The sequence below is a fragment of the Flavobacterium sp. GQ95 genome, assembly GCF_059758655.1.
The window spans coordinates 1038088-1119123 of sequence record NZ_JCAXEB010000001.1 but is presented as its reverse complement, the minus strand read 5'-3'; the positions used below and the strand labels follow the sequence as shown (position 1 = coordinate 1119123).

The window sequence follows — 81036 nt, the reverse complement described above, 5'->3', positions numbered from 1 at the left end:
ATAATCAGGGCTTTTTGTTTTGAAGTAATTCTTATTAAGATGCTTTTTTTAGTATCATTTTTGATAATGATTTTGCTGTTTTAGCATATCCTTCTCCAATTCTTGATTCGTTACTGTAATTATTTCCCCATTGATCTCCCGGTGCTTCCTCACTTGAAATTTCTAAGAGCACATTTGACTTATTTGCTGTTTCTACAAATTTTAAATGAGTAGTAACTTTTGCCGGTTGTTTCATAATTCCTGCATCCCAACCCGGATAAATCCAAAGAGTTTGTACAATTAAAGTATAGGGAGTGTTTAATCCTTCCTGAAAATTCAGGTTTTTACCTGCTTTGGTTAATACAATATTTCCGATTTCCAGAAATTTTGGTGTCCAGATCTGTTCTTTAGCAGCTATCCATTTTTTTTGCCAAAGGTTTCCGTTCCCTTTTGCCTTCTGATCCAAATCGGCTCTGTGTTCGTCGACATACTGAGATTCCGGTTTTCTCTCTTTCATCATAGTGAAATTACTGTAATCAAATTCAGTATTTATTTCAGTCTGATCTTTTAAGAAATCAAAATTTCCATTTATAACAGTCATATCCTGACAGAATGCTGCTCCGGAAATCAGGAAGAAAGCAAGTAATAGTTTTTTCATTTTTTTTAATGGTTTGTTAGTTTTACTTTTTTGGCCTAAAAGTAATTTAAATTTTGATTACACAAAATAAAATAAATGAAGGTTTATTATTAAGTGTTAAGTCCTTTTTATAAATAAAAAGAGGATACCATTTGGCATCCTCTTTTTGTCTTCAAAAAATAATATAGTAAAAAATTATACTACCAGAATTTAACATACAAAGCCACAATAATCAATAATGTAATTACGATTAAAACTGTAGTTTGTGGTTTTACTTTAAACATTTCAGAGTCTATTTCAAACGCTTTAGGGTTCACTTTTGGACCAGCGAAACTGATTCCAATCATCGCTAACATTGTAAAGAAGAATGATAATCCCATACAAATATGGAAAGGAATTTCGAAAGCTCCTTTTCCGTTAGGATAAGCAGTATATAATAGAGTTTCATTTCCGAATAACATTGGAGCATATTCATTGAATAATACTGACAATACAAATCCTAAAATTACACCCACAATTGCAGCAGTTCCTGTAGTTCTTTTCCAGAACATACCAAGGAAGAACATAGCAAATACACCAGGGCTAATAAAACCTGTATATTTTTGAATGTAAGTGAATCCACCAACACCACCAATTCCTAAAATATCATTCCATGTAAAGATTACAGCTAAAAGCATTGCAGCAAAAACGGCAATTCTACCAATGTTTACCTGTTGTTTTTCACCCGCTTCTTTTTGGATGTATTTTTTATGAATATCTAAAGTATAAATGGTCGAGATACTGTTTACTTTTCCGGCTAATGAAGCTACAATTGCAGCAGTCAAAGCTGCTACAGAAAGTCCTTTTAAACCAGTTGGCAAGAATGTTAGTACAGCTGAATAAGCTCCATCTTTTCCTCCAACTAATTGTGGTAAATGTCCATTTTGGTATAAAACGTAAGCAGCGATACCAGGCAACATTACGATTAAAGGCATTAATAATTTTAGCATACCAGCAAATAAAATACCTGTACGGGCAGTTTGCAAGTCGGCACCTAATGCTCTTTGTGTGATATATTGATTACATCCCCAATAATTTAAGTTGATAATCCAGATACCTGCAACGTAAGACATCAAACCTGGAAAAGTTAAGTATTTGTCGATATCAAGCTGAGATGAAGTTGCAGTAGGTTTTGGAATGATCATTTTGAAATGCTCAGGTGCTTCTCTCATTAAAACTTTGAATCCTGCAATTGCATTTTCTCCAACTCCAAAATACTGTCCAACAGTTGTCAAAGCAATGTATGATGTTACAAGTCCACCAATAATTAAAACCGCAACCTGAATAACGTCTGTATAGGCAACAACTTTCATTCCTCCAAGAGAAATGATTAAAGCAAAAACAGCCAATCCAATCATGATTACGTGAAGATATTCTCCTCCGGCTAAACCATTAATAGCAACAGCTCCTAAATATAGAATAGAAGTTAAGTTTACAAATACATATAAAAACAACCAGAAAACCGCCATAATCAAAGCAGTAGATTCGTTGTAACGTGTCTTTAAGAATTGAGGCATGGTGTAAATCTTATTTTTAAGATATACAGGAATAAACCAAACTGCTACAATAATCAAAGCAACAGCAGCAAGCCATTCGTAAGCTGCAACGGCAATTCCTAAAAAGAAACCTTCACCGCTCATTCCGATAAATTGTTCAGCTGAAATGTTTGAGGCAATTAAAGAAGCTCCAATAGCCCACCACGTTAAATTTCCTTCTGCTAAAAAGTAAGCTTTAGCATCGTGTTCGTCTTTTTTACGCTTACTGTAAACTGTGTAACCGTAGACCGAAACTACGATGAAATAAATAATAAAAACCGCATAATCTGCGAAAGCAAGGTTCTGGTTCATTGTTAGTAGTATTTTAAAAATTAGTTTTTAGGTGATTGTTTGTTTAATAAATTAAAAAATCAGCTTTTTTGTGGTTTTCTCTGACTAAAAATAAGATATGTGTTTTATTTATGTTATTTTTTTGTCAAAATAAGAACGAAAGCCAAAAGTATAATAAAAATCTATATTTACACCATTTACAAATGTGTTTTTTACATTTATAAGTGGATTATTATGTTAAATTTTAGATTGGCTCTTATTTTGATTCGACTTTTTCGCGAACTGCTGCTTTACTTTTGTAATGCACATCTGATTGTTGCCTTAAAATCTCGGCACTTTTTTCAGGTGTAATATCACGTTGCGACTCGCCTAACATTTCGTAACCTACCATGAATTTTTTAACTGTTGCAGATCGAAGCAAAGGCGGATAAAAGTGCATATGGAAATGCCATTCAGGATGTTCTAAACCATCTGTAGGAGCCTGATGAATTCCTGATGAATAAGGGAAAGAAGTACTGAATAAATTATCGTACTTAATGGTTAATTGCTTTAAAATTTTAGCATAAGAACGTACTTCATCTTCTGTAAAATCAGTAATTTTTGAGATCGCTCTTTTACTCAGAATCATAGTTTCGTAAGGCCAGATCGCCCAGAACGGAACCAAAGCCACAAAATAATCGTTTTCGATAACGATACGACTTCCTGATCTTAATTCAGCCTGAAGATAATCTTCAAGAAGTGTTCTTTTGTTTTTATCATAATAGGCCTTTAGGCTATGATGTGTTTTTTCAACCTGAGTTGGCAATGACGATTGTGCCCAAATTTGCCCATGTGGATGCGGGTTACTGCACCCCATAACGCTTCCTTTATTTTCAAAAATCTGAACGTGGTTGATGTATTTTATATTTCCTAAATCGGTATATTCTTTTTGCCAGGTTCTGATTATGTTTTCAATTCCGTCAAGATCCATTTCCGGTAACGTAAGATCGTGTCTTGGCGAAAAACAAACCACTCTTGAAATTCCCTGTTCTGGTTTTGCCTTAAAAAAAGTGTGTTTAATGTCTTCTTCAAAAATAATTTCTTCCTGTTTCATGGCAGCAAAATCATTTTCGAAAACGAAACTACTGTCGTATTTCGGATTATTTACGCCATTGGCCCGAACATTCCCGGGACATAAATAACAGGTTGAATCATATTTTGGTAAAGCCTCTGTGGCAATAGTTTCATTTTGTCCCTGCCAAGGGCGTTTTGCACGATGAGGTGATACTAACACCCATTCGTTAAGTAAAGGATTAAAGCGTCTGTGAGGGTCTTCGTTAATGTCAAAATTTTTCATTGTATTCGTTTGTGGTATTAGAGTAGTGTTGTTCCATTTGAGATTTTTACATCATAGAATTTTAATTCAATTCCAAATGTATCTAAATAAAGTTTTGAAAATTTACGTTTTACCTCATTTTCATCTCCTTTTTTAACTAAATTTATGGTACAGCCACCAAATCCGCCACCCATTACACGCGCTCCAATGATCGCATCGTCAGATTTTGCGGTATCTACAAGCATATCTAACTCTTCACAACTTACTTCATATTCCTGTGATAAACCATAATGCGTTTCAAAAAGCAATTGTCCTAAAAGTTTTATATTTCCTTTATCCAGCGCCTCACATGCTTTGATAACCCGGTTAATTTCTTTTACAACAAAATGAACTCTCTTAAAAACAACCGGAGTAAATTGATCCTGAATACTCAAAAGTTGCTCTTCAGAACAATCCCTGAAACTTTTTACTTCGGGAAAATGTTTTTTAATGATTGATAATCCTTCTTCACATTCTAATCTTCTCGTATTATATTCAGAAGTAAAAAGCGAATGTTTTACATTACTGTCAAATAAAATGACTGAATAATCTTTGAAATCAGCATCGTGATATTCAAACTCCAATGTATTGCAATCTAATTTGATTACTTTGTTTTCAAGTCCGTGAACGCTCGAAAACTGATCCATAATTCCACAGTTGATTCCTACCCAATGTTCGGCTTTTTGCCCCATTAAAGCGATATCAACTTTTTCAATTTTTAAACCGAAAAGTTCCTTGATTCCGAAAAGCGTTCCGCACTCTAAAGCTGCCGAAGAAGATAAACCGGAACCAACCGGAATATTACTGCTGAAAACACAGTTGAAACCTTCGAATGAAAATCCGTTGTCCTGAAGTTGTTTAACAACACCACGAATATAATTGGTCCAAACAACATCGCTTAATTGAATTGGCTCATTTAAATCAAGTTCAAATTCTTCATTTAAATCGATAGCGATTATTTTAGATTTTTGAGTGTTGTTTTTTTCAAAAGCAAAGCAAATTACTTTGTCAATTGCGGCTGGTAAAACGTAACCGTCGTTGTAATCAATGTGTTCTCCAATAATATTTATTCTCCCAGGAGAAAGTACAATTTTTTGAGGAACAGATCCAAACGATTTCTCAAAAAATGCTGTTGTGTTTTGTATTAAAATGTCATTCATTATTTTGTAATTGTAATAGTGTTGTCTTGAAATTCAAATGAAAAATCATTAGAATCAGATAAAAAATATGTTTTTTAGGATAATTAATTAATACGATCAAATTTATAAACTGTTGTCTGACGGTATTCATCGTCTTTTTTCAAAACAGAATTCGGGAAATGAGGCTGATTTGGCGCATCCGGAAAATTCTGGGTTTCAAAACAAATTCCGCTTGTTGCATGATATTTTGTGTTTTCTTTTCCTTCAAGGATGTCGAAACAATTTCCGCCTACATATATATGTACACTTGGCTGATCTGTGTAAACACTCATTTGCAAATTGTTTTTCTCACTGAATAATTGAGTAACAACTTTATCATTAGATTCAGTTACAAAAGAATTATCAATAGAAGAAGGACAGTTTTTAGGTGTTCTGAAATCGAAAGCATGATTAGAAAGATCTGTAAATTTTCCTGTTGGAATACCTTCAGCATTCGTTTCTAACATTTTAGAAGCATCAATATACATTTGCTGATCTAATACCGAAGTGTCATGACCATCTAAATTAAAATAACTATGATGGGTTAAGTTTATAACCGTATCTTTTGTAGTTGTTGCCTTGTATTCTAATTTTAATTCGTTTTCCCCGGTTAAAGTATAAGTTAGATAAACATGTAATTCTCCGGGGAAATTTTCATCGAAATCTCCACTTAAAAGACCAAAAGTTATCGATGGATTTTCCCCACCAGTTAAGTCGGTTACATTCCAAACTCTTTTTCCAAAACCTATATTTCCTCCGTGTAAGGTATTACCGTTATTATTGCCAGCAAGCTGAAATGTTTCATTGTTTAAGGTAAAACGCCCTTTACTGATTCTTCCTGCATAGCGGCCCACTGTGGTTCCGAAATAAGGAGCACTTGGTAAATTATAAGAAGATAAATAAGATTCTAAAGTATCAAAACCTAAAACAACATCGACCAGTTTTCCGTTTGAAGCAGGAACTTTTAAAGAAGTAACTGTTGCTCCATAATTAATAAGCTGAACTTTCATTCCGTTTTTATTAGTCAATTCGAAAGAATGAATTTCTTCGTTATCAGACATTAAACCAAACAATTTACAGTCAGACTGATCTTGAAAATGCGATATTTGTTTTATTTCCATCTTAATTTTACCAAATGTGAAATTCAAAAATAGAAACATTCCCGACTTTTACATACCAGTACCTACCAGTTTTTTGTATATTGCGTAAAAATTCTATTTTTCATGAACATAATTTCTATCCAAAGCAATCTCGGTTTACCAAAATATAAACAGATTATTCTTTCAATTGAAAAAGCGATTGAAGAAGGCAAATTGGTAAAAGGTGACCGGCTCCCATCTGTCAATAAAGTCTGTTTAGCTTTTTCCCTATCACGGGATACCGTTTTGTTAGGCTATGATGAATTGAAAAAAAGAGGGATAATTTACGCTATTCCCGGTAAGGGATATTACGTGAAAAGCGTTGAAATTGCTATAAAACAGAAAATATTTTTGCTTTTTGATGAACTAAATATTTTCAAGGAAGATATCTATAATTCGTTCTTAAAAAACATTGGAAAAAATGTTCAGGTCGATATTTTCTTTCATCATTTCAATTCTCAGGTGTTTCAAAAATTAATAAATGACAGTAATGGGAATTACACGAAATATATTATCATGCCAACCAATTTGACCGATATCGTCAATTTGATAAAAACCCTACCAGTAAATGATGTAATTATTTTAGATCAGACCAATCCCGATTTAAGATTGTATCCGGCCATTTATCAAAATCATGAAAAAGACATTTTTGAAGGATTACTAAAAGCAAAATCGAGATTAGGCAAATACAAAAAATTAATTTTGATTTTCCCTGGATTCAGGGAGCCACTCGGAATGAAATTAGGCTTTGAAGCTTTTTGCGCGGAGTACCATTTTGACTCTGAAATTATAACCGAATTTACCGATCGTGAAATTACTTTAGGAGATCTTTATATTATTCCGAATGATCGTGATTTAGTTGCTGTAATTGAAAATGCCAGAAATCAGAATTTGAAATTAGGTTCTGATTTTGGAATTATATCCTATAATGAAACACCTTTGAAAAAAGTAGTAGCCAATGGTATTAGTACAATTTCAACCCATTTTGAAATGATGGGAAAAATTTTAGCCGAGATGGTTATTAAGGGAAATAACGTACAAATCGAAAATAAGTCATCTCTTATTATGCGAAATTCCTTGTAATGATTTTTATGTCATTTATCCATATGGTTATTTATATCACAATTATATTTATTTTTGTTTATTAAATCTATAAATTATTGGTAAAAAAAATAAGGATGCAATTTTTTGTTTTCGTGAAATTTTTTTACATACATTTGCAAATGTAAATTCTACACTTATTATTTGTTTTTGTTTTAATTGAAAAGATTTTTTTGCTTTTCAGAATTCTGCAGTACAAATTTTAAAACCGCTATTAACCACAAACCACTTAGATTACTTAAAAATGAACAACAAAATTGACCAATTAGCCGCAAATAATATTCGCGCTTTAGCCATCTCGATGGTCGAAAAAGCGAATTCAGGCCATCCTGGCGGAGCCATGGGAGGTGCTGATTTTCTGCATATTTTATATACCGAATTTTTAAAATACGATCCGAGTGATATGCACTGGATTTTCAGGGATCGTTTTTTTATGGATGCCGGACATCTTTCAGCATTAATGTATGCTCAATATTATTTGTTGGGCAATTTCAAAAAAACAGATCTTCAAAATTTCAGACAATGGGGTTCTGTAACACCGGGACATCCTGAAATTGATGTAAAAAGAGGAATCGAAAATACTTCCGGACCATTGGGTCAGGGACACGCTATGGGAGTTGGAGCGGCGATTGCAGCTAAATTTCTCTCGGCAAGATTTGAAAATTTATTCGATCATAAAATATACGCTTACATTACAGATGGAGGTGTTCAGGAAGAAATTTCGCAAGGCGCAGGACGTATTGCCGGACATTTGGGACTGAACAATTTTATTATGTTTTATGATTCAAATGATGTACAGCTTTCGTCTATGACAGATGAGGTTACGACAGAAAACACCGCGATGAAATATGAATCATGGGGTTGGAAAGTGCTTACTATTGATGGACATGATCATGATCAGATTCGTAAAGCTCTGACTGAAGCACATAACGAAAAGGAGAAACCAACTTTGATTATTGGCCGAACCATAATGGGAAAAGGTGCTGTAACTGCTGACGGAACACCATACGAAGGCCAACCCGAACTTCACGGAAAACCAATTGGAGCAACCAAAGCCGATTATGATAAAACATTATTGAATTTAGGCGCAAATCTTGAAGATTCGTTTGCTATTTATGATGAAGTTGAAGCGTACTACAAAACCATTCTAAATCAAAAAACAGCAGAATCGGTTGAGAGAAAAGCGAAAAATTTGACTTGGGAAGGTCAGAATCCTGAAGCTGCCCAAAAGATAAAACAGTTTTTTAATGGAGATTTACCAGCTTTAGATTTCAGTTCAATCGCTCAAAAAGCAAATGCAGCAACAAGAGATGCTTCTGCAGCAGTTTTGGGATATTTAGCTGAAAATGTAGAAAACATGATTGTTTCTTCTGCCGATTTGTCCAATAGTGATAAAACAGATGGTTTCCTTAAAAAATCATCCGTTTTAAAGAAAAATGATTTCAGTGGAGCCTTTTTACAAGCTGGAGTAGCCGAGTTAACCATGGCGGCAATTGCTAACGGAATCGCGCTTCACGGCGGTGTTATTCCGGTCGTGGCAACATTTTTTGTTTTTTCTGATTATATGAAACCGGCTATTCGTTTGGCAGCGATTCAGGAATTACCGGTAAAATATGTCTGGACACACGACTCTTTCCGCGTTGGTGAAGACGGGCCAACACACCAGCCAATTGAGCAGGAAGCACAAATTCGATTACTGGAAAAAATTAAAAACCATTCGGGAGATCAAAGTTTGCTGGCACTTCGTCCGGCTGATGCTGTTGAAACGTCTGTTGCCTGGCATATGGCGTTGGAAAACAAGAAAACACCAACAGGTTTAATTCTCTCAAGACAAGAAATTGCAGATATTCCGGCAACTGGAAATTCAAGATTTGAAGACGCTTTAAATGCAAAAAAAGGAGGTTATTTAGTTAAATCAAGTGAAAATCCTGCCATCACTTTAGTTGCCAACGGGTCTGAAGTAGCGACACTTATTGAAGCTGCAGAAGAGTTGGAACATAACATCAAAATAAAAATAAATGTTGCTTCAATAATTTCAGAAGGACTTTTCAGGTCTCAATCGAAAGAATATCAGGAAAGTGTTATTCCGCAGAATCAATTGGTTTTCGGACTTACAGCAGGACTTCCGGTCAATCTGGAAAGTTTAGTGGGAAGCAAAGGAAAAGTTTTTGGATTGGATCATTTTGGATATTCAGCTCCGGCTTCTGTTCTGGATCAGAAATTTGGATTTACCAGTAAAAATGCCTGCGAAGAAATTATCAAATATTTGGAGCAGAATAATTATAACATAAAATAAACAGAAGATGAAATTTTTTATAGATACAGCGAATTTAAAAGATATTAAGGAAGCCAATGATTTAGGGGTTTTAGATGGTGTAACTACAAATCCATCATTAATGGCAAAAGAAGGAATTACGGGAGCTCAGAATATTCTGGATCATTACATAAAAATTTGCGAATTAGTTGATGGCGATGTAAGTGCTGAGGTAATTTCGACAGATTTTGAAGGAATGATTGCCGAAGGAGAAAAACTGGCAGCATTGCATCCGCAAATTGTGGTAAAAATTCCGATGATAAAAGACGGTGTAAAAGCAATCAGATATTTTGCGAATAAAGGAATTAAAACCAATTGTACATTGGTGTTTTCATCTGGTCAGGCCTTATTGGCCGCAAAAGCCGGAGCCACATATGTGTCACCTTTTATTGGTCGTCTGGATGATATTTCGACAGATGGAATGAATTTGATTGAAGAGATCAGATTGATTTATGATAATTATGGTTTTGAAACGCAAATACTGGCGGCGTCAGTTCGACACGTAATGCATATTATTAATTGTGCCAAAACCGGAGCAGATGTTATTACCGGACCGTTAAGCGCGATTGAAGGTTTGCTGAAACACCCTTTAACAGATATTGGATTAGCAACCTTTTTAGCAGATTATCAAAAAGGGAATAGTTAAAATTTTGGCCCGCTGATTTTACAGATTAAACAGGTTAACACGGATTTTAGGTTATAGTAAATAGAAAACCTGCGTAAATCCGTTTAATCCGTAAAATCTGTGGCTAATCTTAAAAAGAAAATTTGTTTAGTTTTTTAATAGTAGTTTTATTGAAGTAAAAACCCTGAAAGTTTGTAGGTTTCAGGGTTTTTTGTTGTTAAAAAGTAGCCACAGATTACAGGATTAAAATGATTTAAAAATCTGCGTTAATCCTGTAATCTGTGGCTAAAATTTTTAATTATAAGTTCAGCACAAAATCATTTAGTAATTTCTCTTCATATTTTTCTTTGTTGAAAGTATACAAATAAGAACCTTTTCGGGATGACTGCATGTCTTTTTCATCTAATTTATTCAGAATTTCTAATGAATTAATTTTACTGATAAAGTTTCGTTTGTCCAGTTCCTTACTCAAAATTGCTTCGTATAATTCCAATAACTGACGCATCGTGAATTTTTCAGGCAATAATTCAAACCCAATTGGTTTTATTGAAGTTCTGTAACGTAACCTTTTAATGGCGTAATCTACCATTTCGTTGTGGTCAAAAATTAAGTTTGGAGCATCAGTTATACTAAACCATTGCGCGTGATAATTTTTAATAAGTTCCGTATTGTGATTTTCAATATTAATTAAGGCGTAGTACGACACTGAAATGGTTCTTTCGACAGGGTCACGATCAATTTCGCTATAAGCATATAATTGCTCCATATAAATGTCGTGTAACCCGGTATAGGTATGTAATATTCTAATAGCAGCGTTGTCAAGTACCTCATCGCGCTTTAAAAATCCTCCAATTAAAGACCATTTTCCTCTTTCAGGTTCAAAATCCCTTTTAATTAAAAGAATTTTCAACCCCTCATGGTCAAACCCAAAAATGATACAATCTACTGCTAATAGGACTTTATCGGCAGAGCTATAACTGTTTAGCATATTAAATATTTTATTGGTAAATATATAAACTTCTTAATACGTTTCATAATTTATTAATGTAGATTTTACACTTACACAAATAACTACTCAAAAATAACGTTAAAAAAACAACTTTTTAGAAAAAAATAACAGTCTGCTATCCGATTTAAGACTTTTTTAAGATGAAAACAGGATAGTTACAGGATAGTTTTTAAAAATAGTGTTATCTAAAAGTGAAAAATCTGACAAATAAAACAAGATTTTTTTTACAAAAATAACAATTTAAGCGTTTTAAATTACTCAAAATTAAATAGTTTTTGAAAAAAGCATTTTTGCTTAAAAAGTTGCTTTTTGATGAAAAGTGTAAATTTTACACAAATAACTTTCAAAAAAGACACTTTTTTTGAAAAAAACAACAGGTTTTAAATGTTTGTTTAACACTTAATTTGCGATATGCATTTTTTTTCTTCACTTTTTTTATGATATTAATTTGTTTTTAAGCTTTTTTTTTATTTAAATTTACAAATGTAGAATTAACACTTATAATTTACAACTAACCAACCTTAAAAAAACCAGTATGATAACAAACCAACGATTATTTTTTTATTGCAATTTTTTATTGCCAAAAAAAGGATGGCTTTTAGCAGTAATGATGCTATTATTTTCTGTTAATCAAATGTCGGCCCAGGACAAAGAGATTAGCGGAGTTGTTACTTCGGCACAAGACAAATTACCCTTGCCGGGCGTGAACATTATGATAAAAGGAACCAAAACAGTAGCAGTTACTGGATTTGATGGAGAGTATAATATTAAAGCATCCCCAAATGATGTTTTAGTTTTTTCATTTCTGGGATTTCAAAATCAGGAAATAACAGTAGGAAATCTAGCTAAAATAAATGCCGTATTAAGTGAGGACACTAATAAATTAAATGAAGTAGTTGTAATAGGTTACGGTACTCAAAAGAAATCTGATTTAACAGGTTCTGTAAGTGTCGTAAATTTAGAATCAGCTAAAAAGACCGTAACATATGATGCTGCAAAAATGCTTCAGGGACAGGTTCCGGGAGTAACCGTGCAATCTTCAGGAGAGCCGGGAGGTTTTGTAAATGTTAAAATTAGGGGGATAACTTCATTCACCAATAACAATCCTCTTTTTGTTATTGACGGAATTATGGTTGATGCTCCTTACGATTTTGCGCCGGGAGAAATTGAATCCATGCAGGTTTTAAAAGATGCTTCTTCTGCAGCAATTTATGGTGTTCGTGGAGCAAATGGAGTTGTTATTATTACAACTAAAAAAGGAAAAGCCGGCAGAATGGATATCAAATTTAAATCGATTGTTGGGCTACAGGATGTAGCAAAAAGATGGGATGTAACTGATCGTGTAGGATATCAAAAAATTACAAGCGAAGCAGAGAGAAACAGAGATATCAGAGCCGGAGTTCCGGTAAGTATTGCTCCTGGAAATAATCCTGCAAGTCCGTCTTATATTTCAAACGTTGATACAGACTGGCAAAAAGAAGGATTCCAGACTGGTGTTGTACAAAATCAGGCCCTTACATTTACCGGTGGTGCAGAAAGTATTAATTATAGTTTTAATGTTGACTATTTTAAAAATACAAGTTATTTAAAAACACCGCAGGATTATGAAAGATTGTCAACTAATTTGAATTTAAACGGTAAAAAAGGAAAATTTAAATACGGGGCAAAAATTGCCTATACACAATCTGACAAAGAAATTTTTAATGAATATAATTTAGGTCAGACACCAATTAGTGATTTATTAGGCGCTGTTCCAACAATGCCTGTTTATGATGCTAACAGACTTGGAGGTTATGGCGGTACTGATAATTTAACACAAAGAGCGATCTCAATGAACCCAATCGGATATAATAATCTGATCGATAATAACGGGAAAAGAAATCGTTTTATAGGTGATATCTGGGGTGAAATAGAGATTGTAAAAGGACTTAAATATAAATTGGATATCAGTTACGACAGAACAGACTGGGAAAATAGAAAATTTATTCCGCCAAGTGATTTAGGCTGGTACTATATTACAACAAATGACGAAGCTTCTTTAGATGTAGAAACCGGAAATGAGTTGAGAACTTTCATGAATAATTTATTGACTTATGAAGTTACACTTGGAAAACATAAAATTGATGCTCTTGCAGGCTGGATCCAGGAAAGTAGAGACTATCACAGATATAATATGAGAGGAGTAGGTTATACGCCGGGAGAAATTCCGATGCTTCAATATGCTGATGCCAGAAATGCAAGTGAATATAAATTTACAATTACAGGAATATCCTATATCAGCAGATTAAATTATAATTATGATGACAGGTATTTGTTGCAGGCTAATTTTAGACAGGACAGAACATCTCTTTTTAGCGAGCAAAATAATTCGGCAAACTTTTATTCATTCTCCGGGGGATGGAAAATTAGTAATGAAAAGTTTTTAAAATTACCGGAATGGGTAAGCAATATCAAACTTAGAGGAGGTTATGGTACATTGGGTAACAATACAATTCCGCAGTACTTTTTTGCTTCAACAGTTAATGGTTTCGCCAGCTATGATTTTAATAATGAGCTTGCTCCGGGAACAACCGTTGTAGCTGCTCTTGATCCGAATGTAAAATGGGAAAAAACAAGCAGTTCAAATATTGCATTAGAACTGGGTTTCCTAAATAATGATTTACAATTTACAGCAGAATATTTTTCTAAAAAAGTTACTGATATATTAGTTAGGGTGCCTTTACCTTTTTCTACAGGAGCTTTTCCGGCAGATATTTTTACTAATGCAGGAGACATGAAAAATCATGGTTTGGAGTTTACAGCATCATACAGTAATCACCATCATAAATTCAAATATGATATTTCTGCCAATTTTGGTACGCTGAAAAATGAAGTTACTAAAATTGGAGTTAACGGAAATCCTCTTTATGGAACATTTTCAAAAACACAAGTAGGAAGATCTGTTGGTGAACTTTTTGCCTGGGAAGCAGTAGGTATTTTCCAAAATGCAGCAGAAGTTTCTTCTTCTCCAACTCAAACAGGTGCAGCACCTGGTGATATCAAATTTAGAGACGTAAACGGCGATGGCGCTATTACAGATGCTGACAGAACTTTTCAGGGAGTATCAATTCCTAAATATGGTTTCGGTATGAATTTTAATGCTTCTTATGCAAACTTTGACTTCTCAATGTTCTGGCAGGGAAGTGGTGGAAATAAAGTGTTCAATGCTATGTATCGTAATTTAATGATAGGGCAATACACAAATCATCATGTAGACGAACTAAACTATTGGACACCTACAAACACTAATACAAATGTTCCGGCACCTGTGATTGGTGATCCTAATGGAAATGCACGAGAGTCAAACAGATTTATAGAAAGCGGTGATTATGTAAGGTTACAAACAATGGAAATAGGGTATAACATTCCGCTGAATGATAAATTTATTCAAAAAGCCAAAGTTTATATCAATGGACAAAATTTATTGACCATTACTAAATATGAGGGTTATGATCCTGATTTTAATAGTGAAGGATTACTTTCAAGAGGATATGATGCAGGATCTTTTCCAAATCCAAGAACAATTTCTTTAGGAGTAGAAGTAAGTTTCTAAACTGATTTAACCAATTAAAAACGTATTAAAATGAAATATAAAATATATAACTATATAGCTGTTTTCTTTTCGCTTGCTATGCTAACAACTAGCTGTGTTGAAAATGAAGATTTGACTCAGCTTGATCCTAATAACGATGCAGTTGATTCCTTCTGGAAAACAGATCAGGACGCACTTGAAGGCGTAAATGCAGCTTACGGAAGTTTATTAACTGATGGAACTTACATGCGTAGTACACCGCTTTTATTAGATGCAAAAGCAGATGATTCCCGTACCAATAGTCCATGGCCATCAATGTACAACGTAGGTCACTTTAATTCAAATGTAGCAGATGCCGCGATTTATGGATGGGCTTATGAAACATATTATCAGGGAATTTACCGTGCTAATCAGGTTTTGACAAATTTGCCAAATATTGCTTTTGCAGATGCAGCATTAAAAAACAGGATTTTAGGGCAGGCGTATTTCTTAAGAGGATTGTATCTTTTTCACGCTGTAAATATGTTCAAAAATGTTCCGTTGCCAACTGAGCTGGCAGTGTACTATCCTCAAAAAACACAAGCAGAAGGCTGGGCTCAGGTTATTGCCGATTTTAAAGCTGCTGCTGAATTACTACCAACTTCTTATACTGGAGTTTCAGGTTTGGATGCCGGTCAAAAAGGGCGTGCTACAAAAGGAGCTGCTTTAGGATATTTAGGAAAAGCGTATTTGTTTACTAAAGATTTTGCCAATGCAAGAACAACCTTTAAACAAGTAATAGATTTAGGGGTTTACTCTTTAGTATCCAACTATCGCGACAACTTTACTACTGTTAATGAAAACAATTCAGAATCTCTTTTTGAAGTACAATTTAGCAGAGATGCAGGTGGGGTTGATTTAGGTTGGGGCGGTGCTCCGGCTTCAGGATGGGGAAAAACTTCGGCACGTGCTATTACGTATGCGCCAAGAGCCTTTGGATGGACAGATGTGCAGCCAACATGGGTATTGTTTAATGAATACCACGACGAGAAAACTAAGACAGGAGATCTTGATCCCCGTTTAGATGCGACTATCTTTTACAATAAACCGGGAATGAAATTATACGGTAAAGATTTTGCGACATTTTATGCTGCAAGTCCGGCAGATTTAAATGATTTATTCTGTAGAAAATACCAAAATTCAGATGGAGAATTTGCAGACGAATACGATTGGCGTTCCGGAATCAACGAGCGTTTGTTAAGATATGCTGATATTTTATTGATGTATGCAGAATCTCTAAATGAAACAGGCGATACTCCAGGGGCTTACACCTATATTCAAATGGTGAGAAACAGAGTTAATTTGCCAGATTTAGCAACTACAAAACCTGGAATGTCGCAAGCACAAATGAGAGAGCAAATTGGACACGAAAGATTTTTGGAATTCCCTCTTGAAGGTCACCGTTTTGATGATATTCGTCGTTGGGGATGGTTACAGGATGCTACAAAACTGGCATGGTTAAAATCAAGAGATGCTGAATTTAACTCCTATACAGCAGGAAGGGAATACTTCCCAATTCCGCAATTAGAAATGGATAACAATCCGGGAACTGTTCAAAATGACAGTTATTAAAAAATAGTTTTCAGTCTCAGTTTTCGGTCTCAGTTCACACTTTGATTGAAAACTGAAAACTGAGACTAAGATTTGAATTAGTTAGTTTAGTTAATATCATATGGCAGACGGAAAATCTGTCATGTGATATTATCTTAAAAAAAGAGTGAGATTATAGAGAGATTAAATATCAGAATAGTAACTAAAATTATAACAAATGAAAACAATTACAAGTTTGGTTTTATTAGCAGTATTATTAGTAGGTTGCCAGAATGAAGATACTATAATCCCTTCGAATGATGAGGCTGTTTCAGTTGAGACAACTCAAAATTCTCAGGTAAAAAATGTAACAGCTAAAACGGTCAGCGGAAACGTTCCGTCACACGATCCCAGCACAATTATAAAAAGCGGTGTTAATTACTATGTTTTTACAACAGGAGATAATATACCCATGACATATTCAACAAATTTAACAAGCTGGACTTGGGGAACATCAGTGTTCACTTCAACTCCGGGCTGGATATCCGGATATGTTCCGGGTTTTACAAAAAATTTCTGGGCACCAGATTTAGCATGGTTTAATAATCGATGGAACATGTATTATTCTTGTTCAACTTTTGGATCTGCGACTTCTGCAATCGGATTGATAACGGCTCCTTCGATTTCTCAAAGTGCCGGAACAAACTGGACAGACAGAGGTCTGGTTGTGGCTTCTTCATCTGCCTCAGATGTAAACGCAATTGATCCTTCAATTTTGGTAGACGGAAGTAACGTTTATATGGCTTATGGTTCCTGGCATGCGGGTATTGGTGTTGTTCAGATTAATGTTTCAACAGGTAAACCAACAGGTACAAGAACTATCGTGGCCGGAGGAAATAGCGCTTCATGGGAAGCTCCTTGTTTAATTAAAGAAGGAAGTTATTATTATATGTTCGTAAACAGAGGTTCTTGCTGCAATGGTGTAAACAGTACGTATTATATTGTAGTGGGTCGTTCTACAAGTCCGTTCGGACCTTTTACAGATAAAAATGGAGTCAATTTAAAAAATGGCGGTGGAACTACGGTTCTTGCTTCTCAGGGAGATTATATCGGGCCTGGTCATTTATCCAGAATTACAGGAACCCAAAAAGGAGCTGTTCATTATTATAACAAAGCTGACAATGGAAACCCAAAACTAGAAATTGTATATTTTACATGGTCATCAGGATGGCCTGCACTTTCTTATTAACTTTACTATTTGGAGGAAGGTTTCACAAAGCCTTCCTCTTTATAATCTTTAAAAATACATTATGAAATCGCCATGATTCAAAATGAAAAATAATAAAAGAATGGCGATACCATATTCCAATAAAAAACAAATATTATCCACGTATGAAAAAAGCACTTTTAATCACATTTCTTATTACACTTTGTAATCAGGTTAGTTTCGCTCAAAATGAAACGACAGTAGTAACCATAAAAAATACTGCAGATGCACCAACAATCAACAAAAACATTTACGGGCATTTTGCTGAACATTTAGGGCGCTGTATTTATGGAGGATTTTTTGTGGGAGATACTTCAAAAATACCAAATACAAAAGGAGTGAGAAATGACATTATCGCTGCTTTAAAAGATTTGAAAATTCCAAATTTAAGATGGCCCGGCGGTTGTTTTGCAGATACGTATCACTGGAAAGACGGAATTGGCCCACAAGAACAACGACCAACTATTGTAAACAAATGGTGGGGTGGAGTTACGGAAGATAATAGCTTCGGAACACACGATTTCTTAAATATGTGTGAGCTTCTTGGAGCTGAGCCATATCTATCTGGAAACGTTGGAAGCGGAACCGTTCAGGAATTATCGGACTGGGTTCAATATACCAATTTCAGTGGTAAAAGTCCGATGAGCGATTTACGTAAAAAGAACGGAAGAACAGAACCGTGGAAAGTTAAATTCTGGGGAATTGGAAATGAAGCCTGGGGATGCGGTGGAAATATGACAGCAGAATATTACGCTGGAGAATATAGAAAATTTGCCACTTTCATGTCAGATTGGGAAAACACCGGCGGAATTACTCGTATCGCTTCAGGATCAAACAGTGCTGATTATAATTGGACAGAAGTTTTAATGAAAAACATTCCGCTAAATATGTTAGGCGGAGTTGGAGTACATCATTATGCCGTAATTGACTGGGGTAAAAAAGGTGATGCGGTTAATTTTACCGAAGAAGGCTATTTCAAAACTATGAAATCGGCTTTAAAAATGGAAGAGCTGGTTACTAAACACAGCGCGATCATGGACAAATACGACCCGGAGAAAAAAGTGGCTATGATGGTGGATGAATGGGGAGGCTGGTATGAAGTGGAGAAAGGAACAAATCCGGGATTTTTATACCAACAAAATACCATGAGAGATGCGGTTTTGGCCGGAGCAACTTTGAATATCTTCAACAATCACGCAGACAGAGTAAAAATGGCAAACTTAGCACAATGTGTTAACGTTTTACAAGCGGTGATCTTAACGGACAAAACCAAAATGATTACGACGCCAACGTATCATGTTATGAAAATGTACAGCGTTCATCAGGATGCTAAATTATTACCGATAAATTTTACTTCTCCAAATTATACTTTTAATGGAGAAATGCTTCCTGCAGTATCAGCTTCAGCTTCAAAAGATAAAAACGGAGCGGTTCATATTTCAATAGTAAATGTGGATGCAAAAAATAAAAACAAAATAGAAATTGATGTGAACGATCTTGGTGTTAAAAACTTTACAGGAACCGTTCTAACAGCGGCAAAATTACAAGATCATAATTCATTCGATACACCAAATAAAATTGTACCAACGGTTTTTAAAGGTTTCGAAAACAAAAAAGGAAAACTTGAAATTACCATTCCTCCTTTCTCAGTTGTTGTTTTAGAAGGAAAATAAAATATAGAAAAATGAAAAAATCAAATTCCATTATAAAAATCGCATACATCGGACTGTTGTCAATTGTTCTTGCAGTTGTCAGCTGTTCTAAAGATGACCCTGCGACACCCGGTACTCCGGATCCGCCAGTAGTAGTTGATCCACCAGTGGTGACGCCAGCTTTTCCGGGACCGACTTATGCAGATAATTACACTTCGATTTCAAGTTGGGGCAGCAGATCGCAATGGAATTTGGCTAACGTTCATGATCCATCAGTAGAAAAATCCGGAGAGTACTATTATATGTATCAAACCGATGCTTCTTATGGAAATGCGCACGAAGGCAACGGACATTTTTTCTACAGAAGATCAAAAGATTTAATCAATTGGGAATTCATGGGATCATCAATGACTCAGGCTCCGGCTTGGGTAAAAGATTCCCTGAACAACAAAAGAGCCAGAATGTCTCCGGCTCTCCCTCCTATTGCAAATCCAAATTATGGATATTGGGCGCCATGTGTTCGTAAAGTGGGGAATAAATTCAGAATGTATTACAGTATTGTGGTAACGAATCCAATTGTGGGTACAGATACTAATACTTCCTGGTCAGAACGCGCTTTTATAGGTTTGGCCGAAACTGATGATTTGGCTTCAAACAATTGGGTTGACAAAGGAATGGTCGTTTGTTCTGAACCTGACGGCGTAAAAAGTTATGTTCGAAACGGAGGAAATGACTGGGATGCTTATTTCAAATTCAACGCCATCGATCCAAGTTTTATTCAGACTCCCGAAGGCGATCAATATTTAATTTACGGTTCCTGGCATTCCGGAATTGCAGCTTTAAAACTGAATCCGACAACGGGAAAACCAGACAAATTAAAAACGATTGACGACTACGGCGTAAGAATTGCAGGCCGAGGAAATGTTAATTCAAATCGTTGGCAGGCGCTTGAGGGTCCAGAAATTATGTATAATCCAGACACTCAATATTATTATTTGTTTTTGGCTTATGATGAATTGTCTGTCGCTTACAATACACGTGTTGCAAGATCAAAAAATATTTTAGGACCTTATTTAACCATCAGCGGAAGCAGTATTACAAATGGTGCGGAATGTTTTCCAATGCTGACACATCCCTATCAATTCAAGAATCATACAGGCTGGGTTGGTTTTGCACATTGTGCTGTTTTTCAAAATCCGGATACCAAAAAATGGTATTACGCATCGCAGGCTCGTTTGCCGGAAGGAGTTCCTGGAATTGCAGTTTCAAACGCCGTTATGATGGGACATGTTCGCGGTATCGAATGGACAGAAGATGGCTGGCCACTTGTTGAAGCAGAACGTTATGCGGGAGTTCCGGCCACGACAATTACAGATGCAAATTTCATTGGAACCTGGGAACAGATTACAATGAATTATCAATACAAAACCCTTCAAAAAGCAGTCACAATTTATTTAACTGCCGATAAAAAAGTGAGTGGCGATGTAACAGGAACCTGGTCGTATGAAAGCACTAAAAAAATCTTAACCATAAATGGAGTAAAATGCAACGTAACTGATGCCTGGGATTGGGAATCAGCAACTAGAAAAGTAACCTTGAGTTATTCCGGTTTAACAGCCGCTGGATTACCAGTTTGGGGTAAAAAAGTAAATTAATTTTTTAAACACATAGAGACATAGTTTTACAAAGTGTTAAAGGCGTTTCACTCGCATCAAAACACATAGCTATGTGACTTTAGATAAGTGAAATGCCTTTTTTTAAGACAAAGATTCTATGTTTCTATGTGTTAAAAATTGTAAGTAATATCAAGGAAATGCCAAATTAAATCATAATGAAAAACCTAATTACAAGCCTGTCACTTTTAGTTTTGATTGCGCCCTGCACAACAGCCGTTTCACAATCTGTTGATCTTGCAAAATTCAATAATCCGATTATAAAAGATCAATATACAGGAGATCCGGCGGCATTGGTTTATAAAGACAAAGTGTATTTATACGCAGGTCATGACGAAGCACCAAAAGATTTTCATTTTTATAAGATGAACGAATGGGTAGTGTATTCTTCTTCAGATATGAAAAAATGGGAATCGCATCCGGTGCCTTTAAAAGTAACCGATTTTGCATGGGCGAAAGGCGATGCATGGGCTTCACAGGTTATCGAAAAAAATGGAAAATTTTACTGGTATGTAACCGTTTCTCACGGAACTATCCCTGGAAAATCAATCGGAATTGCAGTTTCTGATAATCCAACCGGACCTTTTAAAGATGCATTGGGAAAAGCTTTAATCACAAACGATATGACCAAATTTACCGATATAAGCTGGGACGATATCGACCCGACAGTTTATATCGATACAGATCGGCAAGCCTATTTGTTTTGGGGAAACACAGCTTGCCATTATGCAAAACTAAAAGATAATATGATCGAATTAGACGGACCGATTCAGCATATAAAAGAGTTGCAGCATTTTACAGAAGCGCCTTGGATTCACAAACATAAAAACTGGTATTACTTATCATATGCTTATGAATTTCCTGAAAAAATTGCCTACGCCATGAGCAAGTCAATTACAGGACCCTGGGAATTCAAAGGAATATTAAATGAAATTGCGGGAAACAGCAACACCAATCATCAGTCAATAATTGATTTTAAAGAGCAATCGTATTTTATCTATCACAACGGCGCAACGATTCCAGATGGAGGAAGTTTTAGAAGATCAGTCTGTGTCGATAAATTATATTATAACAAAGACGGAACGATGAAAAGAGTTGTGATGACATCTGAAGGAATTCAGTAATTAGTTTTCAGTCGCAGTCACAGTTTACAGGTTTAGCTTATATAATCTAAAAAGTTTTCAGAATAAAAAACAGACCAAACTTAAATTTTCTTATATCACTTATATGGTTTACAAAAACATAAAATATGCACTTTCTGTTTTAATGATGCTGATAGTTTCAGTTTCGTTTGCGCAGGATATTGTCGTACACGATCCAGTGGTTATTAAACAAAAAGATACTTATTATTTGTTTTGCACGGGAAAAGGAATCAGTGTTTTTAGTTCCAAAGATTTAAAAAATTGGAATAAAGAAGCTCCCGTTTTTGCAGAAAAACCAGTTTGGGCCGATGGGGTTGCAGCCGATTTTAAAAACCACATTTGGGCGCCGGATATCTCGTTTCATAACAATACTTATTACCTGTATTATTCCGTTTCGGCTTTCGCCAAAAACACATCGGCAATTGGCGTAGCGACAAATACCACTTTAGATCCAAAAGATAAAAATTATAAATGGGTTGATCAGGGAATCGTTATTCAATCACAACCAAACCGCGATATGTGGAATGCCATTGATCCGAATTTAATTTTGGATGAAAATAATACACCATGGTTATCATTTGGTTCTTTTTGGGAAGGATTGAAAATGGTAAAATTAAATCCCGATTTAAAATCGATTGCACAGCCACAGGAATGGCACACGATTTCTAAACGCAAAAGAACGTTTGAATTAGCCGATTCTGATCCGGGCGACGGTGCATTGGAAGCTCCATTTATCTTCAAGAAAAATGGATATTATTATCAATTTCTTTCCTGGGATTTATGCTGTCGCGGAGAAAAAAGCACTTATAAAGTTGTGGTTGGAAGAGCTAAAAACGTAACCGGACCTTATTTGGATAAAGATGGAAAATCATTAAATGAAGGTGGTGGAAGTTTAGTAATTCAGGGCGATGAAAATTACTTTGGCGCAGGCCATAATAGCGCTTATACGTTTGATGGCAAAGATTACATTTTTTATCACGCTTACGAAAAGAAAACCAACGGAACACCTAGATTAGTAGTAAGAGAAATGCTTTGGGATGCCGATTTATGGCCGATTTTAAAATAGAATAAATAAAATGAAAAAATATAATTTTCCGATAATAACGATTTTCATGTCATTGCTGATTTTGATTTCCTGTAAAGAAATCAAAAACGATGCGGTACAACCCAGTGATAAAACTTCAGTTTTAAAAGCAGGTTATCAAATTGAACCGGTCAACATTCAAAATGTAAAACTATCCGATTCTTTTTGGCTGCCAATCATCAAAAGAGTGCAGGAAATTACAATTGCTTATGCGATTCAGAAATGCAGTGAAGAAGGTCGTTTTGAAAACTTTTTAATCGCAGGAAAACAAAAAACAGGAGAAGTTAGAGGGCAAATGCCTTTTGATGATACCGATGTTTACAAAATTATCGAAGGTGCTTCGAATACTTTAATCAGTGCCCCAAATCCAAAATTAGACCGTGTTTTAGATTCACTGATTGCCATTGTAAAAATTGGTCAGGAAAAAGATGGTTATCTAACGACGTGGAGAACTATAAATCCGGCAAAACCACCCTGTACCTGGGTTCCGGTTATTGAAGGAAAACGTTGGGAATCATTACAGATCAGTCACGAATGCTACAATGCAGGACATTTGATTGAAGCGGCTGTAGTGCATTATGAAGCAACCGGAAAAAGGAATTTCCTTGATATTGCTATTAAAAATGCAGACTTGTTAGTGAAAACTTTTGGCGATGGTCCGGGTCAGGTAAAAGGTGTTCCGGGACATCAAATTGTAGAAACGGGTTTGATCAAATTGTATCAAATTACCGGAAAAGAAGAGTATCTGAAATTGGCGAAATATTATTTAGACAATCGCGGTAATCCAAACAATCATAAATTATATGGCGAATATGCACAGGATCATATTCCGGTTGTGCAGCAAAATGAGGTTGTGGGTCACGCCGTAAGAGCAGTTTATATGTACGCAGGAATGACAGATATTGCTGCGATGACAAAAGACAAAGGTTACACTGATGCCATAAATAATTTATGGAATAATATGGTAAACAAAAAAATGTACATCACAGGTGGAATTGGTTCAAGACACGACGGAGAAGCTTTTGGAGCCAATTACGAACTGCCAAATCTTACAGCTTATAACGAAACCTGCGCTGCCATTGGGGATGTTTATTGGAATCACAGACTGCATAATTTATCTGGAAATTCGAAATATTTTGATGTAATCGAAAGAACAATGTACAACGGATTAATCTCCGGAATTTCATTAGACGGAAAAGAGTTTTTCTATCCAAATGCTTTAGAAGCCGATGGAGTTTTTAAATCAAACAGAGGTTCCTGCACGCGTCAGGCCTGGTTTGACTGTTCTTGCTGTCCAACGAATTTAATTCGCTTTATACCTTCAATTCCGGGATTGATTTACTCCAAATCTAATGATGTTTTGTATGTGAATTTGTATGCTTCAAACAATGCTTCTTTCAAAGTTGGAAAAACAGATTTACAGATTTCTCAACAAACCGGATATCCCTGGAACGGAAAAGTAGCGATCTCGGTTAATCCAAAAAAAGAAAGCCAATTCACGATTAAATTGAGAGTTCCGGGATGGGCGAGAAATGAAGTTTTACCAGGAGATTTATACACGTATAAAAAAGCTTCATCCCAAAAACCAACTATTAATGTGAATGGTGAAATAGTAGCGATTCAACCACAAGATGGTTATTTTATCGTAACCAGAAATTGGAAAAAAGGAGATAAAATCAACCTTAATTTCCCAATGGAAGTTCAGGAAGTAGAAACCAATTCAAAAGTAGAAACGAACAAAAATAAAGTCTCTTTAGAATATGGGCCAATTGTTTATGCAGTTGAAGAAATTGACAACAAAACCAATTTCGATAAAATAAATGTAGCAGCGGGAGATACTTTCAAAGTAAAAAAAGAAGCGAGTTTATTGCAAGGTGTAAATGTAATTGAGAATTCAAAATTCAAAGCAATTCCTTATTACAGCTGGTCAAACAGAGGAGTGGGAAAAATGAAAGTTTGGTTGGATTATGAGTAGAGAATAGAACATAGAATATAGAGAATAGAATATAGAGGCAAGAAGAAAGAATCAAGATTTAGCTACAGATTATAAAGATTAGAGAATTAAATCTGCTCAATCTGCGGAATCTGCGAGAAAATAAAATAAAAATCCGTTTTAACCCGCGTCATCCGCGTGCCATAAAACACATTAATTATAAAAAATGAAGTCCAATTTAATTACCAAAATTACCCTTTGCGGTTTATTGCTTAACGGCTTTTATGCTTCGGCACAAAAAAATAATCTTCAGGTTGATGCTGCCAAAACAGTAACCAAAATTCAACCGACGATGTACGGAGTATTTTTTGAAGATATCAATTTTGCTGCTGATGGAGGTTTGTATGCTGAAATGATCAAAAACAGATCGTTCGAATTTCTGTTTCCAATGATGGGCTGGCAAGAACCAAACAGCGACAGACATAAGCTTAACGAACAATCCGGAATTGCAAATGTGGTTCAATATTCGCAACAAGGAACCAATCATAATTATTGCAGGGTTACCATTAACAATGCAGGAGGTTATGAATTAATTAATGAAGGTTTTAGAGGAATGGGAATTAAAAAAGACCTCAAATACAATCTGTCTTTAAAAGCTTCAAAATTATCAGGAAATATTTCTAAGATCAGGTTTCAGTTTATAGATAAAGAAAATAAAGTTTTAGGCGAAACTTCGATTGTTCCAACTTCAAAAGACTGGGCGAATTATACCACACAATTAACGTCTAATGCTACAGAAGCAAAAGCAAAATTAAAAATCACTTTTGAAGGAAGTGGTGTTATTGATTTGGATAATATTTCATTGTTTCCGGAAGACACCTGGAAAGGAAGAAAAAATGGCATGCGTAGTGATTTAGTACAATTATTATACGATTTGAAACCAGGATTTCTACGTTTTCCAGGAGGATGTATTGTTGAGGGTAGAACTTTAGCAGAACGTTACCAATGGAAAAAATCAGTTGGAAAAGTTGAAGATAGAGAAACCGCGGTAAATCGTTGGAATATGGAATTTGCACATCGTCCGGCTCCGGATTATTTTCAAAGTTTTGGTTTGGGATTCTTCGAATATTTTCAGCTTTCAGAAGATATTGGAGCATCGCCGCTGCCAATTCTAAGCTGTGGAATGGCGTGTCAATTCAACACCGGGCAATTGGTTCCGATGGATCAAATCGATCCTTATGTGCAGGATGCTTTAGATTTAATTGAATTTGCAAATGGTGACCAAACGACAGCCTGGGGAAAAGTGAGAGCTGATATGGGACATCCAAAACCATTCAATTTAAAATTTATTGGAGTTGGAAATGAGCAATGGGGACCAGATTATATCGAACGTTACAAAGTGTTTCAAAAAGCCATCAAAACAAAATATCCAAACATTACAATTGTGTCCGGAACAGGACCATTTCCTGACGGAGATTTCTTTGATTATGGCATGAAAGAACTTAAAAAGCTGAACGCAGAAATTGTAGATGAGCATTATTATAAAGATCCGGCCTGGTTCCGTAAAAATGTAACACGTTACGACAATTATGACCGCAAAGGACCAAAGATTTTTGCGGGAGAATATGCAGCACAAAGTGTAGCAATCGCAAGTCCGGATAATAAAAACAACTGGGAATGTGCTTTCTCTGAAGCGGCTTTCATGACCGGAATGGAACGCAATGCTGAGGTTGTTCAACTGACATCTTATGCACCATTATTGGCACACGTAGAAGGCTGGCAATGGACACCGGACATGATTTGGTTTAACAACTTACAATCGTACGGAACGCCAAATTATTATGTTCAGAAATTATTTTCAAACAATAAAGGAACTGATTTAATCGCGATTACAAAAGACGGAAAAGCAGTTACAGGGCAAAACGACTTGTTTGCATCGGCAGTAAAAGATGTGAATTCGAAAGAAGTAATTCTGAAAATTGTAAATGCTGCCGCAATAGCTCAAAATGTTTCAATTGATGTAAAAGGAGCAAAATTAGATACAAAAGGAACTGCAATAATTTTAAAAGGAGACGGAATAAATGATGAGAATTCTTTTGAAACCCCAACTAAAATTAGTCCAAAAGAAAGTGAATTTAAGTTGAATGGAAGTAAAATTCAGTATGACTTTCCGGCATACTCGGTTACGGTTTTGAAGATAAAGATGAAATAATCGCAACAGAATAAATGTAAAACTAACGTTTATTTCTTGTTTTTGTCTTAAATGCTTGTTTTGATGCATTATCTGTAAAAATTCACAAGCTTATTATTGTTAAGTGTTTTTTATACACTTATAAATTATTTATAATTATATTTGTCGTCATTAATAAATGTATTTCGAATGAAAAATTACGTTATAGGATTGGACTACGGAACAGATTCTGTTCGAGCGGTGCTGATAGATACTGAAAATGGGCAGGAGTTAGCATCAAATGTTTCTCATTACAAAAGATGGAAAAACAAACAATATTGTGACGCATCAATAAATCAGTTTCGTCAACACCCTTTAGACCATATTGAAGGTCTGGAAATTACGATTCAAACTGTTATAAAAGAAAGCAAAGTAGATCCTTCGCAAGTGCGCGGTATCTGTATAGATACAACTGGATCTTCTCCGGTGCCGGTTACGAAAGAAGGAATTCCACTGGCTTTGACAAAAGGTTTTGAAGAGAATCCAAATGCGATGATGGTGTTGTGGAAAGATCATACTTCGATCAATGAAGCAAATGAAATCAATGAATTGGCAGTAAGCTGGGGTGGTGAAAATGTAACAAAATATGTGGGTGGAATTTATTCATCAGAATGGTTTTGGGCAAAAATTTTACACATCGCAAGAGAAGATGAAGCAGTTCGAAATGCAGCGCACACCTGGATGGAGCACTGTGATTTAATGACATATTTGTTAATTGACAATAAAGATTTAAAATCATTTAAAAGAAGCCGTTGCGCAGCAGGTCATAAAGCGATGTGGCACGAAGACTGGAATGGTTTGCCTCCGATAGAATTTTTGGAAAAACTACATCCGTATTTGGCAACACTTCGCGGTAATTTATATGATCAAACGTATACCTCTGATTTAGTTGCCGGAAATTTAAGCAAAGAATGGGCAGATCGTTTAGGACTTTCTACAGAAACTGTTATTGCTGTTGGAACTTTCGACGCACACTCTGGAGCAGTTGGAGCCAAAATTGGCGAAAACACTTTAGTTCGCGTTATGGGAACTTCAACCTGTGATATTTTGGTGGGTTCTTATGATGAAGTAGGAACAAAAACCGTTCGCGGAATCTGCGGGCAAGTGGATGGATCTGTGATTCCGGGCTTTATTGGTCTTGAAGCAGGACAATCTGCTTTTGGCGATTTATTGGCCTGGTACAAAGAATTATTAATGTGGCCGACAGATCATTTGATAGCAAATTCTTTCGTTATAAATGAGGCTCAAAAAGAACAATTAAGAGAAGAAATAAGTGATAAATTAATTGTGGAACTAACTAAAGAAGCGGAAAAAATTCCGGTTTCAGAAAGTCTTCCAATTGCTTTGGACTGGATTAACGGAAGAAGAACTCCGGATGCCAATCAGGAATTAAAAAGCGCGATTTCAAATTTATCTTTAGGAACAAAAGCACCACATATTTTCAAGGCTTTGGTAAATGCTATTTGCTTTGGAGCGAAGAAAATCGTGGATCGTTTTGAAGAAGAAGGAGTAAAAATTGATAGCGTTATCGGAATCGGTGGAGTTGCGAGAAAATCACCTTTCATCATGCAGACTTTGGCTAACGTTTTAAACAAGCCAATCAAAATTGCAGCTTCAGATCAGACTCCTGCTTTAGGAGCAGCGATTTATGCAGCAGTTGCAGCCGGAATTTATCCAAACGTAATCGAAGCAAGCCAAAAAATAGGAAGCGATTTTGACGGAGAATATTTCCCTCAATTAGACAAGGTAGCAGCGTATAACAAATTGTTAATCGCTTACGATCAATTAAGTGCTTTTGAAGATCCAACTATTAAAACATCAAAACATGAGTTCTCTTTATAAAGATTTAAAACAAGAATGCTACGAGGCTAATATGCAGTTAAATGCATTGAATTTGGTAGTGTATACTTTTGGAAATGTTAGCGCGGTAGACAGAAAAAATGGTGTTTTTGCCATCAAGCCAAGCGGCGTTCCTTATGAGGATTTAAAACCGGAAGACATTGTAATTGTAGATTTTGATAACAATGTTATTGAAGGAACAATGCGTCCGTCATCTGACACAAAAACACATGCTTATTTATATAAAAACTGGCCAAATATTGGTGGTGTTGCGCATACGCACGCAACGTATTCGGTAGCCTGGGCACAGTCGCAGCAAGATATTCCGATTTTCGGAACAACACATGCAGACCATTTAACAGCTGATATTCCGTGTGCACCGCCAATGGCAGATTCGCTTATAGAAGGCAACTATGAACACAATACCGGAATCCAGATTTTGGATTGCTTCAAAGAAAAAAATCTTTCTTACGAAGAAGTCGAAATGATTTTGATCGGAAATCACGGTCCGTTTGCATGGGGAAAAAATGCCGCAAAAGCAGTATACAACAGCAAGGTTTTAGAAGTCGTAGCCGAAATGGCCTACCTGACTTTACAAATAAATCCGAACGCACCAAGATTAAAAGATTCCCTAATAAAGAAACATTACAATCGTAAACACGGAAAAGATTCGTATTACGGACAATAATTTTAGATAAAAGAACAAAGAATAAAGAGCAAAGATTTTCGGTGTTTCTAAAACTTGAAACCTGAAACTTGAAACTAAAAATAACAAAAAGAACATGATTGATATCTCTCAAAAAGAAGTATGGTTTGTAGTAGGAAGCCAGGAATTATACGGTGAAGAAACTTTAAGAAAAGTAGCAGAACATTCTCAAATAATAGCAAAAGGATTAGATGGGGCATCTAATATTCCAGTAAAAGTGGTTTATAAAGATGTGGTAAAATCACCTTCTCAAATCCTGGATGTATGTTTAGCGGCAAATTCTGCTAAAAACTGTATCGGAATTATTGCCTGGATGCATACTTTTTCACCAGCAAAAATGTGGATTGGCGGTTTAAGTATTTTGAAAAAACCATTATGTCATTTACATACACAATACAATGCTGAAATTCCGTGGGGAACTATCGATATGGATTTTATGAATTTAAATCAATCGGCACACGGAGATCGTGAATTTGGTTTCATCATGTCAAGAATGCGTAAAAAACGTAAAGTGGTTGTTGGACATTGGGAAGACGAAAGAGTTCAGAAAAAATTAGGTATCTGGACAAGAGTAGCTTTAGGATGGGATGAACTTCAAAACTTAAAAGTGGCTCGTATTGGAGACAATATGCGTGAAGTTGCCGTAACAGAAGGAGATAAAGTAGAAGCTCAAATTCGTTTCGGAATGTCAGTTAACGGTTTTGATTCTTCGGATGTTACTAAATATATTGAGAAAGTTACAGACAAGGAATTAAATGATTTATTAGCAGTTTATGAACAATCCTATACTTTGACTGATGCTTTAAAAGAAGGCGGAGCGCAAAGAAGTTCATTAGCGGAAGCGGCAAAAATAGAATTAGGTTTAAGAGCTTTCCTTGAAGAAGGAGGTTTTGGAGCTTTTACAGATACGTTTGAAAATTTAGGTGTTTGGAAACAATTGCCTGGAATCGCAACACAAAGATTAATGGCCGATGGTTATGGTTTTGGTGGAGAAGGTGACTGGAAAACAGCGGCTATGGTTCGTGCATTAAAAGTTATGAATGTGGGTCTTGAAGGAGGAACTTCTTTCATGGAAGATTACACGTATCACTTTACACCTCAAAAATCATATGTTTTAGGATCTCATATGTTAGAAATTTGTCCATCAATTGCTGACGGAAAACCTTCTTGTGAAGTACATCCATTAGGAATTGGAGGAAAAGAAGATCCTGCTCGTTTGGTGTTTAATTCACCAGCCGGAGATGCAATTAATGTTTCTTTGGTTGATATGGGAACCCGTTTCCGTTTGATCGTGAACGAAGTTACAGCGATTAAACCAATGGCTGAATTACCAAAATTACCAGTTGCAAGAGTTTTATGGGATTGTAAACCAAACCTTGAGATCGCAGCAACTGCCTGGATTTTAGCAGGAGGTGCGCACCATACAGTTTACAGCCAGTCGCTAACAACAGAATACATGGAAGATTTCGCAGATATCGCCGGAATTGAATTGTTGGTGATTGACGAAAAAACTACAGTAAGAGAGTTTAAGGATAAGATCAATGCGAATGAAGCTTATTTTCATTTGTTTCAACATGGATTGTAATCTAAGAAGCTGAGGTTCTAAGTTGCTAAGATTCTAAGTTTTTGTTACTTTTAAGCTTTCACATCTTAATATTTAACATTTCACAACAATTAAAAAATAATATTTATGAATGTATTAAAACGTTGTATTTTTGGAATAAGCCTAATGAGTTTGGCCGCAATTTCAGTTCAATGCAAAAGCGATAAAAAAATGGATGCTACAACAGTTTCGTCAGACGAAAAAGCTACAGTTACAATTGAGAAATCTTCTTATGGAACAACCGCAAAAGGGGAAAAAGTCGACAGTTATAAATTGAAAAACCAAAATGGGATGGAAGTTGATATCATCACTTTTGGAGGAAGAATTACAGATTTAAAAGTACCTAATAAAGATGGTGTTTCTGAAAATGTGGTTATCGGATTTAATTCTTTGGCACAATACGAAAAAGAGAATCCATTTTTTGGAGCTTTGATCGGAAGATATGGAAACCGTATTGCTAAAGGTAAATTTACTTTAGATGAAAAAGAATACCAATTAGCAATAAACAATACCCCAAATGCTTTGCACGGTGGGCCGCAAGGATATTTTAATGTTGTTTGGAAAGCTGATGAAGCAAAATCAGGAGACACAGCTTCTTTAAAATTATCTTATTTAAGTAAAGATATGGAAGAAGGTTATCCTGGAAATTTAAAGGTTTTTGTGACTTATACGTTGACAAATGATAATCAATTAGAAGTTTTATACGAAGCTACTACAGATAAGAAAACAGTAGTGAATTTAACGCAGCATTCTTATTTCAATTTATCAGGAGATTTTACTAAAACAATCTTAGATCACGAATTGACTTTAAATGCAGATAAAATTGTTCCGGTTGATGCGACTTTAATTCCGACAGGAAAATTAGAAGATGTTGCCAATACGCCTTTCGATTTCAGAATACCAAAATTAATTGGAAAAGATATCGAAGTTAAAAACGAACAATTAGAAAGAGGAAAAGGTTATGATCATTGCTGGGTTCTGAATAATCCTGAAAAAGGAAAAACAGTTATCGCAAAAGTATACCACGCAGCCAGCGGTAGAGTTTTGGAAATGACAACAGACGAACCTGGAATTCAGTTTTATTCCGGAAATTTCCTTGACGGAACTTTACCAATGCCAAATGGCGGTACGTTCGCACACAGAACAGGTTTATGTTTAGAAACAGAACATTATCCTGATTCTCCAAATCAGAAAAACTTCCCGACAACGGTTCTAAACCCGGGAGAAAATTATAAAACTAAAACTACTTTTAAATTCTCTGTAAAAAAATAGTTTTGGAATTATGTTAATTAGTTAGTAATTCTCTAAGAAACCTCGAAAGTGATCCTTTCGAGGTTTTTTTATGGATTAAAAGTTGGCCACGAATGGCACGAATTATTGTTTTTGTGTCAAAACTTAGCGACTCTGCCACTTTGCGAGATTAATTCACTTGCTACATTATAAAATCTTAACTTCGTAATAGAAAAATGAAAGCAAAATGAAACATCTATTCAAAGCAGAAGCAAAATGGACTTCAAATCAAATTCAAGAAGATTCAACGAAGATATTTTACAGCAAAAGCCATCAAATTAATATTGAAGGTAAACCTGTTTTAAATGTTTCGGCAGCCAAAGCGTTCAAAGGCGATCCTGCATTATACAATCCGGAAGATTTATTGTTGAGTAGTTTGGTTTCCTGCCATATGATGTCCTATTTATATGTATGCGCTCAAAACGAAATAGAAGTTTTAGAATATTCAGATAATGCAGAAGCAACGCTCGAAGTTGCTGCAGATGGAAGCGGGCGTTTTGTTGAGGTACTATTAAAGCCTAAAGTAAAAATTTCTAATTCGGATAAAATTGAATTAGCAGTAGAACTTCATAAAAAAGCCAATCAACTTTGTTTTATTGCTAATTCCTGTAATTTTCCTGTTTTGCATGAAGTTAGCTGTGAAATTTAGTTGATTATGGTTTTCCGTAGTATGGTGATAGTTTTATTGATGTTATTTGTTTGTAATACATAGACTTATCGTAAGTCTTGTAGAAAACAATTTTTAGTTTAAAACGGTTATTATGGAAAAAATTCAAGCAATTAAGCCAGGTCCAAAACCTAACAAACCAAACGGAAAACCAGATGAAAGAAGACGGGTTACGCCACCAAATCAGCCAAAGCATCCTGATTTGAAACCTCATATCCATAAACCAAAGGATTAAAGGATTAATTCTTAAACAAAAAAGAGACAGTTCAAAAACCTGTCTCTTTTTATAAGTCGTGTGTTTTTAAGAAAATAAAACCCCTATAAAACCACAAAAACCTCTTCAGTAATGAAGAGGTTTTTTTTGTGTTCCGGACTGTTTATTTATCCATTAGCTCAATCCAGACATTAACCACTTTTTCAATCAGTTCTTTGTTTGCTGTTACCTGATCCATGGAATAAAATTTTGCATAGACTTTTCCCTTGGTGGCGTTTTCAAGAAAGTCAGATTTGATATTAAGAAGTTCTCCCTTGTGAAAGATAAGAGCAACATAGTTTTTGATTCTTGGGTTGAAGGTGGCAAGATCCTCTTTGTAAAAGAAACTAGGACCTCCCCATTTTACGTCTTGTTCTATTTTAGGATTAGCGTTGATGATAATAGACCTGACTGCTTCGAGTTCTGCTTTCAGGGGATGTTCAAGTGTAGACATAAACTCATCTACTTTCTTTGTATTGTTCATAGTGGTTTGGTATTAGTTATTATAACAAATATAAAATCTTTTTTGCAGGCACTCAGGTGCATAAAAGACAAATTAAGGGTTGATTAAGACTAATTTGAAAAAAGCCCAAAAGAAATCAACCTTAAATAAAACGTATAAAACCAAAAAAACCTCTTCAGTTATGAAGAGGTTTTTGTACCCGGAGCCGGAGTCGAACCGGCACGGTTTCCCACAGGTGTTTGAGACCAGCGCGTCTACCAATTCCGCCATCCGGGCTTAGCAGACGAAAAAACAACTAATAAATCAGTTATTTTAACGCAATAGAATAAGTAATTATGAGGTCATAACCGTGCTTATTCCTTTAACACGGTGCAAATGTAAAAAATTAAATTAAATGTTCTACTAAAAATACTTAAATTTTTCCTTTCAGTGTCCAATAAATTTTCTAAATTTGCACCTCGTTAAAACGACGCACACACAACTAACTACACCCGAGGCATTTATACACGTTTGACTTTACGAAAATAGTAAAGCCGAATTGTACGGAGCGCAGCGGAGCAAAAACAACAAATTATAATGTCGCACCTAGAACCAGAAGCTAAAATTTTTGCTTGTTCACAAAGTGTTTATCTTGCAGAAAAAATTGCCGATCATTACGGAATTCCGTTAGGCAAAGTAACGATGTCAACGTATAGTGATGGAGAATTTCAACCATCTTACGAAGAGTCAATAAGAGGTTTACGCGTTTTTATCGTGTGCTCCACTTTTCCAACTGCTGATAATTTGATGGAATTGTTATTAATGATTGATGCAGCAAAACGTGCATCTGCAAGACATATTACCGCTGTTATGCCTTATTTTGGTTGGGCAAGACAGGACAGAAAAGATAAACCAAGAGTTCCGATTGGAGCCAAATTAGTAGCTAATTTATTAGATGCTGCCGGAGCGACAAGAGTAATGACAATGGATTTGCACGCAGATCAAATTCAGGGGTTTTTCGAAAAACCAGTAGATCATTTATTTGCATCTACAATCTTTTTACCATATGTAGAAAGTTTAAAATTAGAGAATCTAACAATTGCATCTCCGGATATGGGAGGTTCAAAAAGAGCATATGCTTACTCTAAGTTTTTAGAATCAGATGTAGTAATCTGTTACAAACAAAGAAAAGCAGCCAACGTTATCGACACTATGGAGCTAATTGGTGAAGTAAAAGGCCGTAACGTAATATTAGTAGACGACATGATCGATACTGGTGGTACATTAGCGAAAGCTGCCGATTTAATGATCGAAAAAGGAGCATTAAGTGTTAGAGCAATTTGTACACACGCCATTTTATCAGGTGGAGCTTACGAAAAAATTGAAAATTCGAAATTAAGCGAATTAATAGTTACCGATTCGATCCCGTTAAAGAGAGAATCAAAGAAAATTAGAGTAGTGAGTTGTGCACCTCTTTTTGCTGAAGTTATGCACATGGTGCACCACAACAATTCCATTAGTGGAAAATTTATAATGTAAAAAGCAATATGCTTTAGGCTTTAAGCCATAAGCTATTTCACTATTACAAAAAAAGCCTAAGCCTATTGCTTAAAGCTTATAGCAAATAGAATATTATTAATAACTATATTTTTTTTACAATGAAATCGATTACAATTAAAGGATCAGAAAGAGAAAGCGTGGGCAAAGTGTCAACTAAAGCCTTACGTAATGCTGGACAGGTTCCTTGCGTATTATACGGAGGAAATCAGGCAGTACACTTCTCAGCAGACGCTGCAGCGTTCAAAAACTTGGTTTACACTCCAAACGCACACACAGTTGTGATTGAGCTTGGAAAAGGAAAATCATTCAATGCAATTTTACAAGATATCCAGGTTCACCCTGTATCTGACAGAATTTTACACATTGACTTCTTTCAATTATTTGATGACAAAGAAATCACTATGGAAGTTCCTGTAAAAATCGTTGGTACATCTAAAGGTGTTCTTGCAGGTGGTGTTTTACGTTTAAACACTCGTAAATTAAAAGTTAAAGCTTTACCTAAAGATCTTCCTGATTTTGTTGAAGCTGACATTACTCCACTTGAAATGGGTAACAAATTGTACGTTACTAAAGTTGGTGCTCCAGAATACAAAGTGATGCACCCGGAAAACACTGTTGTTGCTCAGGTAAGAATTTCTCGTGCTGCTATGAAAGCTGCTCAGGAAGCTGCAAAAGCTGCAAAAGCTCCTGCAAAAGGAAAGAAAAAATAATTTTTTTCAAATCAATACAAAAAGCATCAATCGAAAGGTTGGTGCTTTTTTTTGCTTTTAAAGGTTCTGAGTTGCTGAGGTTCTGATTCTCGGGTAAATTCTTAGCGCACCTTGCGTAAACCCTTTGCGTTCTTCGCGGTTAATTACAATACAAATCAAATTATCTAATTGCTACATTTCCTAATTATCTAATCAGCCAATTGGCAAATTCCCTAATTAAGTTTATTTTTGCATCATGATAAAATGGATAACAAAACTGTTTTCATCAACACAAAAAGAAGAGAACATAGACAATATGAAACCGGAGGTTCACGAACACCCAAAAAACAATATAAAAAGCGTGAGTAAAAAATATTTAATCGTAGGACTTGGTAATATTGGAGCCGAATATGTAAATACAAGACATAACATCGGCTTTAAAGTCCTTGACTTTTTAGCCAAAAAAGAAAGCCTTTCATTCGAAACAGTAAAACTAGGTGCACTTGCCGAATATAAATTTAAAGGAAGAAGCTTTTTTCTCCTTAAGCCAAACACCTATATGAATTTAAGTGGTAAAGCCGTAAAATACTGGATGGACAAGGAAAACATTCCATTAGAGAATATTCTCGTAATTACGGATGATTTAAACTTGTCTTTCGGAACTATCAGAATCAAGCCAAAAGGAAGCGACGGTGGTCACAACGGACTTAAAAACATCAATCTCGTTTTAAATACGCAGCAATATACCCGTTTCAGATTTGGGATTAGCGATCAGTTTAAAAAAGGACAGCAAGTTGACTATGTTTTAGGTGATTGGGATGAAGAAGAAAAAGCAAAATTAACGGAGCGTTTAGAAGTATCTTCAGAAATTATTAAATCATTCGGAACCGCCGGATTAGAAAATACCATGACCACTTTTAACGGAAAATAAAGATTTACAACTATTTAGAGGTTAAAAAAACAATTTATCAGTTAATTAAATTCAATTATAACAAAATAGTATTTTCTATTCCAAAGTTAAATGTTTAAATTTGGATAAATTATTATAAACCATAAAAATCATAATATCATGGCTTTTGAACTACCACAATTACCTTATGCATATGACGCATTAGAACCACATATTGATGCACGTACAATGGAGATTCACCATTCTAAGCATCATAATGCATATACTACAAATCTTAACGCAGCTATCGCTGGTACAGATTTGGAAGGAAAAACAATCGAAAACATCTTAATTAACTTAGATAAATCAAACGCTGCAGTTCGTAACAATGGTGGAGGTTTCTACAACCACAATTTATTCTGGACTGTAATGACTCCAAACGGTGGCGGATTACCAACAGGTGATTTATTAGCTGCAATTGAGTCTTCTTTTGGAACTTTTGAAGAGTTTAAAGCAAAATTTGCTAAAGCTGGAGCTACACAATTCGGTTCAGGATGGGCTTGGTTAACTGTGCAAAAAGGTGGAAAATTAGAAGTTGTAGGTACTCCAAATCAAGATAATCCATTAATGCCGGAAGTTGCTGGTAACGGTGGAACTCCAATCTTAGGAATGGACGTTTGGGAGCATGCTTACTACTTAAACTACCAAAACAGAAGACCAGATTATATCGAAGCTTTCTTCAATGTAATTAACTGGACAGAAGTGGCAAGAAGATATGCTTTAGACAAATAGTCTTCTTAGAGATATTAGAATAAAGATTATAGAAAAAAGACGGATGGCGTAATAGCTATCCGTCTTTTTTTATTGTTATATGGTTTTAAACTATGTCCAACAATCTTTATTCTTTCTTCTATTCTCTTTCCTCTAAATATAAAATAAAAAAGGCAGAATCTCTTCTGCCTTTTTTGCCCCAAATCTACCATAAACTTAACCTACTAATGTTATGGTTCAGTAAATGTATGGTAGTTATATTTATATAGGAAATTTTTTAGACGAACGGCAAATATATCCGATTAAGTAAGAAGAAGATAGAATAAAGAGAATAGAGAAAAGAGAAAAGAGTAAAGAGTAAAGAGTGAAGACTAAAAAATAGAGGAACAACCCTTTGGCTGTTCCTCTATTTTTTAGTCCACATTTTTATTTTTAGTCTTTACTCTTTACTCTTTGTTCTGTCCTCTAAATACAAAATAAAAAAGGCGGAATCTCTTCCGCCTTTTTTGCCCCAAATCTACCATAAACTTAACCTACTAATGTTATGGTTTAGTAAATGTATGGTAGTTGTATGTATATTAAAAACTTCTTAGACGAATGACAAATATATCCGATTAAGTGTGTTAAATTTTTAAATCGTTATATTTCAGTTTGTTCCAATAAAAAAGGTGGAATTGCTTCCACCCTTTTTGCCCCAAATCTACCATAAACTTAACCTACTAATGTTATGGTATCCCAAAAGTAATTTAGCTTTTCGATTTTGCCAAACATATAGGATTAACGGCAAAAAAAACCGATGAAATGCACATTTTAACCTTTTGTTAATACTTTTTAGTATGCTCTTGCGTCTTTTCCTTCGTAAAAATTCATAAATGCACGGTTCACTACACGATTTCCTCCAGGGGTAGGATAATCTCCTGTAAAGTACCAGTCTCCCAGGTTTTTAGGGCACGCAATATGCAAATCTTCTACTTTTTGGAAAATTATTTTTACTTCAGCGTTAATTTCCGGTGAACTTAACATTTCTGCAATTTTATCTGAAATTTCTTCCGGTGTAAATTGATCATAAATTGCTGTTACATAATTTACGACATCAGTATCAATGTAGTTTTCCTGAGCTTTACATTTAGCATAAACTTCATCTACGATATGATATAAATTTCTTTCTTTCAATAAAGCCAAAGCTGCTCTAAAAGCTACAAGACCTTCTAGTTTTGCCATGTCAATTCCGTAACAATCCGGGTAACGAATTTGCGGTGCCGAAGAAACAATTACGATACGTTTTGGTTTCAAACGATCCATCATTTTAATGATACTCATTTTAAGAGTTGTACCACGAACGATACTGTCATCGATTATAACCAAATTATCAGTTGGTTTGATAACGCCGTAAGTTACATCGTAAACGTGAGCAACTAAATCATCACGGCTGCTGTCTTCTGTAATAAAGGTTCTAAGTTTAGCATCTTTAATAGCCACTTTCTCCGTACGGATTTTTACTGCCAATAACTCCTGAAGTGTTTCGGCTGTAAGCGTATTTCTGTTCTCTAAGATATAATTGTTTTTTCTCTGATTTAAGAAATCCTGAGCAGCTTCAACTAAACCATAAAAAGATGTTTCGGCCGTATTTGGGATATAAGAGAAAACAGTATTATCAGTATCGCTGTCAATTGATTTAAGAACAGCAGGTAAAATTAGTTTTCCTAAATTTTTACGTTCCTGATAAATTTCAGCATCACTTCCTCTTGAAAAATAAATTCTTTCAAAAGAACATGCTTTCTTAACGGTTGGTTCCAGGATTTGTTCCATCGAAACTTTTCCACTTTTCTTAATAATTAAAGCATTTCCCGGATCAATTTCCTGAACGCTTTCAAACGGAACATTAAATACAGTTTGAATAACAGGTCTTTCAGAAGCTACAACAACTACTTCGTCATCCTGATAAAAATAAGCTGGACGAATTCCGGCAGGATCTCTAAATACAAAAGCATCACCATGACCTAATAATCCGGCCATTGCATAACCTCCATCTAAATTTTTTGCTGAACGGGTTAATATTTTTGCAATATCCAATCGGTCTGCGATTACAGGAGAAGCTTCTCTTTTAGAATAACCTTCTTGTTTGCAGTCCTGATAAAGTTGCATTACTTCTTTGTCTAAGAAGTGGCCAATTTTTTCCATAACCGTTACGGTATCCGCCATTTCTTTTGGATGCTGTCCAAGTTCTACCAGATTTTGGAAAAGTTCTTTAACATTTGTCATGTTGAAGTTTCCTGCCAAAATCAAATTACGGTGCATCCAGTTACTTTGACGTAAAAACGGGTGAACACTTTCGATACTGTTCTTTCCGAAAGTTCCGTAACGAACGTGTCCTAAAAATAGTTCTCCTATATAAGGTATGTTTGCTTTTTGTTGGGCAACATCATTTGCGTATTCAGGATGACTCGTCATCTCCTCATTAATACGCTCATTAATTTGTTTGAAAACGTCCTGAATAGGCTGGGCATGATTTGAACGAACTCTGCTGATATAACGCTCACCAGGTTCAACATCAAATTTAATGCTTGCAAAACCAGCGCCATCCTGACCGCGGTTGTGCTGCTTCTCCATCATTAGATACATTTTTTGTATCCCGTAAAAAGCAGTTCCGTATTTCTCTTTGTAATATTCAAGCGGTTTAAGAAGTCTAACTAAGGCTATACCACATTCGTGTTTTAAAGCGTCGCTCATTGTGTTTTGTATTTTGTGTTGTTGTAAGTTGTGTGTATTAACGTAATAAAAAAGCCCCGTGTTATCGAGGCTTTCGGGCATTATATTTCTATGTCAAACTGAGTTAACGACTTAAATTGCTGTAATCGAATCGCTACTTCTGCTTTGCTTAATGTTTCCATCCTTTCCGTTCCAAATTTCTCCACACAAAATGAAGCTAAATTTGAACCGTAAATAATTGCATTTTTCATATTGCCAAACGAAATGTTTTCGCTTTGGGCAATGAATCCTGAGAATCCACCTGCGAAAGTATCTCCGGCTCCTGTTGGATCAAAAACATCTTCTAGTGGCAATGCAGGTGCAAAGAATACTTCTCTGTTGTGGAATAAAAGTGCTCCGTGTTCTCCTTTTTTGATCACCACATATTTTGGTCCCAATTCCTGGATTTTGTTTGCTGCTTTTACTAATGAATATTCTCCTGAAAGTTGTCTTGCTTCTTCGTCATTAATTGTAATAACGTCTACACGTTTGATTACGTCCAATAATTCAGGAAGAGCGCAGTCCATCCAAAAGTTCATAGTGTCTAAAACTACTAATTTTGGTTTTTTCTCCATTTGATCCAAAACACTGCTTTGTACTAATGGATGTAAGTTTCCTAACATCACAACATCAGCGTCTTTATAATTTTGAGGAACTTTTGGCTGAAAATCTGCCAAAACGTTTAATTCAGTTACAAGAGTGTCTCTAGAGTTTAAATCGTTGTGGTATAAACCGCTCCAGAAAAAGGTTTTACCTCCTTTTACAATTTCGATACCAGAGATATCAATGTTTCTTGAAGTTAAAAGATCTAAATGTTCTTGAGGAAAATCGTCGCCAACTATAGAAACGATGGCCGATTGCAAGTTAAAAAATGATGCTGATAAACCAATGTACGTTGCAGCACCACCTAATATTTTATCTGTTTTTCCGAAAGGAGTTTCAATCGCGTCGAAAGCAACCGTTCCAACAATCAATAATTTATTCATTTTATGAATTTCGAATTAGGGTGCAAAGATACTTCATAAGTTACAATATTGCAACGGTTTAGGTTCTCAAAATTTTCATAAAAAAACAATATCGTTTTCGGGGGTAAAACTATTGTAAATGAGAGAATTATATTTCAATCTTTTAAAGGATTAAAATATGTTTTTTGGTTTTAAATTGCAAGTTTTATTTTGGAAAAATGTCTAAATTTTATCTGAGTTTTTTAAAAGAATAAGTTTTTCTTTTTCCGATTAGACAGGAAGAAGTTTTTGGTGTATGATTCTTTAATTTATTTTTATATTTTTAATCCAATTGATGGCATCTTTCATAGGCTCTTCAGAGTCTGAAAATGCTGTATTGTGGCCCAAGTTTGAAAACAATTTATAGTCATAATTTTTTCCTTTAGATTTTAAGATATCAAGATATTCGATTGATAGCTTCACGGGCACTTGAATGTCTTTACCTCCAAAAATCCAGATTCCCGGAATTGATAATTTAGAAAGAATATCATTCGGATTTGTGTCAATAAACTCATATCTGTCTGGATCATTGAATATATGTTTTCTTGCATTTTCTTCTGAGTGCGTATCCCAAAAATTTTTATTTCCATCAGTATAAAATTGGAATCTCAATTGTTCTTTAACCGTTATAAGAGCTCCGCTAAATATTGTCATAAATTTGACTTTCTTATTTTTCTCTGCAGTCAGTGGAATTATCCATCCTGCTTGACTACCTCCGATTAAACCTATTGTTATTTGATCATTTGATAAATATTTAGATAAAGTATTTACTGCAGCACTGGCATCTAAAGACAAAAGATTTAGATTTGAGAAATCAACATTGTTGGTTCCTACTTCAGGTCCTGCATATACACCAGCTGATTCTCCGACTCCACGTTTATCATACGTTAAAACTGCAATTCCATTGTTGGCCAGGATTGTAGCAAAGTCTGTCATTCTTTTTTCTTGTCCAGATCCATGAACAATCACAACGGCAGCCTGTACGTTGTTAGGTGTAAAAATAGTTCCGGCGAGCGAAATTCCTTCACTGACAAATTTTATTTCCTTAGTAGTAAAGTTTGGTGGGACTGCTGATGTATAAATAGTGACAAAAAACAACAATATTAAGAGCGAATATTTGCATGTTATTTTTGTTCTTAAAATGTGTTTAAAAATTACTTTTTTATTTTTCATTTTTAAATTTTATAGTTGATACCTCTTATCAAAATAATTCTTCAATAACCCGATCTGAATTAGGATCATAAAAGGAACAACCAAAAAAGCATACAAGATGTTTTTTGAAAGATGAATTCCAGATAAAAATGCGAAAAGATTGTCTGCGTATGATTTTCCGATTTCCAAATTGTTTTCAGGCACTGAAAAAAGGGATGCGTAAACAGCGAGGCCAACTAAGCCAAAGCCAATAATAATCCAGGTCGATTTAGAAATCAAAGGCTTGTAATTTATAACTTTACTTTTCTCGGCCACTAAAACCTGTGCCATTATTTTTGAAGTAAAGTCAAAAGATGGCGTTTCCAAAGTGTTTTCGGCCATCATTTTATCAATAAGATTTTCTATGTTTTTATCGCTCTCTTTCATAACATGCTACTATTTCTGGTTCTAATTGCTTTTTTAAAATTACGGCTAATTTCTGTCGGCTTCTAAATAATTTTACTTTAACATTGTTCGCATTAATATTCATAATCTTCCCGATTTCCTCCAAGCTCTGATCTTCAAAATAAAATAAAGTTAGCAGGAAATTTTCATCACTCGGCAACAAATTCAAACAATTCTGAATCGTCTGCTTTCGTTCTTTGTCCTCCAAAGCGCTCAAAGCGTTGTCCATCGTTTTAATTAAATGTGCTGAAAATTCATCTATTGATATATTAAGGTCTTCTTTTTTATTTTTTTTCAAACGATCTAAACACGTATTATAAGCTATTTTATAAATCCATGTAGAAAATTTCGAATCACCCTTAAACTTGCTCAACGAGCTGTAAGTTTTAATAAAAGTATCCTGTGCAACTTCTTCGGCTTCTTCTCTGTTTTTAATCATTTTCAAAGCCAGAGTAAAAATCATATCCTTATAACGATCGACCAGCACGGCAAAAGAATTGGTCTCGCCCTGCAGAATTTTATCGATATAATGTTGATCACTGATTGCACTCATATTATATAGGACGACGGTTTGTTTGTTTAGGTTACAAGAAATTGAAAAATAAATTCCAACATTTTTAAATTCCAAATTCCAACCTTAAAAATAAATTCCAATAATAAAATTGCTTCGCCTGTTCACTAGCGCTCGAGTCCAAATTCCAATCTTAAATGAAATTCGAATTTTAAAAGAGAGGGAATCAGGTTCTTCTTGTCGAAGTTTTAAACTTTGACAAAGATTATATTTTACATCAAAAAGAATTAATGACTCAAAATTAGCTGATAATCAGTAATTTTCGAAATTTGGAGTTTAAAATTTGGAATTTTTTCTAAAAACCTGTAACCTAAATAAAAAAGGTGTCGTCATATGGAGTATCAATCAATTAAAAACATAAAAAATTATGGGAGCACAAATTTTAATACCAATTAGCCTTTTCTTAATGATCTTCGGGGTTTTCTATCTTATTTATTCAACACGAAACAGAGAACGTTTAGCCCTTATAGAAAAAGGGGTCGATGCAAGTATCTTTTTAAAAGGAAGAAGTAACGGAGTTCCGTCGTGGAAAATCATTATTTTAAATACTGCTTTTCTTTTGATCGGAATTGGACTTGGTTTTTTTATTGCCTTATTTCTTTCCACTTACACAGAAATGAATTCAGATGTTATTTATCCGGCAACAATTATTACAATGTCAGGAGTAGGTTTGCTTGTAGGCTTTAACAGAGCTAAAGATTTAGATAAAGAATAAATTTTTTTAAGCTAGTATTTTAAAAAACGCATCAGGAAGATTTCTCTGATGCGTTTTTTTATTCCATTTTTGAACCTATGGTTTCGTAATATTCATCAATAGAAAGATTTGGTTGCATAGAAGCCATAACAGCCAATTGATCACAGCGTTCGTTTTGCGGATGATTGTTGTGACCTTTAATCCATTTAAAATTGACTTGATGTTTGCGATAAATGATTAAAAATCGTTTCCATAAATCAGGATTTTTTCTCCCAGCGAATTTCTTTTTCTCCCAGCCTAAAACCCATTTTTTCTCAACAGAATCGACAACATATTTTGAATCTGAAATGACTAAAACCTTCATGTTTGGGTTTTTCAGTTTCTCCAGGCCAACAATCACGGCCAAAAGTTCCATTCTATTATTAGTAGTCAAACGAAAGCCTTCGTAATATTCTTTTTTATAAGATGTTCCAACCAATTCCATTACCACGCCATAACCTCCGTTTCCGGGATTTCCTTTTGCAGCGCCATCAGTATATATATGTACTTCGTGAGTCATTGTTGTTTTTTTTTCACCATATAAGTGATATAAGTTCATTTTAAACTTTGGCTATCCAACTTTGTTTCTTATAAAGTAATGTAAGATTATTTAAAGTTCTTATATTTCTCTTAAGTAAAGTAAGATTTATCACTGCTATTATATTTACTTATATGACTTATATAGTTTAATTTTTTTTGGAATTTGGAATTTATTTTTTGGAATTTGAATCCTCTAGTACTGCCTGAATAATTTCCGGGAAATACTTTTGTTCCAGTTCATGAATCTTTTCGGCTACTGTTTCCGGGGTGTCTTCCTCTGTTAAGGCTACATTTTTCTGGAAAATGATACCGCCTTCATCATAATTTTCATTAACATAATGAATTGAAATTCCGGTTTCTTTCTCCTTATTATTCACTATCGCCCTGTGTATGTGCATTCCGTACATTCCTTTGCCTCCATAATTAGGTAAAAGCGCTGGATGGATGTTGATAATTTTATTAGGATATTTCTCGATTATATTTTCAGGAAATTTCAATAAGAAACCAGCCAGAACTATCAGATCCGGGTCGATTTCTTGTATTTTTTGTAAGACATTTCGTTCTAAAAGTTCGTTTTTTGAGAAGATTTCGACTGGAATTTGATGATTTTTTGCTCTTTCTATCACTTTTGCCGAAGCATTGTTAGTAAATATCGAAACCACATTTGCAATTTTAGTTTTTGCAAAATGTTTTATAATGTTTTCTGCATTAGTTCCTGATCCTGAGGCAAAAACAATAATTTTTTTCATAATCGAGTTTATTTTGAGAATGCAAAAAACGGAATAAAAATCGAAAATAAATAGTATTAAAAGGGCTTTCTTGAAATTAATTTTATAAATTAGTGTTACATTTATAAACTAAATCGTGGTTTTAAAATAAAGTTTTTTATTTTTGCCAACAAATTAAATTCTAAAATTAAAGATTATGTCAGACATTGCATCAAGAGTAAAAGCGATTATCGTAGACAAATTAGGTGTTGACGAAAACGAAGTTGTAACAGAAGCAAGCTTCACTAATGATTTAGGAGCTGACTCATTAGACACTGTTGAGCTTATTATGGAATTCGAAAAAGAATTTGATATTCAAATTCCAGACGATCAAGCAGAAAACATTGCTACTGTTGGTCAAGCTATTTCTTATATCGAGGAAGCTAAAAAATAATAATACTGCACCCGGTTTCTAAAAATACCAATTTTTGAAATTCCAAATTCCAATTGGAATTTGACTTTTGATTTTTGTAATTTCTAAGGATCGGGTGTTATTATTTTTTTTAAAATTTAAATTTCGATTGTTTTTCAATCAAAAAGATATATTTATATTGTAATGCCCATGGCTCTTAAGTAACAATACAATTAAGAAAGCGTGGGTTTTATTTGTTTAAAGTACAAAATACATATTTATGGCATTAAGGCGAGTTGTTGTAACAGGATTAGGTGCACTTACCCCTATCGGGAATAATATCCAGGATTATTGGAATGCACTTGTGAATGGGGTTAGCGGAGCGGCTCCTATAACATATTATGATACAGAGAAGCATAAAACGAAATTTGCCTGCGAAGTAAAAAACTTCAATATTGAAGATTACATGGATCGCAAGGAATCTCGTAGATTAGATAAATTTGCTCAATACGCAATTGCTGCCAGTGATGAAGCTATCAAAGATGCAGGACTTACAGATGATAATGTCGATAAAACAAGAGTAGGTGTTATCTGGGGAGCAGGAATTGGAGGTTTAGAAACTTTTCAGGAAGAAGTAATTTATTATGCTAAAGGTGACGGAACTCCAAAATTCAATCCGTTTTTTATACCTAAAATGATTGCCGATATTGCTCCTGCGCACATTTCGATGCGTAATGGTTATATGGGTCCAAATTATACTACAGTTTCTGCATGTGCATCTTCTGCAAATGCATTAATTGATGCTTTCAACTACATTCGTTTAGGAATGTGTGATATTATTGTATCTGGTGGTTCTGAAGCTGCAATTACCATTGCTGGTATGGGAGGTTTTAACTCTATGCATGCTTTATCTACAAGAAACGAAAGTCCGGAAACGGCTTCAAGACCTTTTGATGCAACCAGAGATGGTTTTGTGTTAGGGGAAGGAGCAGGAGCTTTAGTTCTTGAAGATTATGAACATGCTAAAGCCAGAGGCGCAAAAATTTATTGCGAAATTGGCGGAGGCGGAATGTCATCTGATGCCTACCACTTAACAGCACCGCATCCGGAAGGAATTGGTGTTATTGCAGTAATGAAAAATACATTAAGAGATGCCGGAATGAATCCTGAAGATGTTGATCATATCAATACACACGGAACTTCTACTCCATTAGGAGATGTAGCCGAATTGAAAGCAATTAGTGCGGTATTTGGTGAGCATGCAAAAAACATTAATATTAATTCAACAAAATCAATGACAGGTCACTTACTTGGTGCTGCAGGAGCTATTGAGGCAATTGCTTCAATTTTGGCGATGCAAAACAGTATTGTTCCTCCAACGATTAACCATACAGTAGTTGATGAAAAAATTGATCCTGCATTGAACCTTACACTAAACAAACCTCAAAAAAGAGAAGTAAATGTTGCTATGAGTAACACTTTTGGTTTTGGTGGTCACAATGCTTGTGTATTGTTTAAAAAATTAGTTGACTAATTTCTGTATATGAATATTATCAAAAAAATATTTTCTAAATCCCGTTCTCTAGAAGACGGGATTTTTTTTGACACTATTCAGAAAATACTTGGTTTTCCGCCTGCAAATGTTGATTTTTATAAGAAAGCATTTACGCACAGATCTTCAAATAAATTAGATGAATCTGGAAACCCAATTAATTACGAACGACTGGAATTTTTAGGAGATGCTATGTTAAGTGCTGTAATTGCTGCACATTTATTTAACAAGGCGCCTAATGGAGACGAAGGTTATCTGACTAAAATGCGATCCAAAATCGTAAGCCGTGAGCATTTGAATGAATTAGGCAAAGATTTGAATTTAGTGCGCTTTGTAGAGAGTAAAGTGCCTATTCAGCATTTTGGAGAAAATATTCATGGTAATATTTTTGAATCGCTTATTGGAGCTATTTACCTTGATAAAGGATATGCTTTTTGCGAAAAATTTATACAAAAAAGAGTAGTTACTCCTTATGTCGATATTGCCCGACTTGAAGGAAAGGTAATTAGTTATAAAAGTTTAGTTATTGAATGGTGTCAGAAAGAGAAGAGAGTCTTTCACTATGACATTTTTGAAGATAATGGTATTGACGGACAACGCCTGTTCGGTGTCAAATTAAGTATAGACGATAAAGTAATCGCAAGAGCGCGAGCAACTTCAAAAAAGAAAGCAGAAGAAAAAGCATCACAAAGAGCTTATTTTGCATTTCAGGAAAAAATAGATAAGAAATAACTACAAAAATACAGTTACTTTCTCAAAGCTATAACGTTTTCGTTTATAAATTAACAAAAACAAGCACATCTTAACTATTGATGCTCCGTTAGAAATAGTATATTTACACCTTGATTTTTCATGATATGGCTATTCATAGATTGGATTTAGACGAATTTGACGAGATTGATTATTATTTAATGGCAATTCATACTTCATTAGAAGATTATAGACTGGCCTATTTTATCAATAAAAACCTTCCGATAAACTTAAGTAAGAGCAAAAACGAGATCCATGCTCAGACTAAGGAAGGCGAAGCAAATTTTTCCAGATTTTATTACTATGATTCCGAAAAAGCCATTTCCTGGAATCTGATTCAGAATAAAAATGAAATCATTTCTGTGAGTACGAATGATTTCCAGAATTTGTTTTCTCATGAAACAAGTGAGGTTTCGACAACAATTCATTTACTTCCTGAATTCAAAAAGGTAGATTTTTTCCTGAAAATAGACAATAGCGATGAGGCTGTCGATTTTTCAGAAATTCAGCAACAATTAAATTCAATAGAAAGTATTGCAGCAATATATGCTGTTGATACCAATAAAATAAAATCAAAAAACAATCTAATTTTTTAAAAAAAATGTTAACAAACAAGAAAACCAAAATTGTTGCTACGCTAGGGCCTGCATGTAGTACGAGAGAGATTATCAAGGATATGATCGACGCGGGGGTTAATGTGTTTAGAGTCAATTTTTCGCATGCTGATTACGAAGGAGTAAAAGATAAAATTAATATTATTAGAAGCCTTAACGAAGAGTTTGGTTACACAACGGCAATCCTTGGAGATTTGCAGGGACCAAAACTTAGAGTTGGTGTAATGGAAGAAGGAACTGTAGTTCAGGATGGTGATCTAATTACCTTTACAACTGCAGAAGATATTTTAGGAACTGCTTCTAAAGTATTCATGAAATATCAAAATTTCCCAAATGATGTTAATCCGGGTGAGCGTATTTTGCTAGATGACGGAAAACTTATTTTCGAAATTATTTCTACTGACAAAAAAACAGAAGTTGTTGCTAAGGTAATTCAGGGTGGAGAATTAAAATCTAAAAAAGGGGTTAATCTTCCAAACACAAAAATTTCATTACCGGCTTTAACTGAAAAAGATATTGCAGATGCTATTTTTGCTATCGAACAAAAAGTAGACTGGATTGCACTTTCATTCGTGAAAACACCACGCGATTTACAAGACTTACAAGAATTGATCGCTAAGCACTCTGATGTTAAAATTCCGATCATTGCTAAAATCGAAATGCCGGAAGCTCTTGAGAACATGGATAAAATTGTTGCCTATTGCGATGGTTTAATGGTTGCTCGTGGAGATTTAGGAGTTGAACTTCCTGCACATGAAGTGCCATTGGTACAAAAAGACTTGATTCGCAGAGCTAAAACGGCTAGAATCCCAGTTATCGTTGCTACACAAATGATGGAGACAATGATTACAAGTTTGACACCAACAAGAGCTGAAGTAAACGACGTTGCAAACTCTGTAATGGATGGAGCTGATGCTGTAATGTTGTCTGGAGAAACTGCTACAGGAAATTATCCGGTTCAGGTAATCCAGAAAATGACTCAAATTTGTGAGGCTGTTGAGGATTCTCCGCTAATTCAGGTTCCACAAAATACACCACAAATTAAAACAAAACGTTTTGTTACTAAAACAGTTTGTCACCAGGCAGCTTTATTAGCAAATGAAATCAAAGCAAAAGCAATTTGTACTTTAACAAATAGTGGTTACACAGCTTTCCAGATTTCGGCTTGGAGACCATCTTCTCATATTTTGGTGTTTACTTCAAACAAAAGAATCTTAACACAATTGAATTTATTATGGGGAGTTAAATCATACTTCTATGACAAAGACGAAAGTACAGATGATACTGTAACTGATGTTAACGAAATCGCAAAACAAAAAGGATATGTTGTAAAAGGTGATTATTTAATTAACCTTGCAGCAATGCCAATTAAGGATAAAGGAATGGTTAATACCATGAGAGTTTCTGAAATGGAATAATTTCTCTTTAAGATTATAATTTACAAAGCCATTCGATACGTCGAATGGCTTTTTTTTTGGATCAGATTTAATTAATTCTGATTGCATGTTTTTAGAAAAAGGATTAAAAATATTTAAGTTCTTTAAATAATATGGCATAAATCTTAATTTTCCATCTTATTTACTTCCCTCAAAAACGATTAACGGTTTAATTTATCAAACACACACTTCTTTTTTAAATTTTGAAAGGAAAACCGGGTTTCAACCAGGGTGCTCTTTAACACTTATTTGTATTTCGTCGATTAATTCTGCAATATAACTTCCTAATTAAATGGCTTTTATCTGTTTCATTTTACAAAATGAAACATCATGGAGCAAAAAAAACAGATTTAACGTTCCATTTTATAAAATGAAACAATGTCAGGGTTCAGAATCACTACTGTTCGCTTTTTTATTAGTTAATTTTGAGAAACTTAAAAAAAGTTAACAAGAAACTTGTTTCAAATTCGCTATGGAATAAAGAAATTAAAATTTGAAACATGTGCATAACAGGAGGAAATATTCTTATTGAAAAAATGAAATAATACGGTTTTATATTTTATACGCATATCATTTATAACAAAGAACTATTAACAAATTTTATTACCATGAAACAAGTTAGACTAAAATGTGTTTTTAAAAACGCAATAATGCTTTTAGCATTAGCATGCTTCACTAGTATGCAAGTGAACGCTCAAAGTTCGAAAAAACCTAATATTCTTATACTTTGGGGAGATGACATTGGAACCACTAATATAAGTGCTTATAGTGATGGACTAATGGGATATACAACACCTAATATTGATCGTATTGGAAATGAAGGTTTACGCTTCTTACAATATTATGGAGAACAAAGCTGTACTGCCGGTCGTGCGGCGTTATTGACAGGTCAGCATGGTATTAGAAGCGGATTGACTAAAGTTGGTTTTCCCGGAGCGCCTATGGGAATGAGTCAATTAGATCCTTCTATTGGAGGTATTATGAAAAATTTGGGCTACGCTACAGGTCAGTTTGGTAAAAACCACGTGGGTGACCGTAATGAAAGTTTGCCAACTGTAAATGGTTTTGATGAATTTTTCGGAAACCTGTATCACTTAAATGCTGAAGAAGAACCAGAACTGCCAGATTATCCAAAAGATCCTGCTTATTTGAAAAAATTTGGACCAAGAGGAGTTTTAAAATGTACAGCAACAAATGTTGATGATCCTAGTATTCCAGATGCTCGTTTTGGAAAAGTTGGAAAACAAAGAATTGAAGATACAGGTCCTCTTACTAAAAAAAGAATGGAAACTATAGATGATGAAACATCTGCAGCGGCTATTGATTTTATAAAAAGACAAAATGCTGCAGGAAAGCCATTTTTCTGCTGGTTCAACGCTACACGTATGCATTTACGCACACACGTACGAGCAGAGCATCGTGGTAGATATACACATGGAGACAGTGAATATATCGATGGTATGATAGAGCATGATTTAACAATTGGAGATATCTTAAAAGCTTTAGATGATTTGGGTATTGCTGATAATACGATTGTGATTTATTCTACAGATAATGGTCCTCATATGAATACATGGCCAGACGCTGCTATGACACCATTCCGTTCAGAGAAAAATACCAACTGGGAAGGTGCTTTTCGTGTACCATGTCTGGTGCGTTGGCCAGGCGTAATTAAACCAGGACAAATTACAAATGAAATGATGTCTCATAATGACTGGATGCCAACATTGGCTTCAATTGCAGGAGAGCCAGATCTAGTGAAAAAATTATTGAACGGATATAGTGCTAATGGTAAAAACTATAATGTTCATTTAGATGGATTTAATCAATCTGCATTGCTTCGTGGCACTGGACCAAGTGTCAGAGATAAATTCTTTTATTCTGATGACGATGGATTGCTGGTAGGTTTGCGCCAGGGCGATTACAAATATGTTTTCGCTGAACAGCGTAAAGAAGGAACTATGGGAGTTTGGGCAGAACCTTTTACCAAACTTCGTCTACAAAAAATATTTAATATCATGCAGGATCCTTTTGAAAGAGCCGATATCACTTCTAATACCTTTTGGGACTGGAATATGAACCATGTACCTTTTATGTATGGGGTTATGGAACAGGTGTTTGTTTTTGCTGAATCATTTGACAAATATCCTCCGAGATCAATTCCTCCAAGTTTTAATCCAACTACCATCCTGGATCAAAAACTTCTTCAAATAAAAGCGAAAGCATTTGTCGAGAAAAACATGATGGCGGGTGATAAGAAAGAAAGTGTTGAAGATGCAAATGCAAAATCAAATAAAAAGAAAAAGTAAAAATATAAGTAGTAAATAATCAGCTTGAGTCAGGAATGGCTCAAGCTTTTCAATAACTTAAAATCAATATTATGTATAGAAAAATATATATAGTACCTCTGTTTTTATTATTACTTATTTCTTGTAAAAAAACAGATACTGTTACAAGTACTAATTCTCAGGATAGTACAACAACAGTTGCAACAAGCGGCGATCCGCTGCCTAGCTGGAATGATGGTAATCTTAAAAGTGATATTATAGCGTATGTTACAAAGGTAACTAAAGAAGGAAGTCCTGATTTTATTCCGGTTGAAAACAGAATCGCGACTTTTGATAATGATGGAACACTTTGGGCTGAAAAACCTTATGTTCAGGAATTATTTGCTTTTTACAGAGTTAAGAAAATGATTGAAAAAAATCCTGCTTTGGCTCAAAAACAACCCTTTAAAGCGGTTGTAGAAAAAGATAAAACCTATTTTGAAAAAGGAGGAGATAAAGCTTTAATCGAATTGGTAGCCGCAACACATACCGGTATGACAGAAGATGAATTTGAAGCTTCTACAAAAGAGTTTTTTGCTGGTGCCCAATATCCGGGTAAAAATGTTCCATTAAAACAAATCAGATACCAACCACAATTAGAGCTTTTAAATTATTTGCGCGCAAATGGTTTCAAAACTTTCATTGTAACCGGTGGAACGATCGAATTAGTACGAGCAATATCAGCCGATTTTTACGGAATACCAAAAGACCAAGTGGTTGGAACATCTTTCAAATACACCTTTGACGACGCCACAAATTCTATTAAAAGAGAACCCGCTTTAGATCTTTTAGATGATAAGGCAGGAAAACCTGTTGGTATACAACTTCATATTGGACAAAGACCCGTTTTTGCCTGTGGAAACGAAGGAGGTGCAGGTGATTTGGCCATGTTAAGATATTCTTCAGGAAGTAAATATCCTTCTTTTCAAATGATCGTAAATCATAACGATTCTATTAGAGAATTTAATTATCAGGAAAAAGATAATTTGTCCTTAAATACTGCTGCCAAATACAAATATCATGTGATAAGTATGAAAGATGATTGGAAAACAATCTTTCCATCCAAATAATTTTGAATTAGTTAGTATTAAAAGAAACAACTTTTAAAAGTTGAAAGTTGTTTCTTTTTGATTTTAAGAATGAATAAAAATCTTTTAAAAGAAAATAATCATGAAACTTCCAGGGTATTCTATTTCAATTCAATCTCTTTTTATTGCATTTGTTTTTCTTTTAAATTTTTCTGCTTTTGCACAAGAGGAACCAAAGGCTGGCAATAGCGCACAAGAACTTGCCGATAAAATGGCGAATCCGGTGGCAAGCTTAATTAGTGTTCCACTGCAAAACAATCTTACTTACGGGATTGGTCCCTATAATGGAATAAAATATCAGATCAACATACAGCCCGTTGTCCCTTTTAAATTAAGTGAAAACTTAAATTTAATTACCCGTTATATTCTTCCGGTGGTAGATCAACAGGATGTTACCGGCGAAAATACTCATGAATTTGGTTTAAGTGATGCTACTGTAACCGCTTTTTTTGCTCCTAAAACTAAGGGAATTATATTAGGGGTTGGTCCAGCTTTTTTGGTTCCAACCGCTACAGAAAAATTTTTAGGAACAGAAAAATTTGGTATTGGACCGAGTGTCCTGGTTATGCATCAGGGAAAAGGGCTTTCAATTGGTTTTTTAGCCAATCAAATTTGGTCAGTTGCCGGAAACGCAGATCGTGCTGATTTTAACCAATTTTACACGCAAATATTTTTGACTCACAGTTACAAAAGTGGTGCAAGTTTAGGTTTTACTTCAGAGATTACGCAAAACTGGCAAGGAAATACAACGCTTATTACGGTTAGCCCGAATGTTGGCGCCATTACAAAATTAGGAGGACAAACCATGCAATTTGCTGTTATGCCTTTAATACCAATTGTAGGCCATTCAGATATCAGACCCGATTGGGGATTGAGAGCGGTTGTGGCTTTTATATTTCCTCAGTAAATTTTAAATAAATTACCCAACTTAAAATCAGCAATATGAAAAAATTAGTTCTTATTGTCATTGCAATATTTCTATTTATTGGTTGTAAAAAAGAAACTTCAACTTCAACAACTTCTGCATCGGTAGAAAATAATAATGCAGTTCCAACGGACCAGGACATTATTGACGCCTACACCTATTTGTATGGCAGATATCTGGTAATTCAACAGGAAAATTATGACATTAATGTCGAAAAAGTCGGCTATAATAAAATCAAATACAATCCGCTGGGTACGGCTCAATTTGTGAATCCAAATTTGGATGTTGCTTATCTTGAGGCCTGGATTGCAGTTGATAAAGACCATGCCGTTATTTTGAATGTTCCAAAGATCGAAGGACGTTATTATACCGCAGAATTACTGGATGGTTGGGGAGAAGTAATTGTGAATATCAACAATCGTAATTTTCCTAAAACGCCTTATGGAAAATTTGCTTTAGTTCTAAAAGGAACAAATCCAACGATTCCTGCGGATGCGGTAAAAATCGAATTACCATCTGAAAAAGCAAAAATGCTGGCTCGTGTAGAATTAAAAGGTACTCCGGATATTGCTCAAAAACTGCAAAAGCAATTTACATTCACTGTTCCTGACGGAATTAAAATTGCCCCACCGTTAACTATTCCTGAGTTTACTCCAAAAGCACCAATTGGAGGAGAAATTTTTGATAAAGTAGAAGAAGTAGTTGCTTCCTATCCTGATGTTATGCCAAAGGCAAAAGAATATCAGGACAAAGCAATTGCAATAGAACAATATCGTAAAACAGATGAAAAAGCCAAAGCCCATGTAGATGAAGTAGTCAAAACGAAAGCAATTCCAGGATTTTTAGCCGGTGCAAAAGGTTTTGGAACCCAAAAAGGAGGCTGGTCAGTATCGTATGCAGCCGGTAATTTTGGCGATGATATTCAGGCTCGTGATATTATAAATTATGGTGGTTTATGGGCCAATCGAAAAGAAGAAGCTGTTTATTTTATTGGTTTGATAGATAGTAAAAATCAACCTTTGAGCGGCGATAAAGTATATGAAATCAGATTTCCAAAAGATGCTCTGCCAGATACTGCAGTCGATGCATTTTGGTCAACAACTTTATATAGCGTGCCGGATTACAGAGTAGTGGACAATAAATTAAAACGCTATAATCTGAATAATGTTTCCGGACTAAAGAAAAATCCTGACGGTTCTTTGAGTATCTGGCTGGCTTCATCTTTGCCTAAAGGTGCAATTGAAAGCAACTGGCTGCCAACACCAGCAGGAAAAGGTTTCTCTCTTAATTTCAGAACATATGTCCCTAAAAAAATTGTTCAGGACGGCCAATGGTTTCCTGCTCCAATTGAAGAAAAAAAGTAATAGAACGTAATGACCAAAAACAATATTATGAAAAATAAATGTCTTGTAATTTTAGCTTCAGTATCTTGTTTGTTAAGCATTAGCTGTAAAAAAGAGATCACAGCAGGAGATCGTGTTGGAAATGGTTTAGTGACCGAGGATTCTTCAGCAGTTAAAAAAGGTATTCCTGCTGGTCCGGCCGCCAATACAATAATGACCGAAGAATATGTCAAGCATATTGGATCTTTGGCTTTTTTATGGGGATGGCCAATGGTTAATATTCATAATAGAAAAGTAACTTTTGAGAAACTTCCAGAACCTTTGTATAAAGGCGGAATTGTACCGTTAAGTCCACCAAATCAATTGTGTATGCTGACTGATTATATCAAGCCGGGAGAAAGAGATGTAGCGTGCCCGAATCAGGATGTTGTATATGGTTTTGGTTTAACTGATTTTACTAAAGATGCCTTAGTAGTTCAGGTTCCGGATTTTGGAGACCGTTTTTGGGTGTATCAGGTTTGTAATCAACGAACAGATGGTTATGCAACTTTAGGCAAAATGTATGGAACAAAACCGGGATTTTATTTGTTAACGGGACCAAATGGAATGGAAAAGTTCCGGATGGAATTACAGGAGTTTTTAAATGTGATACAGATTTAGGAGTTGTGATTCCGAGGGTTTTTCAAACGGATGATCCGGCAGACAAGAAATCGATTCAGCCACTTATTCAGCAAATAATAATGTATCCGCTAAGTCAGTTTGATGGAAAAATGAAAACAAAAGACTGGACAAAAATCCCCGTTTTACCGTCACCCGAAAAAGAAGGAAATGAAGAAACAAAATGGGTAAAACCTGAAGTTTATTTTGATGAGTTGCCTGCTATTTTAAAAGAAGTTCCACCACTTCCGGGTGAAGAAGCTATTTATGGACAAATACAATCCGTTTTGGCAGCTGCTCAAAAAGACCCGAAAATAAAAGCGATCTTAAAACAGGCCGCTATTGATGCTGACCAAAAATTAATTACACCATTATTTCAATTTTCGAATGTTGGATATCCGTTAAAAGACAATTGGACAACACAAGGAAACGGAGCGCAATTTGGATTGGATTATTTAACAAGAACGGCTTGTGCTAAAGCCAATATTTTTGTGAATAAACCTAATGAAACCAAGTATTTCTATCAGGACAAAGATGCTTCAGGGCAAAGATTACATGGTAACAGCAAATACACTGTAACTTTTGCCAAAGGCGAAGTTCCTCCCGTAAAAGGATTTTGGTCGCTTACTTTATACAACCAGTATCATTTCTTTTCCCCAAATTCAGTTAACCGATTTTCTTTAGGAACCAAGAATAAAAATCTAAAGTATAATGCTGACGGTTCATTGACATTGTATGTTCAAAATACACCTCCATCACAGGATAAAATGAGTAACTGGCTTCCTTCTCCAAAAGAAACATTTTCGCTATATGTAAGATGTTATTGGCCAGAGGATCGTGTAATTAAAGGAAACTGGACACCGCCGGCAGTTGTAAAAGTTAAATAATAAATCATCCTTTATGGCTGAAAAATCGACAGATACAGACGACAACTTATTTAATCCCGCAGCATCAAAAGCAGCGCGGTTTGATAAAGGTGTGGCTATTAGAAAATTGGTGCCACGGTCTGTTCATGAAGAATGGAATCCGTCTGAAAATAGGGAAGATCCTGTAGAAATTCTGATCAAAACAAGTGTAGGAAGATTGGAAAATTTAGTTCCAATACGATACAGCCGAATGATGGAAAGTCCGTTTACTTTTTTTAGAGGTACAGCTGCAATTATGGCTTCAGATTTGGCACAAACTCCAAATACAGGAATTGAGCTTCAGCTTTGCGGCGATTGTCATTTGATGAATTTCGGCGGATTTGCAACGCCAGAACGAAAGATAGTTTTTGATATTAATGATTTTGATGAAACTTTTCCGGGACCTTGGGAATGGGATATCAAAAGACTGGCGACAAGTTTTGTAATTGCAGGAAGATGGAAGAAATTCCCGAATAAAATCTGTAAAGAATTTGCCTGGCATGTTGCCGATAGTTATAAGAGACACATGCTGGAATACAGTCAATTATCGGCACTTCAAATTTGGTATGCTGATATTGATCTTGCTGAGCTTATCGAAAGAGGGGATGATGAAGAGATAAAAGAATTTCAACAAAAAAGATTAAAAAAGGCTTCAGAATATACGGCGCACGAAAAAGAGTTTGCAAAAATGACTTATATGGAAGGAACCCGTGCCCGAATAAAAGACGAACCACCTCTGATTTTTCATCCAATCGGCGAAGAATGGAAAAGACTTGAAAGAGAAGCGACAACTATTCATAAAAGATATATGGAAACATTATCGGACGAAAAAAAAGTGTTGTTAAGCCGATATGCTTTGCACGATTTTGCGATAAAAGTGGTTGGTGTAGGAAGTGTGGGAACGCTATGTGGCATAAGTTTATTGATGTCAGCTACAGGCGAACCTATTTTTTTGCAATTTAAAGAGGCCAGACATAGTGTATTAGAGCCTCATATAGGTACAAAAGGCAAATACAGCCACCAGGGAGAAAGAATTGTCAGAGGTCAAAAGCTGATGCAGTCTGCTTCGGATATGTTTTTAGGATGGACGAACGACAGCCAGGATAAGTTTTTCTATATCCGACAGCTTCGTGATGCCAAAGTAAAACCGGTTCTGGAAATTATGAAAGCCAAAAACATGGCCGATTATGCAAAAGCTTGCGGCTGGGCTGTGGCAAGAGCACATGCCCGTACCGGAGATCCTTCAATCTTGTCCGGGTATCTTGGAAAAGGAAATGAATTTGCCAATGCCATTGCAAAATTTTCAATTTCCTATGCCAATCAAAATGATGCCGATTATTATAAAATGCTGGAAGCAATTAAAGACGGAAGATTGCCAATTTCAGATGAGGTGTAACTCTCATTAATTATTAAAATTGAATTTTATGAATAAGATGTCTGAAATAGCAGTTTATAATATTTTATAGTTTTAGAATGGTTACTTACATAATAAATAAACAAATACTTATTCTAATTAAATAAGTAAGAATTTTTACCACTCTACTATGTTAATTAAACAAAATGATTTATCTTTGAGTATATGGTAAATAATTGTTTTGTAGATAGTTGTATTCATATAGCATCTATTTAACATGATTTTACCTTCATACTGGATTTGATCAGCATTTTAATAAATTCAAGTTAAACTTATTTAATCATTAATTTAAATACCACAAAATGAATATTAAAAGAAAGAATCTTCGTATAATCCCATTTTTTGTATTGGGATTGCTTTTCAGCTGTTCTCCAACTGTAAAAGTAACTACTGATTATGACCATGCTGCTAACTTTGGCGAATACAGAACTTTCACGGTGTATGACCTGAAAGCACAGGAAGGTCAGGTTAATCAGCTTAATGTAGACCGTGTTGCGAAAGCCATTCGTGCCGAAATGACCGCAAAAGGCTTTACAGAATCCTCTTCTAATCCGGATTTAAAAGTAAATGCGGTATCTATCCTAAAAAACAAAACGCAGGTTACAGCCGATACTAATTTCTATGGTTATGGCGGTATGTATCGTCCGTACGGATATTGGGGCGGCGGTGCTATGATGGGTGGCGGTTCAACAACATTTAATACTTACGATTATGTTGATGGTTCATTAATAATTGATATTGTATCTACCAAAACAGGCAAACTGGTTTGGCAGGGAATCGGTAATGCACAAATTGACAGCAAACCTGATAATCCGGAAGAATTTATCAATGGTGCAATCAAAAAAATACTAGAAGGTTTCCCTCCGGGATTAGCCAAAAAATAGTTGACAGGTTTATAGCTTATAAATTTAATGTATAAGGCATTTATACTTATTTGTTTCGGCAAATAAGTATAGCCTTCTCAACGACTCCCAAGTCTGTTCTTTTAAGTTACACTGAAAGAAATACCTTTTAAAATTTAAGCCCGAAATTATGCTCGATATAGTACTTTCACTTTTCTTTTTTGTAGCCACAATAGTTGGTTTTGCGACGTCATTTATGGTCCTTTTTTCAAAGAAAAACTATTCAAAAAGTTTCTTTTTAGGGCTGTTTTTGTTTAGTCTTGCTGTTGTAAGCATCTATAATTTTTACTTATCGGCCAATACTTTTAAACCATTTCCTGATCTGTTTATGATCACAAAATCCTTTATATTTTTAGTAGCACCTTCTGCTTTTTTGTATGTAAGAAGTGTTTTGTTTTCAGAAAGGATATTCAGAAAATACGACTGGTTACATTTCGTACCTTTTATCTTTTATTTTGGTTTAACATGGGTTGTATGGGTTGATCGATATTTCGATCTTCCGGTTATCAATTATCTTGCAGTAAAAATAAGAAGTCCGTTTTCTATGTTGAGTTTAACAATCTGGCTGATGTATGCTTTTTGCCAGACGATGATGATTTTGAATTATGATTTGAAAAAATTCAAAGAAGATCACTTTAACAGAATAAAAGTTTTAAGCTGGATCCGACTTTATAATTTGATGATCTTGTTTTTGTTTTCAGCACTTTTTGTACATTATTTTTTAGTGAACAAGGTTGATAGTATCGACTTTTCATGTTATATCCTGATTTCTTCAGTGCTTGTTTTTACAGTTGGATGGCTTTATTTTAAACCTCAAATTTTCTACGACGCAAATGAAGCAGAAGATGTAAATGCTATCAGTGAAGTAAATGAGAATTCTAACTTTGATCAGGATGACAATCATTTGGTGCTCCTCAAAACAAATGAAACAAAAAACAATCTGCCATTAATAAAAGAATTAACGACAGAAAAAAAACAAGAATATCTCGCCAAATTAGAAAATATCTTTGCTACAAAAGAGCTTTTTCTGAAGAAAGATCTGGTGATTCGGGACATTGCTGAAGAAACAGGAATATCGGTACATCATCTTTCCAATTTAATAAATTCAGAATTTAACCTTCATTTTCAGGATTATGTAAACCTGAAAAGAATTGAATATTTCAAGGAAAAAATAAACGATCCGGAATGGAAAGATTTATCGCTTGAAGGAATGGCCTGGGATTCTGGTTTTAAATCAAGAACGACTTGTTTTAGAGCCTTCATCAAACATACAGGTAAATCACCTTCGGAATATTTCAAAGTAATCCGAATAAATCCTGAAAAAACAACTACTTATTATTTAAAAGAATCTTCAAACTGAAAAGGAAACAGTTTGTAAAGAGGTTTGTTGGGTCTTATTAATTTTAAAACAGAAATGATGAAAAAGAGATTTAAACAAAGACAAACAATAAAATCAATAATTACGCTAGTATTCCTTTTTGTTTTTTCTGCAGGACAAGCGCAGCTTAAAGGAGGTCATATTTTGGGTGCTATGGGGTTGCAATCAGGAACTCAAACACCAGCCAATACCTTAAGTGTTTATATTCCGGGATATTTTTATACAGCATCATCTTTAAGAGATGCCAATGGCGATAAAGCACCTGTAGATCCTGATTTTACAATGACTATTACAGGAGCTGGTATTTCGTGGGTTAGTGATTTTAAAATCCTGGGAGCCAATTATGGAGCAACAGCATTATTAGCTTTTGCATCAAATACAATTCAGGGAAATAATGCAAATGTCAATAATTCTTTAGCATTGACAGACTCTTATGTTCAGCCGATTCAATTAGGCTGGCATCACAAAAGAGCCGATTTTGTGGTGAGTTACCAATTGTATTTACCAACTGGCAGTTATACCGCAGGTGCTTCTGACAACAGTGGTTTGGGAATGTTTATGAATGAATTTTCTGCAGGAACAACTTTATTTTTCAACGATAAAAAAACCTTTCATTTTTCTGCTTTGGCCTCTTATGAAATCAATGGAAAAAAGAAGGATACCGATATTAAAACCGGAGATATTTTGAGTATCGAAGGAGGTTTGGGTAAAACATTTTATATGATGAATACCGAAAAAACCGCTCCAACAGGAATATTAAATGCGGGTTTAATTTACTATTTACAATATAAAGTGACCGATGACAAAATTCCTGTTCCGGTAATCGGAATTGTTGAAGGCGATAAAGATAGTGTTGGAGCAATAGGAGCTGAAGTAAATTATTTTCATATTGGTTGTAAAACTTCTGCAGGATTTAGATGGGTAGCTGAGGTTGATGCTATTAACAGATTTCAGGGAAATACTTTTTTCCTTACACTGGCGCATGTGTTTAGTTTAAAGAAAGAATAGTTGAAAGAATTATAATGTATTGAAATTCTAATATGAAAAACACAAAGCTCTTCCGAAAAATGGTTCTCGCAAATGTTTTTTTCCTTTTGTCATTCAATATGGTGATGGGACAAAAACAACATATTAGTTTAAGAGATTCTATAGACCACGCCATCGATTTAAGTGATTATATCATTTACGCGCATGGTTTTATTGTGATTCCAACGATTATTACCGAGCCTGCCCTGGGCGGAATTGGAGGTGCCGTCGCTCCTATTTTTCTTAAAAAACACGCACCAGTAATTGATGAGAATGGTAAAAAAAGATTTATAAATCCGGATATTACTGGGGGAATGGGAATGTACACCGGAAATAAAAGCTGGATGGTGGCTGGATTTCGTTCTGCTACTTTAATAAAACCGAAAATTTTATACCGTGTCATGGCAGCTTATGGAGACATGAATTTGTCTTTTTATGAAAATAGGCCCAATGGAGACGACATAGAATTTAAACTCAATTTTAGATCTACGATATTTTATACCCAATGGTTAAAACAGTTTAAAAACGCAAAATGGAGCGCTGGGCCGCAATATTTATTTCTTAATTCTGATATAACATTGCCGGATTTAAACCTGAATCTTCCGCCTTCTTTTGTTAAGCCAAAAGATATAAAAAGTACCGTGAGTCAACTCGGTGGTGCTATTCAGTTTGACGGACGTGATAATATTTTTACGCCCGATAAAGGAGTTCGGATACAATCAGATTTTTTCTGGTCAGATGATGCCATTGGTTCTGATTATGATGCCTGGCGCGTCAATCTGTCCGCAATAGGATATTATCCATTATCAAAAAAATTAATCGGAGGTTTGAGAATCGAAGGAGAACAAGCTTTCGGAAGTCCGCCATTTTATCTTTTGCCTGGAATCAATTTAAGAGGAATTCCGGCTGCCAGATACATGGGAAAAACAAGTATCGTTACCGAAGCCGAATTTAGATGGGATTTGTACCGAAGATGGAGTCTTATGGCTTACGGTGGTCTGGCGAGCGCTTTTAACGATTGGGATCAGGCTTTTGCGAAACCTGTTGTGTACAGTTACGGATCTGGTTTCCGGTATTTACTGGCCCGTAAATTCAAATTAAGAATGGGGGTAGATGTGGCAAAAGGACCGGAACAATGGGCGTATTATATTGTTTTTGGAAGCAATTGGATGCGATAGCTGAAAAGAAAATAGAAAATAGAAAATAGAAAAAAGAGACAAGAGACAAGAGACAAGAGAAAGATTCCCGATAATAACTACCGGGAATTTAAATATAAATTTGTGCTAATTTGTGAAATTTGTGGTTGAATAAATTTTTATTTCACCCAATAAGGTTTCACTATCTTATTTTCTCTATGACATAAAAACAGCAATATGGCTGATCCTATAGAGCAGAATATAATCGCCTGAATACTTCCTTCCGGACCAAATTCTCCTCCGGTTATCCATGTTGAACCTTCAATCTTTGCAACCAACAAACTATCTACTTTTGTAGTTCCGGATGTTATGGCTCCAAAAATTCCGGATTGCATAAAATTCCATGCAAAATGGATCGCTATCGGAAACCATAAATTCCTGCTGTACATAAATGCGGCACCCAATAACAAACCAGCTTCAATAGCAACACACAAAGCAGAAATTAATGTAGCACCTGGATTTGCCAAATGTAAAGCTCCAAAAATTATAGCCGAAATAGCCAGGGCAATATAACTTCCCAATTTTTCTTCCATGATTCTGAAGAGAATACCGCGAACTAAAATCTCTTCAATAATAGCGGCGGTAAAAGCCAAAGTAAGCGGAATGATAATAAACGAAACCGGATTTACGGAAAGAACGGTATAGCCGCCATTTATATAAATAACCAAAATGGTAAGCGATTGTAAAATCATTCCAATTAAAGTTCCGAGAATTAAATTCCTGGTAATTCCTTTTAAAGCGAATTCGGTTACTTGTCTTTTTTCGTAATATTTAAAGAAAACAATATAACTGGTTAAAGCTAAAGCCGAGACAATAATTCCTTTAATTAGATTTCTGTAATTTTTATCCAGAGGCGTCATCAACAACAATTTTGCTGCAATTGCCTGGCCGATGTTGATCAGTAAAAGGCAAACGATCAGCGCCAATATAATTTTGATTAACGGAAAATTAAATATTTTTTGTTTTGTAGTAAGAGTTTGAACTTCCATTTTGGTTTGTTTAGGTATTTAAGTTGAAACAAAAGTAAGCAGCATTAAAACCAAAAAATAGAATGAAATTTGCCTCTCTATAATTTTTGAAATTGTTTGGGTAAAAATCCGGTTTGATTTTTAAAGGTTCTTATGAAGTGGCTTTGGTCTGAAAATCCGCATTGAAAACTGATTTCGGTCAAATTACTTTTGTTGGTTTCTATCAGCGAAAGCGAACGATTTATTTTGATTCTTCGCATATATTCGCCCAAAGTACAGCCAAAATACTTCGGAAAATGTTTCGAGATCGTAATCGGATTTAAGTTTAAAACCTGCGCCAAATCTTGCAAGTTTGGATTTTCATTCCAACAATCATTTAATAATTCATTGAGGCTTTTCACCCAAAACGGACTTTTTTCAAATCTTTCCAAATGTGAATTTGAATTTGCCAATTGCGCAAATAACATCGTAATGGTATCGCTCGAAAAAGTATCGGCAACAAGACATTCTTTAAAAATCTTCAGAATCAAAAATTTGGTTAGTGTTGAATTTTGAACCGATTTTTCGATAATGGATTCGGAAATCTGAAGTTCTTTTAAAAGACTTTCTTCAATTTCAATATTGATATTTTTCGACGGAAAATGAGTATCGTGATTTAAATGCAATTCATCGCTATGATAAAACAACAACGAACCCGGGCCAACTACTTCGCTAAAGTTTTTTCGCTTTTCGGTAGTTCCTCCTCGTAGAAAAAGTGTTATGTGCGCATTATTGTGCGAATGCCAGCCTTCATAAACTTTGCTTTGATACTCCGTTTCAACAACAGCAATTCCCTGCGTATTGGTGAAAATATTTTTGGTATTACCTAAGTATTTTTCTTTTTGTAGTTCGAACATTTTCAGGTATGGTGTGTGTCAAAAAAGGAAAGCAAAATACCATTTATTTATTAATATAGCTATCAATTTCATAATTGTTTGCGACGTTATTGCTTTCTAGTATTAAGCAAAGAAAAATTATCTAATTATCTAATTGACACATTATCTAATTAACATTTGCATATTTTGTAAGTTTTTATAGATTAATAAAAACATTGTGTAAAAATTAACGGCAAAGCTTTAGTTTTATTAGTTAATATTTAATTGATTTGTAACAAAAATTAATTAAAGGTTACTAATTGGTTAACTATTTAAATCATTGATTATGTATAAAATTACGATGAAATCAGTTTTTGTAGCATCAGCATTTTTGCTTGGTGTGAGCAGCTGTTTTGCACAAGATGTTTTAGTAAACTCACTAAAGCTGAATGCGAGTGATAAAAGTAAAGAGAACTTTAAATTCACAGAGCAAATTAACCTTGGAACAACTTCGGTAAAAACACAAGGTTCTTCAGGAACTTGTTGGAGTTATTCTACAAATTCATTTTTAGAATCAGAAATGATTCGTTTGGGAAAACAACCTGTAGAATTATCTCAGATTTATTCAGCAAGAAATGTATATGTAGAAAAAGGAATTAACTATGTGCGTATGCATGGCGCTGTGACCCTGGGTGACGGAGGTGCGTTGCATGACGTAATCAATATGTACAAAAAATACGGAACTGTTCCGAGAGAAGCTTACACAGGATTAAACTACGGAACGGATAAGAATAAATTTGGCGAAATGGCAGCGCTTATCGAAGGCGTTTTAGCTGCTGTGGTTAAAAACCCGAATGGTGAGTTAACACCAAACTGGCAAAAAGCATATGCTGCAGTAATTGATTCTTATTTAGGAAAAGTGCCGGAAAACTTTACATACAAAGGAAAAAATTATACGCCACAAACTTTTGCAAAAGAAGTAGTGGGAATTAATCCTGATGAATATGTAGAAATGTCATCTTTTACCACTTCGCCATATTACCAAAAAACAACCATGATGGTGCCGGACAACTGGTCATTTGATCAGGTTTACAACGTAAAAGTAAATGACATGACAGATGTTATCGACAATGCGTTGAAAAAAGGATACACAGTAGCATGGGCAACTGATGTGAGTGAGAAAAGCTTTAGCTGGAAAAATGGTGTAGCCTATGTTCCGACAAAGAAATTTGATGATATGACCGCTGAAGAAAAAGCAGACATGTTCAACGGACCAAAACCAGAGCCGGAAATTACTCCTGAGATGCGTCAGGCTGCGTTTGATAATTACACTACAACAGACGACCACGGAATGCATATTATTGGTCTTGCAAAAGATCAAACCGGAAGAGAATATTATATCGTAAAAAATTCATGGGGAGAAACAAACGACTACAAAGGTTTCTTGTTTGTAACCAAAAATTTTGTGAAATATAAAACTACTGCTCTAATGGTGAATAAAGGTGGGATTCCTACTGAAATTGCTAAGAAGTTGGGGGTTTAGTTTTAGATCGGTTTTTAAAAATAGAAAAAGCGCTGCAAGTAAAATTGTCAGCGCTTTTTTTGTGATTTAGTGGTAGCTAGACAAATAAAAATGATAATCTCATAGCAAGAAAAAAGACTATCATGGAAGTGATAGTCTTTTTTTAATCTTTTTATTTATTCTTTAAGAATCTATTTTCCTTTCAACAACTTCTCCAAATACTCCACTTTTTCTTTTTCACCCAAAAGCAAGCGTTCGTAAAGTTCTACAACCTTATCAAGTGGATTGAATGAACAATTATGATTTTGACTGAAAGCTCCTTGGCTATTGCTAAAATCAGTATCATGAAATGTGTTGAAATAATTAATCATATTTTCTTCAGAGAAATTCTTAATTCCTTCAACAGACACACCTAAAGCTTCAGCAATTGCCTTTAGTTTTTCCTCATCTATCGTTTCACTATTTTCAATAGCAGAAATAGCCTGTTGGTTGGTTCCTAAAGCCTGCGCTAATGCTTCTTGTTTCATATCTCGAAGTTCACGAATACGGCTAATTTTTCGCCCTATATGATTTGGTTTTGTTAGTGTGCTCATAATTCAAAGATATTTAAAATTCCTGAGAAAGTTATTTGTGTTTTTGCTATTGCTTGATTAAACAAAAATACAATTTTTCTCACAGGTGGTAACTGAAAGTAAGTTTCATTTTGTAAATGTTGGAGCTTAAAAAAAGGATGGGTATAATAGTATCAAGACTGTGTTTTGTTTTAATTTTTTATGTTACCGAAATGTATGCCTTTTTAGTGATATTAAAAATTTAAATCTGTTTAAGAGTATATAGTAATCTATTAGAATGTTCAAGTATAATTTCCGGCAGAATTTGATTTAATTTTGTATTATCATTAAAAAATCTATTTCTATTTTTAAATTTTTGCAAGCTCCCATCTTTAAAGTCAGGTATTAATATAAATTTTTCTACGACAACTCTTTTCTTAATTTTGTAATAAACTTTTGAAAGATTGTCTATTGACGCATTATGAACTATTTGATTTCGAAGTATCATGATTTTCATTAAATTTTCAGATTTTTCATAAATGGAGTTTTTTAAATTATTTAATCTAGTATTATTACCATTCCCATATAAAACTTTATCGCATTTAAGTTTAGGATAACTTAAAAAATCAGTTTGCATGTTTTCGTATTCGTAAACAATTTTAGTAACAAAATCTAATTGACTGTAGAGATTGATAAATAAGTGATTTACTATAGATGTAATATTTGTTACGATTGGTCCCGAAGCATACTGCAAATCATCATCAATGATCAATCTATCATTGATGAGAAATGAATTCTCATTTAATACCTTGTAAAAATTTCCAAATAAGTAACTTGTTTCTAAAATGCTATTTTGTAGAGTTTCAACAATATTTGCACAGTCGTAGAAATAAAGTATTTTGTTTATCGATTCATTATTATTTAGAGAGTTGACATATTCTTCAAAATCTTTCTTAGATACATTAAACTCTGCATCAATTCCTCCCATTTGTAGAGCTGGATAAATTGAAGGTAATAAATCATAATATGTTTGTAAACTTCCGAAAAGCTTACATGCGAATTTGCGTCGTATTTTACTACAAGTATTTATTAATTCCTCTGTTTTATCATTCTCTTTAAAAATAAAATTTCCCGCACAATATTTAATCCAAAACCTGTCTATAGGTTTTTCAGTAGTAATGATGCCATCCAAGTTATAAAACATATATTTTATTTTAGAATTCCATCGTAAATAAGATATTTTAAAAACAATCCACTTGTATGAGCTGCAAATTTTTTCGCGGCATCTCCCTTACTACTTGTATAATCCATCACAGATTTAAATATTATCCAATTTGTTTTACCTTCATTTCCGAATTCACAAGCTCTTGCCACCCCGTAACTTTCCATTTCTACTGCAACAGTCTTTCTGTCAACAATTTTTATTTTATCTTCAAAAAAACCTTCTTTATTTATAACCATTGTACTGCATGCCATTCCATCAAAATGAATATCAATACTTTTTCCATGTACAGATAATGTGTCTTCCTTATTAATTTTTTCCTGTATATCACTTAGATGTGGCTCTACAAAATCTTTTAATTTAAATTCTATAATAGAATCGTGCTCAATTTCAAATTTTTCAATTGAAACTTTTACTTTTTTACCAGTACCATCATACAATTGGTCATAGCTAATTTTATTTTGATCTTTATCAAATAACTCAATTAAATCTCCTTTTTCATCTCTTATGTCTGAAATTTTTCCTTTTTGGAATGTAAATATTTTAGATGCTAATACAATATCTCCAAATTTTGTATCTTCTTTCGCACCACAGACTCCTGACATAATCATGTACTTCGGTTTAAATATTTCTAACATCTGTGTTGCAATAATAGCTGAATCAACCATCCCGGTTGCGCTCGGTATTGAAGCTACAACTTTTCTTGAAGGATCATTAATTAAATGACCTATCCAATATTTTTTTCTCCCAATATGAATAGAATCCTCTTCGTTCCAAACGAAATGCTTTTTTATTTGTTCAAATTCATCTTTATACAATGCGGTGATGATACCAAATTCATATTGTGAATCTGGATTTAGATTTTTTTTGTCTTTATTTTTGCAAGTAGGTGCGATACTTCCTAAACGAATAGAATCATGAATTTTATTATAATTATATACCGTTACACGATCATGTTCAATATCATATATATTTTTCGCAACCTCTCCACTATCTCCTGAAGAAACATATATTGGATTTATATCAAATTCATCCAAAATCCCGGAGCTTTTAAAATCCTTATATCCACCATGTTTTTCATCATATGAATTTGCTGCATGGAAAACATGACAAACAAATACAAAAGGTTGATTACCTGCTAAAGCAGAAAACTCTTTTTGAAAACTTGCCTTATCTTCAATTAACCTTACATCCTTATAAAGTTCTTTACCAATTCTCTTCTGTGTGTGTTCAGCCTCATGATTATCTTTTGTATCATACACAAAAAGTATTACTTCGTTTAATTTCATAATTATATTTTTTTTAATTTAATCACTTGTCTAAAAACATCATAATCATTACTATAGCTATATTCTACGGAATTATTAGGAAAACTATTTAAATCATTTAATTGTTGAAGACCAGTTCCTCCACCATATTCATTAAAGCTCGGATCCATACATTTATTGATTATAGTCAGTCCAACATTATTAGTTACAAAATTTAAATCCAATTCAATAATTATTGGAATAGATAAATCTGCATGACGAAAGTTATTCAAAATTTGCTCAAGTATCCCATCAAGTAATAACAGTTTTGGAATGTCTATGTCGAAATTTAATTTATCATATTCATTTACGTTAATAGTAGCATCTTCATAGGTTGCTTTAATCATTTCTAAAAAAATTTCAAATTCATGTATAAAATCCTTTGTAATAATGTTATAAAAGATTTTATACACATAACTTTCACTTGAAATAAAGTTTTTATTTATACTTTTCGCTAAACTTCTAATTTCTACAAAATTTGATGTCGAATTAATTCCGTAAATCATATCTGATAAAAAACCATATTTATTACGAAGTGATTTATCATTAGTTTCAATTTCATCAATTAAAGTTCTACCAAAAGGTAGAAAAAACTCAGGATGCGAACTAGAAAGATTTAGCAAAGAATCTATAAAGGGGGAAATGCAGTCCCAAGCTTTTATAATTGACTTCTCTGCCTCAATATTATAACCTTGAGATATAACATCTAACTGAACTAATAAAATATCCATTTGAGCAGATATATCAATATTATGAAATTTATCGTCTGTTATTTTTGCATAATTATTTTTCACTTTGGCAAGATTAGATTCATAATCATTGCTACTTACTAAACTATTAGAAAATGATCTAAATCTTTTAAGAATACGGTTATGGTCCTCTTTAATTGCTCCTTTTTCTATTAGTTTATTAATTAATAATTTTAGTTGTCCAGAATACTTAAATCTATTAATGTCTAATTGTTGAATAGGAAGATAAAAGGATAGCTTAAATAATATATAGTTTAAATCTGAATTTGATTTTACATACTTATTAAGTAAATCAGTAAAATTTTCTATATTGAGAATATCAAATAATTCTTTGTTCTTAAAAACAATAAAAATTAAGTGAAATAGATTTTTATTATTCCAATTAAAATATAATTGTTCTCGATTAATTATGGTTTCGGACCAAAAAAGTTTAAAAACAAACTCTTTAATTTTATCAATTATATCAGGAACTACCATTTGTATTTTATCAAATAAATATGGTTCATGTATTAAGACTCCGCAAAACAGTTCTATTGTTCGATATGGAAACTCTCCTCTTTTTGAGCTACTTCTCGATTCATACATAGAAATAAATTCATCAAATTCTTTAAAGTATTCTTTGTAGAATCTAAACTCGGTTATCTTACCTATTTCATTTCTAATTATAATTAAATCTTGAAAAACATTTTCTCCAGATTTTGATTTAATTAAATGCTTATTATTTCCCTGAGAAATGTTTTTCGCTTTTATTTCATCAAGTACTAAATAAGCTATTGATTTAATGTTTTTTGGAGTATTTGAGAACTGCAATAAATTATTTAGAGAATGTCTTTCTGAAGTTATAGGGCTCTTAGAATTGTAGTACGTTGGAATATGCCAATGCGACCCAAAAAATATTTTTATTTCAATATCTGTAGAAATATTAGAGATAGAACTTATTCTTGACAAAAATTCTCTTTTATGTTCGCTTAATCTACCAATAATTGAAAGGACATATATTTTTTTAACTCCTAAAAAAGCAACTTCATCTATCATTTGAATAATTGACTCACCAGAACATGACCCATCATCAATAATCATTGATGTCTTAGAAAGATATTTATTAATTAAATATTGAGGAGGGTGTGAAAATTTCCATCCATCACTAGTTGAAAATCTTTCCAATTCTTGAAAGTCAACATTTTGATTCTTAAGAATGTCATTTTTTATAAAATCAATATTAATATTTTTTATTCCAGAGTCTTTTGGAAAAAACACAACATTTAATTCTTTTAAAGATTCTCTTTCCTCTAACTTAGAAAATAAAACGGTCAGAAGTTTTTTTGAAATTTCAGAATCTTTTAACACATTATCCATATCGAAAAAATAAGGATGTATTAAGTTGTTAAAACTAAAATAGCCAACATGTATATCTTCGGGATTAATTAATTTTACAAACTCATCGTTTTCCAAAAGTACAGAGTTTTTAAAATTAGTATCGAAAATAGATTGTGTTATTGGTGTATTAGTAAATGGATTAATTCTGATGACTTTAAGTTTCTTCTCATGAAGAAGCGCACTAATATCTTTCCTCTTAAATTTTTCAAGTTTATAAGGGTAAATCGTGATTAATTTGTTTTTGATCTTAGAATAGTCTTTACCATCAAATTTTTCATCAATAGCATCAATTATAACACCTATTTTATGAAGTTCAGCACCTAAACTATTGAGATGCAACTCCAATTTCTCAACCATAAAACCTGTCGAAATGACATCACAAATCAAAACAACTTTCTTTCCATTAATTATAGAATTACTGAAATTTTCCTCCTTTTCAAATGAAAAATAATTATCCAATAGAATACATTTTTCAGAATGGATTTTATTGCTTTCAATTAAAGTCTTTATTATTTTTTGACTACTTGAAGTAATTCCAATAAAAAAACAACTTTCAATTTCTCCAATTGAGTTTTCCAATTCGTAAAAAAGCTCATTTGATAGATAATTAAGTTTGTCACTATTATTTAAAACATCAAAAAGCTGTATATACTCGTATTGATAATAATTACCGTTACAAAGAAATACTGAGCCATCCTCTTTTTTGATATTTGGATTTATCAAATTTACAAGTTCATGATTTCGAGAGATGGAGATCTTCTCTTTATAAAAATCTAAAATTTGAGATGATTTTAGTATGGAGACTAGATTTCCATGCTCATCATAGGTATTTATATGCCCTACTAAATCTTCAGGATTTTCAAAATCAGAATATGCCAAATTGTGACTTTCATAAAGTAATTGATTTAGCTTTTTAATATCTTCTTCTGAATAAACTCCTAACCAAAATAACTCAATATTGTTTCGATTGAGATTTATAAAGACGAAAGGAGTAGGATGAAAAGTAAATTTTTTGTCCGTAAAGGTTAAATTAGATATTTCGTTTTTTATGTTTTCAAGAAATTGTATAGGTGGTGGGTTTACGACAATAATATTTTTTGAAGAATTAATGTCATAGTCAGAGCATAAGAAGTAAATAATTTTTTTTGTAATTCTTTCATCTAATTCATAGCCCTTAAAGTCAATATAAATTAGGTTTTCCTCCACATGCTTAAAATCCTTTACCAAATTTTCAAAAAGATGATTGTAAAGATCCTCTTTTCCTACATACAATTCTTTTATTTTATTTTGAATTTCAAAAACACTTATATATTTGATTTTGGTGCTAGTAAAATCCACTTTAGGAGACTCTAAAAATGGTTTTATTGAAGAGTAATCAAATGCTTTATGTAAATTTCTTTCTGGGATATATATACTAATAAGAGTTCCTGGGAAAAAATCACCAGATCTTCCAAAAGTTTGAATAGCGTTTGAAAAATCTTTATTCTCTGAGAAATCAAACGCTACCTTACCATAATTACTTCTTGCAACCAACAATCCTTCAAATCTTTTTACAATTGACAAAACATCAAACAATCCTCGAGGAACTATAAAAGACTCTAAGTATCTTTCATGAACTTTATGCTGCGATGAAGTTGGCATAAATGCAAACTCTAATATTTTTGAATCTAAGTGCTCGTCAAGGCCTTTGGAAGAAAACCCTTTTTTATCACTCTGATTATAAGACTTAGAAAGAGATTTTGGTATACCTTCTCCAAAATCTAAAAAAGATATTTGAAGTAAAGATTCATTTTTATATTGTTTTTCTTTTGAGTCATAATAAAAACTTTTTAATTCAGGGATTGACTCGTCTTCGAAATTTTTTCTGAGTATGAACTGTATCTTTTCATTACTAATATTAGACTTCATTTTCTTTTTTAAAGAAAGACTCATAAATGCAAAGTCATTTTCATTTGGGAAAATGGATTTTTCAAAATGATCTAAAAAATTCTCATACAGTTCTTTTGTAATTATTGAACTAATGGTCTTGTTTTCAAATGGCAAATAGCAATTGTTATCTTTTAAAATTTCATTGGTAGCCTCCGTAAGATTAAAAATTTTAGAAAGCATTTCTCCAATTTCATTATCCTTGTATTTTTCTATTTTATTTAAAGCCAAGAAAGGTGTCACTCCATATCTATCATAGATCTCGTGATTGGAAAGTTTTATACTATATTTTTTCTTTAATTGTTCTATGAAGTTCCCATCTATATCAAAATATTTGTTATATTCCTCATTAGGGGCAATTTGGTAAATTTTCCATATTTCCCAAATCTCTACAAATTGTTTTGCAATTCTTACATCTACAAATTCACCCGAACCGTTTTTTAAAAAATTAAACTTGAAGCTTATGTCGAGATCTGCTAAGTATTTAAGCAGTCCAGTAACAACTAAAATACCTTGGTTATCAATCCACTCTACGTCAGAAAAATCAAATTTATAATTGTTTTTCTTTTCATAATCAGTGTTATAGTAATTATAAAATTCATTGACTATCTCATCAATTTTTTTTTCTCCTACTTTTTTTTTGAATTTTATAATTTTAGTAAATTCTTGTCCTCTCAAAATATTAGTTTTTGATATTGCAAAAGCTAATATAATAAGAAAGTATTTATAAAATCATTAATTGACGCTTTATTGACTTAGTCTATTGGGAAGGTTTATTGTTATTGACTTTAGCAAAAAAAAATACCACTTACATATGTAAGTGGTATTTAATAAGCTCCCTCTCTTGGGCTCGAACCAAGGACCCTCTGATTAACAGTCAGATGCTCTAACCAACTGAGCTAAGAAGGAATCACCTTAAAGGTAAATATGTTTGCTAAAAAAAGTTGCTCCCCCTCTTGGGCTCGAACCAAGGACCCTCTGATTAACAGTCAGATGCTCTAACCAACTGAGCTAAGGAGGAAGTTGTTGCTCTTTTTAGCGAGTGCAAATATAGTTGATTTTTTAATTTACCAAAAATATTTTAACTCTTTTTATTAATTATTTTTTCTACTTGACAATCGCCTTGTAAATATCGTTTCCGTTAGCAAATAAAAGCAGTGCTATAAGTAGAACGAAACCAACCATTTGGGCGTTTTCAAGGAATTTATCGCTTGGTTTTTTACCACTAATTATTTCGTATAATAAAAACATCACATGACCACCATCTAGTGCCGGAATTGGCAATAAATTCATAACGCCAAGCATAATTGACAATAAAGCAGTGATTGACCAGAAGGTTTCCCAACTCCATGAACTCGGAAAAATGTTAAAAATCGCTGCAAAACCACCCACTTGTTTGTATGCTTTTGTCTCTGGATTAAAGATCATTTTCAATTGCTTTCCGTAACCTACTAATTGGTTTTTTCCTTTTGTAAGTCCAACCGGAATAGATTCAGCAAAACTATATGTTTTAGTACTGATTTTATAGTAACCTAATTTTTCTAATGATTTTATATCTAAGCTACCCGCAACAACTCCTAAAGTCCCCTTTGCAGAAACCTTAACCGTAATTGGTGTTTCTTTTAAATCACGCAATACAACAGCAGGAATCGTTTTGCCTTTATTTACCTCTAAAATTCCTTTAACCTGATCAAAATATTTAGCTTCTTGCCCATTTAATGTGATAAGCAAATCTTTTGGTTTAAGCGAAGTATTTTGCGAATCATCCTGAAGCTTTCCAATAACAAAAGGCATTCTCGGACTAATCAATAAACTTTTTTCATGTTTTGATAGTTTGTCAACAAAATCTGTCGGTATTTTGATAGTTTGTTGCTGTCCGTTTCTTTCAATCAGAATTTCTTTGGCCATGATCACTTTCATGTTAGTGTCATCGTCAAAGTTTTCGATTTTCTGACCGTCGATAGAAATTATTTTATCTCCTGTTTTTATTCCTATATTTTCAATTGCAGGATTGGTTACCCAAACACCATCTTTTAAATCTGCATTCGCCACATAAGTATCACCGTAAGCAAACGCCATTCCGATATATATAATAAAAGCAAGAATAAAGTTAACTGTAACACCACCCAACATGATGATCAAACGCTGCCAAGCCGGTTTAGAACGAAATTCCCACGGTTGAGGTGGTAATGCCATTTGTTCTTTGTCCATACTTTCGTCGATCATCCCGGAGATTTTTACATAACCTCCAAGCGGCAACCAACCAATTCCGTATTCTGTTTCGCCAATTTTCTTTTTTAACAAGGAGTATTTAACATCAAAAAACAAGTAAAATTTTTCGACTCTGGTTTTAAATAATTTTGCAGGGATAAAATGCCCTAATTCGTGAAGAATAATAAGTAAAGATAAACTCAATAGAAATTGAGAGAGTTTGATAACTATATCCATTTTGTATTTTTAGTTCGTAATTTAACGCACAAAAGTAACGTTTCTATTTTAATTTGATAGTGCAATATAAGACATAAGGTTTTAAATGTTTGTTAATTAATAAACATTTAGATTTCTCCTTTTAAGAAGAAGCTTTAACTTTACTTTTTTAACCACTATCTACCCAATTGGTAGTGTAAAACCATTAAAAGTTACATTATATGGCTTCATTATTATTTTCTCCACTTACTATAAAAAAAATTACTTTAAAAAATAGAATCGTTATTTCGCCTATGTGCCAATATTCGGCAGTTGACGGATTTGCAAACGATTGGCATTTGGTACATTTAGGAAGCCGTGCCAGCGGAGGCGTAGGCCTGATTATTCAGGAAGCCACGGCGGTTTCTCCCGAAGCCAGAATTTCTCCTGCTGATTTAGGAATCTGGAAAGACGAACACATTCAAAAATTAAAAACAATCAACGCATTTATCGTTTCGCAAAATGCGATTCCAGGGATTCAGCTGGCGCATGCAGGACGAAAAGCCAGTGTTTCAGCTCCCTGGGAAGGCAATAAAAAGTTAGATTTCGCTCAGGGCGGATGGCAGACGGTTTCTTCAAGCGCGATTCCGTATCACGATGGTGAACCGTTTCTTCCGGAAGCTTTGGATAAAGACGGAATACAAAAAGTGATTTCCGATTTTAAAGCCGCAACTAAAAGAGCAGTTGAAGCCGGTTATCAGGTTGTAGAAATTCATGGTGCACATGGCTATTTACTGCATCAGTTTCTTTCTCCTCTAACGAACAACAGAACTGATGCATACGGAGGAAGTTTCGAAAACAGGATCCGTTTTACTTTAGAAATTGTAGAAGCAGTTCAATCCGAATGGCCGTCAGACCTGCCTGTGTTTGTCCGAATTTCAGCAACGGACTGGGCAGAAGGTGGATGGAGCCCTGAAGAATCTGTACAACTTTCGGTAATCTTAAAAGAAAAAGGAGTAGATTTAATTGATGTTTCGTCTGGCGGATTAGTTTCGCATCAGCAAATTCCGCTGCACCCCAATTATCAGGTTCCGTTTGCAGAAAAAATTAAAAAAGAAGCAAATATTTTAACGGGAGCAGTTGGTTTAATAACGCACGCCATACAAGCCGAAGAAATTTTGAAAAACAATCAGGCCGATTTAGTTTTATTCGCCAGAGAATCTTTAAGAAATCCTAACTTGCCGTTAGATTTCGCCAGAGATTTAAACGATGATATTCAATGGCCAAAACAATACGAACGAGCTAAAATTAAATAAATATATTTAGCCAGGATTACATAGATTAAAAAAAGTTGCCACGAATTACACTAATTTTTACTAATTTTTTTACTTAGTTTGAATCCAATATAATTCGTGGAAATTAGTGTAATTCGTGGCAAAACCAAATACCAAAAACATGCAAAAAATAAGAACAGCACTATTATCATATGGAATGTCGGGGAAAGTTTTTCACGCTCCATTTTTAGACATTCATGAGGGATTTGAATTATTAGGTTCCTGGGAAAGAAGTAAAAACCTTATTCAGGAAGATTATCCTTATGTAAAAAGTTATCCAACAATCGATGATTTACTAGCAGACGATGTCGATTTGGTAATCGTAAACACTCCTGTTGGAACCCATTATGAATATGCTAAAAAAGTGCTTTTGGCCGGAAAACATGCCGTTGTCGAAAAAGCTTTTACAACGACTGTAGCCGAAGCAGAAGAATTAGCATCAATCGCAAAAGAAAAAGGATTAAAATTAGCTGTGTTCCAAAACAGAAGATGGGACAGCGATTTTAAAACCATTCAGAAAATAATCAAAGACGGTGTCTTAGGAGATTTGGTCGAAGCCGAATTTCATTTTGACAGATACAATCCAATATTAAGCCCAAAAGCGCATAAAGAAACTGCCAATGATGGTGCTGGAATTTTGAAAGATTTGGGCCCGCATTTAATCGATCAGGCAATTTGTTTGTTTGGTTCGCCAAAATCGGTTTTTGGAGATATTCGTTACACCAGAGAAAATTCTTTGGTTGATGACTGGATCGATTTAGTATTGATTTATGAAAACTTCAGAGTGCGTTTAAAAGCTAGTTTTTTTGTGAGAGAACCTAATCCTGCGTACACTATTCATGGTAAAAAAGGTTCGTTTTTAAAAGAGCGCGGAGATGTTCAGGAAGACCAATTGAAACTCGGAAAAAAACCAAATTTAGATACCTGGGGAACAGAATCAGAAATCTTTCGGGGATTTTTACATACAGAAATTGACGGAGAATTAGTCCAGGAAAAAGTACCAACGCTTCAGGGAAATTATTTCTCGTTTTTTGATGGTGTTTATGATTCCATTGCAAACAACAAACCAGAACCGGTTACAGCACAAGACGGTGTAAAAGTAATGCAGATTATTGAAGCCGCTATTGCAAGTAACGCACAGCAGAAAGTAATTAATTTGTAAATAAAATTGGCCACGGATTTGACGGATTAAAAACAGCTTTAGCACGGATTTTTTTTAATCCTTTTAATCTTTTAATCTGTGGCAAAAAAAATACAGACGCACAGTAGTGCGTCTTTTTTTATGCAGATAGATAGAAAACCTTTGTCTCTTTGTTCCTCAAAACCTTTGTTCCTTAAAAAAATTATAAACATATAACGTTATAAATTGAGGAACTGGTGGTCTTCGTTAGTGTGTAAAGTCATTTTTTGTATTTTTATAGTAGAAATTTAAAAATCAATCACTTTGATCAACTTCAATCCGTTATCACTTTTCCAAACTAAAGGGAAAATCAAGAAAGTCTATAGAGAAGCAAAAGCTTCTTATTTAAACCGAATTCGTTTTGCTGTTGGAATGTTTTATTTCGGAATGGGTTTAAGTTTTGCAACCTGGGCAAGCCGAATTCCGGATATTAAAACCGCTTTGCATTTAACCGAAGGAGATTTGGGATCTATACTTTTTGCACTTCCAATGGGACAATTAGCCATTATGCCTTTTTCCGGAAAAATGGTAACCAAATTTGGAAGCCACCGCATTTTGGTTTTCTCCTTAATAATGTATGTTTTTTGTCTCGCCAATTTAGGTTTGGCAACAACAGCATTACAATTATCTTTAGGCTTATTTTTGTTTGGCTTGTTCGGAAATCTGGCGAACATTGCCGTAAATACACAGGGTGTCTATACAGAAGTACTTTTCAAAAAAACAATAATGTCTGCTTTTCACGGTATGTGGAGTTTTGCCGGATTTACCGGAGCTTTGGTAGGTTTAGGAATGTTAGCTTTAAAACTGTCGCCATTGCATCACTTTATAATTGTAGGAGCCATCGTGTTATTGATGGTAGCCTTCAATTTTAATTTTTTGGTAAGAGCCAAAGAAAAAATTAAGAATAAAACAGAGAAGAAAAAAATATTTGCAAAGCCAGACACAACCTTATTATGGCTTGGTGTAATTGGTTTTTGCAGTATGGCCAGCGAAGGCGTAATGTTCGACTGGAGCGGTGTTTATTTTAAAGATATTGTAAAAGCGCCTGGAGCATTAGTAATTTTAGGATATACTTCGTTTATGATCATGATGGCCAGCGGACGTTTTTTAGGCGATAATCTAATTAACAAATTTGGACGTGAACGCGTGATGCAGATTAGTGGTGTTATGATCTCTGCCGGACTTTTTACAGCCGTTTTTCTTCCTTATATTATTCCGTGTACGATTGCTTTTATGGCAGTTGGTTTAGGAGTTGCTACAATTGTGCCGACCGTTTATAGTATGGCTGGAAAAAATCCCACAGTACCAGCCGGTGAGGCACTAACTATAGTTTCAAGTGTAAGCTTTCTTGGTTTCTTAATGGGGCCTCCGATAATTGGGCATATTGCTCAAAATTTTGGACTTCAGTTTTCGTTTGCCTTTATCGGAATCTTTGGCGTTCTGATTGCTTTTATGGTATCTAAAATTAGAACGACAGCTTAAAAATTAACGCTTAAAAAAACAAAAAATAGGCAAAGCTACTTAATTAATTTCAAATTTCAATTCAAACATTAGTAGGAATTTATTTATTTTTTAAAATGTTTTATTTACATTTGAATTTCAGATTTCACTAAGAATCTGAATTAGAATGCTTTTTCCAAAAACCAATTTTATCTTTTGAATAAGGATTAATATCCGAAATCTATTTTGAAAGTAAATTGGAATTTTTAATGGGAAAAAAGTACTTGCTCTTTTTTGTTTTATTGTCTCTTAATTTTGTCTTCGCACAAGAAGAAACGACTTTTT

General features: G+C 34.2%; 64 protein-coding genes, 3 tRNA genes and 1 pseudogene (1 of these 68 only partly in view). 44 read left to right on the top strand and 24 right to left on the bottom strand.

The annotated features are described in order from the left end of the window. Positions 1 to 34: 34 nt before the first annotated feature. The 5 genes from AC6CH4_RS04685 to AC6CH4_RS04665 all read right to left on the bottom strand — a co-directional run bounded on the left by AC6CH4_RS04685 (position 35) and on the right by AC6CH4_RS04665 (position 6134). A complete protein-coding gene (locus AC6CH4_RS04685; protein ID WP_498100585.1) occupies positions 35 to 637 on the bottom strand; it encodes a hypothetical protein in 603 nt (200 codons plus the stop codon). A 179-nt stretch (positions 638 to 816) separates the two neighbouring features. After that, complete coding sequence (locus AC6CH4_RS04680; RefSeq protein ID WP_498100583.1) at positions 817 to 2502, bottom strand: sodium/sugar symporter; 1686 nt, start codon at positions 2500 to 2502, stop codon at positions 817 to 819. Positions 2503 to 2737: 235 nt separating this feature from the next. Beyond that, entirely contained in the window at positions 2738 to 3817 is a 1080-nt protein-coding gene (locus AC6CH4_RS04675) for a UDP-glucose--hexose-1-phosphate uridylyltransferase (RefSeq protein ID WP_498100581.1), read from the bottom strand. A gap of 17 nt (positions 3818 to 3834) precedes the next feature. After that, a complete protein-coding gene (gene galK, locus AC6CH4_RS04670; RefSeq protein WP_498100579.1) occupies positions 3835 to 4995 on the bottom strand; it encodes a galactokinase in 1161 nt (386 codons plus the stop codon). An 83-nt stretch (positions 4996 to 5078) separates the two neighbouring features. After that, positions 5079 to 6134: an aldose epimerase family protein gene (locus tag AC6CH4_RS04665; protein ID WP_498100577.1), complete on the bottom strand. Its 1056-nt coding sequence runs from the start codon at positions 6132 to 6134 to the stop codon at positions 5079 to 5081. Positions 6135 to 6236: 102 nt separating this feature from the next. On the opposite strand from AC6CH4_RS04665, the gene AC6CH4_RS04660 reads away from it, so the two are divergent. The 3 genes from AC6CH4_RS04660 (at position 6237) to fsa (ending at position 10213) form a co-directional block, all read left to right on the top strand. Next, on the top strand, positions 6237 to 7235 hold the full coding sequence (locus AC6CH4_RS04660; RefSeq protein WP_498100575.1) for a GntR family transcriptional regulator: 999 nt from the start codon (positions 6237 to 6239) through the stop codon (positions 7233 to 7235). A gap of 262 nt (positions 7236 to 7497) precedes the next feature. Beyond that, a complete protein-coding gene (locus AC6CH4_RS04655; protein WP_498100573.1) occupies positions 7498 to 9549 on the top strand; it encodes a transketolase family protein in 2052 nt (683 codons plus the stop codon). A gap of 7 nt (positions 9550 to 9556) precedes the next feature. Beyond that, the gene (gene fsa, locus AC6CH4_RS04650; RefSeq protein WP_056189457.1) at positions 9557 to 10213 is read left to right on the top strand and encodes a fructose-6-phosphate aldolase; all 657 of its coding nucleotides are present in this window, start codon (positions 9557 to 9559) and stop codon (positions 10211 to 10213) included. Between the two features lie 277 nt (positions 10214 to 10490). Here fsa and AC6CH4_RS04645 read toward each other — a convergent pair whose 3' ends face one another. After that, positions 10491 to 11180, bottom strand: a complete 690-nt coding sequence (locus AC6CH4_RS04645) for an NUDIX hydrolase (protein WP_192186452.1) — start codon at positions 11178 to 11180, stop codon at positions 10491 to 10493. A gap of 556 nt (positions 11181 to 11736) precedes the next feature. Here AC6CH4_RS04645 and AC6CH4_RS04640 point away from each other — a divergent pair. The 15 genes from AC6CH4_RS04640 (at position 11737) to AC6CH4_RS04570 (ending at position 33662) form a co-directional block, all read left to right on the top strand. Next, on the top strand, positions 11737 to 14793 hold the full coding sequence (locus tag AC6CH4_RS04640; protein ID WP_498100571.1) for a SusC/RagA family TonB-linked outer membrane protein: 3057 nt from the start codon (positions 11737 to 11739) through the stop codon (positions 14791 to 14793). A 30-nt stretch (positions 14794 to 14823) separates the two neighbouring features. Beyond that, positions 14824 to 16383, top strand: coding sequence for a RagB/SusD family nutrient uptake outer membrane protein (locus AC6CH4_RS04635; protein WP_498100569.1), 1560 nt, complete (start codon positions 14824 to 14826; stop codon positions 16381 to 16383). A 196-nt stretch (positions 16384 to 16579) separates the two neighbouring features. Beyond that, positions 16580 to 17590 (top strand): arabinan endo-1,5-alpha-L-arabinosidase, encoded by a 1011-nt coding sequence (locus AC6CH4_RS04630; protein ID WP_498100567.1) that lies wholly within the window; start codon positions 16580 to 16582, stop codon positions 17588 to 17590. Positions 17591 to 17733: 143 nt separating this feature from the next. Further along, complete coding sequence (locus AC6CH4_RS04625) at positions 17734 to 19281, top strand: alpha-N-arabinofuranosidase (RefSeq protein ID WP_498100565.1); 1548 nt, start codon at positions 17734 to 17736, stop codon at positions 19279 to 19281. Between the two features lie 11 nt (positions 19282 to 19292). Further along, the gene (locus tag AC6CH4_RS04620) at positions 19293 to 20915 is read left to right on the top strand and encodes an arabinan endo-1,5-alpha-L-arabinosidase (RefSeq protein WP_498100563.1); all 1623 of its coding nucleotides are present in this window, start codon (positions 19293 to 19295) and stop codon (positions 20913 to 20915) included. Between the two features lie 176 nt (positions 20916 to 21091). Further along, positions 21092 to 22057, top strand: a complete 966-nt coding sequence (locus tag AC6CH4_RS04615; RefSeq protein ID WP_498100561.1) for a glycoside hydrolase family 43 protein — start codon at positions 21092 to 21094, stop codon at positions 22055 to 22057. A 103-nt stretch (positions 22058 to 22160) separates the two neighbouring features. Next, entirely contained in the window at positions 22161 to 23141 is a 981-nt protein-coding gene (locus AC6CH4_RS04610; protein WP_498100559.1) for an arabinan endo-1,5-alpha-L-arabinosidase, read from the top strand. Between the two features lie 10 nt (positions 23142 to 23151). After that, positions 23152 to 25134, top strand: a complete 1983-nt coding sequence (locus AC6CH4_RS04605; protein ID WP_498100557.1) for a glycoside hydrolase family 127 protein — start codon at positions 23152 to 23154, stop codon at positions 25132 to 25134. Positions 25135 to 25318: 184 nt separating this feature from the next. Then, on the top strand, positions 25319 to 27304 hold the full coding sequence (locus AC6CH4_RS04600) for an alpha-L-arabinofuranosidase family protein (RefSeq protein WP_498100555.1): 1986 nt from the start codon (positions 25319 to 25321) through the stop codon (positions 27302 to 27304). 168 nt (positions 27305 to 27472) lie between these two features. Beyond that, positions 27473 to 29164, top strand: a complete 1692-nt coding sequence (locus tag AC6CH4_RS04595; protein ID WP_498100553.1) for a ribulokinase — start codon at positions 27473 to 27475, stop codon at positions 29162 to 29164. Next, positions 29148 to 29849: an L-ribulose-5-phosphate 4-epimerase gene (locus AC6CH4_RS04590; protein ID WP_026982501.1), complete on the top strand. Its 702-nt coding sequence runs from the start codon at positions 29148 to 29150 to the stop codon at positions 29847 to 29849. Before AC6CH4_RS04595 ends, AC6CH4_RS04590 begins: the two co-directional genes overlap by 17 nt. A gap of 94 nt (positions 29850 to 29943) precedes the next feature. Then, the gene (gene araA / locus AC6CH4_RS04585; RefSeq protein WP_498100551.1) at positions 29944 to 31452 is read left to right on the top strand and encodes an L-arabinose isomerase; all 1509 of its coding nucleotides are present in this window, start codon (positions 29944 to 29946) and stop codon (positions 31450 to 31452) included. 105 nt (positions 31453 to 31557) lie between these two features. After that, positions 31558 to 32742: an aldose epimerase family protein gene (locus AC6CH4_RS04580; protein ID WP_498100549.1), complete on the top strand. Its 1185-nt coding sequence runs from the start codon at positions 31558 to 31560 to the stop codon at positions 32740 to 32742. Between the two features lie 205 nt (positions 32743 to 32947). Next, the gene (locus AC6CH4_RS04575; RefSeq protein ID WP_498100547.1) at positions 32948 to 33409 is read left to right on the top strand and encodes an OsmC family protein; all 462 of its coding nucleotides are present in this window, start codon (positions 32948 to 32950) and stop codon (positions 33407 to 33409) included. A gap of 112 nt (positions 33410 to 33521) precedes the next feature. After that, positions 33522 to 33662 (top strand): hypothetical protein, encoded by a 141-nt coding sequence (locus AC6CH4_RS04570; RefSeq protein ID WP_498100545.1) that lies wholly within the window; start codon positions 33522 to 33524, stop codon positions 33660 to 33662. 142 nt (positions 33663 to 33804) lie between these two features. Here the strand turns inward: AC6CH4_RS04570 and AC6CH4_RS04565 are convergent, their stop codons facing one another. Next, positions 33805 to 34164, bottom strand: a complete 360-nt coding sequence (locus AC6CH4_RS04565; RefSeq protein ID WP_498100543.1) for a DUF1801 domain-containing protein — start codon at positions 34162 to 34164, stop codon at positions 33805 to 33807. 175 nt (positions 34165 to 34339) lie between these two features. Continuing rightward, a tRNA-Leu gene (locus AC6CH4_RS04560) sits at positions 34340 to 34419 on the bottom strand. Between the two features lie 300 nt (positions 34420 to 34719). Here AC6CH4_RS04560 and AC6CH4_RS04555 point away from each other — a divergent pair. From AC6CH4_RS04555 to AC6CH4_RS04540, 4 genes are all read left to right on the top strand, one after another. After that, positions 34720 to 35661, top strand: a complete 942-nt coding sequence (locus tag AC6CH4_RS04555) for a ribose-phosphate pyrophosphokinase (RefSeq protein WP_056189498.1) — start codon at positions 34720 to 34722, stop codon at positions 35659 to 35661. A gap of 119 nt (positions 35662 to 35780) precedes the next feature. Further along, a complete protein-coding gene (locus AC6CH4_RS04550) occupies positions 35781 to 36392 on the top strand; it encodes a 50S ribosomal protein L25/general stress protein Ctc (protein WP_498100541.1) in 612 nt (203 codons plus the stop codon). Between the two features lie 235 nt (positions 36393 to 36627). After that, positions 36628 to 37302 carry an aminoacyl-tRNA hydrolase gene (pth, locus tag AC6CH4_RS04545; RefSeq protein ID WP_498100539.1) on the top strand — a complete coding sequence of 225 codons (675 nt, stop codon included), beginning with the start codon at positions 36628 to 36630 and terminating at the stop codon, positions 37300 to 37302. A gap of 138 nt (positions 37303 to 37440) precedes the next feature. Continuing rightward, a complete protein-coding gene (locus AC6CH4_RS04540; RefSeq protein ID WP_026982508.1) occupies positions 37441 to 38052 on the top strand; it encodes a superoxide dismutase in 612 nt (203 codons plus the stop codon). Positions 38053 to 38862: 810 nt separating this feature from the next. Here AC6CH4_RS04540 and AC6CH4_RS04535 read toward each other — a convergent pair. The 5 genes from AC6CH4_RS04535 to AC6CH4_RS04515 all read right to left on the bottom strand — a co-directional run bounded on the left by AC6CH4_RS04535 (position 38863) and on the right by AC6CH4_RS04515 (position 43932). Continuing rightward, complete coding sequence (locus AC6CH4_RS04535; RefSeq protein WP_498100537.1) at positions 38863 to 40761, bottom strand: amidophosphoribosyltransferase; 1899 nt, start codon at positions 40759 to 40761, stop codon at positions 38863 to 38865. 80 nt (positions 40762 to 40841) lie between these two features. Continuing rightward, positions 40842 to 41765 carry a PfkB family carbohydrate kinase gene (locus tag AC6CH4_RS04530; RefSeq protein ID WP_498100535.1) on the bottom strand — a complete coding sequence of 308 codons (924 nt, stop codon included), beginning with the start codon at positions 41763 to 41765 and terminating at the stop codon, positions 40842 to 40844. Positions 41766 to 42047: 282 nt separating this feature from the next. Beyond that, positions 42048 to 42956, bottom strand: coding sequence for an alpha/beta hydrolase family protein (locus tag AC6CH4_RS04525; RefSeq protein WP_498100533.1), 909 nt, complete (start codon positions 42954 to 42956; stop codon positions 42048 to 42050). Between the two features lie 9 nt (positions 42957 to 42965). Beyond that, entirely contained in the window at positions 42966 to 43361 is a 396-nt protein-coding gene (locus AC6CH4_RS04520; protein ID WP_498100531.1) for a hypothetical protein, read from the bottom strand. Continuing rightward, a complete protein-coding gene (locus tag AC6CH4_RS04515; RefSeq protein ID WP_498100529.1) occupies positions 43345 to 43932 on the bottom strand; it encodes an RNA polymerase sigma factor in 588 nt (195 codons plus the stop codon). The genes AC6CH4_RS04520 and AC6CH4_RS04515 overlap by 17 nt, the downstream gene beginning before the upstream one ends. A gap of 385 nt (positions 43933 to 44317) precedes the next feature. On the opposite strand from AC6CH4_RS04515, the gene AC6CH4_RS04510 reads away from it, so the two are divergent. After that, positions 44318 to 44665 (top strand): DUF6249 domain-containing protein, encoded by a 348-nt coding sequence (locus tag AC6CH4_RS04510; protein WP_498100527.1) that lies wholly within the window; start codon positions 44318 to 44320, stop codon positions 44663 to 44665. 58 nt (positions 44666 to 44723) lie between these two features. On the opposite strand, the gene rnhA is transcribed toward AC6CH4_RS04510, so the two are convergent. Then, the gene (rnhA, locus tag AC6CH4_RS04505) at positions 44724 to 45203 is read right to left on the bottom strand and encodes a ribonuclease HI (protein WP_498100525.1); all 480 of its coding nucleotides are present in this window, start codon (positions 45201 to 45203) and stop codon (positions 44724 to 44726) included. A 190-nt stretch (positions 45204 to 45393) separates the two neighbouring features. Beyond that, the gene (gene purN / locus AC6CH4_RS04500) at positions 45394 to 45972 is read right to left on the bottom strand and encodes a phosphoribosylglycinamide formyltransferase (RefSeq protein ID WP_498100523.1); all 579 of its coding nucleotides are present in this window, start codon (positions 45970 to 45972) and stop codon (positions 45394 to 45396) included. 175 nt (positions 45973 to 46147) lie between these two features. On the opposite strand from purN, the gene AC6CH4_RS04495 reads away from it, so the two are divergent. The 16 genes and pseudogenes from AC6CH4_RS04495 to AC6CH4_RS04420 all read left to right on the top strand — a co-directional run bounded on the left by AC6CH4_RS04495 (position 46148) and on the right by AC6CH4_RS04420 (position 63837). Beyond that, the gene (locus AC6CH4_RS04495) at positions 46148 to 46384 is read left to right on the top strand and encodes an acyl carrier protein (protein ID WP_007137004.1); all 237 of its coding nucleotides are present in this window, start codon (positions 46148 to 46150) and stop codon (positions 46382 to 46384) included. A 238-nt stretch (positions 46385 to 46622) separates the two neighbouring features. Further along, positions 46623 to 47876, top strand: a complete 1254-nt coding sequence (gene fabF, locus AC6CH4_RS04490) for a beta-ketoacyl-ACP synthase II (protein ID WP_056189526.1) — start codon at positions 46623 to 46625, stop codon at positions 47874 to 47876. A gap of 9 nt (positions 47877 to 47885) precedes the next feature. Next, a complete protein-coding gene (gene rnc / locus AC6CH4_RS04485) occupies positions 47886 to 48626 on the top strand; it encodes a ribonuclease III (RefSeq protein WP_192186427.1) in 741 nt (246 codons plus the stop codon). A gap of 125 nt (positions 48627 to 48751) precedes the next feature. After that, complete coding sequence (locus AC6CH4_RS04480) at positions 48752 to 49240, top strand: IPExxxVDY family protein (RefSeq protein ID WP_192186426.1); 489 nt, start codon at positions 48752 to 48754, stop codon at positions 49238 to 49240. Between the two features lie 5 nt (positions 49241 to 49245). Next, positions 49246 to 50676, top strand: coding sequence for a pyruvate kinase (gene pyk / locus AC6CH4_RS04475; RefSeq protein WP_498100520.1), 1431 nt, complete (start codon positions 49246 to 49248; stop codon positions 50674 to 50676). A 668-nt stretch (positions 50677 to 51344) separates the two neighbouring features. After that, the gene (locus tag AC6CH4_RS04470; protein WP_498100518.1) at positions 51345 to 53003 is read left to right on the top strand and encodes an arylsulfatase; all 1659 of its coding nucleotides are present in this window, start codon (positions 51345 to 51347) and stop codon (positions 53001 to 53003) included. A gap of 71 nt (positions 53004 to 53074) precedes the next feature. Then, positions 53075 to 54091 (top strand): HAD family hydrolase, encoded by a 1017-nt coding sequence (locus AC6CH4_RS04465; protein WP_498100516.1) that lies wholly within the window; start codon positions 53075 to 53077, stop codon positions 54089 to 54091. Between the two features lie 100 nt (positions 54092 to 54191). After that, positions 54192 to 55016 (top strand): hypothetical protein, encoded by an 825-nt coding sequence (locus tag AC6CH4_RS04460; protein ID WP_498100514.1) that lies wholly within the window; start codon positions 54192 to 54194, stop codon positions 55014 to 55016. A 35-nt stretch (positions 55017 to 55051) separates the two neighbouring features. Further along, entirely contained in the window at positions 55052 to 56398 is a 1347-nt protein-coding gene (locus AC6CH4_RS04455) for a DUF1214 domain-containing protein (protein WP_498100512.1), read from the top strand. 9 nt (positions 56399 to 56407) lie between these two features. Then, positions 56408 to 57066, top strand: a pseudogene (locus AC6CH4_RS04450) (DUF1254 domain-containing protein); the annotation flags it as partial. 51 nt (positions 57067 to 57117) lie between these two features. Further along, on the top strand, positions 57118 to 57921 hold the full coding sequence (locus AC6CH4_RS04445; RefSeq protein ID WP_498100613.1) for a DUF1214 domain-containing protein: 804 nt from the start codon (positions 57118 to 57120) through the stop codon (positions 57919 to 57921). A gap of 13 nt (positions 57922 to 57934) precedes the next feature. Beyond that, positions 57935 to 59335 carry a DUF2252 domain-containing protein gene (locus AC6CH4_RS04440; protein ID WP_498100510.1) on the top strand — a complete coding sequence of 467 codons (1401 nt, stop codon included), beginning with the start codon at positions 57935 to 57937 and terminating at the stop codon, positions 59333 to 59335. 320 nt (positions 59336 to 59655) lie between these two features. After that, the gene (locus AC6CH4_RS04435; RefSeq protein ID WP_498100508.1) at positions 59656 to 60237 is read left to right on the top strand and encodes a DUF4136 domain-containing protein; all 582 of its coding nucleotides are present in this window, start codon (positions 59656 to 59658) and stop codon (positions 60235 to 60237) included. 148 nt (positions 60238 to 60385) lie between these two features. Beyond that, on the top strand, positions 60386 to 61615 hold the full coding sequence (locus tag AC6CH4_RS04430; RefSeq protein WP_498100506.1) for a helix-turn-helix domain-containing protein: 1230 nt from the start codon (positions 60386 to 60388) through the stop codon (positions 61613 to 61615). A gap of 57 nt (positions 61616 to 61672) precedes the next feature. Continuing rightward, positions 61673 to 62641, top strand: a complete 969-nt coding sequence (locus AC6CH4_RS04425) for a SphA family protein (protein WP_498100504.1) — start codon at positions 61673 to 61675, stop codon at positions 62639 to 62641. A gap of 32 nt (positions 62642 to 62673) precedes the next feature. Further along, on the top strand, positions 62674 to 63837 hold the full coding sequence (locus tag AC6CH4_RS04420; protein WP_498100502.1) for a BamA/TamA family outer membrane protein: 1164 nt from the start codon (positions 62674 to 62676) through the stop codon (positions 63835 to 63837). 137 nt (positions 63838 to 63974) lie between these two features. Here AC6CH4_RS04420 and AC6CH4_RS04415 read toward each other — a convergent pair whose 3' ends face one another. Next, the gene (locus tag AC6CH4_RS04415; RefSeq protein ID WP_498100500.1) at positions 63975 to 64844 is read right to left on the bottom strand and encodes a CPBP family intramembrane glutamic endopeptidase; all 870 of its coding nucleotides are present in this window, start codon (positions 64842 to 64844) and stop codon (positions 63975 to 63977) included. Between the two features lie 77 nt (positions 64845 to 64921). Further along, positions 64922 to 65719, bottom strand: a complete 798-nt coding sequence (locus AC6CH4_RS04410) for an AraC family transcriptional regulator (protein WP_498100498.1) — start codon at positions 65717 to 65719, stop codon at positions 64922 to 64924. A gap of 304 nt (positions 65720 to 66023) precedes the next feature. Here AC6CH4_RS04410 and AC6CH4_RS04405 point away from each other — a divergent pair, with 304 nt between their 5' ends. Then, a complete protein-coding gene (locus AC6CH4_RS04405; protein ID WP_498100496.1) occupies positions 66024 to 67220 on the top strand; it encodes a C1 family peptidase in 1197 nt (398 codons plus the stop codon). 170 nt (positions 67221 to 67390) lie between these two features. Here AC6CH4_RS04405 and AC6CH4_RS04400 read toward each other — a convergent pair whose 3' ends face one another. From AC6CH4_RS04400 to rseP, 7 genes are all read right to left on the bottom strand, one after another. Further along, positions 67391 to 67792, bottom strand: a complete 402-nt coding sequence (locus tag AC6CH4_RS04400) for a helix-turn-helix domain-containing protein (protein WP_498100494.1) — start codon at positions 67790 to 67792, stop codon at positions 67391 to 67393. A gap of 220 nt (positions 67793 to 68012) precedes the next feature. Continuing rightward, entirely contained in the window at positions 68013 to 68954 is a 942-nt protein-coding gene (locus tag AC6CH4_RS04395; protein WP_498100492.1) for a hypothetical protein, read from the bottom strand. Positions 68955 to 68959: 5 nt separating this feature from the next. Continuing rightward, positions 68960 to 70261 carry a 5'-methylthioadenosine/S-adenosylhomocysteine nucleosidase family protein gene (locus AC6CH4_RS04390; protein WP_498100490.1) on the bottom strand — a complete coding sequence of 434 codons (1302 nt, stop codon included), beginning with the start codon at positions 70259 to 70261 and terminating at the stop codon, positions 68960 to 68962. A gap of 2 nt (positions 70262 to 70263) precedes the next feature. After that, complete coding sequence (locus AC6CH4_RS04385) at positions 70264 to 75009, bottom strand: hypothetical protein (protein WP_498100488.1); 4746 nt, start codon at positions 75007 to 75009, stop codon at positions 70264 to 70266. A gap of 157 nt (positions 75010 to 75166) precedes the next feature. After that, positions 75167 to 75240: transfer RNA gene (locus AC6CH4_RS04380), tRNA-Asn, on the bottom strand. Between the two features lie 38 nt (positions 75241 to 75278). Continuing rightward, positions 75279 to 75352: transfer RNA gene (locus AC6CH4_RS04375), tRNA-Asn, on the bottom strand. An 86-nt stretch (positions 75353 to 75438) separates the two neighbouring features. Then, a complete protein-coding gene (gene rseP, locus AC6CH4_RS04370; protein WP_498100486.1) occupies positions 75439 to 76779 on the bottom strand; it encodes an RIP metalloprotease RseP in 1341 nt (446 codons plus the stop codon). A 200-nt stretch (positions 76780 to 76979) separates the two neighbouring features. Here rseP and AC6CH4_RS04365 point away from each other — a divergent pair, with 200 nt between their 5' ends. The 4 genes from AC6CH4_RS04365 to AC6CH4_RS04350 all read left to right on the top strand — a co-directional run. Then, positions 76980 to 78053, top strand: a complete 1074-nt coding sequence (locus tag AC6CH4_RS04365) for an NADH:flavin oxidoreductase/NADH oxidase (RefSeq protein WP_498100484.1) — start codon at positions 76980 to 76982, stop codon at positions 78051 to 78053. A gap of 139 nt (positions 78054 to 78192) precedes the next feature. Continuing rightward, positions 78193 to 79233 carry a Gfo/Idh/MocA family oxidoreductase gene (locus tag AC6CH4_RS04360; protein ID WP_498100482.1) on the top strand — a complete coding sequence of 347 codons (1041 nt, stop codon included), beginning with the start codon at positions 78193 to 78195 and terminating at the stop codon, positions 79231 to 79233. A 282-nt stretch (positions 79234 to 79515) separates the two neighbouring features. Then, positions 79516 to 80733 (top strand): MFS transporter, encoded by a 1218-nt coding sequence (locus tag AC6CH4_RS04355; protein ID WP_498100480.1) that lies wholly within the window; start codon positions 79516 to 79518, stop codon positions 80731 to 80733. Positions 80734 to 80960: 227 nt separating this feature from the next. Beyond that, a protein-coding gene (locus AC6CH4_RS04350; RefSeq protein ID WP_498100478.1) for a TonB-dependent receptor crosses the window boundary here: on the top strand, positions 80961 to 81036 show its start. It continues 2762 nt past the right edge of the window; 76 of the gene's 2838 nt are visible here — the first part of the coding sequence; it begins with the start codon at positions 80961 to 80963; its stop codon lies beyond the right edge, outside the window.

Coding starts and splice junctions, on each gene's coding strand:
- AC6CH4_RS04685 (WP_498100585.1), bottom strand. CDS start 637: ATGAAAAAACTATTACTTGCTTTCTTCCTGATTTCCGGAGCAGCATTC.
- AC6CH4_RS04680 (WP_498100583.1), bottom strand. CDS start 2,502: ATGAACCAGAACCTTGCTTTCGCAGATTATGCGGTTTTTATTATTTAT.
- AC6CH4_RS04675 (WP_498100581.1), bottom strand. CDS start 3,817: ATGAAAAATTTTGACATTAACGAAGACCCTCACAGACGCTTTAATCCT.
- galK (WP_498100579.1), bottom strand. CDS start 4,995: ATGAATGACATTTTAATACAAAACACAACAGCATTTTTTGAGAAATCG.
- AC6CH4_RS04665 (WP_498100577.1), bottom strand. CDS start 6,134: ATGGAAATAAAACAAATATCGCATTTTCAAGATCAGTCTGACTGTAAA.
- AC6CH4_RS04660 (WP_498100575.1), top strand. CDS start 6,237: ATGAACATAATTTCTATCCAAAGCAATCTCGGTTTACCAAAATATAAA.
- AC6CH4_RS04655 (WP_498100573.1), top strand. CDS start 7,498: ATGAACAACAAAATTGACCAATTAGCCGCAAATAATATTCGCGCTTTA.
- fsa (WP_056189457.1), top strand. CDS start 9,557: ATGAAATTTTTTATAGATACAGCGAATTTAAAAGATATTAAGGAAGCC.
- AC6CH4_RS04645 (WP_192186452.1), bottom strand. CDS start 11,180: ATGCTAAACAGTTATAGCTCTGCCGATAAAGTCCTATTAGCAGTAGAT.
- AC6CH4_RS04640 (WP_498100571.1), top strand. CDS start 11,737: ATGATAACAAACCAACGATTATTTTTTTATTGCAATTTTTTATTGCCA.
- AC6CH4_RS04635 (WP_498100569.1), top strand. CDS start 14,824: ATGAAATATAAAATATATAACTATATAGCTGTTTTCTTTTCGCTTGCT.
- AC6CH4_RS04630 (WP_498100567.1), top strand. CDS start 16,580: ATGAAAACAATTACAAGTTTGGTTTTATTAGCAGTATTATTAGTAGGT.
- AC6CH4_RS04625 (WP_498100565.1), top strand. CDS start 17,734: ATGAAAAAAGCACTTTTAATCACATTTCTTATTACACTTTGTAATCAG.
- AC6CH4_RS04620 (WP_498100563.1), top strand. CDS start 19,293: ATGAAAAAATCAAATTCCATTATAAAAATCGCATACATCGGACTGTTG.
- AC6CH4_RS04615 (WP_498100561.1), top strand. CDS start 21,092: ATGAAAAACCTAATTACAAGCCTGTCACTTTTAGTTTTGATTGCGCCC.
- AC6CH4_RS04610 (WP_498100559.1), top strand. CDS start 22,161: ATGGTTTACAAAAACATAAAATATGCACTTTCTGTTTTAATGATGCTG.
- AC6CH4_RS04605 (WP_498100557.1), top strand. CDS start 23,152: ATGAAAAAATATAATTTTCCGATAATAACGATTTTCATGTCATTGCTG.
- AC6CH4_RS04600 (WP_498100555.1), top strand. CDS start 25,319: ATGAAGTCCAATTTAATTACCAAAATTACCCTTTGCGGTTTATTGCTT.
- AC6CH4_RS04595 (WP_498100553.1), top strand. CDS start 27,473: ATGAAAAATTACGTTATAGGATTGGACTACGGAACAGATTCTGTTCGA.
- AC6CH4_RS04590 (WP_026982501.1), top strand. CDS start 29,148: ATGAGTTCTCTTTATAAAGATTTAAAACAAGAATGCTACGAGGCTAAT.
- araA (WP_498100551.1), top strand. CDS start 29,944: ATGATTGATATCTCTCAAAAAGAAGTATGGTTTGTAGTAGGAAGCCAG.
- AC6CH4_RS04580 (WP_498100549.1), top strand. CDS start 31,558: ATGAATGTATTAAAACGTTGTATTTTTGGAATAAGCCTAATGAGTTTG.
- AC6CH4_RS04575 (WP_498100547.1), top strand. CDS start 32,948: ATGAAACATCTATTCAAAGCAGAAGCAAAATGGACTTCAAATCAAATT.
- AC6CH4_RS04570 (WP_498100545.1), top strand. CDS start 33,522: ATGGAAAAAATTCAAGCAATTAAGCCAGGTCCAAAACCTAACAAACCA.
- AC6CH4_RS04565 (WP_498100543.1), bottom strand. CDS start 34,164: ATGAACAATACAAAGAAAGTAGATGAGTTTATGTCTACACTTGAACAT.
- AC6CH4_RS04555 (WP_056189498.1), top strand. CDS start 34,720: ATGTCGCACCTAGAACCAGAAGCTAAAATTTTTGCTTGTTCACAAAGT.
- AC6CH4_RS04550 (WP_498100541.1), top strand. CDS start 35,781: ATGAAATCGATTACAATTAAAGGATCAGAAAGAGAAAGCGTGGGCAAA.
- pth (WP_498100539.1), top strand. CDS start 36,628: ATGATAAAATGGATAACAAAACTGTTTTCATCAACACAAAAAGAAGAG.
- AC6CH4_RS04540 (WP_026982508.1), top strand. CDS start 37,441: ATGGCTTTTGAACTACCACAATTACCTTATGCATATGACGCATTAGAA.
- AC6CH4_RS04535 (WP_498100537.1), bottom strand. CDS start 40,761: ATGAGCGACGCTTTAAAACACGAATGTGGTATAGCCTTAGTTAGACTT.
- AC6CH4_RS04530 (WP_498100535.1), bottom strand. CDS start 41,765: ATGAATAAATTATTGATTGTTGGAACGGTTGCTTTCGACGCGATTGAA.
- AC6CH4_RS04525 (WP_498100533.1), bottom strand. CDS start 42,956: ATGAAAAATAAAAAAGTAATTTTTAAACACATTTTAAGAACAAAAATA.
- AC6CH4_RS04520 (WP_498100531.1), bottom strand. CDS start 43,361: ATGAAAGAGAGCGATAAAAACATAGAAAATCTTATTGATAAAATGATG.
- AC6CH4_RS04515 (WP_498100529.1), bottom strand. CDS start 43,932: ATGAGTGCAATCAGTGATCAACATTATATCGATAAAATTCTGCAGGGC.
- AC6CH4_RS04510 (WP_498100527.1), top strand. CDS start 44,318: ATGGGAGCACAAATTTTAATACCAATTAGCCTTTTCTTAATGATCTTC.
- rnhA (WP_498100525.1), bottom strand. CDS start 45,203: ATGACTCACGAAGTACATATATATACTGATGGCGCTGCAAAAGGAAAT.
- purN (WP_498100523.1), bottom strand. CDS start 45,972: ATGAAAAAAATTATTGTTTTTGCCTCAGGATCAGGAACTAATGCAGAA.
- AC6CH4_RS04495 (WP_007137004.1), top strand. CDS start 46,148: ATGTCAGACATTGCATCAAGAGTAAAAGCGATTATCGTAGACAAATTA.
- fabF (WP_056189526.1), top strand. CDS start 46,623: ATGGCATTAAGGCGAGTTGTTGTAACAGGATTAGGTGCACTTACCCCT.
- rnc (WP_192186427.1), top strand. CDS start 47,886: ATGAATATTATCAAAAAAATATTTTCTAAATCCCGTTCTCTAGAAGAC.
- AC6CH4_RS04480 (WP_192186426.1), top strand. CDS start 48,752: ATGGCTATTCATAGATTGGATTTAGACGAATTTGACGAGATTGATTAT.
- pyk (WP_498100520.1), top strand. CDS start 49,246: ATGTTAACAAACAAGAAAACCAAAATTGTTGCTACGCTAGGGCCTGCA.
- AC6CH4_RS04470 (WP_498100518.1), top strand. CDS start 51,345: ATGCTTTTAGCATTAGCATGCTTCACTAGTATGCAAGTGAACGCTCAA.
- AC6CH4_RS04465 (WP_498100516.1), top strand. CDS start 53,075: ATGTATAGAAAAATATATATAGTACCTCTGTTTTTATTATTACTTATT.
- AC6CH4_RS04460 (WP_498100514.1), top strand. CDS start 54,192: ATGAAACTTCCAGGGTATTCTATTTCAATTCAATCTCTTTTTATTGCA.
- AC6CH4_RS04455 (WP_498100512.1), top strand. CDS start 55,052: ATGAAAAAATTAGTTCTTATTGTCATTGCAATATTTCTATTTATTGGT.
- AC6CH4_RS04445 (WP_498100613.1), top strand. CDS start 57,118: ATGTATCCGCTAAGTCAGTTTGATGGAAAAATGAAAACAAAAGACTGG.
- AC6CH4_RS04440 (WP_498100510.1), top strand. CDS start 57,935: ATGGCTGAAAAATCGACAGATACAGACGACAACTTATTTAATCCCGCA.
- AC6CH4_RS04435 (WP_498100508.1), top strand. CDS start 59,656: ATGAATATTAAAAGAAAGAATCTTCGTATAATCCCATTTTTTGTATTG.
- AC6CH4_RS04430 (WP_498100506.1), top strand. CDS start 60,386: ATGCTCGATATAGTACTTTCACTTTTCTTTTTTGTAGCCACAATAGTT.
- AC6CH4_RS04425 (WP_498100504.1), top strand. CDS start 61,673: ATGAAAAAGAGATTTAAACAAAGACAAACAATAAAATCAATAATTACG.
- AC6CH4_RS04420 (WP_498100502.1), top strand. CDS start 62,674: ATGAAAAACACAAAGCTCTTCCGAAAAATGGTTCTCGCAAATGTTTTT.
- AC6CH4_RS04415 (WP_498100500.1), bottom strand. CDS start 64,844: ATGGAAGTTCAAACTCTTACTACAAAACAAAAAATATTTAATTTTCCG.
- AC6CH4_RS04410 (WP_498100498.1), bottom strand. CDS start 65,719: ATGTTCGAACTACAAAAAGAAAAATACTTAGGTAATACCAAAAATATT.
- AC6CH4_RS04405 (WP_498100496.1), top strand. CDS start 66,024: ATGTATAAAATTACGATGAAATCAGTTTTTGTAGCATCAGCATTTTTG.
- AC6CH4_RS04400 (WP_498100494.1), bottom strand. CDS start 67,792: ATGAGCACACTAACAAAACCAAATCATATAGGGCGAAAAATTAGCCGT.
- AC6CH4_RS04395 (WP_498100492.1), bottom strand. CDS start 68,954: ATGTTTTATAACTTGGATGGCATCATTACTACTGAAAAACCTATAGAC.
- AC6CH4_RS04390 (WP_498100490.1), bottom strand. CDS start 70,261: ATGAAATTAAACGAAGTAATACTTTTTGTGTATGATACAAAAGATAAT.
- rseP (WP_498100486.1), bottom strand. CDS start 76,779: ATGGATATAGTTATCAAACTCTCTCAATTTCTATTGAGTTTATCTTTA.
- AC6CH4_RS04365 (WP_498100484.1), top strand. CDS start 76,980: ATGGCTTCATTATTATTTTCTCCACTTACTATAAAAAAAATTACTTTA.
- AC6CH4_RS04360 (WP_498100482.1), top strand. CDS start 78,193: ATGCAAAAAATAAGAACAGCACTATTATCATATGGAATGTCGGGGAAA.